Genomic DNA, 111,014 nt, shown 5'->3' on the forward strand with positions numbered 1-111,014 from the left:
GCACAGAGCACAGAGCACAGAGCACAGAGCACAGAGCACAGAGCACAGAGCACAGAGCACAGAGCACAGAGCACATCAGCATATTGCTGCCGCATCATCGCAGGCAGGGCAATCAGGGCCGCCCGGTCATAGACTGCAGCCACACCCGCTAACTGATCTGCGCTCAAGGCGAAGAAGTCACCACAAAGAATATCGGTCTCCGCTGACTGGAAGTGTATAAAGGCACCTTGCCGATCCTCCGAGCAGGCCAGCTCTGCCTCAGCAAAATAGCTACGGCAGGCGCGTTCACTCAACTCACTACCCAGCACGGCATACCCCTGTCCGGCCAGCCACATCATATCCCGGCTTTTGCCACAAAGAGGGACGAACACCCTGCCTGGACGGGCCACCTTCAGTGAATCCCAGAAGCGGGAAAGGGACGGATGAAAATCCTGCCGGTGAAAGCCAATTCGCCCCTCCTCCCAACGGCTATGCCAGAAATCATGCTTCATAACGTCATTTTTGCCCAGAAATCACACAAATTATTCAAATTCATTCACGCAGTCCGTGCCTAGCTGATGCCAAGCCGGTATAATTGCTCGATATTTTGACTGACAAAAAGCCAGATAGACAGTTTTACATGACTAGACCTTCTTCGTTTGATCGCGCTGAGCTGCTGCAATGTGGCCACGGCGAAATGTTCGGCCCGGGCAATGCCCGTCTGCCAATCGACAATATGCTGATGATGGATCGCATTCTGAATATCTCTGCCGAAGGCGGTGAATACGGAAAGGGCGAAATCGTTGCAGAACTCGACATCAACCCGGACCTGTGGTTCTTCCAGTGCCACTTCGAAGGCGACCCGGTTATGCCTGGCTGCCTCGGACTGGATGCTATGTGGCAGCTGGTCGGTTTCTATCTCGGCTGGAAAGGTAACCCTGGCCGCGGTCGCGCCCTGGGTTCCGGTGAAGTTAAATTCTTCGGTCAGGTACTGCCGACCGCTAAGAAAGTAACCTATCGCATCAACCTGAAGCGCGTAATCGAGCGCAAACTGGTGATGGGTATTGCCGATGGCAGCATGTCCGTAGATGGACGTGAAATCTACACCGCTAAAGATCTGCGTGTCGGCCTGTTTACTTCGACCGACAACTTCTGATTAGTACGGCCCTGAAGATATCTGCAGGGCCGTCTTCGTTACCCCTCTGCCTGTTAAAGAGTTCCATTGGCTAATGCATCAGGGGCTATCGCAGAATAAACCATTAATTTCGTTTATTAAAATAAACTCCAGAGTGAAAGAAGAGAGGCATCACATGCGACGGGTCGTTGTTACCGGTATGGGAATCGTGTCCTGCCTGGGCACTGATAAAGAAGCAGTCCTTGAATCACTGCAGCAGGGCCGCTCTGGCATTAAGTTCCAGGAAGACTACAAAGAGCGAGGCTTCCGCAGCCAGGTTGCGGGCAGTATTGATATCGACTTCGCAGAGAAGATCGACCGTAAACTGCTGCGTTTTATGGGTGATGCAGCGGCATACACCTACATCGCGATGAATGAAGCAATCGCCGATGCGAACCTGGCTGAAGACCAGGTTTCCAACGAACGCACCGGCCTGATCGTAGGTTCCGGTGGCGCATCTGCGGCAAACATTGTCGAAGCCGCTGATATCACACGTGAAAAAGGCGTTAAGCGCGTAGGCCCTTATCGTGTAACCCGCACCATGGGGTCCACAGTATCAGCCTGCTTGGCAACACCATTCAAGATCAAAGGCGTTAACTACTCCATCACCTCTGCCTGCGCTACCAGCGCACACTGCATCGGTACGGCGATGGAACAGATCCAGCTGGGCAAACAGGATGTCGTCTTTGCCGGTGGCGGTGAAGAGCTGCACTGGTCCCAGACTGCAATGTTTGATGCCATGGGTGCGCTGTCCACCAAGTACAACGACACTCCGGAAAAAGCCTCCCGCGCCTACGACGCCAACCGCGATGGGTTCACCATTGCCGGCGGTGCTGGCGTACTGGTTATCGAAGAACTAGAACACGCTAAAGCACGTGGCGCCAAGATTTACGCTGAGCTGGTTGGTTACGGAGCGACCTCCGATGGCTACGACATGGTAGCTCCGTCCGGCGAAGGCGCTGTACGTTGCATGAAGCAGGCGATGGCCACTGTTGATGGCGATATCGACTACATCAATGCCCACGGCACTTCTACTCCTGCTGGCGACATGCAGGAACTGAAAGCGATGAAAGAAACCTTTGGTGACAGCATGCCTCCGGTAAGCTCCACCAAGTCCCTGTCCGGTCACTCTCTGGGTGCCGCCGGTGTACAGGAAGCGGTTTACTGCCTGCTGATGCAGGAGAATAACTTCATCGCAGCCTCCGCCAACATCGACGAACTGGATGTCAATGCTGAAGGCATGCCAATCGTCCAGGAACGTCGTGACGGCGTGAACCTGGAACGCGTAATGTCCAACAGCTTCGGCTTCGGCGGCACCAACTCGACTCTGGTATTCCAGAAGTACAACGGTTAACAGCTGTCTGCAGCCGCTAAAAAACCGCCTCCGGGCGGTTTTTTTGTGGGCTTTTAACAGCGGCAAATCGAACAACACATCAACGCCTGACTAGCCACAGATGCACAGGCACAAAAAAACCGCCGAATGGCGGTCTTACTGGCGGTTTTGGGCTTTGGACTTAATGCCTCTCGCCTTGCTCAGGCATGGTTAAATGCCTTCATCTCGTCCAGCAGCCAGCCGATTGAGTCATCATGCACTTCATCAACACTGCGCTCGGCAGCCTTGATCGCAGGACCTATCTTCACCGTCACGGTACCTGGAAATTTCACGAAGCTCTTACCGGGCCAGAACTCCCCAGCATTGTGGGCGATCGGCACAATCGGCACGTCTCCCGCAACAGCCAGCATTGCCCCACCTTTATTGAAGCGCCCCAACTCACCGACCGGCACCCGGGTACCCTGAGGGAAGATCAGCACCGGAATCTCTTCGGCCAGGCGCTCCTTACCCTGAGTCAGCAACTGCTTCAGGGCACCACGACGTTTACTACGATCCAGCGCTATCGGCTTCAAAAGCCCCAACACCCAGCCAAAGAACGGTATATTCAGCAGCTCTTGCTTCAGCACCGTACACTGAGGGCGCACCAGCGTCAGGAAGAACAAGGTTTCCCATTCACTCTGGTGATTGGATATCACTACGTAACCACCGGATTGCGGCAGATTTTCCCGCCCTTCGACCCGCACTTTCAGGCCACAACAAACCCGGAGCCAGAAAATATAGAAGTAGTTGATCATGCTGATCAGCCGGAAACGGGCACGGAACGACAGCAGCGGCGCCACCAACAGACAAAGCGACGAGAAGATGATCGTTACCAGATAAAAGCCCAGATAGTAGACCCCTGAGCGCAGGTAATGCAGCAGGTTAGGCTTTGCTTCCATTCTCAGCCTCCGGTCACCGGCGGAAAGTAGGCAACCTCTTCATCGCCCTGAATAACACAATCCTGATCAACCATCTCCTGGTTCACGGCCACCAGCAGATTAGCGGCGGCCAGCGGCTGCCAGCCATCCCCACGGGCAATCAGGTAATCGGTCAGCTGCGCCACTGTTTCAACACCTTCAGGCAGCGCAAGGCTTTCCTGGTCAGTTCCCAGCTGTTCGCGCAGACTGGCAAAATATACGAGTTTCAACATCTCAGGCCTCCGCTTGCCAGTGGCCACTTTTGCCACCTTTCTTTTCCAGCAGTTTTACCGCACTGATCACCATTCCCTTATCCACCGCCTTACACATATCGTAGATTGTCAGCGCAGCAACCGATGCTGCCGTCAGCGCTTCCATCTCTACTCCGGTCTGGCCGGCCAGCTTACAAGTGGCATGGATACTGATACAGCTATTGGCCACATCAGGCTGCAACTCAACGGTGACTTTACTCAGCATCAGCGGATGACACAGCGGTATCAGGTCACTGGTTCGCTTGGCCGCCTGAATGCCGGCAATACGGGCAACCGCCAGCACATCACCTTTCTTGTGGCCACCTTCGGTGATCAGCTTTAGGGTTTCCGGCAACATCTTCACTTCAGCGCAGGCAGTCGCCTCACGGCTGGTTACCGCTTTTTCGGAGACATCCACCATATTGGCGTGCCCCTTTTCATCAAGATGAGTCAGGCGGCTCATGAGCCCTCCAGTCTTTGCTTGTTCAGTACCGGATTAGCGTACATCTGACGCAGAATATCCTGCGCACCATTAGCAACCCGGGCCAGGCGCGCATCAAAGTCAGCACTCTCGCTGCCGCTGCATTTTTCTGCATCACCCGCAGCCAGATAATTGGACGGATGCAGGTAGTAATTACTGATAATCTGGCGATCGATCTCTGCCGCCAGCGCTTCAGGCGTCTCGAAGTCCCCATTGATCACGTCACCAAAGGCCACATGGACATGCCCTTTCTGACCAACGATTCCCTTAACGATACTGTCGATATCTTCATGCTGGGATTTTTCGTACTGACCGTCCTTCGCCAGTGCGAAGAGTTCATTCGCCTTCAGATAATCACAGGGATCATATTCGTAGGAGATCGAGACCGGCACGATATTGAGGCGCTTGCTCACCTCGGCAAAGCTGCCCGACTTACGCTGGGACATATAGAACATCTTCAGGATGGCCGGATCGGTGGAATCATTACCGTCTTTGGCCCGACCTTCACGCTGGGCGATCCACACCGAGTGCCCGGTCCTGATACTGTCATTGATATAACCGGATAACTGCGTCAGCGCAGCCATCATCTCCCGCGGCCCCTTGGCAGAACGGTTAACGATGAAGCTCTTATTGAGTCGCATCAGGTCGGAAACGTAAGGCTTGCTGAGCAGGTTATCTCCGATTGCGATGCGCACGGTATCCATCTTGTACTGGAAACGCACCCAGTTGACGAATGCCGGATCCATGGCGATATCACGGTGGTTAGAGATAAACAGATAAGCTTCATCCGGATCCAGCTGATCAATCCCACTGCAGGTCAGCTTGGTCGTGGAGCGGGCGATCATCTTTTCCATGTAGCTGGCTACCAGCTCCTGGCAGGCCCGTATGGTTTCCACCTCTCCGACTTTACGCGCCAAAGCAATACGCGCCACCGGTTTCAGTAGCCAGCCAAGGTACGCCGCCGCGCGCGGGAACTGGTATTCGGTTACCGCCGAGATAAATTCGTCATCATAGAGCAGGCGGTTCAGTACTTCTGTCACCTCTGCGTCATTGTAGGGACGAATTTCGCGATATAGATCCTGTGTATCTGTCATCAGCCTCTCAGCTCTTTTAGCCTGAAAATAAGGGGACATATTCTACCGCTTTCAGGCCCCGGTTGCAGCGAAGGGGCAGAAATCACCGCATGATTCTGCCCCGCGGTTAATCCTGCAACTCGCTAAAGGGAATAAACCCGATCAGATCCCCCTCACTGACCCGGGTATCCGGCGGTACAACCGCCAGACCATTGGCCCAGCTGGCTGAAGAGAGCATACCGGAACTCTGGTTACTAAATGGAACCACCTTCCCGTCGGCCAGCCGTGCCCGCAGATATTCCTGACGTACAATCGCCCGGGAGCGATTAAAGCCTGCCTGCGCCTGCACCATCAATGGCGCAACGTCCAGTGCCCCCTGCTGACGTAACAGGCAGGGTCTGGCAAAGAGGCAGAATGTGATCAGTGCGGAAGCGGGATTGCCCGGCAAGCCGAAAAACGGTACCCCGGCTACCCGCCCGTAGGCCAGCGGCTTACCCGGCTTGATCTTGATCTTCCACAGATCCAGCTCACCCAGGCGCTCGACCGCCGCTTTGACATGGTCTTCCTCCCCGACAGATACGCCACCGGTACTGATAATCGCATCAGCACTGGCCGCAGCCTGCAGCAGAGCCTGTTCGGTATCCTCTGCACTGTCTTTGACCTGTCCGAGATCAACCAGTTGCATACCGAGCCTGGCCAGCAACCCGGCCAGCAGGTAGCGGTTGGAGTTATAGATCTTGCCCGGCCCCAGCGCCTGCCCCGGCTCAACCAGTTCATCGCCGGTCGACAGGATGGCGACCCTTAAGGGCCGAGCCACCTTAACCTTGGAAATACCAACCGATGCCAGTAACCCCAGATCCGCAGGCTGCAGGCGGCGCCCGACCTCCAGTACCGTCGCACCGGCGCAAATATCCTGCCCCTGTGGTCGAATATTCTGCTGCGCTTTAACGCCGGCCGGAATGATGACCTGCTCACCTTGCAGCCGGACATTTTCCTGAATCACAATCGCATCAGCCCCGGGCGGAATCTCCGCGCCGGTAAAGATCCGTGCACAGCTCCCCGGCTCAAGTGGCTGCGGTGCGTGGCCTGCAGGTATTCGCTGACTAACCGGCAACAGCGTATCGCCATCTGCGACCAGGTCACCGACAGCGACGGCATAGCCATCCATACTGCTGTTATCTGCCGGAGGTACCGCAACTGCCGCAGCCGGTGCCTCCGCCAACACCCGGCCTACCGCACTCATCAGGGCAACAGTTTCGGTTTTATCACTCACAGGCGTCCGCTCCAGCAAGCGACTCAGCGCTTGCTCCATCGGCATCAGGCCCGGATTGTCGCAGCTGCGCATATAGCCTCCTCAGCCCGCGCTGTGCGCCAGAATCATGGCAACAAAGTTACAGGGCTTATGGCGGATATCCAGCTGCTCACAGATCAGCTTATCCCAGCCGGTACGGCAGGCACCGGTCGATCCCGGCAGGCAGAAGATCACCGTACCATTTGCCAGCCCGCCCAATGCGCGGGACTGCATGGTCGAGGTTCCGATCTCTTCGAAAGAGACCTGACGAAACAGCTCGCCAAAACCTTCAATCTGTTTATCAAACAGCGGCAACATCGCTTCAGGCGTGGAATCTCGATTGGAAAAACCGGTACCCCCGGTGGTGACGATCACCTGAATGGCCGGATCAGCGATCCAGGCGGAAACCACAGCCCGCATCTGATAGACATCATCTTTAACGATCATCTTATCAGCAAGCGTATGACCTGCGTCCTGAACACGCTGCTGCAACGCCTGGCCGGAACGGTCGGTTTCTTCGGTTCGGGTATCAGAGACGGTCAGTACAGCTATGTTCAGTGATTGAAATCCGGCAGCGGCTTCAGCATGCGCCATAGTAATTCTCCTGATCTGTTAGTTCCGGGGATACAGCCCCTGCTTCGATCCCCTGCCCCGGCGAGAAGGCACGCCGGAAGATCGCGTGCAGGCCGCGCTCTGTCAAAGTTCTTCCGTGGTTGGGTGGTCAGAATATCGGGCGGCATTGAGGAGGGGACCACCAGCAGAATATCACAGCGCTGAATAGGGGCACAGATATTGATGCGGACAGCTTGATCTGTAACAGATGCCCGTTAACTAACAAGCCGTGCCGAAGCGTCTAAACTGATTGCCGGGACTAACTGCAAAAGGATGACACTATGAAAAATCCCCTGGCTCTATTACTGCCCATCACCATCTGCTGCGCTTACTCAAGTGCCCTGCAGGCCGAATGGCAACTGGACAATGAACGCTCGGCCTTCTATTTCGCTTCTATAAAGAAGAATAATGTGTTCGAAAGCCACCGCTTTGAGAAGCTGAGTGGCAGTATTTCTGATGCCGGTGAAGCCCGCCTTGAGATCGACCTGAGCTCCGTAAACACCAATATCGGCATCAGGGATCAGCGTATGCGGGAGATGCTGTTCAGCCTCGCCGACCATCCCCGGGCCAGCTTCAGTGCCAGCATCGGTGCCAAAGCCCTGAACGGCCTTAAACCCGCAGAGATAAACCACCTTCCCCTACAAGGCCAACTGACACTGAATGGGGTAACAAGACCACTCGACAGCACCCTGAGCCTGACCCGGCTAACAGCATCGACCCTGATGGTCAGAACCCTCGCACCGGTCGTCATCAAGGCCGATGACTACGCCCTGGACTCCGGCGTTGAAGCGCTACGCAGCGTAGCAAACCTGACCTCAATCTCGCTGGCCGTTCCAGTGACATTCGAACTCATCTTCCGTCAGCAATAAGGTTGGTAACAGGTCGCTTGCACGGGTTAATATTCGGGCCGGACTCAACAAAGGAACACACTGTGAGCTACCTGTTTCTGAAACACCTGCACCTGACAACCGTCGCGCTGAGTATTACTCTTTTCCTGCTGCGCAGCATCTGGATGCTGATCGATTCTCCCAGCCTGAACAAACGCTGGGTAAAGATAGTGCCGCATATTATCGACAGCGTTTTACTGCTGAGCGCAATCGGCCTGACAATAGTGCTGTCCCAATACCCGATTGCCGAGCACTGGCTGACCGCTAAGGTCGCGGGCCTGATCGCCTATATCGTGCTGGGAACTATTGCCCTGAAGCGGGGGAAAACCAAAAGCACCCGTACTGTTGCGTTGGCGGGTGCCCTGGCATGCCTGGGATATATCATCGGGGTGGCGCTGTCGCACTCTCCCCTATCCTGGCTCGCTGCCTGAGGTTTCCGGCTGATAGATTGAGCGCATCACGGCGCTCAATTCATTCCGCCAGGGACGCTGGCGAATACCGAAGGTATTCAGCAGTTTACGACACACCAGCACCGAAGAGATCGGCCGTTGTGCTTCATAGGGGAAGTCTTCGGCCGCCACCGGCGTCAGGTTCTGACAACGCAGCGATTCATATTCCCCTGCCATCGCCATGATTTCGCGCGTAAAACCATAGAGAGAGGTGATCTCTGCACCAGTGTAGTGATAAGTTCCCCACGCCTCGGCACCGGATTCCAGCTGCTTTAGTACTGCCATCAGCACCCGCGCGATGTCAGCCGCCGATGTAGGGCAGCCACGGCGATCATCGACCGCAAGCATGTTGTCCTGGCGACGACACTGGTCCAGGGTACGTAACACATAGTTATCGCCGGCCGGACTGAATACCCAGCTGGTACGTATGATTATATGCCGCGGCAGGAACTGCCGTAACAGCTCTTCACCCTGCCACTTACTCTTACCGTAAACCCCCAGCGGAGCCGCCTCATCATCTTCGGTATAGCCGCTGGCGTAGTGACCATCAAAGACGTAGTCGGTCGACAGGTGCAACATCGGCACAGCCAGCTCACCACAGGCCAGCGCAAGCAGCTCGACGCCGCGACTGTTAATGGCGTAGCTCTGCTCAGCTTCCTTTTCAGCACTGTCGACCCGATTATATTCAGCACAGTTCACCACGTAATGCGGCATGTGCTTATCCAGACAGGCTCTGACAGCATCTTCATCGGTGATGTCCAGCTGCTCCTTACTGAGCGCAATCACCTCAAAGAAACTGTCTGCACTGGCAGCATTAGCCAGCGTGGAGCCGACCTGTCCGGCGGCGCCGGTTATCAGAATCTTGACCGGGTCTGCATACATCCCTGATACCCCGGCTTAGAACGGGATATCGTCGTCGAAATCATCGAAGCCCGGCGCCTGCTGAGGAGCAGACTGAGGCTGTGCCGGCGGCTGCTGCGCCTGTTGCGGCTGCTGCGGTGCGGACTGCTGATAACCGCCCTGCTGCGGTGCTTGCTGTGGTGCCTGCTGCGGGCGCTGCTGGTAATTCTGTTGCGGCGCCTGCTGCTGGCCGTAACCCATCTGGTCACCCTGATTGTAACCACCGTCGTTCATCGAACCACCGCGGCTATCCAGCATCTGCATCTCAGCGGCAACAATCTCGGTCGTATACTTATCCTGACCGCTCTGATCCTGCCACTTACGGGTACGCAATGAGCCTTCGACATAGACTTTGGAGCCCTTGCGCAGGTATTCACCGGCAATCTCGGCCAGACGGTTAAAGAACACCACCCGATGCCACTCGGTACGCTCCTGCTGCTGGCCGGTGTTACGGTCTTTCCAGCTTTCACTGGTCGCGATGGTCACATTGGTAACCGCGCCACCTGATGGCATATAACGCACTTCGGGGTCGCCGCCCAGATTACCGACAAGAATTACTTTATTTACACCACGAGCCATTAAAATCTCCGCCTTTAAATCGTTTGCTATGGTCGCGCCGGATACACTGGTCGCCACCCTGTTGCCTGAGGCAAAGAATACCACAGACCCCGCTTCGGGTTACATCCAATCTAACTGTTCCGAGGGCTGATAGCAGCCGCAGAACACTTTATAATTTTGCCTTTTCCCTTTTACTCCGGAGAGAGTATGGACAAGATCGTCGTCAGAGGTGCCCGCACGCATAACCTGAAAAATGTCGACCTAGAGATCCCGCGGGATAAGCTGGTCGTCATTACCGGCCTCTCCGGATCGGGTAAATCGTCACTGGCATTTGACACCCTGTATGCCGAGGGTCAGCGCCGCTATGTTGAATCCCTCTCCACCTATGCCCGCCAGTTTCTCTCGGTGATGGAAAAACCCGACGTCGATCACATCGAAGGGCTGTCCCCGGCTATATCGATCGAACAGAAGTCCACCTCCCACAACCCCCGTTCCACCGTAGGAACGATCACCGAGATCTACGACTACCTGCGCCTGTTGTTTGCCCGTGCCGGTGAGCCACGCTGTCCCGATCATGATCTTCCGCTGGCCGCGCAAACCATCAGCCAGATGGTCGACCAGGTACTGGCGCTGGACGAAGGCAGCAAGCTGATGCTGCTGGCTCCGGTCGTACAGGGACGCAAGGGCGAACACCTGCACACCCTGAGCGAGCTGAAGGCTCAGGGATTTGTGCGCGCGCGGATCAATGGGCTGGTAGTCGATCTCGACAGCGCCCCGGAACTGGATAAAAACAAGAAGCACAGTATCGAAGTGGTTATCGATCGCTTTAAGGTCCGTGCCGACCTGCAGACCCGGCTGGCAGAATCATTTGAAACCGCGTTGGAGCTGACCGACGGTATCGCCAAGGTCGCCTGGATGGAAGGCGAACGTGACGACCTGGTGTTCTCCGCCCGCTTTGCCTGTCCGGAGTGTGGTCACAGCATCCAGGAGCTGGAACCACGGCTGTTCTCCTTCAACAATCCGCACGGTGCCTGTCCGAGTTGTGACGGCCTGGGTGTGAAACAATACTTTGACCCTAAAAAAGTGGTGCAGGATGCCAGCCTGACCCTGTCAGAAGGCGCTATCCGCGGCTGGGACAGACGCAGCCTCTACTACTTCCAGCAACTCAAGGCCGTCGCGGCCCACTATGAATTTGATATCGACACGCCGTTCTCCTCGCTCAGCGAGAAACAGCAGAAAGCGATCCTCTACGGCAGCGGCAAAAGCCCGGTACCTTTTCGCTACCTCAATGATCGCGGCGATATCATCGAAAAACAGCACCCGTTCGAGGGCGTGATCAATAATCTGGAGCGCCGCTACCGGGAAACCGAGTCGGATGTGGTGCGGGAAGACCTGGCCAAGTACCTCAATATGCAGCCCTGCCCCGGCTGTAATGGCAGCCGCCTGCGTCGCGATGCCCGTCATGTCTATATTGACGACCGTACTCTGCCACAGATAGTCACCCTGCCGATCGGCACCTGTTTCGACTATTTCACCAATCTACAGCTGAGCGGCAAACAGGGCGAGATCGCCGAGAAGATCCTGAAAGAGATCCGCGAACGGCTATCGTTCCTGGTCAACGTCGGCCTCGAATACCTCTCACTGGAGCGTAACGCCGAAACACTCTCCGGCGGTGAAGCACAGCGTATCCGCCTCGCCAGCCAGATCGGCGCCGGTCTTGTCGGCGTGATGTATATCCTCGACGAGCCGTCCATCGGCCTGCACCAGCGTGATAACGACCGCCTGCTGAAGACGCTGGAACACCTGCGCAACCTTGGCAATACCGTGATTGTGGTCGAGCATGACGAGGATGCCGTGCGATTGGCCGATTATGTGATCGATATCGGCCCCGGCGCCGGGGTTCACGGTGGCCAGGTTATCGCAGCGGGTACCCCCGAAGAGGTGATGAACAACCCGGACTCCATCACAGGCCAGTATCTTATCGGCAGCCGCAAAATCGAAATCCCGCCACAGCGCACCCCGGCGGGCGATAAGAGACTCAGGCTTAACGGGGCGAGCGGCAACAACCTGCGCGATGTCAGCCTGGAAATTCCGGTCGGTCTGTTTACCTGTATTACCGGTGTTTCCGGCTCCGGCAAGTCCACCCTGATCAACAGTACGCTATATCCGCTGGCAGCCACCGAACTGAATAAGGCAACTACCCTGGATGCCTCGCCCTACCGTTCTGTTGAAGGGCTGAAACATTTCGATAAAGTGATCGACATTGATCAGAGCCCGATCGGCCGCACTCCGCGCTCCAATCCGGCGACCTATACCGGTATATTCACCCCCATCAGGGAACTGTTCGCCGGCACCCAGGAAGCCCGTTCACGTGGTTACAAGCCGGGTAGGTTCAGTTTTAACGTCAAGGGCGGCCGCTGTGAAGCCTGTCAGGGCGACGGCGTCATCAAGGTCGAGATGCACTTCCTGCCGGATGTGTATGTACCTTGTGATGTCTGTAAGGGCAAGCGCTACAACCGCGAGACGCTGGAGGTGAAGTACAAAGGCAAGAGTATCGATGAAGTACTGGAGCTAACCGTGGAAGACGCCCGTGAATTCTTCGACGCCATTCCGGCACTGGCCCGCAGGCTGCAGACCCTGATCGATGTCGGCCTGAGCTACATTCGCCTGGGCCAGGCGGCGACAACACTTTCCGGCGGTGAAGCCCAGCGCGTTAAACTGGCTAAGGAGCTTTCCAAGCGCGATACCGGTAAAACCCTGTATATCCTCGATGAACCAACCACCGGGCTACATTTCTACGATATACAGCAGTTACTCACCGTACTGAACCGTCTGCGCGACCATGGCAATACCGTCGTGGTGATCGAGCACAACCTGGATGTCATTAAGACGGCTGACTGGATCATTGACCTCGGCCCTGAAGGCGGCATTAACGGCGGTATGATTATCGCCGAAGGCACGCCGGAACAGGTCGCTGAAGCTGAAGGCTCCCATACCGGACGCTTCCTCAAGCCGATGCTGAGGTAACCTCAGGAGATCCCGTGCAGATCGTCCACTAAAGCCGGCCGGCGCGACAAACAAAGCCTCCGCTCTGCTATAGCAGACACGAAAAAGCCGCAGCGAATTGCTGCGGTTTTTATTTGCCCCCGGCACTGAAGCTGAGGCAGAGCTAGCGTTCAGCCACAAAAAAGCCCGGCACAAGGCCGGGCTTTCTAAGACTGATGCTATTGCTTAGTCTTCAGCTACTTCTTCAGCAGCAACTGGACGGTCAACCAGCTCAACGTAAGCCATAGGCGCATTATCGCCTGCGCGGAAACCACATTTCAGAATGCGGATGTAACCGCCTGGACGCTGCGCGTAGCGCGGGCCCAGTTCGTTGAACAGTTTACCAACAGCAACTTTGTTGCCAGTACGAGCAAAGGCCAGACGGCGGTTTGCTACGGAATCGTCTTTTGCCAGCGTGATCAGTGGCTCTGCATAGCTACGCAGTTCCTTCGCTTTCGGCAGAGTGGTTTTAATCACTTCATGCTCGAACAGAGAAACTGCCATGTTTTTAAACATGGCTTTGCGGTGCGCACTGGTACGGCTGAACTTACGACCAGATTTACGATGACGCATTGTTAAATCCCTACCAAACTAGTCAGATAGAATCGCCGACTTACGAAGCGACTTTATCGTCGTTCTTGAGGCTAGCAGGCGGCCAGTTTTCCAGGCGCATGCCCAGAGAGAGGCCTTTAGATGCCAGCACGTCTTTAATTTCAGTCAGCGACTTCTTGCCCAAGTTCGGAGTCTTAAGCAGTTCTACTTCTGTACGCTGAATCAGATCGCCAATGTAGTAGATCTGTTCTGCCTTCAGACAGTTGGCGGAACGTACAGTCAGCTCGAGATCGTCAACCGGACGCAGGAGGATCGGATCGATTTCCGGCTCTTCCGGTTCATCTTTAGCCTGATCTGCACCATCTTCGAGATCAACGAAGACAGCCAGCTGCTGCTGCAGAATAGTAGCAGCACGACGAATGCACTCTTCTGGATCGATAGTGCCGTTAGACTCAATATCGATTACCAGTTTGTCCAGGTCGGTACGCTGCTCGACACGTGCGCTCTCTACTACGTAGGAAACGCAACGCACCGGGCTGAACGTAGCGTCCAGCTGCAACCGACCGATGGCACGAGTTTCATCCTCATCGGATACACGAGCATCAGCAGGTACGTAACCACGGCCACGGCCGATACGCAGCTGCATATTGATGCTAGAGCCTTCGTTCAGGTGCGCAATGACGTGATCTGGGTTTGCGATTTCAACGTCCTGGTTCAGCTGGATATCACCAGCAGTCACAGGACCCGGCTCGCTTTTACTCAGAGTCAGCGTTGCTTCATCACCGTTGTGCAGTGAGATAGCCACGCCTTTCAGGTTCAGCAGGATCTCAATGACATCCTCCTGCACCCCATCAATTGTGCTGTACTCGTGAAGTACGCCATCGATCTCAACTTCCGTTACGGCACAACCCGGCATGGAAGAGAGAAGGATGCGGCGCAGTGCATTGCCCAGCGTGTGGCCAAAACCCCGCTCCAGCGGCTCCAGAGTCACTTTTGCACGAGTTTTGCTAATTTCCTGCACGTCAATGTGACGTGGACTTAGAAACTCGTTTACCGAACGCTGCATAGTTCCACCACTTAACATTTCAAGAATTACTTGGAGTACAACTCGACAATCAGCTGCTCATTGATGTCGGCAGACAGATCGCTACGCTCAGGAGATGCTTTGAAAGTACCTTCCATTTTGCCTGCGTCTACTTCTACCCACTCAATAGGAGCGCGCTGAGAGGCCAGTTCCAGAGCGTTTTTGATACGCAGCTGGTTCTTAGCTTTCTCGCGTACTGCAACCACGTCGCCTGCTTTCACCTGGTAGGAAGCGATGTTCACTACCACACCGTTAACGGTGATCTGACGGTGAGATACGACCTGGCGCGCTTCAGCGCGGGTAGCGCCAAAGCCCATGCGGTATACAACGTTGTCCAGACGCCCTTCCAGCAGCTGAAGCAGGTTTTCACCTGTAGCGCCAGTGCGACGTGCGGCTTCTTTGTAGTAGTTGCGGAACTGACGTTCCAGTACGCCGTACATACGACGAACTTTTTGTTTCTCGCGCAGCTGCAGGCCGTAGTCGGATAGTCGACCACGACGTGCGCCGTGCATACCTGGGACAACTTCAGCTTTACACTTGCTGTCCAGTGCGCGTACGCCGCTTTTCAGGAACAGGTCTGTTCCTTCGCGACGAGACAGCTTGCACTTAGGTCCAAGATAACGAGCCATATTACTGTCTCCGGATTAAACGCGACGTTTCTTAGGCGGACGGCATCCATTATGTGGGATAGGCGTCACGTCTGTGATATTTGCGATCTTGTAGCCGCAGCCGTTCAGTGCACGAACTGCAGACTCACGACCAGGTCCAGGACCTTTTACAAATACGTCGAGGTTTTTAAGGCCATACTCTAGTGCAGCCTGTCCAGCGCGCTCGGCAGCAACCTGAGCAGCGAACGGGGTGCTCTTACGGGAACCACGGAAGCCGGAGCCGCCTGAAGTTGCCCAGGAAAGAGTATTGCCCTGGCGATCAGTAATAGTGATGATCGTGTTGTTAAAAGAGGCGTGGATGTGCGCGAAGCCGTCCGCTACCTGCTTTTTAACCTTTTTACGTGTGCGATTGCCTGGCTTTGCCATTGTGGGAATTCCTATCGCTTAACACTTACTTACGGATCGGCTTACGCGGGCCTTTACGTGTGCGAGCATTTGTTTTGCTGCGCTGGCCGCGTACCGGCAGGTTGCGACGGTGGCGCAGGCCACGGAAGCAACCAAGGTCCATAAGACGCTTGATGTTCATAGAGACTTCACGACGCAGATCGCCTTCAACGGTCAGCTTGGATATTTCTCCACGAACATTATCCAGCTGCTCATCGTTCAGATCAGCAATCTTCGTGCTCGGCGCGATGCCGCATGCCTCACAGATACCCTGGGCGGTAGTACGACCGATCCCGTAAATGTAAGTCAGAGAAATTACCGCATGCTTATTGTCAGGAATGTTGACGCCAGCTATACGGGCCATTCTATTTACTCCGTTTGGGGTCCGCGGTGAAGGCCTGTGGCTCTTGCCTGTGGCTCTTGCAGTGCGGACCGTAAATTCGTTACGTTCGTGGAAGGCGCGAAATAATACACCCTGATCAAAATTAAATCAAGGCCAACGCCTTCCACGCCCACGTCAGGTTGAAAATTAACCCTGACGCTGTTTGTGACGCGGCTCTACTTTACAGATCACACGTACAGAACCGTTACGACGAACGATTTTGCAGTTACGGCAGATCTTCTTAACAGATGCACGTACTTTCATGATCTACTCCAGTTGGTGCTCAGCGCATCAGACCTGCGCCGCCACCTTTGAGATTAGATTTCTTCATCAGCGATTCGTACTGGTGAGACATCAGGTGTGACTGTACCTGCGCCATGAAATCCATCACGACAACAACTACGATCAACAGCGACGTACCACCGAAGTAGAACGGCACATTCCATGCAACCACCAGGAACTGCGGCATAAGCGACACAGCGGCAATGTACATGGCGCCGAACAGGGTCAGACGGCTAAGCACGGTGTCTATATAACGTGCTGACTGCTCGCCCGGACGAATCCCTGGGATAAAGGCACCTGATTTCTTCAGGTTATCTGCTACATCACGCGGATTGAATACAAGAGCCGTGTAGAAATAGCAGAAGAACACTATGCAGATCGCAAACAACAGGATGTACAGAGGCTGTCCCGGCCCTAAGGCCAGCGCCACATCCTGCAACCATTCCATTCCCTCTGTCTGACCAAACCACTGGCCGATAGAGGCAGGGAACAGCAGAATGCTGGAAGCGAATATCGGCGGAATAACACCGGCCATATTCACTTTAAGCGGTAAATGGCTGGACTGAGCCGCGAATACGCGACGTCCCTGCTGTCGCTTAGCGTAGTTAATGGTGATACGGCGTTGACCGCGCTCCATAAACACTACGAAAGCTACTGTAGCCACAGCTACCACAGCGATCAGCAACAGCGCCAGGATGTTCAGATCACCCTGACGAGCTGCCTCAAAGGACTGACCGATTGCACTTGGCAATCCGGCCACTATACCGGCGAAGATCAGAATGGAGATACCGTTGCCGATACCACGCTCTGTAACCTGCTCACCCAGCCACATCAGGAAGACGGCACCTGCGACCAGAGTCACGACAGCAACAAAATAGAAGCTGACGTCGGCAGTAAATGCCACGCCCTGATTCGCCAGACCGACGGCCATACCAAACGACTGAACAGTCGCCAGGATTACCGTTCCATAGCGGGTGTACTGATTAATTTTACGTCGACCAGCCTCGCCTTCTTTCTTCAACTGCTCCAATGTCGGACTCACCACCGTCATCAGCTGCATGATAATCGATGCAGAGATATACGGCATGATGCCCAGTGCGAGGATACTCATTCGCTCCAGCGCACCACCGGAAAACATGTTAAAGAGACTGAGGATAGTCCCCTGGTTCTGATCAAACAACGCGGCAAGACGATCTGGATTGATACCAGGCACCGGGATATGCGCCCCGATACGGTACACTACAATCGCCAGCAGCACGAACAACAGACGAGATTTTAACTCACCCAGTCCGCTCTGCATTCCTGCCGGTATAGGTCCTTGTTTAGCCATTTACGCCTCGACTTTACCGCCAGCAGCTTCGATCGCAGCCTGTGCACCTTTGGTCACTTTCAGACCTTTAATGGTGACAGCTTTGGTGATTTCGCCTGACAGGATCACCTTAGCAACTTTGATTTCGTTGCGGATGATGTCTGCCGCTTTCAGCGCAGCGAGATCAACTACTTCAACGCCTGCAGCTGCCAGTTCGTTCAAACGAATCTCAGCAACGTAGCGGGCTTTACGAGAGTTGAAACCAAATTTTGGCAGACGACGCTGCAAAGGCATCTGACCGCCTTCAAAACCTGGCTTCACAGAACCGCCGGAGCGGGATTTCTGACCCTTGTGGCCACGACCACAAGTTTTACCCAGACCGGAACCGATACCGCGACCTACGCGTTTCGGAGCGTGCTTAGCACCTTCCGCTGGACTCAGAGTGTTCAGACGCATGTGACGAACTCCTCTTACTCGCCTTCTACACGGACCATGTAGCTGACTTTGTTGATCATGCCACGGACAGACGGAGTGTCTTCCAGCTCTACAGTGTGTCCGATACGACGCAGGCCGAGACCCTTAACGCAAAGCTTGTGCTTTGGCAGAGTACCGATCGGGCTACGTACCAGAGTTACCTTAACAGTGTTAGCCATTACCGATTACCCCAGGATATCTTCTACGGACTTACCACGCTTGGCAGCAACATCGTCAGGCGAGTTCATTGCAGCCAGGCCTTTGATAGTCGCACGTACTACGTTTACCGGATTGGTAGAGCCGTAGCATTTAGCCAGTACGTTGTGTACGCCCGCGATTTCCAGAACTGCACGCATCGCACCACCGGCGATTACACCAGTACCCTGAGAGGCTGGCTGCATGTAGACCTTGGAAGCACCGTGACGTGCTTTTACCGGATACTGCAGAGTGTCGCCATTCAGTTCTACCTGAATCATGTTACGACGCGCCTGCTCCATCGCTTTCTGGATAGCAACCGGCACTTCGCGCGCTTTACCGCGACCGAAGCCAACACGGCCGTTACCATCGCCAACAACAGTCAGAGCGGTGAAGCCGAAGATACGACCACCCTTAACTACTTTAGCTACACGGTTAACCTGAACCAGTTTTTCCTGGAGATCACCGTCTTTCTGTTCGTGATTTGCCATCTTCGACCCCTTTAGAATTCCAGACCGCCTTCACGGGCCGCATCAGCCAACGCTTTGACACGACCGTGGTATTTGAAACCGGAACGGTCGAAGGCAACCTTGCTTACACCAGCTTCTTTAGCACGCGCAGCGATCAGGGAACCGATCTTCTCCGCAGCAGAAACGTTGCTGGTAGCTTCTGCACGCAGGTCTTTTTCTACAGTTGACGCAGCTGCCAGAACAGTGCTGCCGTCAGCAGAAATAACCTGAGCGTACATGTGACGCGGTGTGCGGTTAACACACAGGCGTGCCATACCCAGCTCGCGCATTTTCAGGCGAGAGCGGCGGGCACGACGGATACGAGACTGTTTCTTATCGTTCATGACCCTGCCTTACTTTTTCTTCGCTTCTTTACGGCGAACATATTCATCAGCGTAACGAACACCTTTACCTTTGTAAGGCTCTGGTGGACGGTAGCCACGGATTTCAGCCGATACCTGACCAACAGTCTGCTTATCAGCGCCGCTGATAATGACAGTCGTGTTGTTAGGAACTTCAGCCTTGATACCTTCAGGCAGTTCGTAATCGATAGGATGAGAGAAACCGAGAACCAGGTTCAGTGTGTTGCCTTTTACCGCAGCACGGTAACCAACACCCTGCAGGTTCAGAGTCTTCTTGAAACCTTCGCCTACGCCTACAACCAGGTTATTCACCAGGGAGCGCATAGTACCAGACAGCGCGTTAGCCTGCTTGGAACCATCTTTAGGTGCGAAAGTCGCAACATTCTCTTCCAGCTTCACCTCAACAGACGCGTGAACGTCCATAGACAGCTCGCCGTTCTTGCCTTTAGCGGTAACTTTCTGACCGTCGACTTTCAGCTCAACGCCTGCAGGTACAACTATAGGGCTTTTCGCAATACGAGACATTGGATAACCTCTTAGAATACCGTGCAGATCACTTCACCACCGACACCCGCAGCGCGAGCAGCGCGGTCAGTCATGACACCCTTGTTTGTAGAGACAATAGCGACACCCAGGCCAGCAGAAACTTTAGGCAGCTCTGTAGAACCTTTGTAGATACGCAGGCCTGGACGGCTTACGCGCTTGATCTCTTCAATTACCGGCTTACCTTCGAAGTATTTCAGCTCGACAGTCAGTACTGGCTTAGCTTCGCCTTCTACTGCGTAGTCAGCGATGTAACCTTCGTTCTTCAGAACTTCAGCTACAGAAACCTTCATTTTGGAAGACGGCATGGACACGGCCTGCTTTTCAGCCATGTGGCCGTTACGGATACGGGTAAACATATCCGCCAGTGTATCTTGCATACTCATGCGTATTTACTTCCTCTCTTGTGCAGCGCGACGCGGTAGCAGTAACCTGCCCTGACCGCCGCGCTTACCGATTGACCAGCCGGATTACCAGCTAGCCTTCTTCAGACCCGGAATGTCGCCACGCATAGCAGCTTCACGCACTTTGTTGCGGCACAGGCCGAACTTGCGGTAAACGCCGTGTGGACGACCAGTCACCTGGCAGCGACGCTGCTGGCGAACCGGGTTAGCATCACGAGGCAGCTTCTGCAAAGCTACCTGCGCATCCCAAACCTGATCTTCAGAAGAGGCTGGGTTGCGGATGATTTCTTTAAGCTCAGCACGTTTAGCAGCGTACTTAGCGACGGTCTTAGCACGCTTGGTTTCGCGTGCCTTCATTGATTCCTTAGCCATGATATACCCCTATCACTTCTTGAACGGGAAGTTCAGGGCGGCCAGCAGGGCACGACCCTCGTCGTTAGTCTGAGCAGTGGTGGTGATGGTGATATCCATACCACGCAGACGATCTACCTTGTCGTATTCGATCTCAGGGAAGATGATCTGCTCTTTAACACCCATGCTGTAGTTACCACGGCCGTCAAAAGACTTAGGGTTCAGGCCACGGAAGTCGCGGATACGTGGGATAGAGATATCTACCAGGCGATCCAGGAATTCCCACATACGCTCACCGCGCAGGGTAACTTTGCAACCAATCGGCCAGCCTTCACGAACTTTGAAGCCAGCGATAGATTTGCGAGCCAGAGTAACAACAGGCTTCTGACCAGCAATAGCAGTCATATCAGCTACTGCATTTTCCAGCAGTTTCTTGTCGCCCAGTGCTTCACCAACACCCATGTTCAGGGTGATTTTAGTTACACGTGGCACTGCCATTACGTTAGGGCTGTTCAGCTCTTCTTTCAGCTGCAGCTTAACGGAATCGTTATAAAGCGCTTTCAATCTAGACATGTCATCAACTCCCCTTAGCCGACCAGTTCGCCGGTGGACTTGAAGATGCGCACTTTAGTGCCGTCTTCAAGCAGTTTGAAGCCCACACGGTCACCCTTGCCAGTCTGAGCATTGAAGATTGCAACGTTAGAAACAGCGATAGCCGCTTCTTTCTCAACGATGCCACCCTGCTGCTGAGCCATTGGGTTCGGCTTCTGGTGCTTCTTAACCATGTTGATGCCAGAAACGATCAGACGATCGTCGGCCAGGACACGTACGACTTTGCCACGTTTGCCCTTGTCTTTACCTGCGATGACGATGACTTCATCGTCGCGACGAATTTTGCGCATTTTAACCTCTTTCCTACTACCCTCTCATGCTCAAAAACGCCAACGCCTCTCGGCGTTAGCGTTTTCACATAAACCAAGCTACACGGAGCTTGATCTTTACAGCACTTCAGGCGCCAGGGAAACAATTTTCATGAACTTCTCAGAGCGAAGCTCACGCGTTACTGGGCCGAAGATACGAGTCCCGATCGGGGCATCGTTTGCGTTCAGCAAAACCGCAGAGTTAGTATCAAAGCGGATTACTGAGCCATCAGAACGACGAACACCTTTACGGGTACGCACTACGACAGCTTTAAGAACCTGACCTTTCTTCACTTTGCCACGCGGAATGGCTTCTTTAACAGTGACTTTAATGATGTCACCAACACTCGCGTAACGACGGTGAGAGCCGCCAAGGACCTTAATACACTGCACACGCTTGGCGCCGCTGTTGTCAGCAACATCAAGCATCGATTCAGTTTGAATCATGGTCTACTCCACAAACTCTATTAAGCGGCTGCCTGCCGTTACTACTGACAAGCAAGCCGGTAATGGAGCGAAGGGGCTATATATTACACCTTCGCTGCACGCTCTTCAATGCGAACCAGTGACCAAGTTTTGGTCTTTGAGTGCGGACGGGTCTCGGCGATAGTCACCAGATCACCCATTTTGCACTCATTTTTGTCGTCATGAGCATGCAGTTTGGTGGAACGCTTTACAAACTTACCGTAAATCGGATGTTTTTCTTTGCGCTCAACCATAACTGTGATGGTTTTATCCATCTTGTCACTTACAACGCGACCGGTCACAGTTCGAGTACGTTTTTCTGCGCTCATACTTAGTTACCTGCCTTTTCGTTAAGCACCGTCTTAATGCGAGCAATGTCGCGACGCACCTGACCCAGCAGGTGGCTCTGCCCCAGCTGACCAGTAGTCTTCTGCATACGCAGATTAAACTGCTCTTTCAGAAGACCCAGCAGTTCCTGCTGAAGCTCTTCGACGGACTTTTCACGCAGTTCGATAGCTTTCATCACATCACCGTCCGTTTAACAATAGTTGTTGCAACAGGCAGTTTGGCCGCAGCCAGGTTGAATGCTTCCGCAGCCAGATCTTCAGGCACACCGCTCATTTCGAACAGTACTTTACCAGGCTGAATCTGAGCTACCCAGTATTCAACGTTACCCTTACCTTTACCCATACGTACTTCCAGAGGCTTGTTCGTAATAGGTTTGTCAGGGAAGATGCGAATCCAGATCTTACCACCACGCTTTACGTGACGAGTCATGGTACGACGAGCCGCCTCAATCTGGCGGGAAGTGATACGGCCACGGCCTGTGGCCTTAAGACCGTACTCGCCAAAGCTTACCTTGCTACCGCGCTGAGCCAGACCGCGGTTGCGGCCTTTCATCACCTTACGGTATTTCAGTCGTTTTGGTTGTAGCATCGACGTCTACCTCACTTACCTTTCTTCTTAGGCGCTTTCTTCTCAGCACGTACCTGTTCGATACCGCCGAGGACTTCGCCTTTGAAGATCCAGACTTTAACGCCAATCACACCGTAAGTAGTGTGCGCTTCGTAAGTAGCGTAATCGATGTCTGCACGCAGAGTGTGCAGAGGCACGCGGCCTTCACGATACCATTCTGTACGAGCGATCTCAGCGCCACCCAGACGGCCGCTAACCTGCACTTTGATACCTTTAGCGCCCAGACGCATAGCATTCTGAACCGCGCGCTTAGTAGCACGACGGAACATAACACGACGCTCCAGCTGACTAGCAACGCTCTGCGCTACCAGCTTGGCATCCAGTTCAGGCTTGCGTACTTCTTCGATGTTGATGTGAACTGGCACACCCATCATCTGAGAAACTGCATTACGCAGCTTCTCTACGTCTTCGCCTTTCTTACCAATCACGATACCCGGACGGGCAGTGTGAATAGTAATTTTTGCATTCTGAGCCGGACGTTCAATTTCGATACGGCTAACAGATGCGTTCTTCAGCTGCCCTTCCAGGTACTCACGTACCTGCAGATCGTTCAGCAGCTTGCTTGCGTATTCGCTTTTGTCGGCATACCACACAGACGTGTGGTCTTTAACAACGCCGAGACGAATACCGGTCGGATGTACTTTCTGACCCATTTCGAACTCTCCTAGCAGTCAGCTCTTAGTCAGCCACCTTGACGGTGATGTGGCAGGTGCGCTTCAGTATACGGTCAGCGCGACCCTTCGCACGCGGCTTAATGCGTTTCATAGTCATACCTTCGTCAACGAAGATAGTAGAAACGCGCAGCTCGTCGATATCAGCACCTTCATTATGCTCTGCGTTTGCAATCGCAGACTCCAGTACCTTCTTCACGAGCGCCGCACCCTTTTTCGGGCTGAACGCAAGGATGTTCAAGGCATCGGCCACAGACTTACCGCGGATCTGATCAGCGACCAGACGGGCCTTCTGGGCGGAGATGCGTGCGCCTTTGAGTTTAGCGGCAACTTCCATCATCTAACCCCCCTTACTTCTTCTTGGCCTTCTTGTCGGCTGCGTGACCACGATAAGTACGTGTAGCAGCAAACTCACCCAGTTTGTGACCTACCATGTCTTCAGTGATATACACTGGGACATGCTGACGGCCGTTATGTACTGCAATCGTCAAACCGACAAAGTTCGGGAAGACGGTAGAACGACGAGACCAAGTCTTAATAGGACGACGCTCGTTGTTCTCAATTGCAGCTTCTACCTTTTTCAGCAGATGAAGGTCGATAAATGGACCTTTTTTCAGTGAACGTGGCACAGCTGTATCCTCAACCTAGTTATTTGGCTTGACGACGACGTACGATCAGTTTGTCCGTACGCTTGTTCTTACGGGTCTTGTAGCCCTTAGTTGGAACGCCCCATGGAGTAACAGGGTGACGACCACCAGAGGTACGACCTTCACCACCACCATGTGGGTGATCAACCGGGTTCATTGCAACACCGCGAACGGTTGGACGAACACCACGCCAGCGCGTAGCACCAGCTTTACCCAGCTGACGCAGGGAGTGTTCAGAGTTGCCAACTTCACCCAGTGTCGCACGACACTCGATAAGAACTTTACGCATCTCGCCAGAACGCAGACGCAGAGTTGCATATGCGCCTTCACGTGCAACCAGCTGAGCAGAGGTACCAGCGGAACGCGCCATCTGCGCGCCTTTACCTGGTTTCAGCTCGATACAGTGCACTACAGAACCCACTGGAATGTTACGCAGCGGCAGAGTGTTACCTGGCTTGATAGGAGCATCTTCGCCGGAAACGATCTGCGCACCGGCGCTAATGCCTTTAGGTGCGATAATGTAACGACGCTCACCGTCTGCGTATTTCAGCAGCGCGATATGAGCGGAGCGGTTTGGATCATATTCCAGACGCTCAACAGTCGCTGGGATTCCGTCCTTGTTGCGACGGAAATCGATAACACGGTACTGCTGCTTGTGACCACCACCAACGTGACGAGTCGTGATACGACCGTTGTGGTTACGACCACCAGTCTTGGATTTCTTCTCAACCAGCGCTGCATGAGGCTTACCCTTATGCAGTTCAGAGTTGACCACCTTGACCAGGTGACGACGTCCAGCAGAGGTCGGCTTAGTTTTAATCACTGCCATTTTTTAAACCTCCAATCACTCGCCACTAAGGAAATCGATTTCAGAACCGTCGACCAGGCATACGTAAGCTTTACGAATATCGTTGCGCTTACCCAGACCACGCGCAGTACGCTTGGTCTTGCCTTTGATGTTCACAATGTTGACGCCTTTAACTTTAACGTCGAACAGAGTTTCTACCGCGGTTTTGATTTCCGGTTTGGTAGCGTCTTTAGTTACGCGAAAAACAACCTGCTGAGAACCCTCAGCTACGATGGTTGCTTTCTCAGAGATGTGCGGACCCAACAGCACTTTGTAGATGCGTTCCTGGTTCATGCAAGCACCTCCTCAACCTTTTTCAGCGCAGGCACAGTAACCAGCACTTTTTCGAAACCGACCAGAGAGACCGGATCGATAGCAGCAACGTCGCGTACGTCTACGTGAGGTACGTTACGTGCAGCCAGGTACAGGTTCTGCTCAACGTCTTCAGTGATCAGCAGTACGTTGTCCAGCTCAAGCTCGTTCAGCTTAGCTACAAATGGTTTTGTCTTAGCAGATTCCAGAGCGAAATCTTCGACAACTACCAGGCGTTCCTGACGAACCAGCTCAGAGAAGATGCAGCGCAGCGCGGCGCGGTACATTTTCTTGTTTACTTTCTGAGCATGATCGCGCGGCTGAGCCGCGAAAGTAACACCGCCGCTACGCCAGATCGGAGAACGGGAAGTACCGGCACGGGCACGACCTGTTCCTTTCTGACGCCACGGTTTAGCACCGCCACCAGATACCGCAGAGCGGTTTTTCTGAGCTTTAGTGCCCTGACGTCCACCGGCCAGGTATGCCGTAACAACCTGATGCACCAGCGTTTCGTTGAATTCTTTACCAAAAGCCAGGTCAGATACTTCTACAGCACCACCAGCTCCAGTCAAATTCAGATTCATTGCAAACCCCCTTAGGCGCCAGCTTTAACAGCCGGTTTAACGATTACGTCACCGCCGGTTGCGCCCGGAACAGCACCTTTAATCAACAGCAGGTTACGTTCCGCATCAACGCGAACGACTTCCAGAGTCTGAACGGTTACACGCTCAGCACCCATGTGACCTGCCATCTTCTTGCCTTTCCACACGCGGCCAGGAGTCTGACATTGACCAATAGAACCCGGAGCACGGTGAGACAGAGAGTTACCATGAGTCGCGTCCTGAGTACGGAAGTTCCAGCGCTTAACGCCGCCCTGGAAACCCTTACCTTTAGACTGACCGGTAACATCTACTTTCTGACCTGCTTCGAAGCGCGCAACAGTCAGCTGATCGCCAACGTTGACTTCTTCGTCACCAGACAGGCGGAACTCCCACAAACCACGACCAGCTTCTACGCCAGCTTTAGCGAAGTTACCTGCTTCTGGCTTAGAAAGGCGGTTAGCCTTCTTAGAACCAGTAGTAACCTGCACCGCTGCGTAGCCGTCGGCTTCCTTGCTCTTAACGCAAGTAACGCGGTTCGGATCCACTTCGATGACGGTGACTGGCACGGACACGCCGTCTTCTGTGAAGATACGGGTCATACCCGCTTTACGTCCGATTAGACCTACAGACATTTTTCTACCTCTTGCCAGTTGTGTACGGGGCTGTCACCCACTATGGCTGCCCTTTCCAGGGCATTCCACAAATAGCGCTTCATTAATAAATTAAATCTGCGCAGTGCCTTATCATTAGCCGAGGCTGATCTGCACTTCTACACCCGCAGCAAGATCCAGTTTCATCAGTGCGTCAACAGTCTTTTCTGTTGGCTCAACGATGTCCAGGACACGCTTGTGAGTACGGATTTCATACTGATCGCGAGCGTCTTTGTTGACGTGCGGAGAAACCAGAACTGTGTAGCGTTCTTTGCGGGTTGGAAGTGGGATCGGGCCACGCACCTGAGCACCCGTCCGTTTCGCAGTATCTACGATTTCCTGCGCGGATGAGTCGATCAGGCGATGATCAAAGGCTTTCAGACGAATACGAATTTTCTGATTCTGCATTTCGATCACACATTTCCTAGGTGTTTTTTAACGGCAAAAGCCGACCTCCCCCATTTGCAGGGGACGCAAATTCTAATGACTGGTGATTTTTTCGTCAAGCATTAATTACAAATATAAAAAAAGGGGCTCCCTAAGGAGCCCCTTTTTCAGCAATTAGCTATCGGAGATCAGGCGATGATCTTAGATACTACGCCAGCACCGACAGTACGACCACCTTCACGGATGGCGAAACGCAGACCGTCTTCCATCGCGATTGGGTTGATCAGGGTAACAGACATCTGGATGTTGTCACCTGGCATTACCATTTCAACACCCTCTGGCAGCTCACAAGCGCCAGTGATGTCAGTCGTACGGAAGTAGAACTGTGGACGGTAGCCTTTAAAGAATGGCGTGTGACGACCACCCTCTTCTTTAGACAGTACGTATACTTCACCTTCGAACTGAGTGTGAGGAGTAATAGTACCTGGCTTAGCCAGTACCTGACCACGCTCAACTTCGTCACGCTTAGTACCACGCAGCAGCGCACCGATGTTCTCACCTGCACGACCTTCGTCCAGCAGCTTACGGAACATCTCTACACCAGTACAGGTCGTCTTGGTAGTTTCTTTAATACCAACGATTTCGATCTCTTCGCCAGCCTTAACGATACCACGCTCTACACGGCCAGTTACTACAGTACCACGACCGGAGATAGAGAATACGTCCTCGATAGGCATCAGGAATGGCTGATCGATTGCACGCTCTGGCTCTGGGATGTAAGTATCCAGCGCTTCTACCAGTTTCTTAACCGCAGTCGTACCCAGTTCGTTGTCGTCCTGGCCGTTCAGGGCCATCAGCGCGGAACCTGCGATGATTGGAGTGTCGTCGCCCGGGAAGTCGTAAGTATCCAGCAGCTCACGCAGTTCCATTTCGACCAGTTCCAGCATCTCTGCGTATTCTTCAGAGTCAACGCCGCCGCAATCTTCAGCCAGCAGGTCAGCTTTGTTCAGGAATACTACGATGTAAGGTACACCTACCTGACGGGACAGCAGGATGTGCTCACGAGTCTGAGGCATAGGGCCGTCAGTCGCACCACATACCAGGATAGCACCGTCCATCTGAGCCGCACCGGTGATCATGTTTTTCACATAATCCGCGTGCCCTGGGCAGTCAACGTGCGCGTAGTGACGGATTGTAGAGTCATACTCTACGTGAGAGGTCGCGATGGTGATACCACGCTCACGCTCTTCCGGTGCGTTGTCGATCTGATCAAACGCTTTCATTTCACCGCCGAAGACTTCCGCGCATACGCGAGTCAGTGCTGCAGTCAGAGTAGTTTTACCGTGGTCAACGTGGCCGATGGTACCAACGTTAACGTGCGGTTTTGAACGCTCAAAAGCTTCTTTTGCCATCAGGTTTTTCTTCCACAACCGTTAGTATTTTTGACAAACGCCAAATATGACAAAGGGTAGATATATTGCTACATCTACCCTAAATCATAAAACTGGAGCTCATGGGCGGATTTGAACCGCCGACCTCACCCTTACCAAGGGTGTGCTCTACCCCTGAGCTACATGAGCATAACAACATATTGGAGCGGGTAGCGGGAATCGAACCCGCCTCTTCAGCTTGGAAGGCTGAGGTAATAGCCACTATACCATACCCGCAAAGCGGCAATGGTGGTGGGAGGTGGATTCGAACCACCGAAGCTCGCGCGTCAGATTTACAGTCTGATCCCTTTGGCCACTCGGGAATCCCACCACGCTAGTCGCTATACTTCAGAAGATGGTGCCGGCACCAAGAGTCGAACTCGGGACCTACTGATTACAAGTCAGTTGCTCTACCAGCTGAGCTATACCGGCCGTTCACTGCTGAAGTGGCGCGTATATTACCCAGCGACCCTGGTGCTTGCAACCCCCCGACAAGGTTTTTTTTCAATTTTTATCAAATTATATGACTTTCTTAGTACAGCCTTGATTTCACTGGATAAATCATGACCAGAAGGCAGTACCAGACGCAGCTGATAACGTGCAATCTGCTGCATTTCCGTGGTGAGGCGTAACTCCGCTGAAAGAGCGCCCGCCCCTTCAAGGCGTGACTGCATCGCCCGGGCATCAGCCAGCGATGAAAAGCTCCCCAGAAGAAACTGCATACCCGCCTCACCTTCTCGGGTTTCGGGCACCACTCCCAGGCGATCCAGCTGGTCGAGCATTTCCAGCCGCGCCCCGGGATCAGCCGGCGCCTCGACGGTCAGACTATACCCCGCCAGCGCCTGCTCGGAGAACTGCTGCCGCTCGGGATGGTAACCGGCCTTAATCAGGTATTCAGAGATCCGCTCAGCATCCGCCAGCCAGCGGATGCCACTGACAAAGACGCAGTCACCATCAAGCCGGGCGTTTTTACGCGGCTCCAGTTCAGTGGAATCAAGCTCAGAGATAAGACGTATTTCGGGAACAGAGGAGGACCGGGCAGGGAGCGAGGGTTCTTCCTGCAGAATGGCGTAGCGCAGCAGCAGGATGCCATTAGCCAGCAGGCAGATCAGAAAACACCAGCGCATCAACATTACTCACTCCAGAGACAAAACAAGACCATCCATTACCAGGTCAGGACATAGCTCCCCTTCTCCGGCTAACTGGTAAAACAACTCACCATCCCCCCCGGTAATATAAAGGGCAACTGGTTCCTTATACTGCGCAAGCTCGCTAACGATACGTTGCTGCAGCGCCTGAAAGATGTAATTGACACCATGACTCACTGCAGCAGAAGTATCGGTGCCGGGCTCGACGCTGAACCGGGCGATATTCCGGTCGACGATCACCTCAGCGGTGTTGCTTAACAGCGCCTGCTGCAGCAAGCGCAACCCGGGAATAATATAACCGCCCTGATGACAGCCGTCGGCAGCAACATAATCGACGGTGATGGCACTGCCGCAATCCACCACACAACAGGCACTGCCCGCATGGTGATACGCCGCCAGCATTGCCAGCCAGCGATCCACCCCCATACGAGAGGGATCACTATAGCTATTGGTAACACCCGCAGCCGCAGCCGCTGTTCTTGCGATCCGCGCCACCAGCCCCAGCTCCCGGGCGCAATACTCCGTTAGCCGCCGTTCAACCTCAGAACCGGCAACCGATGCAATCCGCACTTCTGTTACAGCGGCCGTCCATTCGGCAGGCAGGCCTGCCTCTATGGAGGCCGTGAGCTGACGCCCGCAACAGAGCACCTTCCTGTCGTCCAGAAGGCGCCATTTTAAGAAGGTGTTTCCTACATCGATCTCGACAATCATCAGGCTCTGCGTACGCTTATCTCACCGCCATGATAGGCTTTGGTTTCACCTTCCCTTTCCAGCAACAGGGCCCCACTGCCGTTAACCCCACGACAGACGCCCTGTATAAGCTGATCCCCCAGCTGTAACTCCACCGGCAGCGACTGGAAAGCATTTGCCGCCATCCATTCCTCCGCAAAGGGTTCAAACCCGAACTGCTTGAAGCGGTCTAGCATCGGCACCAGTTCATTGAGTACTGCAGCCAACAGTTCATTGCGCGAAACGGTGCCGCCTTTGATGCTCTGAAGATCAGTCCAGGGCTGATCGATCGCTTCGGCCTGCTCTGGCTGCATCGCCACATTAAGGCCAATCCCGATAATCACCTGACACTCACCCGATGCATCGCCGGTCATCTCCAGCAGAATCCCCGCCAGCTTGGCATTTCCAAACAACAGGTCATTCGGCCACTTCAGACCAACACCCTCGATCCCGCTCGCCGCCAGGGCTTTTTTCAGAGCCAGCCCCACGACCAGGCTAAGGCCTTCCAGTGCAGCGGCACCATGCTCAAAGCGCCACACCAGTGAGAAATAGAGGTTGCGGCCGAAAGGACTGACCCATTGCCGACCGCGACGTCCACGCCCGGCGGTCTGTTGTTCGGCCACAAACAGGCGACCGTGACAGTCCTGCCGCTGGCTCAGGCTCAGCGCCTCCAGATTGGTCGATTCCATCGACAGCTCCAGCGCCACTTCACCCAACTGACTGGCTGCTTCGGCCTTCAGCAGATCGCGTACTGCCGATATTTCCAGCAGATCCAGTCCACCGGGGAGGCGATAGCCGCGCCCTTTGACGCTATAGATCTCTACCCCCAGCTCTTCGACCTTACGGATCTGCTTCCAGATTGCGCTGCGACTCACCTGCAGCTGCTCACCCAACTCCCGACCTGAGTGAAAACGGCCATCGGCCAAAACAGACAATAACGAACGAATCGTCATACTACATAGTCCTTTTATCAGATACGGTCTAATACAATAAAGCTGTAGGGGTAGGGATTAGGTTCCTGCGCCGGAAAATCCTGCCGACCTACTTCCTGCCACTGCTGGCGGTCGAATTCAGGAAACCAGGCATCGCCCTTCACTTCCGCATGCACCTGAGTCAGGTAAAGACGGTCGGCCCGCGCCAGCGCCTGCTGATAGATCTGAGAGCCGCCGATCACCATCGCTTCCGCCGCGCCGTCGACCACGCACTGCGCTTCCGCCAGCTCAATCGCCTCATCCAGCCCGGATACGACCTTGATACCGGCGGCCGAGAACGCCGGATTCCGGCTGATCACTATATTGGTACGGCCCGGCAGCGGACGGCCGATAGACTCATAGGTTTTACGCCCCATAATAATAGGCTTGGCCATCGTGACCTGCTTGAAGTACCGCAGATCTTCCGACAGATGCCAGGGCAGTTTATTGTTGATACCGATCACCCGGTTTTCAGCCTGGGCGACGATAATTGCCAGCTTCATGCTCTCTCCTTAAATAGATACTGCAGCACGGATAGCCGGATGGGGGTCATAGCCTTCCATCTCGAAATCTTCATACTGGTAATCAAAGATCGACGCCGGGCGACGTTTGATTACCAGTTTCGGCAGCGGGCGCGGCGTCCGCGTCAGCTGCTCACTCACAATGGCCGGATCAGCCAGGTGATCCTGATACAGATGCACATCGCCAAACGTATGCACGAAATCTCCCACTTCCAGATCACACTGCTGCGCGATCATATGGGTCAACAACGCATAAGAGGCGATATTGAATGGCACACCGAGAAAGTAATCGGCACTGCGCTGATAGAGCTGACAACTTAAGCGGTTATTGGCCACATAGAACTGGAACAGGGTATGGCAGGGTGGCAGCGCAGCCTTGCCATTCGCCACATTCTCATGCGGACTGACAGATTCATCAGGCAGATCTGCAGGATTCCAGCCACTGACTATCAGGCGGCGGGAATCGGGCTTAGCCTTGATCTGCTGGATCAGTTCGCTGATCTGATCGATCGTCGAGCCGTCCGGACAGGCCCAGGAGCGCCACTGCTTGCCATAGATAGGCCCGAGATCACCGTCCTCCAGCGCCCAGCCGTTCCAGATAGAGACACCGCGTTCCGCCAGCCAGTTGTTATTGGTGTTGCCATCGAGAAACCACAACAGCTCCAGGATGACCGACTTCAGGTGTACCTTCTTCGTCGTCAGCAACGGGAAGCCCTGTGAAAGATCAAACCGCAGCTGCCGGCCAAACACCGAGCGCGTACCTGTGCCCGTCCGGTCACCCTTATCAGTGCCGTTATCCCGAATGTCCTGCATCAGCGCCAGGTACTGTTGCATCTGTAACCTCAAGAAAGAAAATTAAAATCAATTTGTCGCAGATTTTACACCACGCGACAAAGCGATAGCTAATAACGCCCCGCCAATCAGGATCATCGGCAGCGAAAGCAGCTGTCCCTTGGTCACCCAGCCCCAGGCGATATAGCCAATATGGGCATCCGGTTCACGCACCAGCTCAACCAGACTGCGGAAACTGCCGTACAGCAGCAGGAACAATCCCGATGCGGCCATACGGGGACGCGGCTTACTGCTGAACCACCATAGCACAACGAACATCACCAGCCCTTCCAGCACGAACTCATACAGCTGCGAAGGGTGACGGGGCAGGCCATCTCCGGCACGCGGAAAGATCACCGCCCAGGAAAGGTCTGTCGTACGCCCCCATAACTCACCGCCGATAAAGTTACCGACACGACCGGCACCCAGCCCGATCGGCACCAGCGGCGCGACGAAATCGCCCATCTCAAACAGCGTTTTCTGATGCTTACGCCCCCAGAACCAGATCACCGCCACCACCCCCAGCAAGCCACCGTGGAAGGACATTCCCCCCTCCCAGACCGCAAACAGCCATAACGGGTCCGCCAGAAACTGATCGAAGTTATAGAACAACACATAACCGAAACGCCCGCCGAGCACGACGCCCATTGCTCCCCAGAAGATCAGGTCAGATACCTGCTCCTCAGTCCAGCCCGAGCCCGGCTGGCGGGCGCGGTAGCAGCCCAGCCACCAGGCGGCAGCGAAACCGATCAGATACATCAGGCCATACCAGTGAACCTGCAGTACGCCCAGATCCAGCGCGATCGGATCTATATCATGCACCCAGTACATCGTGACTCCTTAAAACAGGTTGCTGTAGATAAAACGCCCGCCGACAAACAGCAGGAACAATGCAAAAATCCGCTTCAGCTTATCCGCCGGCAGGCTATGCGCCAGCCTGGCACCGACCTTGGCAAACTGAGAGCTGGTAATGACAATGCCGATAAAGGCCGGCAGATAAACATAACCTAAACTCCACTGCGGCAGCGCCGGATTACCCCAGCCCTCCGGGATATTTGCCAGCGCCCCCATCACGGCAATAGGCAGGCCGCAAGCGGCCGATGTCGCCACGGCCTGCTGCATCTGCACCTGTCGCCAGCTCAGGTAGGGTACGGTCAGGGTCCCGCCGCCAATGCCGAACATTGAAGATACCCAGCCAATCACGCCGCCGGCGATCCCCAGTTCCCGCTTGCCGGGCGTTACGTGACCGGCCGCTGGTTTCAGATTCAGCGCCATCTGCAGCGCCACACAGAGTGCGAAGATACCCAGCGCTATCTGCAGGTAGTTACCCGGTAACTGTCCGGCCGTCTTCACCCCGAGAAAAGCCCCCAGCAGTATCCCCAACGCCAACGGCCGGAACAGCTGCCAACGTACCGCCCCGCGCTTATGATGGGCACGGACAGAACTCAGGGAGGTTACTACGATGGTGGCCAGTGATGTGGCCACTGCCATATGGGTCAGGATATCCGCCGACATCCCCTGCAATTCGAAGGAGAACACCAGGACCGGCACGATCAACAATCCGCCGCCGATGCCAAACAGTCCCGCCACGACACCGGCAAAGGCACCCAGAACAAGGTAGAGTAATATGGTTGTCAGCATCGCTGCTGTCCCGAAGTTATGAAATTAGGCTAACTATATTAGCTTTCCTTATAAACGATGGAAACGAAACGATGTGTTTGATCAGCCTTGCCTGGCAGCTACACCCCGATTATCCCCTGGTCCTGCTGGCTAACCGGGATGAGTTCTATGACCGGCCAACCGCCCATCTGCAGTACTGGGAGGATCATCCTCAATTGCTCGCAGGCAGGGATCTGCAACAGGGAGGTACCTGGCTCGGCCTGTCGCGGCAGGGACGGCTGGCGGCGGTCACCAATTTCAGGAATGGACAGCGGGAACAGGATAAGCGCTCCCGGGGCGACCTGACGCGATCCTTCCTCTGCTCGGCGCTGCCAGCCGAAGACTGGATCCAGCGCCACCAGGCAGAGTTTGACCAGTATGGCGGTTTTAATCTGCTGCTGGGTGACAGCCAGGGACTTTGGTATTGCAGCAACCGGACCCCGGGTTACCGCAAGCTTGAACCTGGAATTTACGGGATGAGCAATGCATTGCTGGATACCCCCTGGCCTAAGCTGCAACAACTCAAACAGCGGCTGGGAGAGGCGATAGCGCACGGGGCGCTTGAGGAAGATCAGCTGCTGCAGATGATGCGCAACGAACAGACCTTTGCCGATCAGCTGCTGCCCGATACCGGTATCAGTCTGCCGTGGGAGCGCAGCCTGTCAGCCTGCTTTATTCGTCTGGAAAATTACGGCACCCGTGCCAGCAGCCTGGTCACCCAGAGCAGCAGCGGTCAGGTCCGTTTTATCGAGCAACGTTTTGATGCCAGCGGCAGCGCCGGGCGCAGCGCAATAGAACTTCAGGGCTTTACCCTGGGCTCGGACACACTGTGTGACCAGAGCAACCTCAGTCCGGCATTACTGGGCGGTTAAACTGTGACATACCCAGTTCGTTCAGGCGTTGCTGCAACAGGTTCTGAATCGCATCGGCATCGTCCATCGCCATCACGGTCGCCAGCAGACGGTTAGCCTGCTCCAGGCTGACCATGCGGATCGCCGACTTGATCTTCGGCAGGTTGGTCGCATTCATCGACAACACATCGTAGCCCATCGCCATCAGCAGCAAGGCCCCGGCCGGATCAGCCGCCATCTCACCACAGATCGAAACCGGTACATTTTCCTTGTGCGCCTCTTTGGCAATAAAGGCCAGCGCTCGCAGCATCGCCGGATGGTAAGAGACGTAGAGGTTGGCCACGCGCGGGTTATTGCGGTCGACCGCCAGCAGGTACTGGGTCAGGTCATTGGAGCCTACCGAGATAAAACCGACCCGGCGGGCAAAGCGGCGCACCTGGTAGATCGCGGCCGGCACCTCCACCATCACACCGACCTCCGGACGCTCGATCTCATGCCCCTCGTCCAGCAACTCCTGCAGGGCTCGATCGATCTGGCGATTAGCCTCATCCACTTCATGCACGCTGGTCACCATCGGTAGCATGATACGCAGGTTGCCGAAGCCTTCATTGGCGCGCAGCATCGCCCGCACCTGCACCAGGAAGATCTCCGGATGGTCCAGCGTTACACGGATACCACGCCAGCCCAGGAACGGGTTCTCCTCCTCAATCGGGAAATAGGGTAAGGCCTTGTCACCGCCGATATCCAGGGTACGCATCGTCACCGGACGCGGATAGAACGCCTCCAGCTGGCGGCGATAGGTGAGGTACTGTTCATGCTCACTGGGGAAGAAGTCGCGGATCATAAAGGGTACTTCGGTCCGGTACAGCCCGATTCCCTCAGCGCCACGCTCCAGCGAGCGCGCCACATCCGCTACCAGGCCGGTATTTACCCACAATGGCATACGGTAACCATCGGTGGTTTCGGCCGGCAGATCTTTCAACGTGCCCAGCTCTGCCGCCATCTCCTGCTCACCGCGGATAATATCCTGGTAGCCACTGCGCAGATCTTCACCGGGACTGACATAGATGCGCCCGGAATGACCATCGACGATCACTTCGCGGCCATCGATCCGGGTCGCCGGCAGATCCAGCGCCCCCATGACCGTGGGAATACCCATCGACCGGGCGAGAATGGCAGAATGGGAGTTGCCCGAGCCGTGTACCGAGACCAGCCCTACCAGCCGCTCACAGGGCACTTCACCCAGCATCGCCGGTGTCACTTCCTCCGCCACCAGAATGGTCTGCTCGGGAAATTCCACGTCGACCGGGCCGGACTCCTGCATATGCGCCAGCACCCGGCGGCCGAGATCGCGGATATCGCTGGCACGCTCACGCAGATAGGGATCATCCATCAGCGAGAACTGTCTGACATGTTCACTCACCACCTGTCGCAACGCGCCCTGGGCCCAGTTACCGGCCTTTATCTGTTCAACCACCTCCCCGGCCAGAGCATTGTCATCCAGCATCCGCAGGTAGACATCAAACAGCGCCTGCTCCTCGGAGCGCAGGCGCTGTGCCAGGGTACGGCCCACTACCTTGATATCGCGCCGCACCGAGGCCAGAGCAGCCTCGAAACGCTCGATCTCCTGATCGATATCCCGCGCCACCTTATCCGGCACCGCATCCAGATCTGCCGGCGGCGCGATTACCACTACCGTGCCGATCGCGACCCCGGGTGAACCGGCAATACCGTCGAACCGGCTCTCCAGGTCACCGCCTTCATCCTGCCCTTTCAGCAGCCCGGTGGCTTCCGCATGGGCAATAACACCGGCCAGCTGGGCCGACAGGGTGACCAGAAAAGCCTCTTCGCTCTCATCGAAACGGCGTTTCTCCTGCTGTTGGACCACCAGCACGCCCACGACTTCACGATGATGGATCACCGGCACACCGAGGAAGGCGTGGAACTGCTCCTCACCGGTATTTTCCAGCAGCACAAACTTCGGGTGGTTGGAGGCGTTTTCAAGGTTGATCGGCTCGGCACGCTTGCCGACCATACCGATCAGTCCCTCGGACGACGCCAGCCCGGCGTGCCCCACAGCCGCCTTGTTCAGGCCCTGGGTAGCCGCCAGGACATAACGTTCGCGGGGGCTGTCATAGAGATAGACCGAGCACATGTCGGTACGCATCGCCCGCTGAATGCGTCGTACGATCAGATCAAGCACCGACTCCAGGTCCGGAGCCGTACTTACCTCCTGCACGATCTTGCGTAAAACATCCAGCATTAGCGACTATCTCCTTTTTCTAATTATTGAGCACTATTGCACGTGTCAGTTTAGGCGATAACTCGCGCATCGCCTTACGGTAGACTTCGCGCTTGAATGCCACCACCTGTCCCAGCGGATACCAATAGCTGACCCAGCGCCAGCCATCAAACTCGGGCGTATCCGAATGGTTAAAGGATACGGCTTCATCATTTTTCAGCATCCGCAGCAAATACCACTTCTGCTTTTGTCCCACACATACCGGTAGCGAATGACGCCGGATCATGCGTTTGGGTAAGCGGTAACGCAGCCAGCCGCGTGTTACGGCCAGTATCTCTACGTCATCCCTGGTCAGGCCGACCTCTTCCTGCAGTTCACGATACATCGCCTCTTCAGGAGTTTCGTCGTCGTTTATGCCCCCTTGCGGAAACTGCCAGGCATCCTGACCGATCCGCTTTGCCCAAAGAACCTGACCCAGCGAGTTAGCCAGAATGATACCGACATTCGGTCTGAACCCATCTGAATCGATCACATCAAAAATCCCAATAAGCTTTCAGGCTATTGTTCCATACTTTTTTCTAACTCGGCAAATTACTGCTTGTAACAAACCCGGCGCGGTCGCCGATTGCATTGCGGGTAGCAGCTATCTATATTGGGCCACATCATTAACGGTATGCAGGAGAGCGGCTTTGCGCTTAGCTATCTTTGATCTGGACAACACACTGCTGAACGGCGACAGCGATCATGCCTGGGGAGAGTTTCTCTGCCAGAAGGGTATCGTCGACAGCGAAGAGTACCGTCGCGCTAACGATTACTTCTATCAGCAGTACAAACAGGCCTCGCTGGATATTTTCGAGTTTCTCGAATTTGCCCTGAAACCGCTGGCGCAGCTCGATATGACACAGCTGCAGGCACTGCACAGTGAATTTATGGCGACCGTAGTGGCCGATATGATGCTGCCAAAGGCACAGGCCCTGCTGCAGCAACACCGCGATCAGGGCGACTTCCTGCTGATCATTACCGCCACCAACCGCTTTGTCACCGGCCCGATCTGTGAAGCGCTGGGGGTCGACGATGTCCTGGCGACCGAACCGGAGGTGGTCGATGGCCAGTACAGCGGCAAGGTCGCGGGTACTCCCTGCTTCCAGGACGGCAAGGTTGAACGCCTCAACAGCTGGCTGGCAGAGCATGGCCACAGCCTGGAGGACAGCTACTTTTACAGCGATTCACGTAACGACCTGCCGCTGCTGCTGAAAGTGGAGCATCCGGTCGCCGTTAACCCGGATGAAGCGCTGGATGCCCATGCCAGGGAGCACGGCTGGCCGGTACTGGACCTGCGTTAAACCTTCAGCTGCCGCAACAAAAAAGCCGCAACGGAAAACACCGTTGCGGCTTTTTTCTGCCCTGACAGATCATACAGGCATGATCGTCCTCACTCAGGCTACGGTTTTACAGGTTTTCAGAGCATGATTCAGCTCGCGCATAATATGCCCGCGGGTAATCACTCCCAGTAACACCCCTTCCCGGATAACAGGGTAAACCTTTGGCTTAGCCCCCATCATCATCTGTGCCAGATCGATAATACTGTCGCCCGGCGAGACGGTCAGCGGCTGCTTATGCATCATATCCGCCACCAGCGCCCGGCTGTCACAGTGATAACTGCCTTTAATCAGAAAGGGGATACAGTCATGCTCCGAAAGAAATCCAACAACATGCAGATGATCATCCACCACCGGCAGTCCCGTCATATCAGCGTCGAGAATCAGATCTACTGCCTGAGACAGGTTCATCTCTGGCCGCAACGGGGTTATAACCGGATGGATCATCTCATTAACCAGATACATGGGCTTATCCTCTTCTTATCTCACCTTCAGTTTGGCAGACAGGAGAGCAATAAAACCAATGTGATCTGGCTATAAAGAATATAACTTCAGACTATAAACAGCCTTAGCCGCCCAGAGAGACGGCCGCATCAGGGACAGGGATTGGGCTGATCCAGGTGGATCGCCTCAATCGCCTCCAGCAGCGCCGGTGATAACCGTAGCTGACAGGACTCAATATTGCTCTGCAGCTGTGCCATGCTGGTAGCCCCGATGATATTGCTACCAACAAAGTCCCGGCTGGTAACGAACGCCAGCGCCATCTGGGCCGGATCGAGACCATGCGCATGGGCCAGCTCAACATAACGCGCCGTCGCCTGCTGTCCCTTATCGCTGAGGTAACGCTGATAGTGGGGAAACAGCGCCAGACGGGAACCTTCCGGCCGGGCACCATTGAGATACTTGCCGGAAAGCACGCCAAAGGCCATCGGTGAGTAGGCCATCAACGCCACCTCTTCCCGTAATAAGGCTTCGGACAGCGCCAGCTCCGTACTGCGGTTAAGCAGGCTGTAAGGGTTCTGTACCGTCGCCACCCGTGGCAGCCCGTGCTGCTCAGCCAGCTGCAGGCACTTCATCAACCCCCAGGGGGTTTCGTTGGAGAGGCCAATATGGCGGATCAGTCCCTCCTGCACCAGCTCGGCCAGCACCTGCAGGGTCTCCAGCAGCGGCGTCCCGTCCTGCTCCGGCTGGTGGCTGTAACCCAGCTGACCGAAATAGGTGGTCTTGCGGTCCGGCCAGTGCAGCTGGTAGAGATCGATATAATCGGTCTTTAAACGCTGCAGCGACGCAGTCACCGCGGCCCGCAGGTTGTCCCGGTCGAAATGCACATCCGGGCGCAGATAGCGGGTCATCTCTGCCGGCCCGGCCGCCTTAGTCGCAAGCACTATCCGTTCCCGGCCGCCGCGTGACTGCAGCCAGTTCCCGATAATCTCTTCGGTCCGCCCCTGGGTATCAGCCGTGGTCGGCACCGGATACATCTCGGCGGTATCCAGGAAATTAATTCCCTGCGCGCAGGCATAATCCATCTGCTCGAAGGCTTCACGTTCACTATTCTGCTGACCAAAGGTCATAGTGCCGAGGCAAAGCTCACTGACACTCAGTCCGGATTGTCCCAGCGGGCGGTATTGCATGCGATCGCTCCTTAGCTAACGGCCAGTATGCGCACAAAGTAGGCTTTCAGGTATTCAGTTTCAGGGATCGCCGGATGTACCGGGTGGTCCGCACCCTGATGGCCCTGGGCAAAAATCTGGGCAGTACGGTCCAGCTCGCGGCTGTTAGAGCGGATAATATCCACCAGACGCTGGTTTTCCAGATGCATCGAGCAGGACGCCGAGACCAGCACGCCGCCTTTATTCAGCAGGCGCATAGCAAAGTTATTCATCCGCGCGTAAGCACGCTCACCGTTTTTCACGTCTTTACGTTTCTGGATGAAGGCCGGCGGGTCCAGCACAATCACATCAAAACGCTGGCGCTCATCGATCAGGTTCTTACAGATCTCAAAGGCATCGCCATGCAGGCCTTCAAAGCGGTCTTCTGCCGCATTGATCCGGGCATTCTCCTCCGCCACTTCCAGCGCGTAGTGAGACGCATCGACACAGCTGACATGCTCTGCCCCAGCCGCCAGCGCCTGAGTCCCCCAGCCACCGACATAGCTGAACAGGTCCAGCACCCGCTTACCGCCCACCAGCTGCTGCATACGGGCACGGTTTTCACGGTGGTCATAGAACCAGCCGGTCTTCTGGCCGCGCTGCAGTGGAGCCAGCAGGGAAACGCCGTTCTCCTCCAGCGGGCAGAGATCGGGGATATCGCCCTGTGCCACCTCGACATAGGTCTCCAGGCCTTCCATATCACGCATCTTGCCATCGTTGCGCAGCAGGATCGCTTTCGGCGTAAACACCTTATTAATCGCCTCAAGAATCTCGGTCAGCATCGCTTCCATCCCGGCCGTGGAGACCTGCACCACGAAGATGTCATAGAAGCGGTCGATCACCAACCCCGGCAGGTCATCACTGTCGCCAAACACCAGACGGTAGCAGGGCGCAGAAAAGTTAGCCTCGCGCAGGGACAGGGCTATCTTCAGGCGATGCACCAGCAATGACCGATCCAGCATATGCTGGGTGTTACGGCTGACCAGGCGGCCGCAGATCAGCGTATTCGGGTTGATGTAGGCGATACCCAGCGGCTTTCCCTTGTCATTTTCCACCACCACCTGCTCGCCGGCGCTAAAGCCTTTCAGCGGTGTCAGTTTGGTGTTTACTTCATTACTGTAGATCCACAGGTGTCCGCCACGCAGTCGGCGGTCTGCGCCGGGATTCAGTCTGAGAGTTTGCAAAGCCATGGGTATTGTTTCGCCTTTTCCGCCGCTGCGGATACTAAATTTGATTCTGATCGTCCGGTGACAGACCGGTCTGGATGCTTGCCCCGTAGCTGTCGCCAGGGCAAGAGGGAGTCGTACTATTCTACCTGCAGTTGCAGATAATTTGCTGCAATAGTTTACAGCAGAAAGCAAAAAGCGCCCCGGGATCACCGGAGCGCTTGTCTCAGCCTGGCAACAGCCATAGCAGGCTGGCGGTCAGATCAGGCTTCTGACTCGCAAACCTCGGCATAGGCGTCGGCATCCAGCAGCGTTTCCAGTTCAGCCGTATCTGACAGCTTCACACGATAGAACCAGCCATCTCCGTAAGGATCTGAATTGGCCAGATCAGGCTCATCTTCCAGCGCTTCGTTGATGGCTACCACAGCCCCGGTAACCGGTGCATAGACATCCGATGCCGCTTTTACAGACTCCACCACGCCAGTCTCTTCACCTGTCGCGATCTCTGCACCCACTTCCGGCAGCTCCACAAATACCACATCACCCAGCAGCTCCTGGGCGTGATCGGTAATGCCAATTGTTACAGTGCCGTCATCCTCAGCACGAATCCACTCATGACTGGAGACATATTTCAGTTCAGATGGGATGTCACTCATATCCGCTTCCTACCCCTTCGCGTTAAGAAAAGACCCTGTTGCCGTACCGGTGTGCCAGCAGGAAAACAGCTACTGCATATCTCCTCCGGCGTCACCGTCACTGCGCGGACTACCACCGCCGGCGATAGCCGCCGCTGCAAAAATCTACACCATATAGGTGGCTATTCCCACAGCGTTTAGCTTACTTCATGCTGCCTGTGCAGCCAGCCTTCCATAACAAGGCGTGGCTGGCGCTTAAGCCACCACGCACCACAGCGTCCTTTGCCGTGGCAAGCGGAGTTATTCACTCCGTTTTCGTTAGAGATCCGTTGTCACGGACTCGGCCAGTTGATCAGCGGGCCACTGGGCGCTTTGCCAGCGGCGGCAGGTTGCCACGTAATCCCATCGCATCCATCACCAGGTGATTCTTCACCGGTGCCAGCTGATCAAGCAGGTTCATTCCCAGATTACGTGCCAGCCGGATTGCCGGGGCCTGCTGGTTAAACAGGCGCTTGAAACCTTCCATCGCGGCCGACATCTGCAGGTTATCGCTGCGGCGGCTGCGCTGGAAACGGCGCAACACCCGCAGATCTCCCCAGCCCTCCATCCGGGCGGCAGCATCACACAGCGTATCGGCCAGGGCTGCCGCGTCCAGCAAGCCGAGATTAACCCCCTGCCCTGCCAGCGGATGGATGGTATGGGCGGCATCACCAATCGCGGCAAAGCCCTCTTTAACATAGTACTTGGCGTGACGCTGGCGCAACGGAAACAGCTGGCGCTGATCGCTCCATAATACCGAGCCCAGCTTACGTTCAAAGGCCAGTTCCAGAGCGCGACAGAAGGCTTCGTCATCCAGCGACTGCAGCTGTTTTGCATGCATGGGCGAAGTCGACCAGACAATAGAGCTGTAATGCCGGCCATCAGCAGAGCTGAGCGGCAGGAAGGCCAGAGGCCCGTCTTCGGTAAAGCGCTGCCAGGCAGTCTGCCGATGGGGCAGTTCGGTCTCTACTGTTGTCACCAGCGCGTGATGACCATAGTCCCATTCCCACATTGGCAACGATGCCAGCTGTCGGGTACGCGACATAGCGCCATCAGCGGCCACCAGCAGCGGCGCCTCCAGCTTCCGGCCATCACTGAGGCTGACAATGCGATGTCCTGATTCAGCCTCAGACAGCGCCGTAACACTCACGCCACTGATCAGCTGGATATTCTGATGGGTCAGCATCACCTCATACAGCGCAGCCAGGGTCACGCGGTTTTCGACGATATGACCCAGGCAGTTCTCATGCAGTTCGCGGCTGTCAAAATGGATATGACCGGTACCTTCGCCATCCCATACATCCATATCGGTATAGGGGCTGAGACGGTATTGCTGCATCCGCTCCCAGGCACCCAGCGCTACCAGAATCTGCTGCGAAGCACAGGTCAGCGCACTGACCCGGCTGTCATATCCGTCGGACTGCTGCGCCCGGACCTGCGCCGGCAGCTGTGAGGCGTCACCTTCACGCTGTTCCAGCACAACAATCTGCCGGCCGGTCTCTGCCAGCGCGTTCGCCAGTGTTACGCCGACCATGCCGGCGCCGGCGATCACGATATCCGGCTGTAATTCTGTACTCACGATCAGCTCCTTATTTCAGCCGCGGGGCAGGCATATCCAGCCCCATCGCACTGCGGGCAAAGACAGTTTTGGCCGTCGGCGACAGATCCAGCAGCTGCAGTCCCAGGTCGCGCCCCAGGGTCAGCAGCGGATTGCTATTGGAAAACAGGCGCATAGTACGGTCACTCATGCCGATCGTGCGCTGTTGGTCCTGGCTCTGACGGGCATGAAATGCCTGCAACATCTCCAGGTCGCCCAGCAGGCGCCCCTCCTTGCGGGCCTCGATCAGCTGATCTGCCAGCGCCACTACGCCGCGCAGGGCCAGGTTATAGCCCTGCCCGGCAATCGGATGCAGGGCGTGGGCCGCATTCCCCAGCACCACCAGGCCACGGCGCACCTGTTCCTGGGCCAGCACCAGCTTCAATGGATAGGCATGACGCTCCCCGGCCCGGATAAAGCGCCCGGCACGATAGCCAAAGCGCTCCTGCACCCGCTGCAGAAACGCCTGATCATCCAGCGCCATCACCTCTTCCACCTCAGCATCAGGAACTGTCCAGACCAGGCCGCAGCGATACTCACCCTGCAGGGTTTCCAGCGGCAGTAGCGCCATCGGCCCGGTGTCGGTAAAGCGTTCATAGGCGACATCGCCATGGAAGCGGTCAGGACTGATATTGGCAACCACGGCATGCTGGTCATAGGTTTGCTGCTGGTAGCCGATCCCCATCCGCTCACGTAGCTTGCTGCGCCCGCCATCAGCCATCACCACCAGCTCGGCGCTCAGCTGCCTTGACTCGCCATCGATCTTCAGGCCGACATCCATCTGCTCTGCCGCCGGCTCAACAGCGGTTACTTCTGCCGGACAGAGAAAGTCGATATTGGCGGCATCATCCTGCTGCAGGCGATCCAGCAATACCCGCCCCAGCCAATGGTTTTCCACCACGTAGCCCAGGGCCGAAACCTGCTCCTGCTCGGCACTCAGGCGGGTCACGCCAAAATGCCCTTTGTCGGATACATGAATCTGCCTGATGGGGCTCAGATGGGTCTGCAGGGTGTCCCAGATGCCCATTAACTCATAGATAGAACGACTGCCATAGGCCAGCGCCGTGGCGCGGGAGTCATAGCTGGGCTGATACCTGAGCTGGCCGCCTTCCGGTAAAGGATGTGCCTCAACCACGGCGATTTTCAGCCCAAGCGACTGACTGGCTGGCAACAGGGCGCAGGCCAGACTAGCCCCCGCCATGCCACCACCGATAATCAGAATATCGTAATGTGATTTCATCGACTCTGTGCCGCAGCCATAAGTGCCTCGATATCAGCGATCTGCTTCGGCACCGATGCGGTCAGCACCTCGGCGCCTTCGGCCGTAACCAGAACATCGTCCTCGATCCTGATACCGATACCTCGCCAACGGGCCTCCACATTCTCATTAAAGGGGGATACGTAGAGTCCGGGTTCAATGGTCAAGACCATTCCGGGCTCCAATGGACGGCTCAGGCCATCCTTCTGATATTCACCCACATCGTGTACATCCATCCCCAGCCAGTGACTCACCCGGTGCATATAGAACTCCCGGTAGGCACCTTCAGCAATCAGGTGCTCCACATCACCGTTCAGCAAGCCCAGCTCTACCAGCCCCCGGGTGAGGATCTTCACCGAAAGCTCATGAATATCATTAAAGCGGGCGCCGGGTACCGTCGCCTCAATACAGGCCTGCTGTGCATCCAGCACCAACTGGTACAGGGCGCGCTGTTCGGCACCGAAGACACCCCCAACCGGGAAGGTGCGGGTGATATCTCCGGCAAAGTAATCCAGCTCGATACCGGCGTCGATCAGAACCAGGTCGCCATCCACCAGCAGGTCCCGGTTTTCAGTGTAGTGCAGCACACAGGCATTCTCCCCGCCCCCGACGATGGAGGGATATGCCGGCTGGCGACAGCCTTCACTGGCGAAGCTGTGCATAATCTCCGCTTCCAGCTGATATTCATACAGGCCCGGCCGGCATGCCTGCATAGCGCGGATATGTGCCTGCGCCGACAGCTCCCCGGCACGGCGCATGATCTGCTGCTCATGAGGCGATTTAAACAGCCGCATTTCATGCAGGATCTCGTTCAGCTGGTGCATCTCGGTCGGTGCCTTTGCGCCCTGGCGGGCACGCCCTTTCAGGGTATTCAGCCAGTCCAGCATGCGGCCATCAAACGCCTCATCATCACCGATACTGAAATAGAGTCGCTGCTGGCCATCGATCAGGGTCGGCAGGATTTCATCGATCTGCTCGACCGGCCAGGCACGGTCGACACCGTAGCGCTCCACCAGTCCCTCCGGACCGGTGCGGTAACCGTGCCAGATCTCCATCTCCGGGTCCCGGTCCTGACAAAACATCAGGTACTGATTCGAGTCTTCGCCACGAATCAGTAACAACACCGCATCCGGCTCATCGAAACCGGTCAGATAATAGAAATCGCTGTCCTGACGGAACGGGTAATCAACATCCCTGTTACGCGGTTGCATCTGAGCTCCCGGCAACAACACCGCACTCCCCTCTGGCAGCTGCATCAGCAACCGCTGTCGACGTGCGGCAAACTCAGCCGCCGGAATCTTGTTAATCATCAGTGCAATCTGTCCTCAGGTCCGTTTTGAGCTGCATCCGGTGCGGTATTAAACTCCGCAAATACCATCAGCGCCGCCATGCGCACGTACTCCTGTACCTCCATCAGATCGGAAGCACTGTCTTCATCATCATCGATATCCAGCGAAATCTGCGCCACCTCAGCCAGGTCACGCAGGGTTTCACTGATATCGGCACTGATGCTCTTATCTGTCTGCTTGCTATAGAGACCAAACCCGGCGAGGAATCCCTGACACCAGCATCCCAGCGCCTCGGCCAGCTGCGCCAGAGAACTTTCATCCTCTTCCGGCATCAGCAACTCGAAGCCGAGTTCAGCCGATTCCAGTTCGGTCTCAGAGACCTTATAAAGCTGAATCAGCGCCACTTTACTGTTTTCCTGTTCCAGCGCGTTGATATCTGTCAGCTCGCAGACGGATTGCAGCATGGTCAGCGGTTCCAGTCGGGCACCGGCCGCCAGCTGCCCGCAAAGCAGGCCATGCAGTTCCGATGGAGAGACAACAAAAACGCCCTCTTCGACAAGCATATTAGCCAACTGGTCGAAGTCCGGTTTAACATGGGGCTGTTGGGGATTATCAGAGCTCATTTAATTTAGACAACTCGCGAAAATAGAGACGTGGGTAGTTAAAAACAATAGCGCCTATCCTAGCATCTGTAGCGGCGCCGAATAAGACCCATCAGAGCACCGACAATCCCGGCCTGCATGACACCGGCCGGAGTAACCGTCATTCGATTGACCGCTAATCCGGGGCTGTCTATAGTCCGACTCAGATGTGGGAACGAGTAAAAATGAGCGAACATTATTTTAACGCACTGGAACATAAGATAGATCAGTTGCTGGAGCACTGTAAGCAGCTCGAGCAGGAAAACCGCCACCTGCGGAACAGGGAAAGCCAACTGACAGAAGAGCGCGCACGCCTGGTTCAACTCAACGAGCAAACCAAACGCAAGGTTGAGGCCATGATTTCGCGACTCAAAGCACTGGAGCAAAACGCATGAGTCAACCGGAGCAGCGCACCGTCGAAGTCAGACTGCTGGATAAAGAATACACCGTCAGCTGCCCCGACGGTGCAGAAGCAGAACTGCTGGCTTCAGCCGATTACCTCGATGAGAAGATGCGGGAGATCCGGCGCCACGGAAAACTGGTCGGACTGGAGCGTATAGCCGTTATGGCAGCGCTGAATATATCTCACGAGCTGATCAGCATGCGTCGCCAGGACCGCAACGATGTCGAGGACAGGCTACGCAAACTCGGGGCTAAAATAGACCGTGCCCTGCAGTCAGGCGGCAAGGCGCAAAAAGACACCGAAGGGTCGGATTGAATATATTTCATAAACACAGAAAGCGTATAAAAAACATACTGTTACATTTATGGCCTAGCAGATTCCACAGGAAATACAAGACCTGACAGAGACTGCCAAATAGGTATAATAGAAATCACTTCCTGGGGTGTTCGCCAGTTGATTACGTCCCTTGAGCCGATAATCATACCCTTGGGGGTTTCTCGCTGATATTGATGCGCATGTCCGCTTGACGGAAAGCCTAAGGTATCTCAGAAGCCGCCACCTTGAACCTTCGGGTTCAGGGCCATTATCAACATCGGCACCCCGGGAAGCCCTTCGATTCAGGCTTATGGATACCCGACAAGCACTCCGCCGCTCCATCCGAAGCAAACGCCGCGCGCTGACACCACTGCAGCAACGTCAGGCAGCTAACCGCCTATGCAAACAACTGCGCAAGCTTCCCGCTTTCCTCAACGCACAGCATATTGCAGTTTACCTGCCCAATGATGGCGAAATCGACCTTCAGCCACTGATCAGACTCTGCTGGCAACTGGGAAAGAAAACTTATCTGCCTGTCCTGCACCCGGTTAAACACAACAGCCTCTGGTTTGTGCCTTATAGCGCCAAAACCCGCCTGGTAAAAAACATCTATAAAATTCCCGAACCAGTGGTACTTGGCGAGCCTAAACAACCTATCTGGGCCCTGGATCTGGTTTTACTGCCTCTGGTAGCTTTTGATGCCGACGGCAACAGAATGGGGATGGGCGGGGGTTACTATGACCGGACCTTTGCTTTTAAAACCCGACTGGGGGCAAATTGGGGACCACGTCTTTTAGGAATGGCGCACGAATTACAGCGCGTAGATAAATTAGCCGTTGCCAGCTGGGATATTCCACTGACCGGCATCGTAACGGATATGAAATCCTATTACGGCAAGTAAGCTTTACTGATGCCGGTAAAACTTGTTGCAATACAGGCCGATTCACCGCAGTGCGGGAGCAGTAACAGCCTGTATTGCTCGTGTCTCAGGTAATGACCGGAGCATTCAGCCCCTGTGCATTACCTGATCAACCATCGCCGCGAATTGAAAGTCTGCGTGCGATACACCTGTCATTAAAGTGCCAACAACAAAAACAACAACCAGCACCATGACCAGATCGGGTCCTTTTTTCATTTTTAAGCCCAGCTTCCTGAGAACTGCTAAAACAAATTCAAACGGCAGTTTTGCCTAGCAGCGTATTCTTCCAGATTGAGACTTTTTTTCAAGCCACAATATTCTCTTTTCACTATTTTTATCGACAACTTTGCTGACAAATTTAGAAAAAAACGCGATTTCCGTAGAAAACAATAAAAAATGACCGACCAGATCGCTGCAATATGTCGGACATTAGCGACAGTTTTCAAAAACAAGGTTCCACGCCAGGCGGCAGATTCAAGCCAGAGGTATTAGGCCTTCAGGATTCAGCCACACTGAACAGTTAAAGAAGGATAAAAAACAGCACCCGTTTGAGGCAGCCGGCAATGTGCTCAGCAGGCTGTGCAAAGCCGCATCCACCGTGGCAACAAAAATCGCCCCGTGGCTGCTGACTATTGGCAACAGAGTGTTATAGTGAATTTATAGCTAATCCCGGGTCGCAGGGGACAACGGCCCATCCCTCAGTAAAAACAGGAGTTTACCATGATGACATCTCTGGTATTGACCGTGATTGGCCCGGACAAGCCGGGTCTGGTCGAGATGCTGGCACAGACCATCAGCGACCATCAGGGCAATTGGCTGGAATCTGGCATGTCCCGCCTTGCTGGCAAGTTTGCCGGCATTCTGATTGCACAGGTTCCAACAGATAAAGCAGATCAGCTCAGTGCAGCACTGCAGGAGCTGGATGGACAAGGCCTGAAAATCACCGTAGAGAAAACTGCCGACAGCAGCGAAGCGGCGCGCAAAACCTTTACCCTGGAGCTGGTTGGCCATGATAAGCCGGGCATCGTCCGCGATATCTCCCAGGCTCTGGCAAAGCGTAAAGTCAATGTAGAAAGACTGAATACCGAAGTGGTATCCGGCTCAATGTCTGCCGAACTGCTGTTCAAGGCTGAGGCAGAACTGTCCGCCGATCCTGCAACCGACCTCAACGCCCTGCAGGAAGACCTGGAAGCGATCGCCAACGATCTGATGGTCGATATCACGCTGAACTAAGCTGAAAGCCCAAAGCCTCAAGCAGTAAAAAGTAAAAAGCCCCCGTTACCAAGGTAACGGGGGCTTTTGCTTAGCGCGGCAGACTTAGAGCTTGCCGCTTTGTCACTTATTCGACGTCGCGCTGGGCCAGTCTGGCGGCACCACGTTTCACCGCCGCACGCACCTGATCCGGTGCTGTACCGCCAATATGATCACGGGCGGCAACAGACCCTTCCAGCGTCAGCACTTCAAATACATCCTGCTCGATGGTGTCGGAGAACTGAGCCAGCTCTTCCAGTGTCATCTCACCCAGGTCTTTGCTCTGCTCGATACCGTAGGCTACGGACTTACCCACGACCTCATGGGCATCACGGAATGGCATACCCTTACGCACCAGGTAATCTGCCAGGTCGGTAGCAGTGGAGAAACCACGCAGTGCAGCTTCACGCATACTCTCTTTCTTCGCTTCCAGCGCCGGAACCATATCGGCAAAGGCACGCAGGCAGCCTTTAACGGTGTCGATCGCGTCGAACAGCGGCTCTTTGTCTTCCTGGTTATCCTTGTTGTACGCCAGTGGCTGCGACTTCATCAGGGTCAGCAGGCTCATCAGGTGACCATAGACACGGCCGGACTTGCCACGGACCAGCTCAGGCACATCCGGGTTCTTCTTCTGCGGCATAATAGAAGAGCCGGTGCAGAAGCGGTCTGGCAGGTCGATAAAGTCGAACTGGGCCGAAGTCCACAGCACCAGCTCTTCAGACATTCGGGTCATATGCATCAGCAGGATGCTGGAAGCGGCACAGAACTCGATTGCGAAGTCACGGTCGGAAACCGCATCCAGGGAGTTCTCAGCCGGCGCATTGAAGCCCAGCAGCTCGCAGGTTACATCACGCTCGATCGGGTAAGTGGTACCCGCCAGGGCGGCAGCACCCAGCGGCATCACATTGGCACGTTCGCGGCAGTCTTCGAAACGGCCGTAGTCACGGCTCAGCATCTCAAACCAGGCCATCAGGTGATGACCAAAAGTCACCGGCTGCGCAGTCTGCAGGTGGGTGAAGCCCGGCATAATTGTATCAGCTTCGCGTTCTGCAACCGTCAGCAGGCCCTGCTGCAGGCGGGTAATTTCGGACAGTACCAGATCGATCTCATCACGCAGGTAAAGACGGATATCGGTCGCCACCTGATCGTTACGGGAACGGCCAGTATGCAGTTTCTTACCGGTGATACCGATTTTCTTGGTCAGCGCCGCTTCAATGTTCATATGCACATCTTCCAGTGCAACCGACCATTCGAACTCACCCCGTTCGATCTCAATACGGATCTCTTCCAGACCACGCAGGATATCGTCGCGCTCAGCGTCGGTCAGCACGCCAACCTTGGCCAGCATTTTGGCGTGAGCAATAGACCCGCGGATATCCTGCAGGTACATGCGCTGATCAAACTCTACGGATGCGGTAAAACGGGCTACGAAAGCATCGGTTGGCTCGCTGAAACGGCCACCCCATTGCTGGTTGGTCTTGTCACTCATCGGATAACCTCAACTGAGACAGCTACTGGCTGCGTGAAATCAATTTGCGCGCATTATATCACGCTCCCTTTTTATCGCCCCTCCTTCGATCTGCTACAATCGCCGCCAGACCGAAAATTTACCGTTGTTGCCCATCGGGCCTGAAGGATTCCATCATGAGTCGAACTATCCGCATTGCGACCCGCAAGAGCCTGCTGGCATTGTGGCAAGCCGAATACGTCAAAGCCGAGCTGGAAAAGCACCATCCCGGACTGAATGTCGAACTGGTACCGATGGTATCCCGCGGCGACAAGATCCTCGACACTCCGCTGGCCAAGGTGGGCGGTAAAGGCCTGTTCGTGAAAGAACTGGAAACCGCGATGCTGGAAAACCGTGCCGATATCGCCGTGCACTCGATGAAAGACGTACCGATGGAGTTTCCGGCCGGACTGGGACTGGCCGTGATCTGTCCGCGCGAACGTCCCACCGACGCTTTCGTATCAAACAACTACAAACACTTTGACGACCTTCCGGCCGGTGCTGTTGTCGGCACCTCCTCCCTGCGCCGTGAGGCCCAGCTGCGTGAGCGTCGTCCCGACCTGCAGATCAAATGGCTGCGCGGCAACGTTCAGACCCGCCTCGGCAAACTGGATAACGGCGACTATGACGCCATCATCCTGGCTACGGCCGGCCTGCTACGCCTGAAACTGGACGAGCGCATCACCCACGAGATCACCCCTGAGGACAGCCTTCCCGCGGGCGGCCAGGGCGCCGTGGGTATCGAGTGCCGTAGCGACGACGCTGAACTGATCGCACTGCTGCAGCCACTGCATCATCAGGAAACCGCCTGGCGGGTAAAGGCTGAGCGCGCTATGAACCGTCGCCTGGAAGGCGGCTGTCAGGTTCCGATCGCCTGCTATGCCACCCTGAATGAAGATAATTCAGAGCTTTATCTGCGCGGCCTGGTCGCCCGCCCGGATGGCACAGAGATCCTGCGGGATGAGCAGCGCGGTAAACCGCAGGACGGCGAACAGATCGGCATTGAGGTCGCCGAGCGACTGCTGGCCGACGGTGCCGATGTAATCCTGAAAGAAGTTTACAGCCAGGGCGATGAGTAAGCAGATGCTGGGCGGTAAGCGGGTGCTCGTCACCCGTCCGCCTCATCAGGCGCACGGCCAGCTGCAGCGGCTGCAACAGCTGGGTGCCGACGCTGTAGCCTTTCCATTGCTGGAGATCCGGCCGATTGATACAGCCGCGCCACAGTTCCAGCCCGCCAAGTCCTGTATGCTGGACCTGGATCTCTATCACAGCGTTATCTTTGTCAGCGCCAACGCAGCCCGCTTCGGCGCCAGCTGGATTGATGACTACTGGCCGCAGCTGCCGCTGGGAGTTAATTTTCTGGCGGTCGGGCAGAAGACAGCTGCTACATTAAGTGACTATGGTATAGATGCCTGCCCAAACCCGTTCGGGTACGATTCAGAAGCACTGTTAAATGCCGCACCTCTGCAACAGATTGCAGGTGAGCGCATCTTGATCGTGCGCGGTATCGGAGGCCGGGAGAAGCTGGCAGAGGAACTTTCAGCCCGTGGCGCTAAGGTAGATTACGCAGAACTCTATCAACGTTGCCCTCCCCCCTATTGCGACGACGCCGTCAGTAGTACACTTTATGACCCGGTGCCTGACGCAGTTATTATTACGAGTGGCAATGCACTTGAGAATCTGCTGAGTATAGCTGCGGGAAGTAACAGACAGTTTGATACGGCGCCACTGCTTGCCTGCCAGTTAGTGGTGCCCAGCAAACGAATAGAGCAGCTGGCAAAAACTGCGGGCTTTACCCGAATTAAAACAGCGGCGGGTCCTGACGACCAGTCAATGACGGACGCGCTGTTGCCTTAAAATTATGCGGAAGTCGATACATGAGCGATAAAGATAAGAAACTCCAGGACGAGCAGACACAGGATGCCGAAATCATTGAAGCTGAGGTGATTGAAAACGATCAACCTGAGTCCGGTGACGACACTAAGGACACTTCTTCCTCCACGTCTCAGCCCGTCGCCAGCCAGGCAGCCGATAAGCAGCCTGCAACCTGGCCTGGAAAGGTCGCACTGGTGCTGTCCATCGCGGCCCTGGGTGCATCAGGCTACCTGTACTGGTTGTCCATGCAGCAGAATGCCGCCAGCCAGGCGCTGGAAGCCTCTATTAAAAGCCGTGTCGAAGGCTCGATCACCGATGCCCGCGGCAGTATCGACAGCTCACTGGCCAGCATGAACCAGAAGCTGGGCCAGCTGCAGTCAGCAGCCGGTAACGACCGCCAGAACGTAGAAGCTCTGCAGCAGCGCGTCACCCTGGCAGTACAGCAGATCAGTGCCCGCCAGCAGAATACCCGCAAAGACTGGCTGATGGCCGAAGTGGAATACCTGCTGCGCCTGGCTAACCAGCGCGTGCTGATGGAACAGACCCCTGAAGGCGCCCTGGCACTGCTGAAATCAGCCGACAAGATCCTGAAAGAGACTGATGATGTCTCAATCTATGAAGTACGCAAAGCACTGGCAGCCGATATCGCAGCACTGGAAGCGACACCGCGGCTGGATACAGAAGGCCTGTTCCTGCAGCTGAGCGCCCTCAACAATCAGGTTGAGAATCTGCGCCTGATCCCGCTGACAGAACAACGCGAGCTGCCGGAGTTGCTGCAGGAGATTACTCCGGAAGCGGTCGAAGCCTCACTGGGTGCAGACCTGAAAGCCTCCTGGGGCAAAGCGGTGGACAAGTTTAACCAGCTGATCGTGATCAACCATCGCGACGAACCGGTAAAACCGCTGCTCTCCCCTGAACAGACTTACTACCTGCAGCAGAATCTGCATCTGATGCTGGAAGAAGCCCAGCTGGCCCTGTTGCAGCGCAAGCAAGGCTCCTACACCGGCAGCCTGGAGAAAGCCGAAGGCTGGATTGGCACTTACTTCGAAGCTAAGGACGCCACCACCCAGGCCCTGCTGCGCGGTATCGGTGAGCTGAAGCAGATTAACGTCAATCCAGAGATGCCAGACATTTCCGGTTCCCTGAATACGCACAAGGACTACCTGCAGCGTATGACCAAACTGAAGGAAGAGGGAGCAGCCTGATGAAAAAACTGTTCCTGTTTCTGCTGATCATGCTGGTCGCCGGTGCATGGATCGGCGAAAAAATGGTGCAGGACCCGGGTTATGTCCTGCTGGCCTATAACGAATCCACACTGGAGACCAGTCTCTGGGTACTGCTGGTGGTTACTGCCATCGGTTTCGTCCTGCTGCACTGGCTGGTTAACCTGTTCTTCCGCTTCCGCCTGCCAACCAGTGTGCTGAAAGACTGGAGCGACGACCGTCACCAGGTTATCGCTCAGCGTAAGACCCTGAAAGGTCTGATGGCACTGTCCGAAGGTAACTGGCCGAAAGCTCAGAAGCTGCTGAGCCAGGCGGCCGAACGCTCCGAACTGCCCCTGGTGAACTACCTTGCAGCGGCCCAGGCCGCCCATGAGCAGGGCCAGGGCCAGCAGTCCGACTATCTGCTGCAACAGGCACGTGAGACCACACCTGAGGCTGAAGTTGCGGTCGGTATCGTCCAGTCTCAGATTCAGCTGTCGCGCGGCGAACTGGAGCCGTGCCTGGCTAACCTGCTGAAACTGCGCCAGCTGGCACCGAAAAACAGCGTTATCCTGAAACTGCTGAAAGACGTACAGATCCGCCTTGGGGACTGGGAAGCGGTATCCCGCCTGCTGCCTGAGCTGAAGAAGGTGAATGCCCTGCCTGCCGATGAGATCGCCCAGCTGGAACATACCAGCCACCTGCGTCGCATCGAAAGCAGTGTTGAAGCCCTGCCGGTCGAAACGGAAGACAGCGATCGCATCAAAGCCCTGACCCAGGCCTGGAGTGCAACGCCAAAGGCAGCGCTGGAAGATGGCACCCTGGTCAACCGCTACACCGACCTGCTACTGGAACTGGGTGGAGAGAATCAGGCCGAGCAAACCCTGCGTGAGCTGATCAAGCAGCAGTGGAACGACAGCCTGGTGAACCTCTACGGCCGCATCGCCTCTGAAGACCCGGCCAAGCAGCTGGATCAGGCCCGCAGCTGGGCGAAGAAAAACCCGGACAGCGCCGACCTGATGCTGACCCTGGGTCGCCTGTCACTGCGTAACCAACACTGGGGACAGGCGGTAAAATACTTTGAGGAGAGTTTCCAGATCGAGCCACGCGCCGAAAACCTGGCCGAACTGACACGCTTACTGCGCCATATGGGCGAAGAGCGTCGGGTTGAGCAACTACTGCAGAGCAACCTGACTCTGGTGGCCGGAGGCTTGCCGGAACTGCCAATGCCAGAGGCGGCCGCCACCTCCTGATAGCAATATCAGCGCAATAAAAAAGGACGCCTCGGCGTCCTTTTTTATTGCAGCCCGCTCAGCCCGTTCAGGCTTTCGCCGGCCTTGGCGCATAGGCAAACACATCGGCATGCATATGAGCCGCGTCGAAACCACGTGCCTCACAGGCATCCAGCAACGCATAGACCATACCCGGTGAGCCACTGGTAAGGATCTCGACATTGTCAAAGTCATCAAAATCTTCCAGAACGGCATCCGGCAGCAGGCCGGTACGTCCCTGCCAGTCGGTACTGCTCTCCGGCTCGGAAACCACCGCATGGAACATCACATTTGTGTGCTCACGCTGCCACTGTTCAGGCAATTTCGCCAGATAAAGATCCGCAGCTTCACGCACGCCCCAGTAGATATGGATCGGGTTAGAACACTGGTTCGCCAGCAGATGCTCACAGACACTCTTGATCTGGGAGAAACCGGTACTGGCCGCCGCCAGGATGACCCGGGTATCCGCCCGCAGATCCTGCGCCTGAATGTAGCAGTCACCTTTTGGCAACTCGATCTCAACGCTCGGGCTGTTCTGCAGATGCTCCATCACCGCATTGGAGGTCTCGCTTTCGGCCATATGCCGGATATGCAGCTCCAGGTCGCGGCTCTGATCCGGTGCGCTGCCAATGGAAAACGGCACCTTACGGCCTGATGGCAGGCAGATTTCCAGGTACTGTCCGGCATGAAACTCAATCGCATGACTGTTGGTCGCCGGCAGATGCAGGCGCACACGATAGACATCATGGTTTAGCGGCTCAACCGCCGTAATGTCACAAACCAGTTTTTTCACCAATTGTTCTCCGGGGACTCTGAGCCCTTCTATTTTCACCCTAATATCCTGCAGCGGCACTGAGGTACAGGCCAGAGCCCGAACGGTTTTCCCTGATGGCTGATTATTATTTTCCAGGGTACAAAGCGGGTATCGCTGCTGCACGCAACCGCTGAGCAGCTCAACCTCACAGATTTCACAAACACCGTTCCGGCAGCTACGGCGCATACGGTAGCCATGCCGCTCCAGAGTCGCCAGCACTGTTTCGCCAGCGTCAGCCTGAAGCACAAGCCCCAGGCCGTCTAATTCTATCTGATGGCCGCTAGCCGCAGCCATCAGTCCATGATCCCCAATTCGTCCCATATAGCGTCGACCCGCTGCTTGATCGCCGGGTCCATCACTATCGGCTCACCCCATTCTCGGCTGGTTTCGCCTTCCCACTTATTGGTGGCATCCATCCCCATCTTTGACCCCAGCCCCGATACCGGGGAGGCGAAGTCGAGATAGTCGATCGGCGTATTGTCGATCATGGTGGTATCGCGCTGCGGATCCATCCGCGTGGTGATCGCCCAGATCACATCGTTCCAGTCCCGGGCATTGATATCGTCATCGCAGACAATCACAAACTTGGTATACATAAACTGGCGCAGGAATGACCATACGCCCAGCATGATACGCTTGGCATGCCCCGGATATTGCTTCTTAATCGTCACCACCGCCATACGGTAGGAGCAGCCTTCCGGCGGCAGGTAGAAATCAACAATCTCCGGAAACTGCTTCTGTAAAATCGGTACGAAGACCTCGTTCAGCGCCACGCCAAGGATTGCCGGCTCATCCGGTGGCCGTCCGGTATAGGTGCTGTGATAGATCGGACGGTTACGGTGGGTAATCCGCTCAACGGTAAATACCGGGAAGCTGTCCACTTCGTTGTAGTAACCAGTATGGTCGCCAAACGGCCCTTCGTCAGCCATCTCCTCCGGATCAATGTAGCCTTCGAGGATAAACTCGGCACTGGCAGGCACCTGCAGGTCGCTGCCCAGACACTGTGCCACCTCAGTTTTACCGCCCCGCAGCAGGCCGGCGAAAGCATACTCGGAAAGGGTATCCGGCACCGGCGTCACAGCGCCGAGAATGGTCGCAGGATCGGCTCCCAGCGCCACCGCCACGGGAAATTTTTCGCCCGGATGGGTCTCTTTCCACTCGCGGAAGTCCAGCGCCCCGCCACGATGCGCCAGCCAGCGCATGATCAGCTTATTCTTACCGATCAGCTGCTGGCGGTAGATACCCAGATTCTGACGGCTCTTATTCGGCCCACGGGTAATAACCAGCGGCCAGGTCACCAGCGGAGCGGCATCGCCCGGCCAGCAGGTCTGGATCGGCAGTTTATAGAGATCGACCTCATCGCCTTCCAGCACATGTTTCTGACAGGCCGCTGACTTTACCACCTTAGGTCCCATATTCAGCACCTGCTTATACAGCGGCAGCTTCTCCCAGGCATCTTTCATGCCCTTGGGAGGCTCCGGCTCCTTCAGCTGCGACAGCAGCTTGCCAACCTCACGCAGGGCCTCGACGCTGTTTTCACCCATCCCCAGCGCCACCCGTTCCGGCGTACCGAACAGGTTGGCCAGTACCGGATAGTCATAGCCTTTGGGGGTTTCAAACAGCAGCGCCGGGCCGCCGGCACGCAGGGTACGATCAGAAATCTCTGTCATTTCCAGCACAGGATCGATCTCCTGGCTGATACGCTTCAACTCACCACGTGCTTCAAGCATCTGTATGAAGTCACGCAGATCTTTATATTTTGGTGTAGACATGGGTGAATAGCTCTGGACTGGACGCTTCGGGCGAAAACCGGGGGGAGCGGTTTTATACTCAGCGCAAACGCGCTTCAGCTACCGCACAACCATAAAAAAGGGCAAGCATAAGCTCACCCTTTCTTTACGCAGAAACGCTTATTTCCGTTTCATTGACAGGAAGAATTCATCATTGGTTTTAAAGTCTTTCAACTTATCAATTACGAATTCGATCGCTGCGGAATCTTCCATCGGATCGAGCAGCTTGCGCAGGATCCACATACGCTGCAGCTCTTCTTCGGTGGTCAGCAGGTCTTCGCGGCGAGTGCCGGAACGACGGATGTTAATAGCCGGGAAGACACGCTTCTCAGCCACTTTGCGGTCCAGATGCACCTCGGAGTTACCGGTACCTTTGAATTCCTCAAAGATAACTTCATCCATCTTGGAACCGGTATCCACCAGGGAGGTGGCGATAATGGTCAGGCTGCCGCCCTCTTCGATATTACGTGCTGCACCGAAGAAGCGCTTAGGACGCTCCAGGGCATGGGCATCGACACCACCGGTCAGAACCTTGCCTGAAGACGGGATCACGGTGTTGTAGGCACGGGCCAGACGGGTAATGGAATCCAGCAGGATAACCACGTCCTTCTTGTGCTCAGTCAGACGCTTAGCCTTCTCCAGCACCATTTCGGATACCTGTACATGACGGGCTGGCGGCTCATCAAAGGTCGATGCAACCACTTCACCGCGCACGGTACGCTGCATCTCGGTTACCTCTTCCGGGCGCTCATCAATCAGCAGCACGATCAGGTAGGTTTCCGGGTTGTTTTTGGTAATGCTGTTAGCAATATTCTGCAGCATCAGGGTCTTACCGGCCTTAGGCGGCGACACGATCAGGGCGCGCTGACCTTTACCCATCGGGCAAACCAGGTCGATCACACGGGCTGTCAGGTCTTCGGTACTACCGTTACCCAGCTCCATCACCAGACGGTCCTGTGCGAACAGAGGCGTCAGGTTCTCAAACAGGATCTTGTTCTTAGCGTTTTCCGGCTTATCGTAGTTAATCTCGTTAACTTTCAACAATGCAAAATAGCGCTCGCCATCTTTTGGCGGACGGATCTTACCGGCGATAGTATCGCCTGTGCGAAGGTTAAAGCGTCTGATCTGGCTGGGGGAAACATAGATGTCGTCGGGACCGGCGAGGTAGGAGGAGTCTGCTGAACGGAGGAAGCCGAAGCCATCCTGCAGGATTTCCAGAACACCGTCGCCGTAGATGTCCTCACCGCCCTTGGCATGCCGTTTGAGAATGGCAAAAATCACGTCCTGCTTGCGGGAGCGGGCAAGATTATCCATGCCCATTTCTTTTGCGATCTCAAGCAGTTCGGGAACGCTTTTTCTTTTTAATTCGGTAAGATTCATAGCTTTTGTGAAAGATAGCGCGAAGCTACAGGGTTGAATGGATAAGTTGGGAGAAACGTAAGAAGCTTTGGAAATATAGACAACTCACCGCGATTGCGGGCGTCAGATAACAAGACTATAAAAGGTTGTCAGGCAGGTGTCTATAGGAAGAAGGTAAGAAAATGTGGCACAGAATCAGTGCCACATTTCGAAAAGCGGCGTTTACAGACTCGCGTCAATAAAAGCAGCCAGCTGGGACTTGGACAGGGCGCCGACTTTAGTCGCCTTGTTTTCACCGTCCTGGAACAGCATCAGTGTAGGGATACCGCGAATACCGAACTTAGGCGGAGTCTCATTGTTCTCATCGATATTCAGCTTACAAACTTTCAGCTTGCCCGCGTACTCTTTAGCGATCTCTTCCAGTACCGGGGCGATCATTTTGCATGGACCACACCATTCAGCCCAGTAATCAACCAGCACAGCGCCTTCAGCTTTCAGTACTTCTTCCTCAAAAGAGGCGTCTGTTACGTTAACGATGTTTTCGCTCATAGGATCCTTTCTCCAATGCACAGGGTGCGTTTGAACACTGCCCCGATAATAACACCCTCTGTGAAAGATTGTTAATAGTCACTCACCGAGCTTCACTGTTGCCTTATCCCTGCTTAATCTGGGGTTTATGGTTTAATCTGCTAATGAGATAGCGCATATTATGCTGCGACCGCTCCCTGCTGTTGTTACCGGGTCCGGTGACTATCTGCGCTTAATACGCAGATCGCTGCTGATGGCAATCAGTGAACAGCCATCTGTTTACTGAAGCGCCTGCGGCTTTCTGTTAAATTACGCCCATTCGTTCAGGCATAAGGTGATATCGGAATGCAGGATCAAGTGTCTGTCCAGGAAAGCCAGCTGCTGGCGGCAATTGACCTGGGCTCCAACAGTTTTCATATGGTGGTCTCCAGCGTCGAACAGGGCGAATTGCGTCCGATCGATATCATGTCCGAGAAAGTGCAGCTGGCAGCCGGACTAGGCGATGACAATATACTCTCGGTAGAAGCCCAGCAGCGCGGCATCGACTGCCTCAGCCGTTTTGCCCAGCGTATTATCGACCTGCCGCGTTCGGCAGTGAAGGTGGTGGGCACCAATGCCCTGCGAGAGGCGCAGAACAGCAGCGATTTTATCGACCAGGCAGAGAAGCTGCTGGATGTACCGCTGGAAATTATTGCCGGCCGCGAGGAAGCCCGCCTGATCTATCTCGGCGTCGCTCACACCCTGGCAGATGATCATGGCAACCGCCTGGTGGTGGATATCGGCGGCGGCAGTACCGAGTTCATAATCGGCGAACGCTTTGAACCGATCGAGCTGGAAAGCCTGCATATGGGCTGTGTCAGCTATACCCGGGACTTTTTCCCTCAGGGCGAGATCAGCGCCAAGGCATTTCGCCAGGCCCAGACAGCCGCCATGCGTGAACTGCTGTCGATTCAAGACACTTACTGCACGCGGGGCTGGAACAGCGCTGTGGGGGCCTCAGGCACGATAAAGGCGGTACGTAATGCCTGCGTGCACCTCGGCTACTGCGATGACGGTATCAGCCGGGATGCCCTGCTGCGTCTGCGCGACTATATCCTGCAATATCAGCACGTCGACGAGATCGATATCGAAGTGGTCAAACCGGAGCGGCGTCAGGTGCTGCCCGCCGGGCTGGCCGTGCTCTGCGCCCTGTTTGAATCGCTCAATATCCGGCATATGGCCTATTCGGATGGCGCCCTGCGCGAAGGCCTGCTCTACGATATGGCCGGCCGCCTGCGTCACGAAGACGTCCGCGAGCGCACCATCAATGCACTCTCCAAGCGCTATCACCTGGATGAGGAACATGCCGACCGGGTCGAACAGACCGCATTGCTGCTCTGGGCCCAGAGTAAAAGCGACTGGCAGCTGACCGATGAACTGAATTACAACATGCTCTCCTGGGCTGCCCGCACCCATGAGATCGGCCTGACCATTGCCCATAGTCAGTTCCACAAACACAGCGCCTACCTGCTGCACAACTCCGACCTGCCCGGCTTCAGCCAGCGCAACCAGCAGCTGCTCGCCTTCCTCGTCCGCGGCCACCGCCGCAAGTTCCCCAAGGACGAGCTGAAGCAACTGCCAAAATCCCAGCAGGAGAAGGCAACCCAGCTCTGTATCCTGCTGCGGCTGGCGGTCATTTTACGGCGCAGCCGCAGCACCACGCGTCTGCCTGCATTTGAACTGGAAGCCAGCGAGCGCAAGCTGAGCCTGAGTTTCCCCTCCGGCTGGCTTGAGCAGCACCCGCTGACCTGCGCCGATCTGGAATATGAGACCGAGTATCTCAAGTCGATCGATTACAAGCTCAGACTGAGCTAGGTCAAGCAGCCACTCAGGCCGCCTGCAGCGGCCTGATGCAGAGGTTTTGGTTTCACGCAGACACAAAAAAGCCCCGCAGTGCGGGGCTTTTTTATGGCCGGATCATCGTTACAGGGCAGGGCCTGCAGCGATGATCTCTTCAGATACACCGTCGAACTTCTTGAAGTTCTCAACGAACTGGCCAACCAGGTCTTTAGCGGTTGCGTCGTAAGCGCCTTTGTCTGCCCAGGTATCGCGTGGGTTCAGTACGGAGGAATCAACACCCGGTACCGCTGTCGGTACGGTCAGGTTGATACCGGCAACGTGCTGGGTTTCAACGTCAACCAGGGAACCGTTCTGGATAGCCGCGATGATGCCACGGGTCGTAGGGATGCTGAAACGCTCACCTACACCGAAGGAACCACCGGTCCAGCCGGTGTTTACCAGGTAAACCTGAGAACCGAACTCTTCGATACGCTTCATCAGCAACTCAGCGTACTCACGTGCAGGACGTGGGAAGAACGGCGCGCCGAAGCAGGTAGAGAAGGTAGACTTGATGCCACCACCGGAACCCATTTCGGTAGAACCTACCAGTGCGGTGTAACCTGACAGGAAGTGGTACGCAGCCGCTTCTTTCGACAGGATAGATACCGGAGGCAGTACACCGGTCAGGTCGCAGGTCAGGAATACGATCGCCTGAGGCTCGCCACCCATATTGGTGTCGGAACGTTTTTCAACGTGCTCCAGCGGGTAAGCGCAACGGCCATTTTCCGTCAGGTTAGTGTCGTCGTAGTCGGCCGTACGCTGTTCATTCAGCGTTACGTTCTCAACGATGGCACCGAAACGGATCGCGTCCCAGATGATCGGCTCGTTCTTCTTGCTCAGGTTGATGGTCTTGGCATAGCAGCCGCCTTCAATGTTGAAGACAACACCTTTGCCCCAGCCATGCTCGTCATCACCGATCAGGTAGCGATCAGGATCAGCGGACAGGGTGGTTTTACCGGTACCGGACAGACCGAAGAACAGGGTAGTGTCACCCTCTTCACCGATGTTTGCGGAGCAATGCATCGGCAGCACGTCTTTCTCGGGCAGCAGGAAGTTCTGCACAGAGAACATCGCCTTCTTCATCTCACCGGCGTAACGCATGCCTGCCAGCAGGACTTTGCGCTTAGCGAAGTTGATGATGACACAACCGTCAGAGTTGGTTCCGTCACGCTCTGGCACACATTCAAAGCCAGCAACGTTGAGGATCTGCCACTCTTCTTTGCCTTTCTGGTTATACTCATCCGGACGGATGAACAGGTTCTGACCAAACAGATTCTGCCAGGCAGTCTGAGTTGTCATTTTAACCGGCAGGTAGTGGTTAGGATCGGAGCCTACATGTACATTGGCGACGAAATGTTCCTTGTCTGCCAGGAATTCTTCTACGCGGGTCCACAGAGCATCAAATTTGTCTGCGTCGAATGGGCGGTTTACATTACCCCAGTCGATAGCGTCAGAAGTGCTTGGCTCTTCTACGATGAAACGATCCATCGGAGAACGGCCGGTGCGTTTACCGGTAGTCACTACAAGAGCTCCGGTATCTGCCAGAACGCCTTCATTATTTTGAACGGCTTTCTCGACAAGCTGAGCCGGGCTCAGGTTAGTGTGTACGGTATTCACAGAATCTTTGGTCATTACTGGTTTCCCTCGGCTAGGCGCCAATAACGTTACCTGAAAAGCAATTATTGAAGATGATTTACTCGCCGGATGGCGGTAAACCTCTAATTTATAGGGAGGCGTATTATTGCACAAAAGGGAGTAAAAGCGCCATTGTCGTGACCGATTCTCATTTGGAAAGCAAAAACAGAAACGGTCTCAAGCAGTTATGGCGCTCAAGAACGCTTTAGTGCTGCAGCGGCGGCTGCTCATCGCCGTCATTTGGCACGAAAACCTGATCCAGATCAGCACGACCAAAGGCGTAGCTGCTGTTGCAGAACTGGCAGTTTACCGCCACAGCACCCTCCTCCTCGATGATCTGTTCCAGCTCTTCGCGACTCATATAGCGCAGGGATGCGGCACTGCGCTCACGCGAGCAGTCACAGCGGAAGGTCACTTTATCGGCCTCAAACAGGCGACAGGTCTCTTCGTGATAGAGGCGATAAAGCAGGGTTTCATTGTCCAGATACAGCAGCTCCTCATCCTTCAAGGTCGAGGTCAGATGGCTGATACGCAGCCAGTCTTCATCGCTGTTTCCGGACACCGGCAGTACCTGCACCATCATGCCGGCAGCTTTGTCACCGTCCGCCGCCAGCATAATCTGGGTCGGCAGCTGCTCTGAGGCGCTGAAGTAGGATTCCAGGCACTGGCTCAGGGTATCCCCTTCCAGCGGCACTACGCCCTGATAGCGCTGTCCCTGCTTCGGCTGAATGGTGATCGCCATCTGACCACCGCTGACCAGCTCACGGAAGCTGGCCTGTTCCGGCAGTTCGCCGTCAAAGCGGGCGATTGCACGCAGCTCCTGCTGATCGGTGCATTCAGCCATCAGTACTTTTACAGCGTCCTGGCCGGCAACCTGAAGAATCAGGCGTCCCTCAAACTTAAGGTTGGTGCTCAGCAGGGCTGCGGCGGCCATCAGCTCGCCCAGCACCTGACGAATCACCTGCGGATAGCCGTGGTTCTGCAGGGCCTGATGGTAGCTGTCCTCCAGCCCCACGACCGCGCCGCGGATATCCAGTTCATCAAAGAGAATACGTTGTATCTGATCAGAGTTGCTCATTAAGGTAATCAAAGCTGTTCATGGAAGGAATTGGCGCACATTCTAACACAGCGGAGAACTGGTTAAGAAACGTGCGCCCGGCAACGCAGCATTGTCAGAAACGATCGGCTCAGCCGTCCAGTTCCTGATCACGGAAGCCGCGGATCTGACGGCGCTCTTTTTTGTTCGGACGGTGACGGGGATTTATGCCGGCCCCACCCAGAGCCTTGCGATTAGCGGCCGCTTCCTCGCGCTTGGCCAGGCTTTGCGGCGTTTCCTCGTACAGTAGCTGCGCTTCCGGCGCGCCACGGCGCTGCTCGGACAGGGCCCTGACAATCACGACCTTTTCATCGAAACCCTGACGTATGGTGACTTCGGCGCCAACTTCGACAATCTTGCTGCACTTGGACCGCTGCCCGTTGTAGTGCACCTTGCCGCCCTCGATCATCTGCTTGGCGATGGCGCGGGTTCTGTAAAAGCGGGCGGCCCAGAGCCATTTATCCAAACGGACCTTGCTTTCTTCTGACTGACTCATGATTTCGGTTTTACCGGCAATATCTCATCGAAATGGTCGATGGCCATAAATTCATTAATGTCGCGGCGCTCACGCTGACTGTCCGGCTGATAGATCGACAGCAGGTAACGGATACCGTATTGCTGGGCCGAGCGCAGCACCGCCAGGCTGTCATCCACCAGCAGGGTGTGCTGTGGATCAAACGGCTCTTCCTGCTGCAGGCGCTGCCAGAAGCCCTGCTCCTCCTTGGCCATTTTATAGTCGTGGGAACAGATTACCCCGTCGACCAGCTGATCCAGCCCGGTCTTCTTCAGCTTGATGCTAAGACTGCCCCAGTGGCAGTTGGTGACGATCAGGGTGCGCTTACCCTGATCCCGCAACGCCTGCAGGAAGTCATGAACATGGGGCCGGAAACCGATCCGCTCTGCCACTTCCTGTTTCAGCGCAGCCACGTCCAGATTGAGTTCCTGACTCCAGTAATCAAGGCAGTACCAGTTAAGAGTCCCCTGTTCAGCTATGATACGCTGGTGTAACCAGGCACGCGCTTCCTGCGGATCGATCTGATGCAGTTCGGAGTACCGCAGCGGCAGATGTTCCAGCCAGAAGTGAGTGTCAAAGTGCAGGTCAAGCAGGGTGCCGTCCATATCCAACAGCACGGTATCAATGGGTTGCCAGTCAAACATCGCATAAACGCCCGAATAGAGAGAGTTCAGTATGCCCGTTAAGCCGGATATTTTGAAGGTCACTGCCACCGCCCGCAGCCGACTGTTTCAGGTTGAGGAACTTGAGCTGCGTTTCAGCAACGGCGTCGAACGCACCTATGAGCGTCTTGCCAGCCGGGGCAACGGCGCGGTCATGATGCTTCCGATCTCCGCCGACAACGAACTGCTGCTGATCCGCGAGTATGCTGCCGGCATGGAGGACTACGTGCTGACCCTGCCCAAGGGGGTGATCGATCCGGGGGAAAGTCCGGAACAGGCCGCAGACCGCGAACTGAAAGAGGAGATTGGTTTCGGCTGCCGCCAGCTCGACCTGCTGAAGGAGATGTCCACCGCCCCCAACTACATGGGTCACCGCCTGAGCGCCTATATCGCCCGGGATCTCTACCCCTGCCGCCTGGAGGGGGATGAGCCGGAAGAGCTGGAAGTCGTGCCCTGGCCGCTGGAGCAGCTGGCCGAACTGCTGCACAGCGAACAGCTGCATGAGGCGCGGGTGATCGCCGCACTGTACCTGATGCAGGACAAGCTGACGGGAGCGTTCTGATGCCGATCGGACCACAGCAGCTCAAGACCCTGCAGGCGATCTGCGATGAAGCCGGACGGGCCATTATGCAGGTTTACCGCCGCGAGGATGTTGGCATCCGGCAAAAAGACGATAACTCGCCGCTGACCGAGGCCGACCTGGCAGCCAACCGGATTATCGAGCAGGGACTCGGCCTGCTGACACCGGATATCCCCCGCCTCAGCGAGGAATCCGGTGACGAAGCCTTCCACCAGCGCCGCCAGTGGCAACGCTACTGGTGCATCGACCCGCTGGACGGAACTAAGGAATTTATCAACCGGAACGACGAATTCACCGTCAATATTGCCCTGATTGACGCTGGCCGGCCGCTGTTCGGCATTATCCATATGCCGGTCACAGGCACCAGTTACTGGGGTGGTGAAGGTATGGGGGCCTGGATGCAGCAGGCGGATCAGGCAGCAGAGCCGATCCGTTGTCAGCCCCTGGGAGAGAAACTGACCTTGATTGCCAGCCGCCGTCATGGCCAGGAAAAGACCGCAGCCCTGCTGGCCTGCCTGAAGGATGAGTTTCGCGAAATCGCCGAGGTGAATATCGGCAGCTCACTGAAGATGTGCCTGATCGCCGAGGGAAAGGCCGACCTCTATCCCCGGCTGCATCCCACCAGCGAGTGGGATACCGCTGCGGCCCAGGCGATTGTCGAAGCCGCCGGCGGCCAGTTGCTGGACGCCCACAGCCTGCAGCCACTGAGTTATAACCAGCGTGACAGTCTGATCAATCCCTGGTTTCTGGTAATTGGCGACCCGGCATTCCCGCTGGATCGCCTGGTGATAGAACCACCGGAAGATGCCTAGCTCGTAGCTCGTAGCTCGTAGCTCGTAGCTCGTAGCTCGTAGCTCGTAGCTCGTAGCTCGTAGCTCGTAGCTCGTAGCTCGTAGCTCCTAGCTCGTAGCTCGTAGCTCAGTATATTACTGACAGGCCCGGGAGCCGGTACTGATCACATCCTGTACCTTAGTGGCGAAGGCACCTTCGATACGCTGATCCATAATCGCCTGCACTTCCCGGTCACTGAAGTGCTTATGCACATAGCGACTGAGACATTCACAACGCTCCTCAGTCGCGCCCTCACCGCTCATACAGCCCTGAATGAAGGGTTCAAAGGTTTTTGAGCTAAGATACTGCGACTTCACCAGATACGCTGCCAGTGCGACGAATCCGATCCAGAGAAAAACTTTACCCATAACCTAATGCCGCCTTTGCTTATTATTGTGTCACGCAAACCGGCCACTCACCGTGTACAACGCCTGTTTGCGGGCTGGATAAACCATTCTAGGGCCAACACCGGTCACGCCTAGCACACTTTAGTCGTAAACCGATATTCACCAGCACCTGACCTGATTTAAGCTAATCCCCATATAGCCCGGGGATTAACCGCACACTTTGTACCATGAAATGCAATATCAGCGGTGCTATTATTCTCCCACTCTAACAATGACAAGGGCCGGTGGCCGTGCGGATCAGCGCAGACCTCAGCCGGCACAATGCGTGTATATCCAATAAATTAAGGTGAGACTTATGAGCTTTGAACTTCCGCCGCTGCCTTACGCAAAGGACGCCCTGGAACCACACATTTCTTCAGAAACTCTGGACTTCCACCACGGCAAACACCACAACACTTACGTGGTTAAGCTGAACGGTCTGGTTCCTGGCACTGAGTACGAAGGCAAATCTCTGGAAGAGATCATCATGGCGGCTCCGGCTGGCGGCGTTTTCAACAACGCGGCTCAGATCTGGAACCACACCTTCTACTGGAACTGCCTGTCGCCAAACGGTGGCGGCGAGCCAACCGGTGCTATCGCTGACGCGATCAACGCTAAGTGGGGTTCTTTCGCAGAATTCCAGGCCGAGCTGAACGACAAAGCTGTCAACAACTTCGGTTCCAGCTGGACCTGGCTGGTTAAGAATGCTGACGGTTCCCTGGAAATCGTTAACACCAGCAACGCGGGTACCCCGATGACTAACGGCCAGAAAGCACTGCTGACTGTTGACCTGTGGGAGCACGCTTACTACATCGATTACCGTAACGTTCGTCCTGACTACCTGAAAGGTTTCTGGGCGCTGGTAAACTGGGACTTCGCGAACGAAAACTTCGCCTGACCCCACCGGAGCCTGGCTCCACGATAGAAAAAGCACCTGCGGGTGCTTTTTTTGTGTCCGTCCGTCGATGATCTCCTCCGCTCTCGGCTCAGCGTGGACACAACCGCATCCCGCGTATTTCCCTGTCCTGCGGATAGCGCTAAACTGCCTTGTCACATTATCCGGTGACAGGACGTCTGTAATCCGATGCAACCCCTGCATAAGCTAACCATACCCGCACTCTGGCTACTGCTGGTCAGTCTGCTGATGACGGTCCTGATCCAGTTCGATCTCAGCCGGCTCGAACAGAACCTGCAGGATGAAGGCCGGTACCTGGCCGACAGCCTGAACGACCGTACCCGGCTCAACGAGGTGCTGTTGCAGAACTTTGCCACCCTGGCCGCCACCGGCCCCGGTGACCACGAAACCCTGCGCCGTTTTGCCAACACCATGCGCGAACGCTATCCTCACCTGGTACGCCTGCAGATCCAGCAGCGGGTTTCCGCCCTGGCGCTGGGGGAATTTGAGCAGCAGATGCGCCGGCGCGGCTATGATCGCTTTTTTGTCAAAATCGCCCAGCCCGATACCGACAGCAGCGGCGTCAGTATTCCGCCCCGCCAGTTCTACTATCCGATGACCTTTGTCGAGCCCTACACCGCCGGAACCCGTCATCTGCTGGGCAGTGACCTGAGCCTCGACAAGCGCTTTGAAAAGCCCTTCAGCAGCAGCAACCTCTACCGCCAGCCAGCCGCCTCTGAGCCCTTTAAGCTGACCTCTGATCTGGGTTACGCCCTGTTCCAGGCGGTCTACACGACGGACAACCCGGCGGCCCTGGATGCTGATTTCGTGATTTCCCTGGTGGTGAACTACGATGACCTGCTGGCATTGGGGCCTCAACCCTCCGCCTTCACCCATTTCAGCCTGCTCAACCGCCACGGTGAATCGATGCTGGAAGCGGGCATCAGCCTGAGGGAACATTCATTGTTGCCGGTCCTCAGCGTCACCCACCATCTCAATCACTTCGGTCAGCCACTGCAGATGCGACTGCTGCATCCGGTACGCTTTCAGGACCTGAACTGGCCGCTGATGCTGGGCGCGCTGCTGATCTCCCTGGCGGGACTGAAGCTGTTTACGGCCTATCGGGTACAGAAACAGGAAGCCAGCCAGCAACGTCAGGATGCGATCGAAGAGCTGGAAAATGAACGACAGCAGCTGGAAAAACGGGTTACGCAGCGAACCCGGGAGCTGAATGAGCAGCTAGAAGAGAACCGGAACCTGGCACACCGTATCCTGCAGATTCAGGAGAAGGAGCGGCGTCACCTGGCGCGTGAGCTGCACGACGAACTGGGCCAGTCACTGACCGCGATCCGCACCGATGCCCAGATGCTGAAACAGCTGTACAAAAACGAGAACAGCCCGGTGCACCAGAGTGCCGACTCCATCGATACCATCGCACGCCATATATACGCCGTCACCTATGACCTGATGCGCAGCCTGCGCCCGACAGCGATGGACGATCTGGGACTGGTCGATGCCATGCGCGAATGCATCGCCAACCTGCGCCTGGAGGACAAGGGCATCGCCCTCAACAGCCGCTTCAGTGGTGCCCTCAACGAGATGAGCGAAGAGTACAACATCACCCTCTACCGCCTGGTGCAGGAGGCGCTGACCAATATTCAACGCCACTCGCAGGCCTCTCAGCTGAAACTGGAGTTGCATCGTAAGGAGGTTGGCACAGCGGATGATCATCTGGTGCTGCTGATTGAGGATGATGGCTGCGGCTTTGACGACAGCCTGATGCATAACAGCAGCACCCGGGGCTCAGGCTTTGGCCTGATCGGGATGCGCGAGCGGGTGATCGCACTGGGGGGCTGCTTCAGCCTGCACTCCCGGATTGGCTATGGCACCCGAATCGAAATCAGGATTCCGCTGGGCCAGGCAACAGCGGCTGCAGCTGAGGCCACAGCGTCTCCAGCAGCAACGGCTGCGCCTCTGCATTAGGATGGATACCATCCGCCTGCATCAGCTCCGGCCGTAACGCCACCGCCTGCATAAAGAACGGAATCAGCGTGGTAGCCGTCTGTTGCGCCACCCAGCGGTAATTATCAGCGAACTTTTTCGCATACACGGGGCCATAGTTAGGCGGGATGCGCATCCCCAGCAGCAACACCTCGGCACCGGACTGCTGTGCCAGCGTGACCAGCCGCAGCAGGTTTTTTCGGATAATACCCGGCGGCGTGCCGCGCAGGCCATCGTTGCCGCCCAGTTCCAGCAGCAGCCAGCGCGGCTGATGCTGTTGCAGTAGCAGCGGCAGCCGGGCGATTCCGCCCTGAGTGGTGTCGCCACTGATACTGGCATTGACGACCTCGATATCGGGCTGGTGCTGACTCAGGCGCGACGCCAGCAGCTGCACCCAACCGCGCTCCGGCGGCATGCCGTAGGCTGCGGAGATGCTGTCGCCCAACACCAGCAGGGTGCGCGCCTGGGCCAGGCTGGCCATACTTAGCAGAATCAGGATGAAGAGAACCCGGAACATGACGCCTCCAGACACAGAGATAGTGGTATCTGCCAACGATGTCGTAAAACGCTTCACAACTCAAGCCGGCGAGCTGGATCTGTTCCAGCAGATTTCGCTACAGATCCGCCGCGGCGAAAGCGTCGCGATCACCGGTCCTTCAGGTGCCGGGAAGTCGACGCTACTCAGCCTGCTGGCCGGGTTGGACCTGCCCAGCGGCGGTGCCGTAGAGCTGATTGGCTACGATACCCGGCAACTGGATGACAGCGCCCGCGCCAACCTGCGTTCGCGCCATATCAGTTTTGTGTTCCAGTCTTTCCACCTGCTGCCCGAACTCAGCGCGCTGGAAAATGTCCGCCTGCCACTGGAGATCCGCGGTAACCCGTCCGCCGATAATGACGCGGTGCGCTGGCTACAGCAGGTGGGACTTGGCGATCGCATCAGCCACCGGCCGGCCGAACTGTCCGGTGGTGAGCAACAGCGGGTGGCACTGGCACGGGCCTTTGCCACCACCCCGGATATCCTGTTCGCCGATGAACCCACCGGCAACCTCGATGAGAGCACCGGCAGCGGCATTGTCGAGCAGCTGTTCCGCTTTAACCGCGAGCAGAACACCACCCTGATCCTGATCACCCATGACCATGAGCTGGCGGCACGCTGCGACCGCTGCCTGCACCTGCATCAGGGCAACCTTGAGGAGCGCAGATGAGAGGCGACAGCACCCTGATCAGCCCGCCGGACACGCGCAACCGCCACGGCCTGCTGTGGCGGCTGGCCTGGCAACAGAGCCGCAGCGGCCTGAAACAACCCCAGTGGCGCGCCCTGTTGCTGGCCCTGCTGGTGGCGATCACCCTGGCCACCCTGCTGGCCCTGCTGGGGAATCGCATGGAACAGAGCCTGCAGCGCCAGACAGCGGATATCCTCGGTGCCGACCTGGTGATCCGCAACAGCCGGCCGCTGCCTGCGGAGTATCGCCAGCAGGCCGGGCAACTGGGACTGCAAAGCAGTGAAGTGATCCAGTTCAACTCCATGCTCAGCTTCGAAGACCAGCTGCTGCTTAGTTCATTGAAGGTTGTCACGCCGCCCTACCCGCTGCGCGGTGAGATCGTTACCCGTAGCGATAATAACCACGATTTGCCGCAAGCGGGACAGATCTGGGTCGACACGGCCATTCTGGAACGGCTGCGCGCCCAGCCGGGCGACCTGATACAGGTCGGCTACCTGGAACTACAGATCAGCGCCGTGATGCAAAGCTCGCCTGATCGCGGCAGCGGTTTCGGCAGTTTCAGCCCGCAGGCACTGATCAGTGCCGCGGATCTCGAAGCCAGTGGCCTGCTCGGCCCCGGGGCCCGGGTGCGCTACCGTCAGCTGTATGCCGGTGAACAGGATACGCTGCAGCAGTTCGAACAGTGGCTGAAGCCCCGGCTGCAAAGCGGTGAACGCCTGATTTCACTGCAGTCACAACAGAACTTCAGCGGCGGCGCGCTGAATAACGCCGCCAGTTACCTGCGCCTCGGGGCCCTGCTGGCCCTGCTGCTCTGCGCCCTGACAATTACCCTGAGCCTGCGCCGCTATACCCGCAGCAGCAGCCAGCGCGCGGCGCTGCTGCTGAGCCTGGGACTGACACCGCAGCAACTGGTACAGCTCTACCTGTGCCAGCTGCTGATCGCCGGCCTGATCTGTGCCCTACCCGGCACCCTGCTGGCGATGGCCGCGGAACAACTGGCCCTGGGTATGCTGGCAGACCTGCTGCCGCAACCGGTACCGGCCGCCTCGCTCTGGCTCTACGGCAGCGGCGCGTTGCTGGGACTGATGATCCTGCTGACACTGGGACTGGCGCCGATTCTGTCGATCAGCCGGGTATCTGTCAGCCGCCTGTTCAGTCAGCAGGACAATGCGACGCCACTGACCGGCCGCAGCCTGCAACTGCTGGCACTGGCCGCGCTGCTCGGCCTACTGCTGTTCTACCTCGGCGATATCCGCCTCAGCCTGCTATTGCTGAGCGGATTGATAATCAGCTCGGTACTACTGGCGTTTTCCGGCAGCTGGCTGGTCCAGCAGCTGAGCCGGAGGCTAGCCGCCCGGCTGCCGCTGGGACGCTTACTGCAGTTGCGGATGCAGCAACAGCGCCGCTGGCACCGCCTGCAGATTCCGGCCATGAGCCTGCTGCTGGCGATCGCCGCGATCGCACTGGTGAGCCGCAATGACCTGATCGACCGCTGGCAGCAACAGTTGCCGGCGCAAACGCCGGACCACTTTGTCGTCAATATTCAGTCCTGGGAGCAGCAGCCACTCGCCGCTTTCCTGCAGGCGCGACAGGTCGACAGCCGCCTCTATCCGATGGTACGGGGACGGATCGGCGCCCTGAATGGCGTCACCGCCGCCGACGCCTTTAACCCGCAACAGCGCAAGCACAATGCCCTGAACCGGGAACTGAACCTGACCTGGGGAGCGCAGTTATCCGACCACAACCGCATCCGCGAGGGTAAGTGGCACGGCGCGGAGGCGAAGGGCGAGATCTCGGTCGAAACCGAGATGGCCCAGCAACTGGGGCTGAAGCTGGGCGACCAGGTCAGCTTCAATATTGCCGGCCAGACGGTCACCGCCACCCTCAGCAGTATCCGCGATGTCGACTGGCAGAGCTTCAGGCCCAGTTTCTATGTCATCTTCTCGCCCGGGGCGCTGGACCAGCTGCCGGTCAGCTACATCACCAGCTTCAGTACACCGCCGCAACAGCAGACACTGGCGGCCGACCTGATCGCGCAGTTCCCTACCCTGACCCTGATCGATATCCGCCAGCTGCTGGATCAGGCCCGGGAACTGGTATCGCATCTGGTCGACGCCTCCGGGCTGGTGATGGGGCTGACGCTGGCTGCCGGACTGTTATTGCTGTTTACCAGCCTGACCCAGGAGCTGGAGCAGCGGCGTTACGAGAACGCCCTGATTCAGGTACTGGGGGCGACGCCGAAGCAGGCCCGCCAGCTGGACCTGATGGAATTTGCCCTGCTAGGTATGGTCTGTGGCCTGATGGCCGCAGTGCTGGCAGAACTGGCGCTGTGGCCCCTGTATGGCCAGCTGATCCGTATCGAGCCGGAGCTGCACCCGGCGCTGTGGGTGATGCTGCCGCTGCTGGCAACAGCCCTGTTCCTGCTGATTGGCCTGACCGGACGGCGGGCGCTGGACCAGCGTCACTGTTACCGGTTGTTGCGGGCTGGCTAGCCCAGAGTCCGGAACTCAAAAAGCCAGCGCAATGCGCTGGCTTTTTTGCTGGACAGACAGAGAGCAAATGCCTCAGAGGCCCAGTTTCACCTCCGGCTTGGCTTCCGGATCATCCCCGACCTGCACAAAGCAGGTGTAGAGACGATCAGCCTTCACCTCTTCCAGCAGTCGCTGCTTCACCTGCTCGCCACGCTTCTCGGCCAGGGTGCGCAGTTGTTGTTCCAGCTGTTCCTGAATCTGATCCGCCGGCAACGGCTTCTTACGCTTCTTATTTTCCGCCAGCAATGCCGGCTTCAGCTGCCGGGCATCCGACGGCGCCACGGCGCCACAGATATTCAGGCGCATGGCGTCACGTTCCTTCAGCATACCGGCTATCTTCACCAGGTAATCTTCGGCGGTGCGGTCCAGCTTACTGGAACCGGCGGCAAAGCTAACCGGCTGCAGGGTGATGAAGGTGCCGTTACTGCGGGCATCCATCGCCGTGCTGGCCAGTGAGATCAGCAGACCATAGGGCTGCAACGCCTTACTCAGGTAGCTCATCGCCGCCTGCTTGACCCCTTTCTTCGCCAGCAGATTAATCACGCTCTGATAACCAAAGTCGAGATCGTTCACCGGTCCTTTCACCGGTACGTCCAGAGAGATATTGTCGCGCTTGTCCTGCAGCACCGATATTGCCGTCTCCAGTGGCATCGTCAGACGCTTACTGAATTCAGCCATCTTGTCCTTATTGCCCGGCTCCACATCGAGGCGGTTGATGCGGATCTTGTTACCGGCATTAACCACCCCCTTGCTGATCTTACCGCTGGCCTCCAGATTAAGCTGGCCGCTGCGGACATAGTAGCCGGTGTGTTTCAGGGCATAGGGGCTCAGCTGCGGCAGCTCAAGACCTTCTATATTGGCCTTCCAGTGGCCGTTATGCTGCTCGCCCATCAATTCGATCTCGCCCTCGGCCGTCAGGCTGGCAAAAGCCTCAAGCCGGGCCTTGAGTTCAAACGGACTGGCTTGCACGGCACCGGTATCGATATCAGACAGGCTGAAACGCTGCAGATCGATATCGGACTTATAGCTTGGCTTTACACTGCGGTCGCGGATATGGATCTTATTACTGCCGCTGACCAGCAGCTGCCCCAGCTGCACCCGCATCGGCTGGGCCTCCTGGGTGGCCGGCGTCGCTTTATCTCTGCCACTGCTGTCACCAGCTTTGTCCGAGGCTGCGGTTGCCGATGACTCGGCCAGTCCCAGCTGTTGCTTCAGCCACTCGACATCACTCAGCTGGGCCTGTTTATCTAACTTCACCCAGCTGTCGGAGTCACGCAGCAGCAGCTGGCGGATCTGCAGGTGCTGCATATCTGCCAACTGTAGCTGATTGACCTGCAGACTTTTCACATCGGTCAGGTGCTGGCGATCGCCGGCCACTTTCAGCCCTTCGAGACGCAGTTGCTGCAGATCGATCTGCGCCGTGTGCTGCATATCCAGTTGTTCCAGCACCAGCTGCTGCAGACTGATCAGCTGATCTTCTGCTCCATCCACGGCCGCGTTGTCCAGCTGCAGCTGAGGCAACTTAACCCTAAACGCCTGCATATCCCCGGATGCCACATCCGCGTTCAACGCCAGTGCACCGATCTGCGCCTTACGCCGGGCTTCAGCCGCCTGAATGCCCTGCAGCTGCAGCTGATGACTGGAATCCAGCGTCGACGGATGCCCCTCTGTAAACCCGAGTTCGCTGCCAAGTTCCCAGCGCAGCGTCTCCAGAGCCGCCGAGCGCTGCCCTTCAGCCATGGCGACCTGCAGTTTATCCAGGCCAAGGTTGCCGTTGGCTTTCAGCTTTTGCGGTACGTTGTCTTTCAGCCCCAGATCGAGCTTGCCCTGCCAGCCGATACGCGCCAGCTGCAACGACTGCTCCGGCTGTTGCAGGCCGATACCCGCCAGCTCCAGGCCGCTGTCCGTGCGCACCCGGGTCGGCTTCAGGTCAGCCATCTGCAGTGACAGGTCGCCCTTCCAGCGTAATGAGTTCAGGCTGGCCGCCTGGGCCGCCGGAGCGGCTTCAGCCTTCAGCTTATCCAGATCAATCCGGCCTTTGGCTTTCAGCTGACTGGGCAGACTGTCTTTCAGGGCAAGGTCCAGGGTTCCCTTCCAGCCCAGCGTATCCAGCTGTACAGCCTGCTCAGCCTGTTTCAGGCCAATGCCTTTCAGGCTCAGGGCACTGTCGCTGACCAGCCGGGTCGGCTTCAGTTCAGCCAGTGTCAGCTCCAGGTTGCCCTGCCAGCTGAGCTGTTTCTGCTTCAGGCTGATCGCCTCATCTTCCCAGCGGATCTTACGCAGGCGGATCAGGCCCTCCGGCTTCAGGGTACCGTCCTGTCCCTGCAGGTCCGCAGCCAGGCTGAGGTCGAGATCCAGCAGGCCTTCAAAGCGCGGCTCGAAGGCAGCCGTCACGCTATGCAGCGGAAAGCCGTCCAGTTTCAGTTTGACGGCAGAGGTCTTATGTTCAGGCAGTGGCACCGCTTTGGTATCGATAGCAAACGGTGCCTGATTGACGCGCCCCTGCAACAGCAGTTCGGTCTGGCGCTGCTGATCCCAGAGATAGATGTGGTTCAGTGCCAGCTGATCCAGCTGCAGCCGGTGCTTCTGCTTATCCAGCTGCGCCTTCCAGTCCAGGTCGCTGATACTGATATTGCCGATACCGGCGCTCCAGTCGCTGGCTTCAGCCGGCGGCGGCTCTGCTTCAGGTGCCGCTTCCTCTGCCTCACCGCCGAGCTTGGTCAGGTCCAGCGGCCCCAGCCAGAGCTGATCGTCCTGCTGTGAAATCCCACCTTTCAGCCCGGCAATCAGAATCTGTTCTACCAGCAGGCGCTTATCCGCCATAGCACCGTAGTTCAGCTTCAGATTGAAATAATCCAGCTGCAGCGGCTCGCGTCCCTCTGTGGCGGCGTAAAAGCCCTTCAGCTGCAACCGGCCGCTGAACCAGTTCAGCCGCAGCGCATCCAGTCGCACCTGCTCCACGCCCTGATCACGCAGCCAGATTACAATCTGGTCGCGTACCAGATAAGGCAGCGTATGCAGCACCATCAACAGCGTTATCAATATTCCCGCTAACCAACGCATAGCAATCGTCCTAAGCCTGTCCGTCCTGTTCCAGCTGTCTATGATACAAGCAGTTGATAACGTTCCCAGCCCTTTTTATTTCTCTTTATCAGCTTCAGAATAAAAGCGTATTCCCTGCGGGCTATCTGCGACAGGCCGGTGCGGTGCGGAGGCCTGGCCCTGTAATTGCCCTACCTTTCCTGCTAGAATCGCCCGCCAAAGACAGTTCTGTGCGTTTTTTAAACATATTAGATCGCTGCACCGCCCCTGACTCAGAGGCCGGGATGACAGCGACAGCAAGTAAGTAAGCTCCGGCGAGATGACGCTCCGTTCATCATGCGACCGGACATCCTGTTTCTGACTACCGATGCCCCGGCCCGTCCGGCTGGCAGGGGTCTCTTAATTACAATTTGAGGGTGATACGATGGCTGATCATGACGAAAATTTCCGCGAATCAGCGGGCTGGGGCTGGATCTTTATCAATATTCTGGCACTGCTGTGGGTCACCATGCCGGTCAGCATCGTACTGACTAAAGTGGTGCAGTGGTAATCAATCCCCGCTGAATCGGCCACGGGGAGTCCGGGAGGAAACCTGTGAGCACATTCAAGATCGGTGAAATTGCCCGTCAGTCAGGCCTCAGCGTCGAAGCGATCCGCTATTACGAACGCCGTGGCCTGATCTCTCCTGCCCAGCGCCTTCCTTCCGGCTACCGCCTCTACAACGACAGCACCCTGCAACGGCTGCACTTTATCCAGCGCTGCAAGGACCTCGGCTTCTCGCTGGAAGAGATCCTCGAACTGCTCAACCTGCAGACCGATCCCGATACCAGCTCTGCGCTGGTGAAACAGAAGATCGAAACCAAGATCCGGCTGGTAGAGCAGAAGATCGAACAGCTGCAGTCACTGCAACACTCGCTGCAGACTCTCTCCTCGCTTTGCTGCGGCGACGGCACCGTCTCCGACTGCCCGATTATCGAAAATCTCAAGCATTGAAAGCAGCTAAAAGCGGCAAGTGCTTGGCTTCAGGCAGGCACAAAAAAGCCCCGTCATCGACGAGGCTCTTCGTAACGCTTTAACTTATGGCTGACTGCTTTCAGCGAGCCGCTGCGCTTAAAGCGTCAGCGTCTCAACACCCTGTTCGGTGCCCATCAGTACGATATCCGCGCCGCGGTTAGCGAACAGGCCGTTGGTCACAACACCGGTGATATTGTTAACGAACTCTTCCAGTTCCTTCGGCTCGGTGATCTCCATATCGTGCACATCGAGGATCAGGTTACCGTTATCGGTGACGAAGCCCTCGCGCCATACCGGCATACCGTCCAGTTTCACCAGTTCGCGGGCAACATAGGAGCGCGCCATCGGGATCACTTCCACCGGCAGCGGGAATTCACCCAGCACATCCACTTTTTTAGTGCTGTCGACGATGCAGACAAACTCTTTTGCCACCGCCGCGACGATCTTCTCGCGGGTCAGGGCGCCACCGCCGCCCTTCACCAGATTGAGGCCGCCGTCAAATTCATCGGCACCATCCACATAGACTTCCATTTCCGCCACGTTGTTCAGTTCATAGACTGTGATACCGTGGTTTTTCAGGCGTTCTGCGGTTGCTTCCGAGCTGGCTACAGCGCCATCAAACAGATGCTTGATCTCTGCCAGGGCATCGATAAAGAAGTTCGCAGTCGAGCCGGTACCGACGCCGACGATGCTGTCTTCACTCAGCTTCGGTTTGATGTAATCCACTGCCGCCTGCGCGACCGCCTGTTTCATTTCGTCCTGTGTCATGCCCCACCCAATGCAAATAGACTTAATAAAGTGGCTAAATTATACGCATAGATCAGCCCCCCTTGTAGACGGGTTGACCCGTAGTCTTTAGTATTTCTGTCCCGTTAAATAATTACAGAAGAATTCCCCCGATGGTGCAGCGATATATCCGTAAAATTCTGGAAGCGCGCGTCTACGACGTAGCGGTTGAGACACCGCTGGATGAGGCCCGCGGCCTCTCCGAGCGCCTGAATAACCGGGTCCTGCTGAAGCGTGAAGACGAACAGCCGGTGTTCTCATTTAAAGTGCGTGGTGCCTATAACAAGATGGTACAGCTCACCGACGAAGAGAAGGCCCGTGGTGTCATTACCGCCTCTGCAGGCAACCATGCGCAGGGTGTGGCGATTGCTGCGCGTGAGCTGGGGATTAAAGCCACCATCGTAATGCCGAAAACCACCCCGGACGTGAAGGTGAACAACGTCCGCCGGCTCGGCGGCAAGGCGGTGCTGCACGGCGATGCCTTCGACGAGGCACGCCTGCACTCGCAGAAGCTGATGGCCGAGAAAGGCCTGGTCTATGTCCACCCCTATGACGATCCGGATGTGATCGCCGGCCAGGGAACCGTGGCGATGGAGATGCTGCGCCAGGAAGGCGGCCCGATCAATGCGATCTTCGTCCCGGTCGGTGGCGGTGGCCTGATCGCCGGGGTCGCAGCCTATGTGAAGTACCTGCGCCCGGAGACCAAGGTGATCGGCGTTGAATCGGCCGAGTCCGCCTGCCTCAAGCTGGCGATGGACAAAGGCTTCCGCGACACCCTGGATCAGGTCGGCATCTTTGCCGATGGCGTGGCGGTGGCCCAGATCGGTGAGCACACCTGGGAGATCGCCAAGGACAATGTCGACGAGGTGATCACCGTCAGCACCGACGAGATCTGCGCCGCCATCAAGGATATCTTCGACGACACCCGCTCAGTCTGCGAACCGGCCGGGGCCCTGGCCGTGGCCGGGATGAAGAAGTATGTCGAGCGTGAAGGGGTTGAGGGTCAGACCCTGATCGCCATCGATTCCGGTGCCAACGTCAACTTCGACCGCCTGCGCCATATCGCCGAGCGCTCTGAGCTGGGTGAAAAGCGCGAGGCGATCATCGCCGCCAAGATCCCGGAGAAGCCCGGCAGCTTCAAGAAGTTCTGCAAGGCGCTGGGCAGCCGCAATATCACCGAGTTCAACTACCGTTACAGCGATGACCGCGAAGCGATCGTTTTCGCTGGCGTGCAGATCAAGCCCAACAACGACGGCCGCGATGAGCTGCTGGGTGAACTGAAAGAGCACCTCGATGAAGTGGTCGACCTGACCGAGGATGAGACTGCCAAGCTGCACGTCCGCTACATGGTCGGTGGCCACGCCCCGGCCAGCGTCGACAATGAGGTGGTGTACCGTTTCGAGTTCCCGGAACGTCCCGGCGCCCTGATGAAGTTCCTCAACAAACTGGGCGGGCGCTGGAATATCTCCATGTTCCATTACCGTAACCACGGCGCCGCCTACGGTCGCGTACTGGTCGGCCTGCAGGTGGCAGAGGCGGAACGGGGCCAGGTCGATACCTTCCTCGACGAGATCGGCTACACCTACTACAACGAAACCGGCAACGCCGCCTATAAGCTATTCCTCGGCTAAACCGGCAGATCGCTCAAAGCATAAAAAAAGCGCCCACCGGCGCTTTTTTTATGCTTTGAGCCTTAACTTAGACTCTCCGCTTATGACTTCCCGCTGCTCTTAAGGCATCTCCGGCGAGTGCTCGAAACCCTTGCCGAAGAATGCCTGCAGGGTAAACAGCAGCAGCGATACCAGGCCCCAGGTCAGTCCCAGTACCACCCCGGCATCGACGATGCCGCGCCACGGCTGTTCCAGCAGGTGTACCAGCTGCACCAGGGCGATAATCCCCAGCGTCAGGCAATAGGTAACGATCTTGCGTTTACGCTGGATATCGAAGAAGCCCATACAAAACAGCGGTGCCAGCAGGGTGCGCAGCGGTGTGCCGTTATCAGCCAGATAACGTACCCGGGCGGCTACCCGTGGCGACCAGCCCTGCTGAAAGCCCCGATAGCCCTCGGCAAAGCCCATAAAAACCAGACTGAACACCAGTGCGGCCCAGTGGTACCAGTCCAGACTGCTGTCGAACGTCTGCAGGGCAATTTGGCTCAGGCGATAGATGGCACTGCCGAATATCAGACAAACACCGGTCAGGCCCCAGAATGCGGCAACGAATCCCACTACTGCGTAGCTCCAATATGGGTGAAAACGCCCCATTATATGTGAGGTGCAGGGCCTAAGGGTAATGCGCTCCGTCAAACAGGCAAAAAAAACCACCGCTGGGCGGTGGTTAACTGCACTCATCGAAAGTCCAGAGCAATTAAAAAGGACCACATCCTGTGGCCAAGGTCCGTTCCCTGGCTGGGACAGGTTGGCTAGTAGCCGTTCAGCTGATCGATATACTCCGGCAGGAATAGGGATATCTGCGGGATATAGGTAATCAGCATCAGGAACAACAGCAACAGGCTGAGCCATGGCAGGCAGGCCTTGATGACCCACACCATATTGCGGCCGGTGATCCCGGCGGTGACAAACAGGTTGAGCCCTACCGGCGGTGTCAGCATACCGATCTCCATGTTCACCACCATGATGATGCCCAGGTGGATCGGGTCGATACCCAGCTGAGTGGCGATCGGGAACAGGATCGGTGCCATGATCAGCAGGATCGCCGATGGCTCCATAAAGTTACCGGCAATCAGCAGCAGGATATTCACTACGATCAGGAAGCCCCAGGCAGGCAGGCCCCATTCGATAATGATCTCGGCAATGCTGTGCGGGATACGCTCGGTCGTCAGGACGTGGGCGAACAGCATCGCGTTGGCGATGATGAACAGCAACATCATGGAAACCTTGGAGGCATCCACCAGCACCTTGCGCACTTCCGGGTTGCTGACAGAACGCGGCATCGCCCACAGCATCTGCAGCAGGTTGCGTACAGACGCGGTCAGCAGGCCTTCGCCCTCATTGCGCCACGCCACGCCTTTCAGCGGACCGATATCACGGTAGCCCAGCACGGAGATCAGGTATGCGTATACCGCCGCAACCGCTGCGGCTTCGGTCGGAGACGCTACACCGCCATAGATGGAACCCAGTACGATAATGATCAGCATCAGGCCACCCAGCGCGATCGCACCGGACTTCGCCAGCTGACGCACGCCCGGGAACGGCTGCGATGGCAGCTTTTTGATACGGGCGACGATATAGATCGCCAGCATCAGTATGCCACCCATCATCAGGCCCGGAATGAAACCGGCCATGAACATACGTGAAGCGGACACCTCAGTCGCAGCGGCGTAGACCAGCATCACGATCGAAGGCGGGATCAGGATACCCAGGGTACCGGCGTTGGCGATAACGCCCGCGGCGAAAGACTGCGGATAGCCCGCGCGCACCATACCGGCGATGACAATAGTACCGATCGCCGCCACGGTCGCCGGGGAGGAGCCGGACACCGCCGCGAACAGCATGCAGGCCATCACCGAGGCCATCGCCAGGCCGCCACGGATATGGCCGACGCTGTCGATCGCAAAGTTGATCAGGCGCTTGGCCACACCACCGGTCGACAGGAAGGCGGACGACAGGATAAAGAACGGGATCGCCAGCAGGGTGTAATGCTCGGACGTTGCCTCAAACAGCTTCAGGGCAATCGATGCCAGCGAGTCATTGGAAAACAGCAGTATGGTGGTGACTGAGGAGAGCCCCAGCGCCACGGCGATCGGCATACCGATCAGCATACAGCCAAACAGGGTGATAAAGAGTACGGCGATGGTCATGACTTCACCTCCTGAGTCTCAGCGGTCTGGGTTCGATCAGCCACAGCCTGCTGCAGCTCTTCGGCGATCTCCATTGATTCCTTGGCTTCATCGGCAAAGTGGAAGCCCTCGGCCTCGCCACGCATCACCTTCCAGCCCAACTGCAGGAAGCGTGCGATCAGCAGCACGAAGCCGATCACCAGGATGCTCATTGGAATCCACTTCGGCACCGGCAGGTCTTCCAGCTCGATACCGATCATCTTCATCTTGCTGATATAGATCCAGGAGCCGTACAGGAACAGGCCGCTGTACAGCAGACTCAGGCCAACGGCCAGCAGGGTGAAGCCGCGATGGGCTTTGCCCGGCAGCATTTTCACAAACACATCGACACCGATATGGGCGCCGACCTTGACGCCGTAGGATGCACCAAACAGCACAAACCATGCGGCTAATAACAGGGTCACTTCCTGCGCCCAGTGGATACCGGCATTGAAGCCAAAGCGCATCACCACTTCGGCAAATACCAGCAAGGTCATCGATACCAGAAGCAGGGACAGGAAACCCTCCTCCAGCTTAGTTACCATATTACGTTCCATACGGCCCCTCTCAGCGGCTGTTGCCGCTCTTATCGTTATTGCCAGACAGCAAAACCCACAGGACAGCCGGCAGCCTGGCTACAGGCGCCTCTCCTCTGAGTTCTTTACGGAATTGGATAAAGGGGCAGAACGGCTGTTCCGCCCCGGGATTCAGCGCTGCTTACTTGTTCGCCGCCACGGCCGCATCGATCAGATCCTTACCGATCTGGCCTTCAAACTTCTTCCATACCGGCTTCATCGCTTTCACCCACTGGGCACGCTCAGCGTCGGAGATTTCGATCACTTCAGAACGCTTGGAGTCGATGATCGCCTGCTTGTCAGCCGCATCTTTCTGAGCCGCGATGCTGTTGCCGTAGACAATCGCTTCATCCAGAGCCTTCTTCACTTCAACGCGCAGGTCATCATCCAGCTGCATCCAGAACTCAGCAGAGGTTACGACCATGTAGTCCAGCAGACCGTGGTTGGACTCGGTGATATAAGGCTGTACTTCGAAGAATTTCTTCGAGTAGATGTTGGACCAGGAGTTTTCCTGACCGTCGATCGCCCGGGTCTGCAGCAGGGTAAATACTTCGGAGAATGGCTTTTTCAGTGGTACCGCATCGACCGCTTCAAACTGCGCCTGCAGTACGTCGGAGGTCATAATACGGAACTTCTTACCTTCGGCATCCGCCGGGGTTTTCAGCGGCTGGCTGGCAGACAGCTGTTTCATGCCATTGTGCAGGTAGCCCAGACCAACCAGGCCCTTCTTCTGCAGTGAGCCGAGCAGTTTCTGGCCATCAGGGCCGTTCTGGAAACGATCAACCGCTTCCATATCTTTAAACAGGAAAGGCAGGTCAAAGATCTGCAGCTGTTTGGTGTACTTCTGGAATTTAGACAGCGCCGGAGCCGCCATCTGCACGTCGCCCAGCAGCATCGCTTCCAGTACCTTGTTGTCGCCGAACAGCTGGGAGTTAGGGAACACCTTAACTTCAACCTTACCGGCCAGACGCTCTTCTACCAGCTCTTTAAACTTGGTAGCCATCTTGCCTTTAGGGGTGTTTTCAGCCACGACATGGGAGAATTTAATCTCAACCGGGGCCGCAGAAACAGTTTGGGCACCTACCATCAGAGCCAGGGAAGCGACAGCAGCAGTCAGTAAACGCATGATGCATCTCCTGTTGTTTGTATTGTTTTATGTTTTTTGTATTTACGTCACGTCACCGGGCGGGAACCGGATCGGCGTCGCTAACCTATACAAAGCAACAGTCAGGCCAGATTTTAAAAACCACAGATAAATAAAAATATATCTTTTATTTATCAAACACTTAAAAACACACACTTTAACTATCCGGCGTCCGGCCGATAACCGTTAATGAGTGGATCCCCACCCATTCCCGGTTTTAGCCGGGGTGGTAATCCGCCCAAGCCAGATAAATTAACAAACGCTCAAGATTAAGCAGGGCTTTTTTGATCTGCGTCGGAAAAATATCGAACGCATCTCTATATCTTTAGCAGTGCTTATGTATTATTAAATATCAGTCTAAATCCTTACCAACTCGGACTATGGATAGCATCGTGAATAAAACCGGCCTTTCGATACAAACAAAAATAAACCTTTCTCTGGCCGCGGTTTTCCTTCTGGTACTCGTCAGCTCCCTCAGTGCGATCTATCGCAGCGAATCATCGCTGGTACTTGAAGTGGCCGAACGCACCACACTGGATAAAGCCGACGCCTACTTCGACAGTATCAATATCCTGATGCTCAGTGGCGCCATGAATAATCGCCAGGCGCTGCAGGAAAAGATCCTCGCCAGCGAAGATGTGATCGAGGCCCGAATCATCCGTGGTGACAGCGTGAGTAAGGTGTATGGTCCGGGCCGTGCGGATGAGAAGATCATCGATGACTTCGACCGCCGGGCGATGAAGGGTGAACAGATTATTGCCGAGCTGGATGACGAGCAGGGCCATCGCCTGACCGTGATCACACCGATGAAGGCCAGCAGCTCCTATAAGGGCACCAACTGCCTGCTCTGCCATCAGGTCGAAGAGGGTTCGGTGCTGGGCGCAGTACGCGTCACCTATTCGTTCGCCAATATGGATGAGAAGATTAAGAGCAATCTGATCAGCGTGGCACTGGTCGAGCTGGTCCTGTTTATTGGCGGGGTGTTGCTGATCAGCCTGCTGCTGAGTCGCATGGTGGTGAAACCCATCCGCAAGATGAGCAAGACCATCAGCCGGATCGAACAGGACTCAGACCTGCAGCAGCGGGTCAGCATCGATTCCTCCGATGAGATGGGCGCGATGGCGCACTCCTTTAACTCGATGCTGGACGCCTTCCACCAGAGCCTGACTCAGGTCAGCGATACCATCCACCAGCTGAGCAGTTCCAGCCGCCATATCAACAGTATCGCCGATATGGCCGATGAAGCGGTGCGCAACCAGGAACTGCAGACCTCGGCGGTTGCCTCCGCCATGGCGCAGATGAAAACCGCCACCCGCAGCGTCGAAGTCAGCGCCCAGAGCACCGTGTCCGCCTCCGATATGGCGCTGCAGGAGAGCAGCGCCGGTACCGGAATCACCAGCGATGCCATTAGGGCCATCGAGACCCTGAAGCAGAATATCGATCAGGCCACCACGGTAATCCATAAGCTGGATGACCAGAGCCAGAACGTCGGCATCGTGCTGGAGGTGATCCAGAAGATCGCCGAACAGACCAACCTGCTGGCCCTGAACGCGGCGATTGAAGCCGCCCGGGCCGGCGAGCAGGGCCGTGGTTTCGCCGTAGTGGCGGATGAGGTACGTACCCTGGCCAGCCGCACCCGTAACTCTACCGAAGAGATCAATGCCATTATCGAGCAGCTGCAGAGCGATGCCCGCGATGCGGTGGATGTGATGCAGCGTGCCCATGACAGCGCCGAAGAGGGTGTGGTTCAGGTACAGCAGACCGCCAATGCGCTGGGGAATATCGCCGAAGAGGTGAAGATGATCAACGATATGAACCATCAGGTCGCCTCCTCCGTCACCGAGCAGACCCAGATGGCGGCCGATGTGGAGGAGAACGTCAGCCAGATCGCCCGGACCTCGGAGCACACCTCCGAACGTGCTTCCAAGCTCAATAACGTCGCCCAGGAACTGGGCGGACTGGCCGGCCAGCTGGAAGGCCTGGTGGCGCGCTTCAAGCTGTAGAAGCAACTGTAAGCGATAAACTGGTAGCTGCAAGCTAAGAAAAAGCCCCGCCCGGATATCCCGGCGGGGCTTTTTCGTCTAACCCGCTTGCTGCGCGCAGCCCGCGTTGCGGCCTACTTGTAGTCCGCCTTGTCGAGGTCGTATTTCTTCATCTTGTCATACAGAGTCTTGCGCGCCAGACCGAGGCTGGCCTGGGTATCCTTGATCGAGCCGCCGTGACGTTCCAGCTCGGCATGGATCAGCATCTTCTCAAACCGTTCCACCTGTTCCGGCAGGGTCAGCTGGGTCGCATCCTCAGTGATCGGACGGTTATCGAAGTCAAAGGTGCAGCCCTCGCCCAGCAGCACATAACGCTCCGCCAGGTTACGCAATTCACGCACATTGCCGGGCCAGTCGTGACTGATCAGGCTGTGCATCCGCTCTGCCGACAGCGGCACGGCTTCGCGGCCGAACTGGTTGGACGCCACCAGGGTGAAGTGCTGGAACAGCAAGGCGATATCCTCGCGACGCTGACGCAGGGCCGGAATATCCAGCCGTACCACATTGAGGCGGTAATAAAGGTCTTCGCGGAACTCGCCGCGCTCGCTCATCTCGCGCAGGTCGACCTTGGTGGCGGCGATAATGCGCAGGTCCAGCGGGATCAGCTGGTTGGAGCCGAGGCGCTCGATCGCCCGTTCCTCCAGTACCCGCAGCAGCTTGATCTGCAGGGTCATCGGCATGCTCTCGATCTCGTCGAGGAACAGGGTGCCGCCGTTGGCATACTCGAACTTACCGATCCGGCGGCTGCTGGCATCGGTAAAGGCGCCCTTCTCATGGCCGAACAACTCCGACTCGATCAGGTTTTCCGGCACCGCACCGCAGTTGATGGCAACAAAATTCTGCTCGCGACGCGAGCTGTGCTCGTGGATATAACGCGCCATCAGGTCCTTACCGGTGCCGGTCTCACCGAGAATCAGGATATCCGCCGGGGCATCAGCGATGGTCCCGGCCAGCCGCCGCATCTGAATCACCGCCGGGGCGCTGCCGATAATCTTCGGTCCCGGCGCGCTCTGGGCTTCAAGCTCCTCTCGCAGCTGGCGGTTTTCGAGGGTCAGGGCACGCTTCTCCACCGCCCGGCGCACCACATCCAGCAGCAGTTCCGAGCTGAACGGCTTCTCGATAAAGTTATAGGCGCCATCCCGCATCGCGGTTACCGCCATGGAAATATCGCCATGGCCGGTAATCAGGATCACCGGCAGGTCAGGATCGATCTCATGCACTTTCCGCATCAGCGCCAGGCCATCCATGCCCGGCAGGTTGATATCGGTCACCACCACCCCCGGCCAGGCTTCATCCAGCTGCGCCAGTACCGGCTCAGCGCGTTCCAGCACGGTCACCTCATAGCCGCCCAGCTCCAGCGTCTGCCCTGCTGCCAGCCGGATATGCTTCTCATCATCCACCAGAATAATCGGCAGGCGGCTGTCGGACTGCGTTGGCTCGGTCATGTGGATTCCTGAATATTGTTGGCCTGCGGACACTGTGCCCGCGGCAGGGTCATTGAGAATACGGCACCACCCTGCGGATGGTTGCTGGCGCTGAGTGTACCATTCAGGCTGGCAATAATACGGTGCGAGATCGATAACCCCAAACCCAGCCCCTGGCCGGACTTCTTGGTGGTATAGAACGGCTCGAACACCATATCCAGCTCATCATCGGGAATTCCGGGGCCGTGATCCCGCAGCTGCAGGCAGAGTTCATCCTCTTGCTGCAGCAGGCTGATATCGATCTGTTTCTGCGGCATGCCCTCCATCGCCTGCAGGGCGTTGCTGATCAGATTCACCACCACCTGCTCCAGCCGCACCACATCTCCCATCACATAGAACTGCTGCAGCGACTCGGGCCAGTTGATCTGCGCCGCCTGCTTATCGAGGCGACCATACATAATCGACATGGCGCCGTCGGAGACGGTTTTCAGGCACACCGGTTCCGGCTGGCCGGAGCTCTGGCGCGAAAACTCCTTCAGCGGGTGGATGATCTTAGCCATCCGCTCGGTCAGCCCGGCAATCTCGGTCAGGTTGCCCTCCACCGTTTCCGACTTACCCATCCCCAGGAAGGCCCGGGCGTTTTCAGCATAAGCGCGAATCGCCGTCAGTGGCTGGTTCAGCTCATGGTTGATACCGGCTGACATCTGTCCCAGTAATGCCAGCTTGGCAGTCTGAATCAGCTGGTTCTGGGTATCCTTATGCTTGTCCATCTCGGCCCGCAGCCGCTCGTTGGTCAGCGTCAGGTCGCCAGTGCGCTCTTCCACCCGCAGCTCCAGTTCCTCGCGGGCACGCTTGAGCTGCTCCTCATAGCGTTTACGCTCGGTGATATCGTGCACCGTCAGGATAAAGCGTTTTAAGCCGCCCACCTGCATCTGACCGATTACCAGCTCGACCGGGAACAGGAATTTATTACAGTGACAGGCCTGCGCTTCCAGCAGCGCCTCCTGCCCCGCCGGCGACTCGATCTGCTCCCAGCAGCGGTGCCGGTCCTGCTCGGCAAACAGCATACTGAAATACTGGCCGCGCACCTGATCCTGCTGATAACCAAACAGTTTTTCGGCGGTGGTATTGAAGGAATCGATCCGGCCCTGGTCATCCAGCGTGATCAGTCCCGCCCAGGTGTTGTCGATCACCGCCCTGATCCTCGCCTCGCTCTCCTCCAGCGCGGCGGTGCGCTGCTGCTTAAAGCGGGTGCGTTCGCGCTGGATACGCTCGCGGCTGATCAGAAAGGCGGCCAGCACCACCAGCAACAGAAACACCGCAGCCGTCAGTACGGTGGTGTTATACATCTGCCGCTGCACCGGCTTCAGGCTGGCGAGAATCGATACCGTCAGGCCGGTATCGTCCAGCTCGCGGCTCTGCAGCAGGTACTGGCGGGCATCGATGCCGTCCAGCGCCGAATTCTCAATCGCCTCCCCCTCCATCAAGGTGATCAGCTCGGCACCGTCATTCAGTTCACGCCGGTGCAGGATATCCAGTGCCACCAGCTCGTGGTTCTGGTAGCGGGCACTCTCGACAATACGCTGCATATCCTCTGGCGCCAGCGGATGCAGGGTACGGAACTTCCAGTCGCTGCGGGTGGAGATGAAGATCACGCCGTCTTCGTCGGTGACCAGGATATCCCGCCCGGCATCACTCCAGTCCGACTCGATCTCATTCAGGTCGATCTTAACCACGATGACGCCGGTGATCTGCTCACGCTGATAGACCGGGTAGGAGAAGTAGTAGCCGCGCTTGCGTGAGGTGGAGCCAAGGGCGAAGTAACGCCCCGGCCGGCCTTCGATGGCGTCCTTAAAGTAGGGCCTGAAAGCGAAGTTACGGCCGATAAACGAACGCAGCCGCATCCAGTTGCTGGCGGCGACGGTGTGGCCCTCCGCACTCATCACATACACATCGGACGCCTGAATCGTGGCCTGAACCTGGGCCAGGTAGACACTGGCACGCCGCCGCACTTCCGGATCGTCCGGCTGCAGCAGCACCTGCTGCAGGGTGGTATGGGTCGCCAGCAGGCTGGGCAGATCGGCATAGCGCTCCAGCTTTTGCTGCAGATTCAGCAGGTAGCGGTTGAGGTCGGTCTGCGCCCGGTGCTGCAGATCATCCAGCGCATTCTGGCGTGAGATCTGTGCCGCCTGCCCCACCACCAGGGCAAACAGAATCAGTAAGCAGAGGGTGATCGACCAGCGGTGGCGTTGCCAGTGACTCTGTGCGAAGTGTTTAGTGTCCATGGCGATTATTATGAATGCAGGTCAGATAACTTGAAATAGCAACTTGAAATAGCTATCCCCGCCCCATAACTTATACAGCTCAAACGTCACGGAGTGATCCGTCTAGCCCTTCGAGCAGGAACTGTCATGCTGAAACGCACAAAAATCGTTGCAACCCTGGGCCCTTCCACCGATCAACCCGGCGTGCTGGAGCAGCTGCTGCGCAGCGGCGTCAACACCGTCCGCCTGAACTTCTCCCACGGCAGCGCCGATGACCACCGCCGCCGCGCCAGCGAAGTCCGCGAAGCCGCACGCAAACTGGGACTGGCAATCGCCGTGCTGGGCGACCTGCAGGGACCGAAGATCCGTATCGCACGTTTTCACAATGACCGCATCCAGCTGGAGCCTGGCGATCAGTTCACCCTCGACAGCACCCTGGACAACCTCGCCGGTGACCAGCACCAGGTCGGCCTTGACTATAAAGACCTGCCACGGGACTCCGCCCCCGGCGACATCCTGCTGCTGGACGATGGCCGGGTCCAGCTGAAAGTCACTGCCGTGGACGGCGACAAGGTCCACACCGAAGTGCTGATCGGCGGTGCCCTGTCCAACAACAAGGGCATCAACAAACAGGGCGGCGGCCTGTCCGCAGCCGCCCTGACCGACAAGGATAAGCGCGATATTCTGGTGGCAGCCGAGATCGATATGGATTACGTCGCCGTCTCCTTCCCGCGCAGCGGTGACGACCTGCGCGAAGCCCGTCAGTTGCTGGAAGCCGCCGGCAGCCGGGCCGAGATCATCGCCAAGATAGAGCGCGCCGAGACTGTTGCCAGCAACGAAGCGCTGGATGATGTGATCCTCGCCAGTGACGGTGTGATGGTGGCCCGTGGCGATCTGGGAGTTGAGATCGGTGATGCCGAGCTAATCGGGGTACAGAAACATATCATCAAGCGTGCCCGTGAGCTGAACCGCGTCATCATCACCGCCACCCAGATGATGGAGACTATGATCGAAAACGCGATGCCGACCCGGGCCGAAGTGTTCGACGTCGCCAATGCGATCCTCGACGGCACCGACGCGGTGATGCTGTCGGCCGAAACGGCGGCCGGTAAGCACCCGGTGGAGGTGGTCGAGGCGATGACCCGGATCTGCCAGGGGGCCGAGAAACACCAGCTTTCCCGCCCCAGCCCGACCGGTATCACCCAGCGCTGCGAACGTTTCGATGAGACCATCGCCCGCTCCGCCATGTATACCGCCAACCATCTGGTGGGCGTGAAAGCGATTATCTGCCTGACCGAATCCGGCTCCACCCCGCTGTGGATGTCCCGTATCCGTTCCGGCCTGCCGATTTTCGCCCTCACCCGCAACGACCGCACCCTGCGTCGCCTGGCCCTCTACCGCGGCGTCGAGCCGATGTTCTTCGACGCCACCGCCGTCGCGGAGAGCAAGCTCAATGAAGAAGTCATCGCCGGACTGAAAGCCAAAGGCCAGCTGCAGAGCGGTGATCTGGTGATCCTCACCCGCGGCGCCAGCCTCGGCACCATGGGCGGTACCAACTCCATGCAGGTGATCCAGGTCAGCTGATCAGCCTGTTCGACTAAGCCCCGCGCCCTGACGGGTCGCGGGACGTTTCGTTTTATCAGTCCCTCAGACATAATTTCCGGTCGCAATCCGGCATTCATCTGGCGCCCGCAGCAGCCATACTTAAGTATTCGTCTGTGCGCCCGCCGCCCAGTGAGACTCCAGCATGCAGTTAGAACAACAGATCGCCAACGAACTCCAGGTTCGCCCGCAACAGGTCAGCGCTACGATTCAGTTACTCGATGAAGGAGCCACCGTGCCCTTTATCGCCCGCTACCGCAAAGAGGTCACCGGGGCCCTGGATGACACCCAGCTGCGTCAGCTGGAACAGCGCCTGAGCTATCTGCGTGAGCTGAATGATCGTCGTAAGACGGTGCTGGACAGTATCCGCCAGCAGGGCAGACTCAGCCCCGAACTGGAACTACAGATCCAGCAGGCCGACAGCAAGGGCCGGCTGGAAGATCTCTATCTGCCCTACCGGCCCAAGCGCCGCACCAAGGCACAGCAAGCCCGCGAGGCCGGACTGGAGCCGCTGGCCGATCAGCTGCTGCAAAGCCCGCAGCTCGATCCGGCCCCAACGGCCCGCCAGTACCTCAACCCGGAAGCCGCCATCGATTCGGCCGAGAAGGCGCTGGACGGCGCCCGCCAGATCCTGCTGGAACGTTTCTCAGAACAGGCCGAACTGCTGACACAGCTGCGCGAGTGGCTGTGGCGCAACGGCCAGCTGAGCGTCAGGGTGGTGCGCGGCAAATCCGAAGAGGGCAGTAAGTTCCGCGATTACTTCGATTACAACGAACAGATTCAGAAGATGCCCTCGCACCGCGCCCTGGCCGTACTGCGCGGCCAGCGGGAGGGCATTCTCAAATTCAGCCTGCTGCCACCGGAAGAACACAACCTCTACCCGGTCGAACAGATCAGGCGCAGCTTCGGCCTGCGCGATAACGGGCGTCCGGCCGATGCCTGGCTGGCCGAGTCTGCCGCCCAGTGCTGGAAACAGAAGCTGCATGGCAGCCTGGAGAACGACCTGATTAAGCGCCTGCGCGAACAGGCCGAGACCGAGGCGATCCGGGTATTCGGCCGCAACCTGAAAGACCTGATGCTGGCGGCTCCGGCCGGTAACCGCGCCACGATGGGGCTGGACCCGGGCCTGCGTACCGGCGTTAAGGTCGCGGTGGTGGATGCCACCGGCAAGATGCTGGAACACGCCACCATCTACCCGCATGCGCCAAAGAAACAGTGGGACCAGAGCCTGGCCACCCTGGGTAAGCTGGCGCGCAAGCACAACGTTGAACTGCTCAGCATCGGCAACGGCACCGCCTCCCGCGAGACCGAGCAACTGGCTCAGGAACTGACCCGGCAGCTGCCGGAACTGGCCATGACCGCCGTGATGGTAAGCGAATCCGGTGCCTCGGTTTACTCCGCCTCCGAACTGGCCGCCAAGGAGTTCCCCGAGCTGGATGTCTCGATTCGCGGCGCGGTCTCTATTGCCCGCCGCCTGCAGGACCCGCTGGCAGAGCTGGTCAAGATCGAGGCCCGGGCGATCGGGGTCGGCCAGTACCAGCACGATGTCGACCAGAGTGCCCTCAGCGACTCGCTGGATAATGTGGTGGAGGATTGCGTCAACCATGTCGGCGTTGACGTCAATATGGCCTCGGTGGAACTTCTCACTCAGGTCGCCGGTCTCAACCGCACCACGGCACAGAATATCGTCGCCTACCGCGATGACAACGGCCGCTTCGAGCAGCGTAAACAGCTGCTGAAAGTGCCCCGCCTTGGCCCCAAGGCGTTTGAGCAGTGCGCCGGTTTCCTGCGTATCCGGGGCGGCAACAACAGCCTCGACAACTCCGCAGTGCATCCGGAAGCCTACCCGTTGGTGGAGCAGATGGCGGCCTACTGCCAGTGCCCTGTGGAGCAGCTGGTCGGTAACAGCCAGCAGCTGGAGAAATTACGCAGCGGCCGCTTCAGCAGCGATCAGTTTGGCAGCTACACCATCGCCGATACCCTGAGCGAGCTGGATAAGCCGGGCCGCGATCCGCGAGGCGAGTTCAAGACCGCCCGCTTCAGCGACGGCATCGAGAAGCCGGAGGACCTGGAAGTAAATATGCAGCTGGAAGGGGTGGTCACCAATGTCACCAACTTCGGCGCCTTTGTCGATATCGGGGTACACCAGGACGGCCTGGTGCATATCTCCCACCTGGCCAACCGCTTTATCAAAGATCCCCATGAAGTGGTCAAAGCCGGGGATATTGTCCAGGTACGGGTACTGGAGGTTGACCTTAAACGCCGCCGTATCGCCCTGAGCATGAAGGCCGCACACGGCGCCACTGAGGCCCCGCCGCCAGCGGCCAAGCCCCGCGGCCAGCAGCCGGAAAAACGCCGCGCCAAGCCGGCACCTGCAACCAAGACCGGGACCCTGGGCGACATACTGGCTGCCGCAGGATTGAAACGTTAAACACAACTGTCCGTTACGGAGCGGTTTTTTTCCAAACGCTCCACTATAATGGGCGAATTTTGCACTCGAACGAAAGGACGATAACTTGTCTGCAGCACTCGAACAGAAGCTGGAATGGCTGACTGCGCAGGGCCTGGCCCCGCTACTCAAAGGCATCCTCCACGGTATCGAAAAAGAGGGCCTGAGGGTCGATGCTGAGGGCGAGCTGGCGATGACCGATCATCCCCGCGCGCTGGGTTCGGCACTGTCACACGGCCATATCACCACCGACTACTCTGAAGCCCTGATGGAGTTTATCACTCCGGTCTTCAAGGAATCCGGTGAGGCTCTGCAGTTCCTGACTGAGCTGCATCAGTTCAGCTTTCAGAAGCTGGAGGATGAACTGATCTGGTGCGCCAGCATGCCCGGCCATATGCCGGATGAGAAGCAGATCCCGATCGCCCGCTACGGCAGTTCCAATGTCGGCACCATGAAGCATGTCTATCGTGTCGGGCTGGAACACCGTTACGGCAAGATGATGCAGACCATCGCCGGGATTCACTATAACTTCTCGCTGCCGGAAGCGCTGTGGCCGCATTATCAGCGCTACTGTGGCGATACAGGCAGCCTGCAGGAGTTCCGCTCGGCCGCCTATTTCTCGCTGATCCGCAACTTCCGCCGTTACTCCTGGCTGCTGCTCTATCTGTTTGGCGCATCACCCGCGCTGTGCAAGTCCTTCCTGGCGGGTAAGCCCCACCAGCTGGAGGAACTGGATCAGGATACCCTGTATCTGCCCTACGCCACCTCACTGCGCATGAGTGACCTGGGCTACTCCAATAAGGCACAGGCCTCACTGAATATCTGCTTCAACCGTCTCGACAGCTATGTCGACTCGTTGCAGAAGGCGATCGCCACCCCATACCCGGCGTATGAGGCGATGGGAGTGAAAGTCGATGGCCAATACCGCCAGCTCAACAGCAATGTGCTGCAGATCGAAAACGAGTACTACAGCGATATCCGTCCGAAACGGGTGACTGAATCCGGTGAGAAGCCGATCCATGCGCTGAAGACCCGGGGCGTGGAGTATATCGAAGTCCGCAATACGGATATCAACCCGTTCCTGCCACTGGGTATCGACCAGCTCCAGGCTGACTTCCTCGACCTGATCCTGATCACCTGCCTGCTGGAAAATGACGGTGAGATCAGTGATGTCGAATGCCAGATGATCCAGCAGAACAATAATCTGGTGGTCACCCGCGGGCGCGAGCCGGGCCTGAAACTGCAGCAGCAGGGTGGCGAAATCGAGCTGCCCCAGCTGGGCTCCCGTCTGTTACAGCAGATCAGCCAGGTGGCGCAGATGATGGACCGTATCGACAACAGCAGCCGCTATGCCGATGCCGTCACCGCCCAGCAGGCAAAGCTGGATGACAGCAGCCTGACGCCGTCCGCCCAGGTGCTGGCTACGCTGCAACAGCAGCAGATCAGCTACAACCAGTTTGTGATGGCCCAGAACAAGGCACATCGCCAGCAGCTGCTGGACCATCCTATATCAGCCGAGCAGCAGCAATACCTGCAGCAGACAGCAGACCGTTCACTGCAGGATCAGGCAGAGATCGAAGCCGCCGACCGGATCAGCTTTGAGCAGTACCTGGCGGAATACCACGCCAGCTGAGCCTCCGCCCGCCACAAAAAAAGGCCGCATTCGCGGCCTTTTTTATGCTGTCCGATCCCTTACTGGGTCACAAAACTGGTAAAGAACAGGTCGCTGACAAAGGCTTCCCCCTCTTCCATCACCAATACATCCTGGACAATTTTCAGCGCTTTCTGCGCCAGCGTCTGCTGTGCCTTCACCGTCTTCAGTGACTCTTCCGTCTGGTCGCTGAGCAGAAAAACAATATCATTACGGATCTGTGCCATATGGTAGTTAACAGCGTGATGCGCCGCTGGGGTGCTGACCTGAATAGTGACTTCACACTTTACAAACCGTGATTTACCGGGGCCACCAAAGTTCGCCACAAAGGGCTTCAGCTCAATATAGTTTACATAGTCATCCGGAACAGATGCTTCTTCAGCCCATGCAGGCTGCAGCATCAGCGCAAAGATTAACAGGGCAATCAGTCGTTTCAGCATAGGGTCCCTCGGCCTTCCTGTGCAGTGGTTAGATCGGTCTGTAAAGCAGGGTTAACAACTGTTATAGCTCAGGAAACAGTTTTGAGCCTGTTTCGCCAAGTATACCCTGCCAGCGCGAGGCTCAACAGTCTTACGCCTGTTGCGCCTGAGTTGGCGTTACGCATATTATGTCAGCAGTGCCGATAACAAATCTGAAAGGAGGCGCACCATGCTGGAAAAATGCCGTAACGCTAAAGAGCGCTGGGGTGGTGTCAGCGACATCATTGACCACTGGCTGGAAGAGCGACAGGAACTTATCAGCCTGTTTGTACATCTGCCGGAAACCGAAGTCGGTAACGGGCTGGCCGAACGGGTTCAGCATTTTTGCCAGATTCTGGTGGATTACCTCTCCTCGGGCCATTTCGAGGTGTACGAACAGTTGTTGCGCGAAGGCAGCGACTTTAATGACGGCAGCCTGGAAAAGGCTCAGCACCTGTTCCCGAAAATTCAGGTCAGCACCGATGCGGCACTGGATTTTAATGACCGCTACTCGCTGTTTGAGGAAACCACCCTGCAGCAGGTACGCGAATTCGCTGATACCCTTTCCGCGCTGGGTGAAAGCCTGGAAGAACGCTTTGAACTGGAAGACCAGATGATTGAGGTCCTGCACCACTCTCATCGCAATCTGGTGCTGGAAAAGCAATAACAGGACAGTCTGCATGACAAGGCACTACAGGCACATGAAGCGCCTGACCCTGAGTCTTATTAGCGCATTTGCAGTGACCGGCTGCGTCAGCGGCGACGACCCGGACAGCTTCAGGGAATATGCACTGAAAGGCTCATACAGCGCGGCAATCTCCGACAAGGGTAACTACGCTGCGCTGGGTTCGTTCAACCACGGCGGCAGCCTGTGGCAACTGAGCAACCACGCCCGCAAATACAACTGGAACCACCAGGCCGGTGGCTTCAGTATCATCGCCGCCACTGCGTTTTCTCCCGAAGAAACCTATGCCGTCACTGCGAACCAGCAGGACCTGGTGCTGTGGAACGTACTCAGCGGCCAGTCCGAAGGGTTCTGGAGCTCGCCGGCCGAAATCCTCGATATCGACCTGTCCCGCAACGGCGACTATGCCCTGCTGGGACTGGCGGATCATACGGCGGTTTACTTCGACGTTAAGAACGGCGGCGTGAAGAAGACCTTCCGCCATCAGGCCCGGGTGCGCAGCGTCGACCTGAGTGATGATGGCACCCTGGTGCTGACCGGGGACGATGAATACAAAGCCAGGCTGTGGGACCTGGAGAGCGGCCAGCCGCTACATGAGCTGAGCCTTGGGAATGTGGTCGACACCGTCGCACTGTCGCCCAATGGCCGTTACGCCTTCAGTTCCGGCAGCCTGGATAAGGCGGTTATCTGGGATACCAACAGTGGCAAGGTGCTGAAAACCCTGGCCAGTAACAACGACTGGTTTCCGAAACGGGTCAGCTACCTCAGCGCCCGCTTCTCCGCCGACAGTAACAAGCTGCTGACGGGTACGGCGTCCGGACTGGTGCAGCTGTGGGATGTGCGCAAGGGAACCGAGTTACGGCGCTGGCGCGCTCATAAGCGGGATCAGTATGGTCCGGTCGATACCGGTGTCTATGCGGTAGGCTTTGCCACGGGTAAGAAATATTTCGCCCTCGGCTCCAACGGCATCATGAACGTACTGAAATAGCCCTGTCGCTGACAGCAGCACAAAAAAACGGCCGCATCAGCGGCCGTTTCAGTATCTGGGCGCCAGCTTATTCAGCTTTGGCCGCTTCCTCGGAAGGATTGATCTTCAGCAGCTCGACTTCGAACACCAGTGTTTCGTTCGGGCCGATCGCATTGCCCATGCCACCCGGTCCGTAGGCCAGTTCGGAAGGGATCACCAGGCGGCTCTTGCCACCCTCTTTCATTAACTGCAGACCTTCGGTCCAGCCCGGGATAACGCCGTTCAGCGGGAAGGATACCGGCTCGCCACGGGAGTAAGAGCTGTCAAACTCCGTACCGTCCACCAGGGTACCGCGGTAGTGAACCTGTACCGTGTCGGTTACCGCCGGGCTGCTGCCTGCACCTGCGGTCAGCTCTTGGTACTGCAGACCGGAATCGGTGGTTTTGACGCCGTCTTTCTTACCGTTATCGGCCAGATAGGCCTGACCCTTCTCAAGGTTCTGCAGCGCCTGTTTGGCGAATGCCTGACGCTGTTCCTCGATCTTCTTCTGCTGGAATGCCTGCATCACACCCTGCACTTCTTCCTGGGTCAGCAGCGGCTTACCATCGCTGTAGACTGACTCGACACCGCGACGAAAGGCATCGGTATCCAGTTCCTTGAAGTCAACGCGCAGCTTTTCACCAAGGATCAGGCCCAGGCTGTAACTCAGCTTCTGTTCCTCACTCTTCAGCTCGTAGGCCATCGCAACAGGTGCGGTCAGTGCAGTCGCCGCCAGTGCAGCGGCCAGCATGATTTTTTTCATGATCGGATCCTTGTCAAAATGTCCGGAAATATAGGCTGTTAGTTAGTAGCCAATAGATCAATAAAGTTCATTTCCCTGCTGCATTCAGCGCATCAGGCCAGTTTTCCGGCACCGCATCCGCTGCATTCAGCACAACCTTAATGTCCGCCAGCATAGCATGATCCATCGGGATGCCTGCATCGCAGAGGTAATTTTTGATGTTTTTTGCCGCCAGCCCGATCCCCGGCTGTATCGGCAGGGCTTCGGCACTGGCATGCAACAATGCCAGCTCGACCTGTTCGCAGGCCAGTTCGGCCTGGCGCAGCGCCTTATAACAGGGCTGATAGCCCTCATCCTGCTGCCGTGCCCGTACCTGATAGCGCAGCGCCCGCAGCGGATGGGTAATCTGCTGCTGCCAGTGCAATGCGTCCGCGCCGCATGCCCCCTGCAGCAACCGTCCCTGCTCTCCCAGCCAGCAGCAGAACAGCAAGCGGTTGATACTTAAACCCTGCTGCTGCAATGACAGACAGGCCGCGGTCACCCCGGGCCGGGCATAAAGATCCAGTGCATAGTCCCAGAGTGCGTTTTGTAGTTGCATGGCTGTGATAAAATCCGTCGCTATGATTCAGTTACAGCAGCTTAGCTTACAACGCGGCACCCAGGTGCTGCTAGACCAGGCCGACCTAACCATCCATTCCAACTGGAAGGTCGGCCTGGTGGGTGCCAACGGGGTTGGCAAATCCTCATTATTCAAACTGATACTGGGCGAGTTACATCCGGATCAGGGTGACCTGCAACTGCCTGCCGGCCTGCGTATCGCGCATATGGCCCAGGAAGTACATGGCAGCGACCGCACGGCACTGGACTATGTGCTGGACGGCGATCACACCCTGCGTCAGGTACAGCAGGCGCTGGCCGTTGCCGAAGCCCGCGAAGACCATCACCGGGCCGCCGAACTGCATGCCGAGCTGGATAACCTGCACGGCTATACGGCCGAGTCCCGCGCCCAGCAGTTACTGGCCGGGCTGGGCTTTGCCAATGGCGATGACCGGCGCCCGGTATCCGATTTCTCCGGCGGCTGGCGTATCCGCCTTAACCTCGCGCAGGCCCTGATGTGCCCGTCTGACCTGCTCTTGCTGGATGAGCCCACCAACCACCTGGACCTCGATGCCACCGTCTGGCTGGAACAATGGCTGCGCGCTTATCAGGGCACCATCGTCCTGATCTCCCATGACCGGGATTTCCTCGACAATGTCACCGGCCATATCGTCCACTTCTACAACCAGAAACTGGATATCTATAAGGGTAATTACTCCCAGTTCGAAGTGATGCGCGCCCAGCGCCTGGCCCAGCAACAGGCGGCATTTGAGAAACAGCAGGTCCGCATCGGCGAGATAGAGAACTTCGTCCGTCGCTTCCGCGCCAAGGCTACCAAGGCCAAGCAGGCCCAGAGCCGGCTGAAAGAGCTGGAGCGGATGGAGAAGATCGCCCCGGCCCATGTCGACAGCCCGTTCAGCTTCAGCTTCCATACCTCGGAAAGCGTCTCCAACCCACTGTTGCAGATTCGCGAATCCGAACTGGGCTACAGCGACAAGGCGATCCTCAGCGGCATCTCCCTCAGTCTGGTTCCCGGTGCCCGGATCGGCTTACTGGGCCCCAACGGTGCCGGTAAGTCCACCCTGATCAAATCGCTGGTGGGCGACCTGCCACTGCGCTGTGGCGAACGCCGCGGCGGCGAACACCTGAAGGTGGGCTACTTTGCCCAGCACCAGCTTGAGGCTCTGGATCTGGATGCCTCGCCGCTGCTGCATATCCAGCGCCTGTCGCCGCAGGCATCGGATCAGGAGGTACGTAACTACCTCGGTAGCTTTGGCTTTATCGGGGATGATGCACTGGAACCGGTACGGCGTTTCTCCGGCGGCGAGAAGGCCCGGGTTGCGCTGGCGCTGATCGCCTGGCAGAAGCCCAATCTGCTGCTGATGGACGAACCGACCAACCATCTGGATCTGGAAGTCTGCCATGCCCTGACCATGGCGCTGCAGTCCTTTGAAGGTGCACTGATTCTGGTCTCCCATGACCGCCACCTGTTGCGCAATACCGTGGATGAATTCCTGCTGGTCGCCAACGGCCGGGTTGAGCCTTTCAATGGCGACCTGGATGACTATCAGAGCTGGCTGATGGAACAGCGTCGCCAGCAGCAGGCCCAGGCGGAGCCGGCAGAACGCGAAAACCGTTCCCAGAGCGCCGCCGAGCGTAAGGAAGCCAAGCGCATTGCGGCGCAAAAGCGCAACCAGCTGCGACCGCTGAAGAAAAAGCTGGAAAAGCTGGAGCAGCAGCTGGAGCAACAGCTGGAACAGTTAACCGAAGTGGAAGCCCGGCTGTCGGATAATGACATCTATGAGGATGCCCGTAAGGAACAGCTGAAACAGTTGCTGCAGCAGCAGGCCAGCCTGAAACAGCAGAGCGGCGAAACCGAAGAGCAGTGGCTGGAAGCCCAGGAAGAGCTGGAGGCACTGGAAGCCGAGCTGGAGCTGTAACCCTGGCCAGGGCCAAACGAAAAAGGGCTGCCCGATGGCAGCCCTTTTCTGTTCAGTCACAGGGATCAACTGTCGAGGCGGCTATTGGCCAGCGTCTCGGTCAGGTCACGGATCGCCTCATCCTCGGACAGCAGGCCATCCAGCATCTTATATACCCGCTTAGCATCCAGCCCCAGCTCCTCAAACAGTTCATCTGCCAGCGGTTCCAGCGGGCCGTCACTCAGGCCTTTGTCACGTAATAAGCGACTAGCCAGGTACAGCAGGCGCTCATAGGGACTGTATTCACCTTCCGGGTTGATACAGTGCTGATAGCGGATCGCGTCACAGACATCATCCGGCAGCGACCAGTTGGACAGCAGCCAGCCTCCGATCTGCTCCCGGGTCACATTCAGGATCTGTTGCTCCACCACCCAGCTGTTGATATGCGGGTTGGCTTCGATATAACGCGACAGCAGGGCAAACTGAGGCGGGAACAGGTACGCCAGCACCAGATAACCGAAGTTGTGCAGCAATCCGGACAGGTAGGCCAGGCCTGGACGCGGGCGCTTGGACGGCGGCATCATCCGGCACAGTTTCTCTGTCAGGGTCGCGGTATAGACGGCCTGAAGCCAGTATGGCGTACCGCCGCGCGGGCCTTCATCAGGCACATCCAGCATCTGCCCCAGCGCAGTACCCAGGGTCATATTAACCACCAGCTCGAAGCCCAGCACCCGCATCACGGCATCATCAATCGAGTCGATCTCACCCGGTGCCGCATAGTACGGCGATGCTGCCCAGCTCATCACCTGCGCCGCCAGGCTCGGGTCCAGGCGCACCACCGCCAGCAGATCATCGACTTCGGCATCCGGATCGGAACGCAGCACCACGATCTTCTGCAGCGTGGTCGGCAGGGATGGCAGGTTCAGGGTATCTTCCAGCCGCTGTTTAACCCGCAGCGCAGTGAACTTCTCCACTGCGTGACAGATCAGCTCTTCATCACTGCCCTGAGGCTGACCGGCTCGGATCTGGTCGGTCGACAGGCCCAGTTCGCAGCGCTCGGCACTGCGGCACCAGTTGCTATGGGCACGGAAATTCAGCGCGGAGAACGGTTCGAAAACAGCGATATCGCCAATATCGGCACAGCGGGGATCGATCAGCATCGGTAGCGACAGCAGCTTGCGCTGGCCGGTCTGCTGCCGCAGCCCTTCCTGGCCAAAGAAACGCCGCGCATCATCTGTCCTGACAGGCTGCAGGCTACGACCGGTCTGCTTCCAGACTGCAGCCAGGTTCAGTAACGCGGCCTGAGGCAGCAATGCCAGCATTTTTCCCTGTGAATCATGCAACAGCACCAGCCTGACGCTGTCATCACCGCAGGTTGCAGCAGGTTTCTGAACGCCTACAGACAATTTCCCAACTCCCTCATATTACCCTGTCGGACGAACCTCCATAGAGGCAGGTTCATGTATTCGAGTCTCAGCCCTTTCGGCGCTGATCACTTTGTATCGGCAGGACTGTATCGAAATAGAGCAAATATTTCATGAATATTTACTCAATAAATTTAACTACTGGCGTACCAGCTTATTCACGGTCTTCAGCACACGCAGCTTTTTCATCACCCGCGCCAGGTGGATACGGTCGCTGACGGTAAGCTCCATATGCACTGTTGCCAGCTGGCCTTCATGCTCGCCGATATCGATCTGCAATACATCAGCGCCCATTTTAGCCGCCGTCGTCGCCAGCTCCGCAATGATGCCCCGGTGTGATTCCACTTCGAGGTCCAGATTGACCAGAAACTCCTCGCTGATCTCTTCAGACCACTCCAGCAGGATACATTTTTCCGGGTTATCGCGCAGGTAACCGATATTGCGGCAGCTGCTACGGTGGATGACCAGCCCTTTTCCGGTGCTGATATGGCCGGTAATCAGGTCCCCCGGCACAGGACGGCAGCACTTGGCATACTGCAGCACCATCCCTTCAGTGCCGCGAATCGACAGCGGCTTGTCACTGCTGTTTTTAACCCGTTCGGTTTCATCGGTGTCCGGACGCAGCCGGCGCGCCACCACATAGGCCATACGGTTGCCCATGCCGATATCTTCCAGCAGATCGTCCAGGTTTTTCAGATCGGCTTCTAGCAGTAACTGTTCCAGTTTAGACGCATCCAGGTCGTTTAAAGAGGCATTGTAGTTACTGAGAGACTGGCTCAGCAGGCGGCGACCCAGGTCAATCGACTCGTGGCGCTGCTGATTCTTCAGGTAGTGACGGATCGCAGTCCGTGCCTTACCGGTGACGACAAAGTTGAGCCAGGCCATATTCGGGCGAGCACTTGGCGTGGTGATGATCTCGACAGTCTGGCCGTTCTCCAGCGGCTGGGACAGCGGTGCCAGACGGCGATCAATTCGACAGGAAACACAGGAGTTGCCGATATCGGTATGCACGGCGTAGGCAAAGTCTACCGGCGTGGCGCCATTCGGCAGTTCCAGAATCCGCCCTTTCGGAGTGAAGACATAGACCTCATCCGGGAACAGGTCTTTTTTCACATTCTCGATAAACTCCATCGAGTTACCGGCCCGCTTCTGCATCTCCAGCAGCCCCTGCACCCATTTACGCGCACGGTTATAGGAGCTTTCGGCACTTTCGGAGTTGTCTTTACCCACCGCTTTATAGTGGCTGTGTTCGGCAATCCCCTGATTGGCGACCGCGTCCATCTCCTTGGTGCGGATCTGCACTTCAATGGTGATATCACGGGCACCGAACAGGTCGGTATGCAGCGACTGATAGCCGTTGGACTTGGGGATCGCAATGTAATCCTTAAAGCGCCCCGGCACCGGCTTATAGAGATTGTGCACCGCACCCAGAATACGGTAGCAGTCATCGACCGTATCGGTAACGATCCGGAAGGCAAACACATCCATGATCTCGGCGAAGGACTTACGCTGTTCCTTCATCTTGCGGTAGATACTGCAGAGGTGTTTCTCACGTCCGGTAACCACTCCCGGACGGCCCTCCTGCTGTAGCCGCTTCTGGATGGTTTCCTCAATACTGGCGACGATATCCTTGCGCTGTCCGCGGGCCTGTATCACCGCACGGCGGATATATTTGGCGCGCATCGGATAGTGGGACTGAAACGCCAGTTCTTCCAGTTCGACCTGCAGGTCACGCATCCCCAGCCGGGCAGCGATCGGTGCGTAGATATCCAGGGTCTCGCGGGCAATACGGCGCTGCTTATCCGGCCGCATCGCACCCAGGGTGCGCATGTTATGCAGGCGGTCCGCCAGCTTGACCAGAATGACGCGGATATCTTCCGCCATCGCCAGCACCATCTTCTGGAAGTTGCTGGCCTGGGCTTCGGCCTTGGTCTCAAACTCCAGATGCGTCAGCTTGGAGACACCATCCACTATGTCCGCTACCGCTTCGCCGAACTGGGACTCCAGTCCCTCATAGGTGATCTCGGTATCTTCGATAACGTCATGCAGCATGGCGGCCATCAGGCTCTGATGGTCCATATGCATACCGGCCAGCACATTCGCTGCGGCCAGGGGGTGGGTTACATAGGGTTCGCCGCTCTTACGACGTTGGCCGTCGTGCGCCTGTTCGGCGTAGAAATAGGCACGACGCACCTGCTGAATCTGTGGTTGATCCAGGTACTCGGTAAGTCGTTCGGAAAGTGCGTCGATGGTCGGCATCATCCCTCCTTCATCCAAAGAAGCCTGAGTGAATACTGAGAATTCAGTAACGACTGCTCAGACTTCCGGGCAACCAACGTGGCTGCGATAACTGCCAGATATCAGGAATGATGCCGCATAAAGCGAGGTGGGGGAAGCGCTTAATCTTCTTCGATTTCGTCCAGTACGGTTTTATCGCAATGGCCTTCAGCAATTTCACGCAGCGCAACAACGGTTGGCTTATCATTTTCCCACTCTACCTTTGGCTCTTTGCCACCGGTAGCCAGCTGACGGGCACGCTTGGAAGCGACCAGTACCAGCTCAAAACGGTTGTCCACGTTTTCCAGACAATCTTCTACAGTTACGCGAGCCATGATGACCTCAATTAAGCAGGGGGGTTTAAAATGACCGGGCAGTTTACCGGTCAAAATTTAATCTTACAAGGACTAATCCGACAAGAGAGACTTCAGCAGTTCGGCGTGACGCTGATGCTGTTTCTCTGCCTGCTGGCGGTTGGCGATAAAGATCGCGTGCAACTGCTCCAGCGCTCCGGCAAAGTCGTCATTCACCACCAGATAGCCGAATTCAGCATAGTGGCTCATCTCACCGATTGCCTGCGACATGCGGTAATCGATCACGTCACTGGCATCCTGACCACGGCCTTCAAGGCGGCTGCGCAGGGCTTCACGGCTGGGCGGGATGATAAAGACCGATTCACAGGCGGGCATCAGTTTGCGAACCTGCTCAGCGCCCTGCCAGTCGATCTCCAGAATAACATCCAGACCTTTATCCAGTTGTTCCTCAACCCAGAGGCGAGAGGTGCCGTATTTGTTGGTAAATACTTCGGCATACTCCAGGAATGCATTCTGGCCGATCATCTGATCGAACTCGGCCATGGCAACGAAGTTGTAGTCTTTGCCATTCACCTCGCCCGGGCGGGCATCACGGGTGGTGTGGGATACGGACACCACAACCTGCGGATCACGTTCCAGCAGGGCTTTTACCAGGCTGGTCTTCCCCGCACCGGAAGGCGCGGAGATTACATATAGGGTTCCTTTGCTCATCACTTACTCGGTACTTGCAGTCCGGCCGTTGCTGACGGCGGACTGATATCAATATTGGGACAGATCCGGAATCTGATCTTTTGGCTTTGGCGACCATTTTAACCTACCTACCACACAATTCACGCCGAATTTATCAGACGTCGCCAACCCTCACCGATTACCGGCGCGTTAACCGAGCTGATACTGCCAGCCATCCGGGCTGCGCCGGAAATGGTTCCGGCAGACCTGGCTAAAACGCTGCCCGTCCCACTCCAGCTGCTCCAGCATCAGCTGTTGGCGGTCCCCCCGGATCATATTGAAACTGTTCGGTTGCCCTTCAATCAGCCGGCGCGATACGGTGGTACCTGCATGCGACACAATGATCCCCTGCAACAGCTGCACATAGGCCAGGTGAATATGTCCGCCCAGCACCAGATCCACACCGCTGGCCTGAAAGGCTTCCATTGCGCTGTCCCGGCCGCCGATCAGGTTACGCTTCTGGCGTGAATCCGGCAGCCAGAAGGGATGATGCGCCACCACGATACGCAGATGATCTTCGGGTACCTCACTAAGCACTTCCCGGATCGAGGCCACCTGCTGCTGATTGATACGTCCACGCGACCAGTCCAGATAGAAACCCAGTCGCCGCGCCGTATTGATTCCTGCCGCAGTCACCCCTTTACAATGCATGACCGGCTCCAGTTCCTCGGATACGTAATAGCGCCACTTGCGCCAGGGATAGAGGAATCGCTCGGCCAGCCGGTGTGCCGACAGATCATGATTGCCGGGAATAATCATATAGGGTTGTTCGAGGCGGCTGAGAAACTCACGGGCAGCCTGAAACTCCCGTCGCCTGGCGCGCTGCGTCAGGTCTCCGCTGATTATAATCATATCCGGCTGTTCTGCCGCCAGCGCCTCAAGCAATGCCCCCACCAGCACCGAACGGGCACGGCCGAAATGCAGATCGGACAGATGAGCAATGCAGGTCATAGCGCCTCCCGGGGCTTCAGTATGGTCAGTGCCTGCGGATGAATACAGTACTCCAGCGGCGGGCGCTGCGGATTCAGCTCGCCATCACTCATCACATGCAACACGCGTTTGCGGTGCAGAAACTGAATACGTGCCGACTCTGCCCGGAAACTCAGCATATCCGGGTCGTTCTGCCAGTCACGGGTCAGCAACCGGAAGATCAGCCGGGGCAACGACCAGAGTGATCGGTCACGGGCGATATAAATGCCGAGCAGACCGCAGTTCAGGCTTTTTCTGACCGGAATCAGTGAACTCTCAGCGGCAAGCGGATTGTTGCTAATGGTAACCGAGCGGGTATGCAGGCTATGTACCTGGCCACCGATCTTCAGATGGATGACCATCGAACGGTAAGCGAACATAAACCTCAGCATATACCAGCCCATCAGGGGCCAGCGCACCCAGCCGGCATGTTGTCGCAGACGTTCACGGCGTTCTGTCAGTCGGGTAGACATGCCGATATTGGAGATGCAGAGGAAGGGCTTTCCATTCAGTTCGGCCATATCGATCTTCTCAGGCTGCGCATCTGCCAGCTGGCCGATTGCGGTCACCATATCCAGCGACATGCCGATATCGCGCGCCAGAAGGTTCATGGTCCCACCCGGCAGCACACCCAGCGGGATACCCAGCCCTGATGTAATCTCAGCCACACTCAGGACGGTACCATCCCCTCCCGCCACCCAGACGGCATCAGGCTTATCATGCTGTAACAAGCGGCTCAGCTGTGCCAGCTGGCCGCCATCAAACGGTTCCAGTCGCAGCTTAAGGTGGCTGTCCGCCCTCAGCAGGCCTTCAAAATATTCCTGCACAGAGCCTTCGCACTGTTCCAGAAAGTGGCCGGCAAGCGGATTGTAGATCAGCACAATATCCCGAATCATAATTCTCGCCCTAAGCAGACAGCCGTACGTTCAGTTCATCGATGGCATCAGCCCAGTTCGCATCCTCGGCCAGCCCGTCTCTCAGAAACCCGGCCTGCTGGGGCGTCCAGAATTCCGCCTCATGCAGATGCTCTCCATCGGCTAAACGGTGGTTTGCAATAAAGTATTCGATATCAGCCGCTCCGGCCGGTAGGCCAAGCTGCTCAAATAATGCCGGGGGCAGGCCAGGATATTGGGAAGGGCTGCATACCGGTTTGCAGGCATGCAGCATCGTCCGAATATGGCCTATTCGATATTCTGGATCTGTTCGCGCATCTGTTCGATCAGTACTTTCAACTCCACCGCGCTCTGGGTGGTATCGGAGACAATCGACTTGGAAGACAGGGTATTGGCTTCGCGGTTGAGTTCCTGCATCAGGAAGTCGAGGCGACGGCCGATCGGGCCTTTCTGTTTCAGTACCCGGCGCACTTCCTGAACATGGGTGTTGAGACGGTCCATCTCCTCATCCACATCGGCTTTCTGGGCGAGGATCACCATCTCCTGTTCGAGGCGACTTTCGTCGAGGTCTTCTTTGAGTTCGGCCAGACGGTTTTTCAGGTTGTCGCGCTGGGCCTGCAGTATTTCCGGCAACTTGGCACGCACATCCACCACGATCTCGCTGATCGTACTGAGGCGCTGCTCAATCAGGTTCGCCAGCTCGGCCCCTTCGCGGGCACGGCCGTCATGCAGGTCGTCCAGCGCCTTGTCGAACAGCTCCAGCGCGGCTTTTTTCACCAGATCCATATCCAGTTTAGTGTCCTGCAGAACCCCGGGCCAGCGCAGCAGTTCGAGTGCATTCAGCGGCTCGGCCTGGCTGGTCAGGGCAGCGACCTGTTCGGCCGCAGCCACCACCTGACGGGCGTAGTCTTCGTTGACGGTCAGTTGCTGGTTCTGGGCTTCAGCATGAAAGCGCAGGGTGCACTCAACCTTGCCGCGACTGAGAGACTTACGCAGTTTGTCGCGCAGCGGGCCTTCAAGATCACGCAGGTTTTCATGCAGGCGCAGATGTGGTTCCAGATAGCGGTGGTTTACCGAGCGGATCTCCCAGCTCAGGGAACCCCAGGTGTGCTCGGCTTCCTGCCGGGCAAAAGCGGTCATACTACGTGTCATATTATCCGTTCTCGATTAAAATGCGGACTTTAGCCAATTCTACAGCCTCAGATGCAGCGGTGCATCACAAGGCGAATAGTAAAGGACAGATCATGAGCTCCAGCCTTTCCGACCAGCTGAAAAACCTCGGACTAGATAGCCTGCGCCCAAGCGGTCGCCAGCCAGACCAGATGCGTGAGGTGAAAATCACCCGCAATTTCACCAAACACGCCGAAGGATCAGTGCTGGTGGAGTTTGGCGATACCAAAGTGATCTGTACCGCCACTGTAGAGCGCGGTGTTCCGCGTTTCCTGCGCGGCAGCGGTCAGGGCTGGGTCACTGCAGAATACGGCATGCTGCCCCGCTCTACCAACAGCCGTTGCGACCGTGAAGCTGCCCGCGGCAAACAGGGCGGCCGTACTATCGAGATCCAGCGCCTGATCGGCCGCTCACTGCGCGCCGCACTGGACCTTAATAAACTGGGTGAAAACACCATCACCATCGACTGTGATGTCATTCAGGCCGATGGCGGAACCCGCACCGCATCGATCACCGGTGCCTGTGTTGCCCTGATGGATGCAATCAATGTCCTGAAACAGGATAAGAACGGTGCCATGAAAGGCGATCCGATCAGATATATGCTGGCAGCCGTGTCTGTCGGTATCTACAACGGTCAGCCGGTACTGGATCTGGATTACGCCGAAGATTCCAAGGCCGAAACCGATATGAACGTTATCATGACGGCGCGCGGCGGCTTTATCGAGGTCCAGGGTACGGCCGAAGGCGCACCTTACAGCCAGGATGAGCTGAACAGCATGCTGGCGCTGGCACAGAAAGGTATCGGTGAGCTGGTCGAACTGCAAAAGCAGGCACTGGCGAGCTGATCCATTCAGAGAAAGCAAAAAGGGGAGCCATCTGGCTCCCCTTATTTATTCCCGCGACCCGCGGTTGATCAGTCGATGGCGTAGTCGATAATGACCGGAGCATGTTCGCTGAAGCGCTCATCACGGTAGATCCGTGCGGACTGTACCGTCTTGCGGATATTCGCCGTGCCGATCTGGTAATCCAGCCGAGCACCTTCATTCAGCTGCCAGGCGCGGTTATATTCCGGCCACCAGCTGAACTGGCGTTCGGCTTTATTCGCCTCGCGGAAGGTATCCACGTAGCCCATCTCAACCAGAACCTCTTCCATCCATTCCCGTTCATGGGGCAGGAAGCCGGAGACCGTCTGATTGACATACCAGTTGCTCAGATCGATGGCGCGGTGTGCAATATGGTAAGTACCACAAAAGATAAAATCCCTGCGCTTACGCAGCGTTTTCTTCAGGTGGCCCATAAACAGCTGCATATACTCTTCTTTTGCAGCCTGTGCCTCATCGCTTTTCAGACCTGAAGGGATACTCATAGACGCCACACTGACTTTTTCGAAGTCAGCCTGAATAAAGCGACCATGAAAATCACACTGCTCGAATCCCAGCCCGGTCATGATCGCCTTAGGCACTTCACGGGTGTAGATCGCCACACCGCTATAGCCGTCTTCAAAGGCATCAAAAAAGTAAGGGTAATAACCTTCC

Annotated in this window: 119 protein-coding genes, 4 tRNA genes and 1 other RNA gene (1 of these 124 cut by a window edge); 34 read left to right on the forward strand and 90 right to left on the reverse strand. The window is 56.7% G+C overall.

Going from position 1 to position 111,014, the window contains the following annotated elements:
• On the reverse strand, window positions 1–491 hold a 491-nt coding region (locus tag Q354_RS28995; protein WP_211252238.1), incomplete at its 3' end, for a class I SAM-dependent methyltransferase.
• A gap of 128 nt (window positions 492–619) precedes the next feature.
• On the opposite strand from Q354_RS28995, the gene fabA reads away from it, so the two are divergent.
• Both fabA and fabB read left to right on the forward strand, forming a co-directional pair.
• Window positions 620–1,135, forward strand: coding sequence for a 3-hydroxyacyl-[acyl-carrier-protein] dehydratase FabA (gene fabA / locus Q354_RS0109630; RefSeq protein ID WP_027857417.1), 516 nt, complete (start codon window positions 620–622; stop codon window positions 1,133–1,135).
• A gap of 154 nt (window positions 1,136–1,289) precedes the next feature.
• Complete coding sequence (gene fabB / locus Q354_RS0109635) at window positions 1,290–2,507, forward strand: beta-ketoacyl-ACP synthase I (protein ID WP_027857418.1); 1,218 nt, start codon at window positions 1,290–1,292, stop codon at window positions 2,505–2,507.
• Window positions 2,508–2,686: 179 nt separating this feature from the next.
• On the opposite strand, the gene Q354_RS0109640 is transcribed toward fabB, so the two are convergent.
• The 6 genes from Q354_RS0109640 to moaB all read right to left on the reverse strand — a co-directional run bounded on the left by Q354_RS0109640 (window position 2,687) and on the right by moaB (window position 7,132).
• A complete protein-coding gene (locus Q354_RS0109640; protein WP_027857419.1) occupies window positions 2,687–3,424 on the reverse strand; it encodes a lysophospholipid acyltransferase family protein in 738 nt (245 codons plus the stop codon).
• A 2-nt stretch (window positions 3,425–3,426) separates the two neighbouring features.
• Window positions 3,427–3,675, reverse strand: coding sequence for a molybdopterin converting factor subunit 1 (moaD, locus tag Q354_RS0109645; RefSeq protein WP_027857420.1), 249 nt, complete (start codon window positions 3,673–3,675; stop codon window positions 3,427–3,429).
• Between the two features lies 1 nt (window position 3,676).
• Window positions 3,677–4,156 (reverse strand): cyclic pyranopterin monophosphate synthase MoaC, encoded by a 480-nt coding sequence (gene moaC / locus Q354_RS0109650; RefSeq protein WP_027857421.1) that lies wholly within the window; start codon window positions 4,154–4,156, stop codon window positions 3,677–3,679.
• Window positions 4,153–5,268, reverse strand: coding sequence for a 1-acyl-sn-glycerol-3-phosphate acyltransferase (locus Q354_RS0109655; RefSeq protein ID WP_027857422.1), 1,116 nt, complete (start codon window positions 5,266–5,268; stop codon window positions 4,153–4,155). The genes moaC and Q354_RS0109655 overlap by 4 nt, the downstream gene beginning before the upstream one ends.
• Window positions 5,269–5,374: 106 nt before the next feature.
• The gene (locus Q354_RS0109660; protein WP_027857423.1) at window positions 5,375–6,592 is read right to left on the reverse strand and encodes a molybdopterin molybdotransferase MoeA; all 1,218 of its coding nucleotides are present in this window, start codon (window positions 6,590–6,592) and stop codon (window positions 5,375–5,377) included.
• A 9-nt stretch (window positions 6,593–6,601) separates the two neighbouring features.
• Window positions 6,602–7,132, reverse strand: coding sequence for a molybdenum cofactor biosynthesis protein B (moaB, locus tag Q354_RS0109665; protein WP_027857424.1), 531 nt, complete (start codon window positions 7,130–7,132; stop codon window positions 6,602–6,604).
• Window positions 7,133–7,431: 299 nt separating this feature from the next.
• On the opposite strand from moaB, the gene Q354_RS0109670 reads away from it, so the two are divergent.
• Together Q354_RS0109670 and Q354_RS0109675 are read left to right on the forward strand one after the other, a co-directional pair.
• Window positions 7,432–8,019 carry a YceI family protein gene (locus Q354_RS0109670; protein ID WP_027857425.1) on the forward strand — a complete coding sequence of 196 codons (588 nt, stop codon included), beginning with the start codon at window positions 7,432–7,434 and terminating at the stop codon, window positions 8,017–8,019.
• Window positions 8,020–8,081: 62 nt separating this feature from the next.
• The gene (locus tag Q354_RS0109675; protein ID WP_027857426.1) at window positions 8,082–8,468 is read left to right on the forward strand and encodes a SirB2 family protein; all 387 of its coding nucleotides are present in this window, start codon (window positions 8,082–8,084) and stop codon (window positions 8,466–8,468) included.
• On the opposite strand, the gene rfbD is transcribed toward Q354_RS0109675, so the two are convergent.
• Window positions 8,448–9,368 carry a dTDP-4-dehydrorhamnose reductase gene (rfbD, locus tag Q354_RS0109680; RefSeq protein WP_027857427.1) on the reverse strand — a complete coding sequence of 307 codons (921 nt, stop codon included), beginning with the start codon at window positions 9,366–9,368 and terminating at the stop codon, window positions 8,448–8,450. The two genes, Q354_RS0109675 and rfbD, sit on opposite strands and share 21 nt — an antisense overlap.
• A 15-nt stretch (window positions 9,369–9,383) precedes the next feature.
• Window positions 9,384–9,965 (reverse strand): single-stranded DNA-binding protein, encoded by a 582-nt coding sequence (ssb, locus tag Q354_RS0109685; protein ID WP_027857428.1) that lies wholly within the window; start codon window positions 9,963–9,965, stop codon window positions 9,384–9,386.
• A gap of 186 nt (window positions 9,966–10,151) precedes the next feature.
• Here ssb and uvrA point away from each other — a divergent pair, with 186 nt between their 5' ends.
• A complete protein-coding gene (gene uvrA, locus Q354_RS0109690; RefSeq protein WP_027857429.1) occupies window positions 10,152–12,971 on the forward strand; it encodes an excinuclease ABC subunit UvrA in 2,820 nt (939 codons plus the stop codon).
• A gap of 204 nt (window positions 12,972–13,175) precedes the next feature.
• On the opposite strand, the gene rplQ is transcribed toward uvrA, so the two are convergent.
• The 40 genes from rplQ to Q354_RS0109890 all read right to left on the reverse strand — a co-directional run bounded on the left by rplQ (window position 13,176) and on the right by Q354_RS0109890 (window position 34,235).
• The gene (gene rplQ, locus Q354_RS0109695; protein ID WP_027857430.1) at window positions 13,176–13,562 is read right to left on the reverse strand and encodes a 50S ribosomal protein L17; all 387 of its coding nucleotides are present in this window, start codon (window positions 13,560–13,562) and stop codon (window positions 13,176–13,178) included.
• A gap of 40 nt (window positions 13,563–13,602) precedes the next feature.
• Entirely contained in the window at window positions 13,603–14,607 is a 1,005-nt protein-coding gene (locus Q354_RS0109700) for a DNA-directed RNA polymerase subunit alpha (RefSeq protein WP_027857431.1), read from the reverse strand.
• A gap of 26 nt (window positions 14,608–14,633) precedes the next feature.
• Window positions 14,634–15,254, reverse strand: coding sequence for a 30S ribosomal protein S4 (gene rpsD, locus Q354_RS0109705; protein ID WP_027857432.1), 621 nt, complete (start codon window positions 15,252–15,254; stop codon window positions 14,634–14,636).
• A gap of 15 nt (window positions 15,255–15,269) precedes the next feature.
• Window positions 15,270–15,659, reverse strand: a complete 390-nt coding sequence (rpsK, locus tag Q354_RS0109710) for a 30S ribosomal protein S11 (RefSeq protein WP_027857433.1) — start codon at window positions 15,657–15,659, stop codon at window positions 15,270–15,272.
• Between the two features lie 25 nt (window positions 15,660–15,684).
• Window positions 15,685–16,041, reverse strand: coding sequence for a 30S ribosomal protein S13 (gene rpsM, locus Q354_RS0109715; RefSeq protein WP_027857434.1), 357 nt, complete (start codon window positions 16,039–16,041; stop codon window positions 15,685–15,687).
• Window positions 16,042–16,206: 165 nt separating this feature from the next.
• The gene (rpmJ, locus tag Q354_RS0109720; protein WP_007021200.1) at window positions 16,207–16,323 is read right to left on the reverse strand and encodes a 50S ribosomal protein L36; all 117 of its coding nucleotides are present in this window, start codon (window positions 16,321–16,323) and stop codon (window positions 16,207–16,209) included.
• A gap of 19 nt (window positions 16,324–16,342) precedes the next feature.
• Window positions 16,343–17,671, reverse strand: a complete 1,329-nt coding sequence (gene secY / locus Q354_RS0109725; protein WP_027857435.1) for a preprotein translocase subunit SecY — start codon at window positions 17,669–17,671, stop codon at window positions 16,343–16,345.
• Window positions 17,672–18,106, reverse strand: a complete 435-nt coding sequence (gene rplO, locus Q354_RS0109730; RefSeq protein WP_027857436.1) for a 50S ribosomal protein L15 — start codon at window positions 18,104–18,106, stop codon at window positions 17,672–17,674.
• Window positions 18,107–18,120: 14 nt separating this feature from the next.
• Window positions 18,121–18,303 carry a 50S ribosomal protein L30 gene (gene rpmD / locus Q354_RS0109735; protein ID WP_027857437.1) on the reverse strand — a complete coding sequence of 61 codons (183 nt, stop codon included), beginning with the start codon at window positions 18,301–18,303 and terminating at the stop codon, window positions 18,121–18,123.
• A gap of 6 nt (window positions 18,304–18,309) precedes the next feature.
• Window positions 18,310–18,810: a 30S ribosomal protein S5 gene (gene rpsE, locus Q354_RS0109740; RefSeq protein WP_027857438.1), complete on the reverse strand. Its 501-nt coding sequence runs from the start codon at window positions 18,808–18,810 to the stop codon at window positions 18,310–18,312.
• 11 nt (window positions 18,811–18,821) lie between these two features.
• Window positions 18,822–19,172, reverse strand: a complete 351-nt coding sequence (rplR, locus tag Q354_RS0109745) for a 50S ribosomal protein L18 (RefSeq protein WP_027857439.1) — start codon at window positions 19,170–19,172, stop codon at window positions 18,822–18,824.
• A gap of 9 nt (window positions 19,173–19,181) precedes the next feature.
• The gene (gene rplF / locus Q354_RS0109750; RefSeq protein WP_027857440.1) at window positions 19,182–19,715 is read right to left on the reverse strand and encodes a 50S ribosomal protein L6; all 534 of its coding nucleotides are present in this window, start codon (window positions 19,713–19,715) and stop codon (window positions 19,182–19,184) included.
• A gap of 11 nt (window positions 19,716–19,726) precedes the next feature.
• A complete protein-coding gene (rpsH, locus tag Q354_RS0109755; protein WP_027857441.1) occupies window positions 19,727–20,119 on the reverse strand; it encodes a 30S ribosomal protein S8 in 393 nt (130 codons plus the stop codon).
• Between the two features lie 84 nt (window positions 20,120–20,203).
• Window positions 20,204–20,509, reverse strand: coding sequence for a 30S ribosomal protein S14 (rpsN, locus tag Q354_RS0109760; RefSeq protein WP_027857442.1), 306 nt, complete (start codon window positions 20,507–20,509; stop codon window positions 20,204–20,206).
• 12 nt (window positions 20,510–20,521) lie between these two features.
• On the reverse strand, window positions 20,522–21,061 hold the full coding sequence (rplE, locus tag Q354_RS0109765) for a 50S ribosomal protein L5 (RefSeq protein WP_027857443.1): 540 nt from the start codon (window positions 21,059–21,061) through the stop codon (window positions 20,522–20,524).
• Window positions 21,062–21,075: 14 nt separating this feature from the next.
• Window positions 21,076–21,390: a 50S ribosomal protein L24 gene (gene rplX / locus Q354_RS0109770; RefSeq protein WP_027857444.1), complete on the reverse strand. Its 315-nt coding sequence runs from the start codon at window positions 21,388–21,390 to the stop codon at window positions 21,076–21,078.
• 96 nt (window positions 21,391–21,486) lie between these two features.
• On the reverse strand, window positions 21,487–21,855 hold the full coding sequence (gene rplN, locus Q354_RS0109775) for a 50S ribosomal protein L14 (RefSeq protein ID WP_027857445.1): 369 nt from the start codon (window positions 21,853–21,855) through the stop codon (window positions 21,487–21,489).
• An 83-nt stretch (window positions 21,856–21,938) separates the two neighbouring features.
• Window positions 21,939–22,202 (reverse strand): 30S ribosomal protein S17, encoded by a 264-nt coding sequence (gene rpsQ / locus Q354_RS0109780; RefSeq protein ID WP_027857446.1) that lies wholly within the window; start codon window positions 22,200–22,202, stop codon window positions 21,939–21,941.
• 2 nt (window positions 22,203–22,204) lie between these two features.
• Window positions 22,205–22,396, reverse strand: a complete 192-nt coding sequence (gene rpmC / locus Q354_RS0109785; protein WP_027857447.1) for a 50S ribosomal protein L29 — start codon at window positions 22,394–22,396, stop codon at window positions 22,205–22,207.
• Window positions 22,396–22,809 carry a 50S ribosomal protein L16 gene (gene rplP, locus Q354_RS0109790; protein WP_027857448.1) on the reverse strand — a complete coding sequence of 138 codons (414 nt, stop codon included), beginning with the start codon at window positions 22,807–22,809 and terminating at the stop codon, window positions 22,396–22,398. Before rplP ends, rpmC begins: the two co-directional genes overlap by 1 nt.
• Window positions 22,810–22,820: 11 nt before the next feature.
• The gene (rpsC, locus tag Q354_RS0109795; RefSeq protein ID WP_027857449.1) at window positions 22,821–23,501 is read right to left on the reverse strand and encodes a 30S ribosomal protein S3; all 681 of its coding nucleotides are present in this window, start codon (window positions 23,499–23,501) and stop codon (window positions 22,821–22,823) included.
• Between the two features lie 25 nt (window positions 23,502–23,526).
• Window positions 23,527–23,859, reverse strand: coding sequence for a 50S ribosomal protein L22 (gene rplV / locus Q354_RS0109800; protein ID WP_456085365.1), 333 nt, complete (start codon window positions 23,857–23,859; stop codon window positions 23,527–23,529).
• Between the two features lie 10 nt (window positions 23,860–23,869).
• Window positions 23,870–24,148 carry a 30S ribosomal protein S19 gene (gene rpsS, locus Q354_RS0109805; protein WP_027857451.1) on the reverse strand — a complete coding sequence of 93 codons (279 nt, stop codon included), beginning with the start codon at window positions 24,146–24,148 and terminating at the stop codon, window positions 23,870–23,872.
• A 19-nt stretch (window positions 24,149–24,167) separates the two neighbouring features.
• Entirely contained in the window at window positions 24,168–24,995 is an 828-nt protein-coding gene (rplB, locus tag Q354_RS0109810) for a 50S ribosomal protein L2 (protein WP_027857452.1), read from the reverse strand.
• A gap of 15 nt (window positions 24,996–25,010) precedes the next feature.
• Window positions 25,011–25,307 (reverse strand): 50S ribosomal protein L23, encoded by a 297-nt coding sequence (gene rplW / locus Q354_RS0109815; RefSeq protein WP_027857453.1) that lies wholly within the window; start codon window positions 25,305–25,307, stop codon window positions 25,011–25,013.
• On the reverse strand, window positions 25,304–25,909 hold the full coding sequence (gene rplD / locus Q354_RS0109820; protein ID WP_027857454.1) for a 50S ribosomal protein L4: 606 nt from the start codon (window positions 25,907–25,909) through the stop codon (window positions 25,304–25,306). Before rplD ends, rplW begins: the two co-directional genes overlap by 4 nt.
• An 11-nt stretch (window positions 25,910–25,920) precedes the next feature.
• Window positions 25,921–26,559: a 50S ribosomal protein L3 gene (gene rplC / locus Q354_RS0109825; protein ID WP_027857455.1), complete on the reverse strand. Its 639-nt coding sequence runs from the start codon at window positions 26,557–26,559 to the stop codon at window positions 25,921–25,923.
• Between the two features lie 114 nt (window positions 26,560–26,673).
• Window positions 26,674–26,985, reverse strand: a complete 312-nt coding sequence (gene rpsJ / locus Q354_RS0109830; protein ID WP_027857456.1) for a 30S ribosomal protein S10 — start codon at window positions 26,983–26,985, stop codon at window positions 26,674–26,676.
• Window positions 26,986–27,152: 167 nt separating this feature from the next.
• The gene (tuf, locus tag Q354_RS0109835; RefSeq protein WP_027857457.1) at window positions 27,153–28,376 is read right to left on the reverse strand and encodes an elongation factor Tu; all 1,224 of its coding nucleotides are present in this window, start codon (window positions 28,374–28,376) and stop codon (window positions 27,153–27,155) included.
• Window positions 28,377–28,469: 93 nt separating this feature from the next.
• Window positions 28,470–28,544 (reverse strand) — tRNA-Thr (locus tag Q354_RS0109840).
• 12 nt (window positions 28,545–28,556) lie between these two features.
• A tRNA-Gly gene (locus Q354_RS0109845) sits at window positions 28,557–28,631 on the reverse strand.
• A 10-nt stretch (window positions 28,632–28,641) separates the two neighbouring features.
• Window positions 28,642–28,725: transfer RNA gene (locus tag Q354_RS0109850), tRNA-Tyr, on the reverse strand.
• 25 nt (window positions 28,726–28,750) lie between these two features.
• Window positions 28,751–28,826, reverse strand: a tRNA-Thr gene (locus Q354_RS0109855).
• A gap of 26 nt (window positions 28,827–28,852) precedes the next feature.
• Entirely contained in the window at window positions 28,853–29,527 is a 675-nt protein-coding gene (locus Q354_RS0109860) for a hypothetical protein (RefSeq protein WP_027857458.1), read from the reverse strand.
• A gap of 3 nt (window positions 29,528–29,530) precedes the next feature.
• Window positions 29,531–30,253 (reverse strand): type III pantothenate kinase, encoded by a 723-nt coding sequence (locus Q354_RS0109865; RefSeq protein ID WP_027857459.1) that lies wholly within the window; start codon window positions 30,251–30,253, stop codon window positions 29,531–29,533.
• Entirely contained in the window at window positions 30,253–31,224 is a 972-nt protein-coding gene (gene birA / locus Q354_RS0109870) for a bifunctional biotin--[acetyl-CoA-carboxylase] ligase/biotin operon repressor BirA (protein ID WP_027857460.1), read from the reverse strand. Before birA ends, Q354_RS0109865 begins: the two co-directional genes overlap by 1 nt.
• Before the next feature lie 17 nt (window positions 31,225–31,241).
• Window positions 31,242–31,745 carry a type 3 dihydrofolate reductase gene (gene folA / locus Q354_RS0109875; RefSeq protein WP_027857461.1) on the reverse strand — a complete coding sequence of 168 codons (504 nt, stop codon included), beginning with the start codon at window positions 31,743–31,745 and terminating at the stop codon, window positions 31,242–31,244.
• 9 nt (window positions 31,746–31,754) lie between these two features.
• Complete coding sequence (locus Q354_RS0109880; RefSeq protein ID WP_027857462.1) at window positions 31,755–32,597, reverse strand: thymidylate synthase; 843 nt, start codon at window positions 32,595–32,597, stop codon at window positions 31,755–31,757.
• A gap of 27 nt (window positions 32,598–32,624) precedes the next feature.
• Complete coding sequence (lgt, locus tag Q354_RS0109885; RefSeq protein WP_027857463.1) at window positions 32,625–33,425, reverse strand: prolipoprotein diacylglyceryl transferase; 801 nt, start codon at window positions 33,423–33,425, stop codon at window positions 32,625–32,627.
• A 9-nt stretch (window positions 33,426–33,434) separates the two neighbouring features.
• Entirely contained in the window at window positions 33,435–34,235 is an 801-nt protein-coding gene (locus Q354_RS0109890) for a sulfite exporter TauE/SafE family protein (protein WP_027857464.1), read from the reverse strand.
• A 71-nt stretch (window positions 34,236–34,306) separates the two neighbouring features.
• Between Q354_RS0109890 and Q354_RS25285 the strand changes: the two genes are divergently transcribed.
• Window positions 34,307–35,125: an NRDE family protein gene (locus tag Q354_RS25285; protein WP_084332534.1), complete on the forward strand. Its 819-nt coding sequence runs from the start codon at window positions 34,307–34,309 to the stop codon at window positions 35,123–35,125.
• On the opposite strand, the gene ptsP is transcribed toward Q354_RS25285, so the two are convergent.
• Together ptsP and Q354_RS0109910 are read right to left on the reverse strand one after the other, a co-directional pair.
• Window positions 35,100–37,367 carry a phosphoenolpyruvate--protein phosphotransferase gene (gene ptsP, locus Q354_RS0109905; protein ID WP_027857466.1) on the reverse strand — a complete coding sequence of 756 codons (2,268 nt, stop codon included), beginning with the start codon at window positions 37,365–37,367 and terminating at the stop codon, window positions 35,100–35,102. The two genes, Q354_RS25285 and ptsP, sit on opposite strands and share 26 nt — an antisense overlap.
• 19 nt (window positions 37,368–37,386) lie before the next feature.
• The gene (locus Q354_RS0109910; protein WP_027857467.1) at window positions 37,387–37,878 is read right to left on the reverse strand and encodes an RNA pyrophosphohydrolase; all 492 of its coding nucleotides are present in this window, start codon (window positions 37,876–37,878) and stop codon (window positions 37,387–37,389) included.
• A 157-nt stretch (window positions 37,879–38,035) separates the two neighbouring features.
• Between Q354_RS0109910 and Q354_RS0109915 the strand changes: the two genes are divergently transcribed.
• Entirely contained in the window at window positions 38,036–38,689 is a 654-nt protein-coding gene (locus tag Q354_RS0109915) for a histidinol-phosphatase (protein WP_027857468.1), read from the forward strand.
• Between the two features lie 93 nt (window positions 38,690–38,782).
• Here Q354_RS0109915 and Q354_RS0109920 read toward each other — a convergent pair whose 3' ends face one another.
• From Q354_RS0109920 to Q354_RS0109955, 8 genes are all read right to left on the reverse strand, one after another.
• Window positions 38,783–39,190, reverse strand: a complete 408-nt coding sequence (locus tag Q354_RS0109920) for a CBS domain-containing protein (RefSeq protein ID WP_027857469.1) — start codon at window positions 39,188–39,190, stop codon at window positions 38,783–38,785.
• A 128-nt stretch (window positions 39,191–39,318) separates the two neighbouring features.
• Complete coding sequence (locus Q354_RS0109925) at window positions 39,319–40,356, reverse strand: NADP(H)-dependent aldo-keto reductase (protein ID WP_027857470.1); 1,038 nt, start codon at window positions 40,354–40,356, stop codon at window positions 39,319–39,321.
• A gap of 11 nt (window positions 40,357–40,367) precedes the next feature.
• Window positions 40,368–41,564: a class I SAM-dependent rRNA methyltransferase gene (locus tag Q354_RS0109930; protein WP_027857471.1), complete on the reverse strand. Its 1,197-nt coding sequence runs from the start codon at window positions 41,562–41,564 to the stop codon at window positions 40,368–40,370.
• Window positions 41,565–41,803: 239 nt separating this feature from the next.
• Entirely contained in the window at window positions 41,804–42,196 is a 393-nt protein-coding gene (gene gcvH / locus Q354_RS0109935; protein WP_027857472.1) for a glycine cleavage system protein GcvH, read from the reverse strand.
• 331 nt (window positions 42,197–42,527) lie between these two features.
• Window positions 42,528–43,793 carry an FAD-dependent monooxygenase gene (locus Q354_RS0109940; protein ID WP_027857473.1) on the reverse strand — a complete coding sequence of 422 codons (1,266 nt, stop codon included), beginning with the start codon at window positions 43,791–43,793 and terminating at the stop codon, window positions 42,528–42,530.
• A 10-nt stretch (window positions 43,794–43,803) separates the two neighbouring features.
• A complete protein-coding gene (gene ubiH / locus Q354_RS0109945; protein WP_027857474.1) occupies window positions 43,804–45,051 on the reverse strand; it encodes a 2-octaprenyl-6-methoxyphenyl hydroxylase in 1,248 nt (415 codons plus the stop codon).
• Complete coding sequence (gene pepP, locus Q354_RS0109950) at window positions 45,048–46,379, reverse strand: Xaa-Pro aminopeptidase (RefSeq protein ID WP_036229289.1); 1,332 nt, start codon at window positions 46,377–46,379, stop codon at window positions 45,048–45,050. The genes ubiH and pepP overlap by 4 nt, the downstream gene beginning before the upstream one ends.
• Window positions 46,379–46,981 carry a UPF0149 family protein gene (locus tag Q354_RS0109955; protein WP_027857476.1) on the reverse strand — a complete coding sequence of 201 codons (603 nt, stop codon included), beginning with the start codon at window positions 46,979–46,981 and terminating at the stop codon, window positions 46,379–46,381. The genes pepP and Q354_RS0109955 overlap by 1 nt, the downstream gene beginning before the upstream one ends.
• A gap of 203 nt (window positions 46,982–47,184) precedes the next feature.
• Here Q354_RS0109955 and Q354_RS0109960 point away from each other — a divergent pair, with 203 nt between their 5' ends.
• The 5 genes from Q354_RS0109960 (at window position 47,185) to Q354_RS0109980 (ending at window position 49,869) form a co-directional block, all read left to right on the forward strand.
• The gene (locus Q354_RS0109960) at window positions 47,185–47,394 is read left to right on the forward strand and encodes a TIGR02449 family protein (RefSeq protein WP_027857477.1); all 210 of its coding nucleotides are present in this window, start codon (window positions 47,185–47,187) and stop codon (window positions 47,392–47,394) included.
• A complete protein-coding gene (locus tag Q354_RS0109965; RefSeq protein WP_027857478.1) occupies window positions 47,391–47,717 on the forward strand; it encodes a cell division protein ZapA in 327 nt (108 codons plus the stop codon). Before Q354_RS0109960 ends, Q354_RS0109965 begins: the two co-directional genes overlap by 4 nt.
• Before the next feature lie 116 nt (window positions 47,718–47,833).
• Window positions 47,834–48,013: non-coding RNA, 6S RNA (ssrS, locus tag Q354_RS27870), on the forward strand.
• A gap of 14 nt (window positions 48,014–48,027) precedes the next feature.
• Entirely contained in the window at window positions 48,028–48,618 is a 591-nt protein-coding gene (locus Q354_RS0109970) for a 5-formyltetrahydrofolate cyclo-ligase (RefSeq protein ID WP_027857479.1), read from the forward strand.
• Between the two features lie 738 nt (window positions 48,619–49,356).
• A complete protein-coding gene (locus Q354_RS0109980; protein WP_027857480.1) occupies window positions 49,357–49,869 on the forward strand; it encodes a glycine cleavage system protein R in 513 nt (170 codons plus the stop codon).
• A gap of 106 nt (window positions 49,870–49,975) precedes the next feature.
• On the opposite strand, the gene argH is transcribed toward Q354_RS0109980, so the two are convergent.
• The gene (gene argH, locus Q354_RS0109985) at window positions 49,976–51,376 is read right to left on the reverse strand and encodes an argininosuccinate lyase (protein WP_027857481.1); all 1,401 of its coding nucleotides are present in this window, start codon (window positions 51,374–51,376) and stop codon (window positions 49,976–49,978) included.
• Window positions 51,377–51,531: 155 nt separating this feature from the next.
• On the opposite strand from argH, the gene hemC reads away from it, so the two are divergent.
• The 4 genes from hemC to Q354_RS0110005 are packed head-to-tail and all read left to right on the forward strand — an operon-like array spanning window position 51,532 to window position 55,724.
• Window positions 51,532–52,473, forward strand: coding sequence for a hydroxymethylbilane synthase (hemC, locus tag Q354_RS0109990; protein WP_027857482.1), 942 nt, complete (start codon window positions 51,532–51,534; stop codon window positions 52,471–52,473).
• Window positions 52,466–53,251: a uroporphyrinogen-III synthase gene (locus Q354_RS25290; RefSeq protein ID WP_051560031.1), complete on the forward strand. Its 786-nt coding sequence runs from the start codon at window positions 52,466–52,468 to the stop codon at window positions 53,249–53,251. Before hemC ends, Q354_RS25290 begins: the two co-directional genes overlap by 8 nt.
• Before the next feature lie 20 nt (window positions 53,252–53,271).
• The gene (locus Q354_RS0110000; RefSeq protein WP_027857483.1) at window positions 53,272–54,474 is read left to right on the forward strand and encodes a uroporphyrinogen-III C-methyltransferase; all 1,203 of its coding nucleotides are present in this window, start codon (window positions 53,272–53,274) and stop codon (window positions 54,472–54,474) included.
• Window positions 54,474–55,724, forward strand: coding sequence for a heme biosynthesis HemY N-terminal domain-containing protein (locus tag Q354_RS0110005; protein ID WP_027857484.1), 1,251 nt, complete (start codon window positions 54,474–54,476; stop codon window positions 55,722–55,724). The genes Q354_RS0110000 and Q354_RS0110005 overlap by 1 nt, the downstream gene beginning before the upstream one ends.
• Window positions 55,725–55,791: 67 nt before the next feature.
• Here Q354_RS0110005 and Q354_RS25295 read toward each other — a convergent pair whose 3' ends face one another.
• From Q354_RS25295 to trxA, 4 genes are all read right to left on the reverse strand, one after another.
• The gene (locus Q354_RS25295) at window positions 55,792–56,850 is read right to left on the reverse strand and encodes a 2Fe-2S iron-sulfur cluster-binding protein (protein WP_084332536.1); all 1,059 of its coding nucleotides are present in this window, start codon (window positions 56,848–56,850) and stop codon (window positions 55,792–55,794) included.
• Window positions 56,850–58,328, reverse strand: coding sequence for a 4-hydroxy-3-polyprenylbenzoate decarboxylase (ubiD, locus tag Q354_RS0110015; protein WP_027857486.1), 1,479 nt, complete (start codon window positions 58,326–58,328; stop codon window positions 56,850–56,852). The genes Q354_RS25295 and ubiD overlap by 1 nt, the downstream gene beginning before the upstream one ends.
• Before the next feature lie 138 nt (window positions 58,329–58,466).
• Complete coding sequence (rho, locus tag Q354_RS0110020) at window positions 58,467–59,726, reverse strand: transcription termination factor Rho (RefSeq protein WP_027857487.1); 1,260 nt, start codon at window positions 59,724–59,726, stop codon at window positions 58,467–58,469.
• 201 nt (window positions 59,727–59,927) lie between these two features.
• Window positions 59,928–60,254 (reverse strand): thioredoxin TrxA, encoded by a 327-nt coding sequence (gene trxA, locus Q354_RS0110025; RefSeq protein ID WP_027857488.1) that lies wholly within the window; start codon window positions 60,252–60,254, stop codon window positions 59,928–59,930.
• 324 nt (window positions 60,255–60,578) lie between these two features.
• Between trxA and ppx the strand changes: the two genes are divergently transcribed.
• Window positions 60,579–62,087: an exopolyphosphatase gene (gene ppx / locus Q354_RS0110030; RefSeq protein WP_027857489.1), complete on the forward strand. Its 1,509-nt coding sequence runs from the start codon at window positions 60,579–60,581 to the stop codon at window positions 62,085–62,087.
• Between the two features lie 108 nt (window positions 62,088–62,195).
• Here the strand turns inward: ppx and Q354_RS0110035 are convergent, their stop codons facing one another.
• The 4 genes from Q354_RS0110035 to yrfG all read right to left on the reverse strand — a co-directional run bounded on the left by Q354_RS0110035 (window position 62,196) and on the right by yrfG (window position 66,000).
• Window positions 62,196–63,743, reverse strand: a complete 1,548-nt coding sequence (locus Q354_RS0110035) for a phosphoenolpyruvate carboxykinase (protein ID WP_027857490.1) — start codon at window positions 63,741–63,743, stop codon at window positions 62,196–62,198.
• Window positions 63,744–63,951: 208 nt separating this feature from the next.
• Window positions 63,952–64,824 (reverse strand): Hsp33 family molecular chaperone HslO, encoded by an 873-nt coding sequence (hslO, locus tag Q354_RS0110040; RefSeq protein ID WP_027857491.1) that lies wholly within the window; start codon window positions 64,822–64,824, stop codon window positions 63,952–63,954.
• A 109-nt stretch (window positions 64,825–64,933) separates the two neighbouring features.
• Window positions 64,934–65,338, reverse strand: coding sequence for a ribosome-associated heat shock protein Hsp15 (hslR, locus tag Q354_RS0110045; RefSeq protein WP_027857492.1), 405 nt, complete (start codon window positions 65,336–65,338; stop codon window positions 64,934–64,936).
• Complete coding sequence (gene yrfG, locus Q354_RS0110050; RefSeq protein WP_027857493.1) at window positions 65,335–66,000, reverse strand: GMP/IMP nucleotidase; 666 nt, start codon at window positions 65,998–66,000, stop codon at window positions 65,335–65,337. The genes hslR and yrfG overlap by 4 nt, the downstream gene beginning before the upstream one ends.
• 31 nt (window positions 66,001–66,031) lie before the next feature.
• On the opposite strand from yrfG, the gene nudE reads away from it, so the two are divergent.
• Both nudE and cysQ read left to right on the forward strand, forming a co-directional pair.
• Complete coding sequence (gene nudE / locus Q354_RS0110055) at window positions 66,032–66,580, forward strand: ADP compounds hydrolase NudE (protein ID WP_027857494.1); 549 nt, start codon at window positions 66,032–66,034, stop codon at window positions 66,578–66,580.
• The gene (gene cysQ / locus Q354_RS25300) at window positions 66,580–67,410 is read left to right on the forward strand and encodes a 3'(2'),5'-bisphosphate nucleotidase CysQ (RefSeq protein ID WP_051560032.1); all 831 of its coding nucleotides are present in this window, start codon (window positions 66,580–66,582) and stop codon (window positions 67,408–67,410) included. Before nudE ends, cysQ begins: the two co-directional genes overlap by 1 nt.
• Before the next feature lie 114 nt (window positions 67,411–67,524).
• Here the strand turns inward: cysQ and Q354_RS0110065 are convergent, their stop codons facing one another.
• Complete coding sequence (locus tag Q354_RS0110065) at window positions 67,525–67,797, reverse strand: hypothetical protein (protein ID WP_027857495.1); 273 nt, start codon at window positions 67,795–67,797, stop codon at window positions 67,525–67,527.
• 334 nt (window positions 67,798–68,131) lie between these two features.
• On the opposite strand from Q354_RS0110065, the gene Q354_RS0110070 reads away from it, so the two are divergent.
• Window positions 68,132–68,713, forward strand: coding sequence for a Fe-Mn family superoxide dismutase (locus Q354_RS0110070; RefSeq protein ID WP_027857496.1), 582 nt, complete (start codon window positions 68,132–68,134; stop codon window positions 68,711–68,713).
• Between the two features lie 186 nt (window positions 68,714–68,899).
• The gene (locus tag Q354_RS27350; RefSeq protein WP_051560033.1) at window positions 68,900–70,693 is read left to right on the forward strand and encodes an ATP-binding protein; all 1,794 of its coding nucleotides are present in this window, start codon (window positions 68,900–68,902) and stop codon (window positions 70,691–70,693) included.
• Here Q354_RS27350 and Q354_RS0110080 read toward each other — a convergent pair.
• On the reverse strand, window positions 70,611–71,228 hold the full coding sequence (locus tag Q354_RS0110080; RefSeq protein WP_027857497.1) for an arylesterase: 618 nt from the start codon (window positions 71,226–71,228) through the stop codon (window positions 70,611–70,613). The two genes, Q354_RS27350 and Q354_RS0110080, sit on opposite strands and share 83 nt — an antisense overlap.
• On the opposite strand from Q354_RS0110080, the gene Q354_RS0110085 reads away from it, so the two are divergent.
• Entirely contained in the window at window positions 71,227–71,916 is a 690-nt protein-coding gene (locus Q354_RS0110085; RefSeq protein WP_027857498.1) for an ABC transporter ATP-binding protein, read from the forward strand. The genes Q354_RS0110080 and Q354_RS0110085 overlap by 2 nt on opposite strands.
• A complete protein-coding gene (locus tag Q354_RS0110090) occupies window positions 71,913–74,426 on the forward strand; it encodes an ABC transporter permease (protein WP_027857499.1) in 2,514 nt (837 codons plus the stop codon). The genes Q354_RS0110085 and Q354_RS0110090 overlap by 4 nt, the downstream gene beginning before the upstream one ends.
• Before the next feature lie 72 nt (window positions 74,427–74,498).
• Here the strand turns inward: Q354_RS0110090 and Q354_RS0110095 are convergent, their stop codons facing one another.
• Entirely contained in the window at window positions 74,499–77,597 is a 3,099-nt protein-coding gene (locus tag Q354_RS0110095; protein ID WP_456085366.1) for a DUF748 domain-containing protein, read from the reverse strand.
• 334 nt (window positions 77,598–77,931) lie between these two features.
• Here Q354_RS0110095 and Q354_RS28865 point away from each other — a divergent pair, with 334 nt between their 5' ends.
• Window positions 77,932–78,057 (forward strand): hypothetical protein, encoded by a 126-nt coding sequence (locus Q354_RS28865; protein WP_281174721.1) that lies wholly within the window; start codon window positions 77,932–77,934, stop codon window positions 78,055–78,057.
• Window positions 78,058–78,101: 44 nt separating this feature from the next.
• Window positions 78,102–78,500: a heavy metal-responsive transcriptional regulator gene (locus Q354_RS0110105; protein ID WP_027857501.1), complete on the forward strand. Its 399-nt coding sequence runs from the start codon at window positions 78,102–78,104 to the stop codon at window positions 78,498–78,500.
• A 117-nt stretch (window positions 78,501–78,617) separates the two neighbouring features.
• Here Q354_RS0110105 and rpiA read toward each other — a convergent pair whose 3' ends face one another.
• On the reverse strand, window positions 78,618–79,289 hold the full coding sequence (rpiA, locus tag Q354_RS0110110) for a ribose-5-phosphate isomerase RpiA (protein ID WP_027857502.1): 672 nt from the start codon (window positions 79,287–79,289) through the stop codon (window positions 78,618–78,620).
• Between the two features lie 131 nt (window positions 79,290–79,420).
• On the opposite strand from rpiA, the gene ilvA reads away from it, so the two are divergent.
• On the forward strand, window positions 79,421–80,938 hold the full coding sequence (gene ilvA, locus Q354_RS0110115; protein ID WP_027857503.1) for a threonine ammonia-lyase, biosynthetic: 1,518 nt from the start codon (window positions 79,421–79,423) through the stop codon (window positions 80,936–80,938).
• A gap of 99 nt (window positions 80,939–81,037) precedes the next feature.
• On the opposite strand, the gene Q354_RS0110120 is transcribed toward ilvA, so the two are convergent.
• From Q354_RS0110120 to Q354_RS0110135, 4 genes are all read right to left on the reverse strand, one after another.
• Window positions 81,038–81,535, reverse strand: a complete 498-nt coding sequence (locus Q354_RS0110120; protein WP_027857504.1) for a hypothetical protein — start codon at window positions 81,533–81,535, stop codon at window positions 81,038–81,040.
• Between the two features lie 194 nt (window positions 81,536–81,729).
• Entirely contained in the window at window positions 81,730–83,127 is a 1,398-nt protein-coding gene (locus Q354_RS0110125) for a TRAP transporter large permease (protein ID WP_027857505.1), read from the reverse strand.
• Window positions 83,124–83,702, reverse strand: coding sequence for a TRAP transporter small permease (locus tag Q354_RS0110130; RefSeq protein ID WP_027857506.1), 579 nt, complete (start codon window positions 83,700–83,702; stop codon window positions 83,124–83,126). The genes Q354_RS0110125 and Q354_RS0110130 overlap by 4 nt, the downstream gene beginning before the upstream one ends.
• Before the next feature lie 160 nt (window positions 83,703–83,862).
• Entirely contained in the window at window positions 83,863–84,846 is a 984-nt protein-coding gene (locus Q354_RS0110135; protein WP_027857507.1) for a TRAP transporter substrate-binding protein, read from the reverse strand.
• A 410-nt stretch (window positions 84,847–85,256) separates the two neighbouring features.
• On the opposite strand from Q354_RS0110135, the gene Q354_RS0110140 reads away from it, so the two are divergent.
• A complete protein-coding gene (locus Q354_RS0110140; RefSeq protein WP_156948286.1) occupies window positions 85,257–86,867 on the forward strand; it encodes a methyl-accepting chemotaxis protein in 1,611 nt (536 codons plus the stop codon).
• A gap of 113 nt (window positions 86,868–86,980) precedes the next feature.
• On the opposite strand, the gene Q354_RS0110145 is transcribed toward Q354_RS0110140, so the two are convergent.
• Window positions 86,981–88,351 carry a sigma-54-dependent transcriptional regulator gene (locus Q354_RS0110145; protein ID WP_051560034.1) on the reverse strand — a complete coding sequence of 457 codons (1,371 nt, stop codon included), beginning with the start codon at window positions 88,349–88,351 and terminating at the stop codon, window positions 86,981–86,983.
• Window positions 88,348–90,615, reverse strand: coding sequence for an ATP-binding protein (locus Q354_RS0110150; RefSeq protein WP_051560035.1), 2,268 nt, complete (start codon window positions 90,613–90,615; stop codon window positions 88,348–88,350). The genes Q354_RS0110145 and Q354_RS0110150 overlap by 4 nt, the downstream gene beginning before the upstream one ends.
• A gap of 126 nt (window positions 90,616–90,741) precedes the next feature.
• On the opposite strand from Q354_RS0110150, the gene pyk reads away from it, so the two are divergent.
• The 3 genes from pyk (at window position 90,742) to gshA (ending at window position 96,278) form a co-directional block, all read left to right on the forward strand.
• Entirely contained in the window at window positions 90,742–92,178 is a 1,437-nt protein-coding gene (gene pyk / locus Q354_RS0110155; protein ID WP_027857511.1) for a pyruvate kinase, read from the forward strand.
• Window positions 92,179–92,341: 163 nt separating this feature from the next.
• A complete protein-coding gene (locus Q354_RS0110160; RefSeq protein WP_027857512.1) occupies window positions 92,342–94,627 on the forward strand; it encodes a Tex family protein in 2,286 nt (761 codons plus the stop codon).
• Between the two features lie 85 nt (window positions 94,628–94,712).
• Window positions 94,713–96,278: a glutamate--cysteine ligase gene (gshA, locus tag Q354_RS0110165; protein ID WP_027857513.1), complete on the forward strand. Its 1,566-nt coding sequence runs from the start codon at window positions 94,713–94,715 to the stop codon at window positions 96,276–96,278.
• A gap of 59 nt (window positions 96,279–96,337) precedes the next feature.
• Here the strand turns inward: gshA and Q354_RS0110170 are convergent, their stop codons facing one another.
• Window positions 96,338–96,736 (reverse strand): flagellar basal body-associated FliL family protein, encoded by a 399-nt coding sequence (locus Q354_RS0110170; RefSeq protein ID WP_051560036.1) that lies wholly within the window; start codon window positions 96,734–96,736, stop codon window positions 96,338–96,340.
• Between the two features lie 208 nt (window positions 96,737–96,944).
• On the opposite strand from Q354_RS0110170, the gene Q354_RS0110175 reads away from it, so the two are divergent.
• The gene (locus Q354_RS0110175) at window positions 96,945–97,421 is read left to right on the forward strand and encodes an Rsd/AlgQ family anti-sigma factor (RefSeq protein ID WP_027857515.1); all 477 of its coding nucleotides are present in this window, start codon (window positions 96,945–96,947) and stop codon (window positions 97,419–97,421) included.
• 13 nt (window positions 97,422–97,434) lie between these two features.
• The gene (locus tag Q354_RS0110180) at window positions 97,435–98,427 is read left to right on the forward strand and encodes a WD40 repeat domain-containing protein (protein WP_245601020.1); all 993 of its coding nucleotides are present in this window, start codon (window positions 97,435–97,437) and stop codon (window positions 98,425–98,427) included.
• Between the two features lie 67 nt (window positions 98,428–98,494).
• Here the strand turns inward: Q354_RS0110180 and Q354_RS0110185 are convergent, their stop codons facing one another.
• On the reverse strand, window positions 98,495–99,208 hold the full coding sequence (locus Q354_RS0110185; protein ID WP_027857517.1) for an FKBP-type peptidyl-prolyl cis-trans isomerase: 714 nt from the start codon (window positions 99,206–99,208) through the stop codon (window positions 98,495–98,497).
• 67 nt (window positions 99,209–99,275) lie between these two features.
• Window positions 99,276–99,785 (reverse strand): TIGR02444 family protein, encoded by a 510-nt coding sequence (locus Q354_RS27355; RefSeq protein ID WP_051560037.1) that lies wholly within the window; start codon window positions 99,783–99,785, stop codon window positions 99,276–99,278.
• 22 nt (window positions 99,786–99,807) lie between these two features.
• Here Q354_RS27355 and Q354_RS0110195 point away from each other — a divergent pair, with 22 nt between their 5' ends.
• Entirely contained in the window at window positions 99,808–101,724 is a 1,917-nt protein-coding gene (locus Q354_RS0110195) for an ABC-F family ATP-binding cassette domain-containing protein (RefSeq protein ID WP_027857518.1), read from the forward strand.
• 65 nt (window positions 101,725–101,789) lie between these two features.
• Here the strand turns inward: Q354_RS0110195 and Q354_RS0110200 are convergent, their stop codons facing one another.
• The 8 genes from Q354_RS0110200 to Q354_RS0110235 all read right to left on the reverse strand — a co-directional run bounded on the left by Q354_RS0110200 (window position 101,790) and on the right by Q354_RS0110235 (window position 109,461).
• On the reverse strand, window positions 101,790–103,109 hold the full coding sequence (locus Q354_RS0110200) for an HDOD domain-containing protein (protein ID WP_036229298.1): 1,320 nt from the start codon (window positions 103,107–103,109) through the stop codon (window positions 101,790–101,792).
• Between the two features lie 156 nt (window positions 103,110–103,265).
• On the reverse strand, window positions 103,266–105,386 hold the full coding sequence (gene spoT / locus Q354_RS0110205; RefSeq protein ID WP_027857520.1) for a bifunctional GTP diphosphokinase/guanosine-3',5'-bis pyrophosphate 3'-pyrophosphohydrolase: 2,121 nt from the start codon (window positions 105,384–105,386) through the stop codon (window positions 103,266–103,268).
• A 140-nt stretch (window positions 105,387–105,526) separates the two neighbouring features.
• Window positions 105,527–105,739 (reverse strand): DNA-directed RNA polymerase subunit omega, encoded by a 213-nt coding sequence (gene rpoZ, locus Q354_RS0110210; protein ID WP_027857521.1) that lies wholly within the window; start codon window positions 105,737–105,739, stop codon window positions 105,527–105,529.
• A 72-nt stretch (window positions 105,740–105,811) separates the two neighbouring features.
• On the reverse strand, window positions 105,812–106,429 hold the full coding sequence (gmk, locus tag Q354_RS0110215; RefSeq protein WP_027857522.1) for a guanylate kinase: 618 nt from the start codon (window positions 106,427–106,429) through the stop codon (window positions 105,812–105,814).
• 168 nt (window positions 106,430–106,597) lie between these two features.
• Window positions 106,598–107,398: a metallophosphoesterase family protein gene (locus Q354_RS0110220; protein WP_027857523.1), complete on the reverse strand. Its 801-nt coding sequence runs from the start codon at window positions 107,396–107,398 to the stop codon at window positions 106,598–106,600.
• On the reverse strand, window positions 107,395–108,312 hold the full coding sequence (locus tag Q354_RS0110225; RefSeq protein ID WP_027857524.1) for a diacylglycerol/lipid kinase family protein: 918 nt from the start codon (window positions 108,310–108,312) through the stop codon (window positions 107,395–107,397). Before Q354_RS0110225 ends, Q354_RS0110220 begins: the two co-directional genes overlap by 4 nt.
• A 10-nt stretch (window positions 108,313–108,322) precedes the next feature.
• Complete coding sequence (locus Q354_RS0110230) at window positions 108,323–108,583, reverse strand: DUF2789 family protein (protein WP_051560038.1); 261 nt, start codon at window positions 108,581–108,583, stop codon at window positions 108,323–108,325.
• Between the two features lie 14 nt (window positions 108,584–108,597).
• The gene (locus tag Q354_RS0110235) at window positions 108,598–109,461 is read right to left on the reverse strand and encodes a YicC/YloC family endoribonuclease (RefSeq protein WP_027857526.1); all 864 of its coding nucleotides are present in this window, start codon (window positions 109,459–109,461) and stop codon (window positions 108,598–108,600) included.
• Window positions 109,462–109,553: 92 nt separating this feature from the next.
• Here Q354_RS0110235 and rph point away from each other — a divergent pair, with 92 nt between their 5' ends.
• The gene (gene rph, locus Q354_RS0110240) at window positions 109,554–110,324 is read left to right on the forward strand and encodes a ribonuclease PH (protein ID WP_051560039.1); all 771 of its coding nucleotides are present in this window, start codon (window positions 109,554–109,556) and stop codon (window positions 110,322–110,324) included.
• 68 nt (window positions 110,325–110,392) lie between these two features.
• On the opposite strand, the gene Q354_RS0110245 is transcribed toward rph, so the two are convergent.
• A protein-coding gene (locus tag Q354_RS0110245; protein WP_027857528.1) for an exodeoxyribonuclease III crosses the window boundary here: on the reverse strand, window positions 110,393–111,014 show its 3' portion. The gene runs 149 nt beyond the window's last position; 622 of the gene's 771 nt are visible here — the last part of the coding sequence; its start codon lies beyond the right edge, outside the window — the gene reads right to left on this strand; its stop codon occupies window positions 110,393–110,395.

Source organism: Marinobacterium jannaschii DSM 6295, from assembly GCF_000620085.1.
In the GTDB taxonomy this organism is placed as follows: domain Bacteria; phylum Pseudomonadota; class Gammaproteobacteria; order Pseudomonadales; family Balneatricaceae; genus Pontibacterium; species Pontibacterium jannaschii.

Excerpts from the sequence above, each read along its gene's own strand:
- fabA (WP_027857417.1), top strand. The coding sequence starts at position 620 with ATGACTAGACCTTCTTCGTTTGATCGCGCTGAGCTGCTGCAATGTGGC.
- fabB (WP_027857418.1), top strand. The coding sequence starts at position 1,290 with ATGCGACGGGTCGTTGTTACCGGTATGGGAATCGTGTCCTGCCTGGGC.
- Q354_RS0109640 (WP_027857419.1), bottom strand. The coding sequence starts at position 3,424 with ATGGAAGCAAAGCCTAACCTGCTGCATTACCTGCGCTCAGGGGTCTAC.
- moaD (WP_027857420.1), bottom strand. The coding sequence starts at position 3,675 with ATGTTGAAACTCGTATATTTTGCCAGTCTGCGCGAACAGCTGGGAACT.
- moaC (WP_027857421.1), bottom strand. The coding sequence starts at position 4,156 with ATGAGCCGCCTGACTCATCTTGATGAAAAGGGGCACGCCAATATGGTG.
- Q354_RS0109655 (WP_027857422.1), bottom strand. The coding sequence starts at position 5,268 with ATGACAGATACACAGGATCTATATCGCGAAATTCGTCCCTACAATGAC.
- Q354_RS0109660 (WP_027857423.1), bottom strand. The coding sequence starts at position 6,592 with ATGCGCAGCTGCGACAATCCGGGCCTGATGCCGATGGAGCAAGCGCTG.
- moaB (WP_027857424.1), bottom strand. The coding sequence starts at position 7,132 with ATGGCGCATGCTGAAGCCGCTGCCGGATTTCAATCACTGAACATAGCT.
- Q354_RS0109670 (WP_027857425.1), top strand. The coding sequence starts at position 7,432 with ATGAAAAATCCCCTGGCTCTATTACTGCCCATCACCATCTGCTGCGCT.
- rfbD (WP_027857427.1), bottom strand. The coding sequence starts at position 9,368 with ATGTATGCAGACCCGGTCAAGATTCTGATAACCGGCGCCGCCGGACAG.
- ssb (WP_027857428.1), bottom strand. The coding sequence starts at position 9,965 with ATGGCTCGTGGTGTAAATAAAGTAATTCTTGTCGGTAATCTGGGCGGC.
- uvrA (WP_027857429.1), top strand. The coding sequence starts at position 10,152 with ATGGACAAGATCGTCGTCAGAGGTGCCCGCACGCATAACCTGAAAAAT.
- rplQ (WP_027857430.1), bottom strand. The coding sequence starts at position 13,562 with ATGCGTCATCGTAAATCTGGTCGTAAGTTCAGCCGTACCAGTGCGCAC.
- Q354_RS0109700 (WP_027857431.1), bottom strand. The coding sequence starts at position 14,607 with ATGCAGCGTTCGGTAAACGAGTTTCTAAGTCCACGTCACATTGACGTG.
- rpsD (WP_027857432.1), bottom strand. The coding sequence starts at position 15,254 with ATGGCTCGTTATCTTGGACCTAAGTGCAAGCTGTCTCGTCGCGAAGGA.
- rpsK (WP_027857433.1), bottom strand. The coding sequence starts at position 15,659 with ATGGCAAAGCCAGGCAATCGCACACGTAAAAAGGTTAAAAAGCAGGTA.
- rpsM (WP_027857434.1), bottom strand. The coding sequence starts at position 16,041 with ATGGCCCGTATAGCTGGCGTCAACATTCCTGACAATAAGCATGCGGTA.
- rpmJ (WP_007021200.1), bottom strand. The coding sequence starts at position 16,323 with ATGAAAGTACGTGCATCTGTTAAGAAGATCTGCCGTAACTGCAAAATC.
- secY (WP_027857435.1), bottom strand. The coding sequence starts at position 17,671 with ATGGCTAAACAAGGACCTATACCGGCAGGAATGCAGAGCGGACTGGGT.
- rplO (WP_027857436.1), bottom strand. The coding sequence starts at position 18,106 with ATGCGTCTGAACACTCTGAGTCCAGCGGAAGGTGCTAAGCACGCTCCG.
- rpmD (WP_027857437.1), bottom strand. The coding sequence starts at position 18,303 with ATGGCTAACACTGTTAAGGTAACTCTGGTACGTAGCCCGATCGGTACT.
- rpsE (WP_027857438.1), bottom strand. The coding sequence starts at position 18,810 with ATGGCAAATCACGAACAGAAAGACGGTGATCTCCAGGAAAAACTGGTT.
- rplR (WP_027857439.1), bottom strand. The coding sequence starts at position 19,172 with ATGAACGATAAGAAACAGTCTCGTATCCGTCGTGCCCGCCGCTCTCGC.
- rplF (WP_027857440.1), bottom strand. The coding sequence starts at position 19,715 with ATGTCTCGTATTGCGAAAAGCCCTATAGTTGTACCTGCAGGCGTTGAG.
- rpsH (WP_027857441.1), bottom strand. The coding sequence starts at position 20,119 with ATGAGTATGCAAGATACACTGGCGGATATGTTTACCCGTATCCGTAAC.
- rpsN (WP_027857442.1), bottom strand. The coding sequence starts at position 20,509 with ATGGCTAAGGAATCAATGAAGGCACGCGAAACCAAGCGTGCTAAGACC.
- rplE (WP_027857443.1), bottom strand. The coding sequence starts at position 21,061 with ATGTCTAGATTGAAAGCGCTTTATAACGATTCCGTTAAGCTGCAGCTG.
- rplX (WP_027857444.1), bottom strand. The coding sequence starts at position 21,390 with ATGCGCAAAATTCGTCGCGACGATGAAGTCATCGTCATCGCAGGTAAA.
- rplN (WP_027857445.1), bottom strand. The coding sequence starts at position 21,855 with ATGATTCAAACTGAATCGATGCTTGATGTTGCTGACAACAGCGGCGCC.
- rpsQ (WP_027857446.1), bottom strand. The coding sequence starts at position 22,202 with ATGAGCGCAGAAAAACGTACTCGAACTGTGACCGGTCGCGTTGTAAGT.
- rpmC (WP_027857447.1), bottom strand. The coding sequence starts at position 22,396 with ATGAAAGCTATCGAACTGCGTGAAAAGTCCGTCGAAGAGCTTCAGCAG.
- rplP (WP_027857448.1), bottom strand. The coding sequence starts at position 22,809 with ATGCTACAACCAAAACGACTGAAATACCGTAAGGTGATGAAAGGCCGC.
- rpsC (WP_027857449.1), bottom strand. The coding sequence starts at position 23,501 with ATGGGTCAGAAAGTACATCCGACCGGTATTCGTCTCGGCGTTGTTAAA.
- rplV (WP_456085365.1), bottom strand. The coding sequence starts at position 23,859 with ATGATGGAAGTTGCCGCTAAACTCAAAGGCGCACGCATCTCCGCCCAG.
- rplB (WP_027857452.1), bottom strand. The coding sequence starts at position 24,995 with ATGGCAGTGATTAAAACTAAGCCGACCTCTGCTGGACGTCGTCACCTG.
- rplW (WP_027857453.1), bottom strand. The coding sequence starts at position 25,307 with ATGAACCAGGAACGCATCTACAAAGTGCTGTTGGGTCCGCACATCTCT.
- rplD (WP_027857454.1), bottom strand. The coding sequence starts at position 25,909 with ATGAATCTGAATTTGACTGGAGCTGGTGGTGCTGTAGAAGTATCTGAC.
- rplC (WP_027857455.1), bottom strand. The coding sequence starts at position 26,559 with ATGTCTGTAGGTCTAATCGGACGTAAAGCGGGTATGACCCGTATCTTC.
- rpsJ (WP_027857456.1), bottom strand. The coding sequence starts at position 26,985 with ATGCAGAATCAGAAAATTCGTATTCGTCTGAAAGCCTTTGATCATCGC.
- tuf (WP_027857457.1), bottom strand. The coding sequence starts at position 28,376 with ATGGCAAAAGAAGCTTTTGAGCGTTCAAAACCGCACGTTAACGTTGGT.
- Q354_RS0109860 (WP_027857458.1), bottom strand. The coding sequence starts at position 29,527 with ATGTTGATGCGCTGGTGTTTTCTGATCTGCCTGCTGGCTAATGGCATC.
- Q354_RS0109865 (WP_027857459.1), bottom strand. The coding sequence starts at position 30,253 with ATGATTGTCGAGATCGATGTAGGAAACACCTTCTTAAAATGGCGCCTT.
- birA (WP_027857460.1), bottom strand. The coding sequence starts at position 31,224 with ATGACGATTCGTTCGTTATTGTCTGTTTTGGCCGATGGCCGTTTTCAC.
- folA (WP_027857461.1), bottom strand. The coding sequence starts at position 31,745 with ATGAAGCTGGCAATTATCGTCGCCCAGGCTGAAAACCGGGTGATCGGT.
- Q354_RS0109880 (WP_027857462.1), bottom strand. The coding sequence starts at position 32,597 with ATGCAACAGTACCTGGCGCTGATGCAGGACATTCGGGATAACGGCACT.
- lgt (WP_027857463.1), bottom strand. The coding sequence starts at position 33,425 with ATGTACTGGGTGCATGATATAGATCCGATCGCGCTGGATCTGGGCGTA.
- Q354_RS0109890 (WP_027857464.1), bottom strand. The coding sequence starts at position 34,235 with ATGCTGACAACCATATTACTCTACCTTGTTCTGGGTGCCTTTGCCGGT.
- Q354_RS25285 (WP_084332534.1), top strand. The coding sequence starts at position 34,307 with ATGTGTTTGATCAGCCTTGCCTGGCAGCTACACCCCGATTATCCCCTG.
- ptsP (WP_027857466.1), bottom strand. The coding sequence starts at position 37,367 with ATGCTGGATGTTTTACGCAAGATCGTGCAGGAGGTAAGTACGGCTCCG.
- Q354_RS0109920 (WP_027857469.1), bottom strand. The coding sequence starts at position 39,190 with ATGTATCTGGTTAATGAGATGATCCATCCGGTTATAACCCCGTTGCGG.
- Q354_RS0109925 (WP_027857470.1), bottom strand. The coding sequence starts at position 40,356 with ATGCAATACCGCCCGCTGGGACAATCCGGACTGAGTGTCAGTGAGCTT.
- Q354_RS0109930 (WP_027857471.1), bottom strand. The coding sequence starts at position 41,564 with ATGGCTTTGCAAACTCTCAGACTGAATCCCGGCGCAGACCGCCGACTG.
- gcvH (WP_027857472.1), bottom strand. The coding sequence starts at position 42,196 with ATGAGTGACATCCCATCTGAACTGAAATATGTCTCCAGTCATGAGTGG.
- ubiH (WP_027857474.1), bottom strand. The coding sequence starts at position 45,051 with ATGAAATCACATTACGATATTCTGATTATCGGTGGTGGCATGGCGGGG.
- pepP (WP_036229289.1), bottom strand. The coding sequence starts at position 46,379 with ATGATTAACAAGATTCCGGCGGCTGAGTTTGCCGCACGTCGACAGCGG.
- Q354_RS0109955 (WP_027857476.1), bottom strand. The coding sequence starts at position 46,981 with ATGAGCTCTGATAATCCCCAACAGCCCCATGTTAAACCGGACTTCGAC.
- Q354_RS0109960 (WP_027857477.1), top strand. The coding sequence starts at position 47,185 with ATGAGCGAACATTATTTTAACGCACTGGAACATAAGATAGATCAGTTG.
- Q354_RS0109965 (WP_027857478.1), top strand. The coding sequence starts at position 47,391 with ATGAGTCAACCGGAGCAGCGCACCGTCGAAGTCAGACTGCTGGATAAA.
- Q354_RS0109970 (WP_027857479.1), top strand. The coding sequence starts at position 48,028 with ATGGATACCCGACAAGCACTCCGCCGCTCCATCCGAAGCAAACGCCGC.
- Q354_RS0109980 (WP_027857480.1), top strand. The coding sequence starts at position 49,357 with ATGATGACATCTCTGGTATTGACCGTGATTGGCCCGGACAAGCCGGGT.
- argH (WP_027857481.1), bottom strand. The coding sequence starts at position 51,376 with ATGAGTGACAAGACCAACCAGCAATGGGGTGGCCGTTTCAGCGAGCCA.
- hemC (WP_027857482.1), top strand. The coding sequence starts at position 51,532 with ATGAGTCGAACTATCCGCATTGCGACCCGCAAGAGCCTGCTGGCATTG.
- Q354_RS25290 (WP_051560031.1), top strand. The coding sequence starts at position 52,466 with ATGAGTAAGCAGATGCTGGGCGGTAAGCGGGTGCTCGTCACCCGTCCG.
- Q354_RS0110000 (WP_027857483.1), top strand. The coding sequence starts at position 53,272 with ATGAGCGATAAAGATAAGAAACTCCAGGACGAGCAGACACAGGATGCC.
- Q354_RS0110005 (WP_027857484.1), top strand. The coding sequence starts at position 54,474 with ATGAAAAAACTGTTCCTGTTTCTGCTGATCATGCTGGTCGCCGGTGCA.
- Q354_RS25295 (WP_084332536.1), bottom strand. The coding sequence starts at position 56,850 with ATGGCTGCGGCTAGCGGCCATCAGATAGAATTAGACGGCCTGGGGCTT.
- ubiD (WP_027857486.1), bottom strand. The coding sequence starts at position 58,328 with ATGTCTACACCAAAATATAAAGATCTGCGTGACTTCATACAGATGCTT.
- rho (WP_027857487.1), bottom strand. The coding sequence starts at position 59,726 with ATGAATCTTACCGAATTAAAAAGAAAAAGCGTTCCCGAACTGCTTGAG.
- trxA (WP_027857488.1), bottom strand. The coding sequence starts at position 60,254 with ATGAGCGAAAACATCGTTAACGTAACAGACGCCTCTTTTGAGGAAGAA.
- ppx (WP_027857489.1), top strand. The coding sequence starts at position 60,579 with ATGCAGGATCAAGTGTCTGTCCAGGAAAGCCAGCTGCTGGCGGCAATT.
- Q354_RS0110035 (WP_027857490.1), bottom strand. The coding sequence starts at position 63,743 with ATGACCAAAGATTCTGTGAATACCGTACACACTAACCTGAGCCCGGCT.
- hslO (WP_027857491.1), bottom strand. The coding sequence starts at position 64,824 with ATGAGCAACTCTGATCAGATACAACGTATTCTCTTTGATGAACTGGAT.
- hslR (WP_027857492.1), bottom strand. The coding sequence starts at position 65,338 with ATGAGTCAGTCAGAAGAAAGCAAGGTCCGTTTGGATAAATGGCTCTGG.
- yrfG (WP_027857493.1), bottom strand. The coding sequence starts at position 66,000 with ATGTTTGACTGGCAACCCATTGATACCGTGCTGTTGGATATGGACGGC.
- nudE (WP_027857494.1), top strand. The coding sequence starts at position 66,032 with ATGCCCGTTAAGCCGGATATTTTGAAGGTCACTGCCACCGCCCGCAGC.
- cysQ (WP_051560032.1), top strand. The coding sequence starts at position 66,580 with ATGCCGATCGGACCACAGCAGCTCAAGACCCTGCAGGCGATCTGCGAT.
- Q354_RS0110065 (WP_027857495.1), bottom strand. The coding sequence starts at position 67,797 with ATGGGTAAAGTTTTTCTCTGGATCGGATTCGTCGCACTGGCAGCGTAT.
- Q354_RS0110070 (WP_027857496.1), top strand. The coding sequence starts at position 68,132 with ATGAGCTTTGAACTTCCGCCGCTGCCTTACGCAAAGGACGCCCTGGAA.
- Q354_RS27350 (WP_051560033.1), top strand. The coding sequence starts at position 68,900 with ATGCAACCCCTGCATAAGCTAACCATACCCGCACTCTGGCTACTGCTG.
- Q354_RS0110085 (WP_027857498.1), top strand. The coding sequence starts at position 71,227 with ATGACGCCTCCAGACACAGAGATAGTGGTATCTGCCAACGATGTCGTA.
- Q354_RS0110080 (WP_027857497.1), bottom strand. The coding sequence starts at position 71,228 with ATGTTCCGGGTTCTCTTCATCCTGATTCTGCTAAGTATGGCCAGCCTG.
- Q354_RS0110090 (WP_027857499.1), top strand. The coding sequence starts at position 71,913 with ATGAGAGGCGACAGCACCCTGATCAGCCCGCCGGACACGCGCAACCGC.
- Q354_RS28865 (WP_281174721.1), top strand. The coding sequence starts at position 77,932 with ATGGCTGATCATGACGAAAATTTCCGCGAATCAGCGGGCTGGGGCTGG.
- rpiA (WP_027857502.1), bottom strand. The coding sequence starts at position 79,289 with ATGACACAGGACGAAATGAAACAGGCGGTCGCGCAGGCGGCAGTGGAT.
- ilvA (WP_027857503.1), top strand. The coding sequence starts at position 79,421 with ATGGTGCAGCGATATATCCGTAAAATTCTGGAAGCGCGCGTCTACGAC.
- Q354_RS0110125 (WP_027857505.1), bottom strand. The coding sequence starts at position 83,127 with ATGACCATCGCCGTACTCTTTATCACCCTGTTTGGCTGTATGCTGATC.
- Q354_RS0110130 (WP_027857506.1), bottom strand. The coding sequence starts at position 83,702 with ATGGAACGTAATATGGTAACTAAGCTGGAGGAGGGTTTCCTGTCCCTG.
- Q354_RS0110135 (WP_027857507.1), bottom strand. The coding sequence starts at position 84,846 with ATGCGTTTACTGACTGCTGCTGTCGCTTCCCTGGCTCTGATGGTAGGT.
- Q354_RS0110145 (WP_051560034.1), bottom strand. The coding sequence starts at position 88,351 with ATGACCGAGCCAACGCAGTCCGACAGCCGCCTGCCGATTATTCTGGTG.
- Q354_RS0110150 (WP_051560035.1), bottom strand. The coding sequence starts at position 90,615 with ATGGACACTAAACACTTCGCACAGAGTCACTGGCAACGCCACCGCTGG.
- pyk (WP_027857511.1), top strand. The coding sequence starts at position 90,742 with ATGCTGAAACGCACAAAAATCGTTGCAACCCTGGGCCCTTCCACCGAT.
- Q354_RS0110160 (WP_027857512.1), top strand. The coding sequence starts at position 92,342 with ATGCAGTTAGAACAACAGATCGCCAACGAACTCCAGGTTCGCCCGCAA.
- Q354_RS0110170 (WP_051560036.1), bottom strand. The coding sequence starts at position 96,736 with ATGCTGAAACGACTGATTGCCCTGTTAATCTTTGCGCTGATGCTGCAG.
- Q354_RS0110175 (WP_027857515.1), top strand. The coding sequence starts at position 96,945 with ATGCTGGAAAAATGCCGTAACGCTAAAGAGCGCTGGGGTGGTGTCAGC.
- Q354_RS0110180 (WP_245601020.1), top strand. The coding sequence starts at position 97,435 with ATGACAAGGCACTACAGGCACATGAAGCGCCTGACCCTGAGTCTTATT.
- Q354_RS0110185 (WP_027857517.1), bottom strand. The coding sequence starts at position 99,208 with ATGAAAAAAATCATGCTGGCCGCTGCACTGGCGGCGACTGCACTGACC.
- Q354_RS27355 (WP_051560037.1), bottom strand. The coding sequence starts at position 99,785 with ATGCAACTACAAAACGCACTCTGGGACTATGCACTGGATCTTTATGCC.
- Q354_RS0110195 (WP_027857518.1), top strand. The coding sequence starts at position 99,808 with ATGATTCAGTTACAGCAGCTTAGCTTACAACGCGGCACCCAGGTGCTG.
- spoT (WP_027857520.1), bottom strand. The coding sequence starts at position 105,386 with ATGCCGACCATCGACGCACTTTCCGAACGACTTACCGAGTACCTGGAT.
- rpoZ (WP_027857521.1), bottom strand. The coding sequence starts at position 105,739 with ATGGCTCGCGTAACTGTAGAAGATTGTCTGGAAAACGTGGACAACCGT.
- gmk (WP_027857522.1), bottom strand. The coding sequence starts at position 106,429 with ATGAGCAAAGGAACCCTATATGTAATCTCCGCGCCTTCCGGTGCGGGG.
- Q354_RS0110220 (WP_027857523.1), bottom strand. The coding sequence starts at position 107,398 with ATGACCTGCATTGCTCATCTGTCCGATCTGCATTTCGGCCGTGCCCGT.
- Q354_RS0110225 (WP_027857524.1), bottom strand. The coding sequence starts at position 108,312 with ATGATTCGGGATATTGTGCTGATCTACAATCCGCTTGCCGGCCACTTT.
- Q354_RS0110230 (WP_051560038.1), bottom strand. The coding sequence starts at position 108,583 with ATGCTGCATGCCTGCAAACCGGTATGCAGCCCTTCCCAATATCCTGGC.
- Q354_RS0110235 (WP_027857526.1), bottom strand. The coding sequence starts at position 109,461 with ATGACACGTAGTATGACCGCTTTTGCCCGGCAGGAAGCCGAGCACACC.
- rph (WP_051560039.1), top strand. The coding sequence starts at position 109,554 with ATGAGCTCCAGCCTTTCCGACCAGCTGAAAAACCTCGGACTAGATAGC.